Below are 115,343 nucleotides of genomic sequence, written 5' to 3'. Positions count from 1 at the left end.
GGCGCCGAGGCGGTGGCGAGGCCCGTAACGGGTGCTGGCGACGCTCCCGTGACGAGCTCGGTGTCCTCTGCCACGCGCGGACCCGACAGCTCGACCAGGTGGACCTGCTCGACGTCCTCGGTCGTGCGGGGCGACGGCAACTCGACCGTGTCGTGGGGCGCGACGGCTTCCGCTGGCGCGGGCGGCTCTGGGGCGTCGGCTTTTGCGACGGCGTCGTCGACGCGGTCGAGCAGCGCGGACCGGTCGTGGATCCACGCCGGCAGCCAGAACCGCACCACCTCCGGCCAGCCCATGATGGTCCGGAGCAGGGCAGGCGCCAGGTCCCGGTCGGCCACTGTCGGTCGGGTGCTCCAGTCGGGGCCGTCCAGCATGACGGCCACCTGCCAGCGGGCCGAGCCCGGCCGACGTACGGCGAGGTCCACGGTGAAGTCGGACAGGCCGTGTGAGGTGCGGACCTCGTGGCCGCGGTCGCGCAGCGCGGCGGCCACCTCGTCGCGGATGCGGCTGCGCCGCTCGGCCCGGTCGCTTGCCAGGTCGCCCAGCCGGTCGGCGCCGGCGGCGGCCATCTCGCAGTACGCCCGCAGGTGCTGGGTGCCGACCGCGGAGGTGCGGGACAGGTCGATGTCGGACGGGTCGAAGGACGAGAAGAGCACCACCTGCCGGCGGGCCCGGGTGATCGCCACGTTGAGCCGCCGCTCACCGCCGGCCTGGCTGAGCGGACCGAAGTTCAGCGGGAGCTGGCCGGTTTCCGGGTTGGTGGAGAAGGCCAGGGAGAACAGGACGACGTCCCGCTCGTCGCCCTGCACGTTCTCCAGGTTCTTGACGAAGATCGGCTCGGCGACGGCGCCGGAGAGCTGCTCGCGGATGATCGGGTCGGTGCTGTCCTCCAGCAGGTTGAGGATGAGATCCCGCTGCTGGATGTTGAAGGTGACCACGCCGATCGACTGCCCGACGGTGGCCGGGTCGTGCAGGCGCCGGGTGATGTCGGCGAGAACGGCCCGCGCCTCGACGTCGTTGGTCCGCGAGCCGCCCCGGTCGTACCGGCCGTCGACCCGCCGCCAGGCGATGCCGGCGGAGCCGCTCATCCCCGGCGACGGGAGGCTGGAAAGCTTGTTGTCGTAGTAGTAGCGGTTGGAGAAGGCAATCAGCGACTCGTCGTGGCTGCGGTAGTGCCAGGACAGCCACCGCTGCGGCAGCCCCGACTCGACGGCTTCGCTGAGGATGCTCTCCAGGTCCTCCAGCACCGGGCTCTCGCCCTCGTCGACGTCGTCGACGGTGTGGCTGGCCTGCATGATGCTGGATGGCGGCATCTGCCGGGAGTCGCCGACGACCACTACGGCGCTGCCCCGGCCCATCGCGCCGATCGCTTCGGCGACCTGGATCTGCGACGCCTCGTCGAAGATGACCAGGTCGAAGCGCTGGCTTGCCGGGGCCAGGAAGTTCGCCGCCGAAGCAGGGCTGACCAGCACGCACGGCGTCAACGCCAGCACAGCGTCGGGGTACCGCTCGAACAGCTCCCGGAAGGACCGGCCGCCGCGCTTGCGGCGCAGTTCCGCCGCGAAGTCGGCGAAGCGGCCCCGCCGGTCGGAAGGGCTGAACGGGCGGCGGCGGACCAGCACCGAGGGCAGGCGCTCGGGCAGCGCCGACCGTAGCTCACCGGCGGCCGTCTCGAACTGGGCGATCTCGTCGTCGTGCAGTTCCGGGTCGAAGTACTGCAGCCCGCCACCGCGTAGCCGCTCGCCGAGGGAGGCGGCGGCGACGCCCCGCGGGTACGCCTCCTCGGCGAGCTGTCCGTTCACCTCGGCGCGCAGCAGCTGGTCGCGGTAGTCGGTGAGGCCGGCGGAGGCGAGCACGTCGGTGTGGGTGAGGACGGTGGCCCAGCGGCGCAGCGGGAAGAGTTCCTCGCTGCGCAGGTCGTGCAGCCAGGTCGCGCCGTCCCGCTGCCAGGCGTCGACCCAGTGTGAGCCGGCCGACCATAGGGCCAGCTCCTGCTCTGTGCAGCGCAGCACCCCGCGCCAGGCCCGCCATCGGGAGGCGACCCGGTCCAGGAGGGCGGCGTCGGCGTCGGAGATGCCGCGTTGGAACAGCTCCCAGGCCTGCGGGTGCTGGGCCAGGAGCGTACGGCTGGCCCGGGTCGCCTCGATCGCCTCCGCCAGCCGCTGCTGCGCGTCCGGGTTCGTGGGCTGCCATGCCGGGATCCGTAGGCCGCCGAGCGCGACCGCGTGCTGGCGCAGCGCGGCGGCCTGGGCCTGGGCGGCGACCAGTCGTCCGGTGGTCACCTCGACCCGCTCAACGTCGAGCGTCGCGCCGGCGAGCAGGTGCACGGCCAGTTTGTCGACGACGGCCTGCCGGCGCTTGCGCTTGCCGAGCAGCTTCTTCGCCGCCTCCTGCGCCTCGGCGTGCCAGGCGGCCAGCTCGGGGCGGGCGAACACGTCCGGCCGGAAGGTGGCGAGCTCACCGGCGAAGCCCTGGTGGAACGCGGCCAGGTCGGCCTGGAGCCGGCACGCGGCCTCGTCCCACCGGCGGTCGCCGGCGCGCAAGGTGGTCTCCCGGTCCGGCAGCATTCCGCGTACGGCGAGCCAGGCGCCGGCCTGCAGCTCGGTGACGTTTTCCGGGGTAGGCAGCGTGCGTAGCAGCCCGACCAGGTGGGGGTGGGTGGCGAGGTCGGCGCGGAGGCGTTCGAGGTCGGCGGCGATCTCGGTGACGGCCGCGCCGTGCAGCCCGTCGAGGGTCCGGCAGCCGCTGAGCGCCCAGGGATGCTCGGGCCGAAGCCGCGCGGAGCGGGCGGCGGCCGGGAACTCCCGCAGCGTCGTCTCCACCCGGGCGCGTACCTCGGCGGGTGCGTGCAGGTAGCTGACCGGAACCGGGGCGGCCGGGCCGTCCCCGTACGCGAGGACCTGCTCGTAGGCCGACCAGAGCGACATCCCGACGGGGTTGGCGGTGTGGACCTGCGTCGGATACTCCGCCAGCGGGGCGAGCCGCGTCCGATACGCCGTCTCTACGGCCGTCCAGTCGCCGTCGCTGCCCAGGTCGTACTGGTCGAGGGCGTCGCGCAGTTGCTGTCGGATGGCGTTGAGGGACTGCTTGCGCCCGTGCAGGTCCAGCGCGAACGGTCCGAGGCCGATCTGCTTGAGCCGGCGCTTCACCACTTCGAGGGCGGCCTGCTTCTCGGCGACGAACAGCACCGACCGACCGGCGGCGACCGCGCGGGCGATCATGTTGGTGATGGTCTGCGACTTGCCGGTGCCGGGCGGCCCTTCGAGGACGAAGGACTGGCCGCGCTCGGCCATGACGATGGCCTGCATCTGGGAACCGTCGGCGGGGATTGGCAGGTGCAGCTCCCCCTCGTCCACGGCGACGTCGGCGTCGTGGTCCGGGCGGGCTGGGTCGTCGAAGGTGGCGCCGGAGGATTCCACCAGATGCCGGACCACGGGGTTCTCCATGAACCGGGGCCAGTGGTCGCCGAGGTCCCGCCACATCTGGAAGGTGGAGAACTGCAGCAACCGCAGGCTGGCGGTCTCGTCGATGCGGTAGTTCAGCCGGTTGTCGACCAGCCCGGTGTTGATCGCGGCCAGGGTCTTCGCGATGTCGATGCCGTGCTCGTCGAGGACCGGCTGCTCGAGCTCCGGGATCCGCACGCCATGCTTGACGCGCAGCCACTCGATGAGGCAGTAGTTGGGGCTGGCCACCTCGGTGCCGTCGATGACCATCGCGTACGGGCGGCGGCCGGCACCGCCCTCGATGCGCACGGGCAGGAGGAACAGCGGCGCATACGCCTCTCCCCCGGTGGTCTTGGTGTGCACCAGGGTGCCGATGGTCAGGTATAGGTAGTTGCTGCCGGTCTCCTGCTCCATCGTGCGCGCCTCGCGCTGCAACGCCCGCATGGCGGTCTTGTAGCGGGCCTCGGTGACGGCGCCGTAGACCCGCCGGTCGGTGCGTAGCTCCAGGGTGAGGATCTCGGCGTCGAGGTCCTGCGCCCGGCGCGCGCCGGCCAGCTCATGCACGTGACTGATGTCGTCCTGCGGGATGACCTGCACCTGGCGGCCGTCGTGGATGAGGTCGTCGAGCAGGGCGAGGGCACCGGCCGGCACGTGCAGGTCCAGGCCCCGGCCACGCTTGGGCAGGTTGAGCAGCGGGTTGCGCAGGCTCAGGTCGAGCAGGGACTTCCGCCACTGCTGGATGCGTCCCGGGGAGCCGTCGGCGAGCTGCGGCAGCTCGTCACCCTCGTCGGCGAGCTGGCGCAGCTTCGCGGCGGCGACACCGGGCGGAAGGTCGAGCGACGCGCTGGCGTCGGGGGTCATCTCGGCGTCGACGGGCGCGGGCGCGACCAGCTCGTCGGCCGACGGCAGCGGCTGGATGCCGGAGCGGTGGGCGAGGTGGACGTCGACGACGCCCTGCAGCCGGTGGCCCTCTCCGCGGAAGTGGCCGAGCCCGACGCGTACCGCCTCGGTGAACGTCGCCGACTGGGCGCCGGGCCCGATGCGGGTCAGTTCGACCGGCACCGCCCGGCCCGAGTCGACCATCGAGATCAGCAGGTTGGTCTCGGTGACCGCCGCAGCGCCGAGCCGCTCCTCTTCGAGGAGGAAGCCGCCGAAGGCGTGCCCCTCGCTGATGAAGATGAGCGGGTGCAGCCCGGCCGCCTCCAGGCATGCGGCGTAGGTGACGGAGAGGTCGAGGCAGTTGCCGAGCCGGCCGTCCAGCACCGCGGCCGTCGTCCGCACCTTCTGGCCGCTGTTCTCGAACGACGCCGGCAGGGTCTGGTAGGTGATCTCGAGCTGGCGCAGCGCCTCGTACACGGCGCCGGCGATCAGCGCCGCCCGCTCCGGGCCGTCCTGGTAGCCCTGCAGCGAGCCCGAGCTGGTACGCGCGAGCAGGAGCTGCGCCGCCGACCGCAGCACGACCTCGACCGCCCGGGTGTTCGGCTGCACGAAGGCGGCCAGGCTGTCGTAGAGGGCGGGGCTGTTGAACCACTCGTTGTGCGCCAGCACCCTTGAGGGGGCCACCAGCGTCAACGCCGCGTCATCTGCCTCGACGGTGAGGCGGTAGTCGACCGGGAACGCCTCGTCGGTGCGGTAGAGCAGCGCGCGGTCCGGGGTGACGTCGCGGAAGTCGTCCCAGCCGGTGCTCGCCGCGGGCCGCAGTGCCGCGGTGAGGGTACGCGTCCACGGCTCGGTGAGCGCGCCGTCGGGGCCGAGCAGCTCCAGCGTCAGCGTCACGTCCGCCAGCGGTTCCGTCCCGCGGTTGACCAGGGTGAGGTGGCGGACCAGCGGAACCCGGTTGTGCACCAGGGCAGCGTTGATCGCAGGCTGAACGAGCAACGCGACGGCGAGCTGGTCGTCGTCGGCGGTGAACTGCGCGAAGACGCTGTCGGACATGGGCGTTTCTCCAGGTGGCAAGGCCGGGATTGGTCAGCCTAGCGGTCGTCCGACCGGCGGATCCTCCCCCGGCCGTGTGCCGATCTCTCTTCGTCGGCACCGTCGCCGACGACGTGTGCCGCCATGTCGGCGAGCAGCGAGTCCACCACCACTTCCTCAAGCAGAGCTGAGTCGCCGCCGGTGGCTGGTCCGTTCGGACAAGATCCTTTGCCCGGATCGCAGGTCAGCGTCGCCCTTCGTGATCATCTCTTAGTCCATCCGGCCGTTTGCCATGGCCGATCCCGCTTTCGATCGTCGCATCAACACCTGATCTTGGATGTCGCACCCCTTGGGCAGGATGTGCGCCATGAAGACGCACCACCCGAACCCCCGGCGCCTGGTCTACGGCCACGCGCAGCTGCACGACTGCCTGGCCTTTGCCGACGCGAACACCGCCACCGAGGAGGCCGAGGAGATCAAGGCGCTGGCCGCCGCCCGCACGTGGGGCGAAGCCCGCCAGGTTCAGATGACTCACCTGTGGAACCCTGCCGGCCCTGAGTGCTACGAGCCGGAGGACGACGACTACGCCGACGGCAAGCCCTTCGACATCAACGAGCTGGGCACGGTCATGGAGGGCGACGCTGATCGCGTTCCGCAGCGAAGCGAACGCCACCAGGGCGCTCTTGTGGTGATTCGGCAGCCGCTTCTTGTCGGCGTACTCCCGGGCCAACTGCGCGAACCCGACGCTGACGTCCGCGCGCAGGCTCGCTCGAATGCGCTTCTCGATGTCGTTGAACGCCGCGAGGAATCGCGCACCCGCCGTCGTGATGGTCGCGGACGGAAACACTGCCACGGCGCCGGGACGACGCGACGGGAGCCGGAGGTCGTATTCAATACCTCACACCCTCGATCATGATGAACGGGCAGGAATCTGCCGTGCGGGCGGATCGAGTCAGCCTCGCTTTCCTACCGATTCCCGTGGGTCCCGCCTGCGTCGAGAAGTTCGGCAAGTGCCGGTTCTGCCTCGAGGTTGAGCGGCTGGAGTTCGCCGGTACGAGCCCGCGGATCCAGCAAAGGGCAGAACGGAGGCCGGGTGAGACGGCGAGAGTCTCCTGCATGTTCGGTCGCGTCCGGGATGGGTGCGAAACTACCGGCTACCCGGCGCGTCGAACCGGACCGCACCGGCCGGGCTGATCCGGGGCATTGATCAGTGAGCGGGCCCGGCGCCGGGCTGTTCTGGCCACCGCCCGGCGGCAGCCTTCCGCTCCACCTCACGCACTACATTCGTGAGTTCCGCGCCGGCAGGAAGGCCCTCCTGGACCATCCGCTCCACCATCCGCTGCACCCGGTCGGTACGTGTCAGGTCGACGCCGAACCTCTTTTCAAGCCACGGCTTGAAACTGGGGCGCTCTACGGGGGGCTGGGCCTGTCGGAAACGTCCGCTGACCGCACCAAACTCGCGCGTCACCGTCGTCCAGCCAGGAAATCCCGGCTCGTCGACGCGGATCGCGTCCTCGTTGAGGTACGCGACGATGTCCGGCCTACTCAAGCCGAAGTACGTCATCGGGCGTCGGTTTTTCCGACAGGCACGGCGTAGGTGTCGTAGCGCCTGCTCTTCCGCATGGAGGTGACTCGTCGGCATGCGGTTGTCATCTACCTTCTCGAGCCGAGTGAAATCGAGTAGGACACCGATCGGCACGTCGAGGTGACGTTCGATGAAGTCCATCTGCGCGGTCGCCAGCAGGTTGCTCGTGCCATGCATCCGGATGATCGCCACACCCGCGTTGTGGAGGCGATCCCCGTACAGTTCCTCCAGCAGGAGGCGATCGTGTTCACCCTCGACGATCAGCAGGAGTGACACCCGGGTCAGTAGCTCGCCCCGACTCAGTCCCATCTGGCCGGCCAGGGCCTTACGCGCGTCGAGGTCGGCCGCGGCCAGCGCCGACATAGTGGTTCCCTCCGGCGTGTGTTGGACGTGCACGAGCCGCCAGTCGGGTAAATCCAGGAAGTGTGGACTGTGCGATGCCAGCACGATGTTGTCGCCGCGCAAGCGAAGCCGGTCCAGCGCGACGGCGATCATGCGCTGGGCCTGCGGATGAAGGTGGCTTTCCGGTTCATCGAACACCCGCACCACCGTCTGGGGACGAAGGCTGGACAACCCGGCGCTCTGCTCGGTGAGGTGTCGGCCGAATGAGCTGTCGTCCTCCGACAGCCTTTCGCGAGCGGCGGCCAACAGTTGGCCTTCCAGGACGCTCAGCAGGCGCTCCTTCGCTTCCGCCGTCCAGAAGCCCGCCTGGTTTACCAGGCTCTGCACCGACTCGCTGACCCCGACCAGCGACTCGATTACCGCGGCTTCATCGAGCTCGTCCAGCAGGTTGGCCTGCCACTCTGCCTTGGCAGCGAACCGGTCCACGGCTCGGGCTGCGGTGGCCAGCGCCTCGTCCACCCAGCGGCGCTCGCCCGCCGAGAACCGCTCCAGGGCGTCGGCGGAGCGCGTATGGCCAATGCAGATCGGCTCCTGGCCGCGGATGTCGAGGAACTCGAGGTCCGCGTCGTTCCCCGTCAGCTGAACCCGAACATGGTTGAGCGTGACGGCCAGTTCGGCGGACGCGGCCTCCGCCGCTACCTCGTGCGCCCACCAGCGTCCGTCGGGGTCGAAGTCGCCGACAGCCGCAGGCAGGGCCGCCAGACTCTCCGCGAGCCGCTCGGCCGGATTTTCCGCAGTCTCCATCCGGGAACGTAGGTGTTCGTACACCTCCCCGCTGCGCCGGCTGCGTGGCAACCACTCAAGCTGCGCTGGCGGCTCGGTAGCGTCTGGCAACGCCAGGATGTCGAGGTACCCCTCCGGTCCAGTCGGCGGCGCTGCCAGGGCGGTGCGCAGCGGGGCGAATACGTCTGGCAGGCCGTCCGCGAGGCGCTTCACGACTTCCGGCGGGCAGAAGCCCATCAACGTGCGCGAGAATCTGCGCTCCACCCGGATAGCGATCGGATCGCCGTCCTCAAGCCTGTCCGTGACCTGAAAGGCGATCGAGACAAGCCGGTACCGGATCACGGGCCGGGTACTCTGGGACTCCAGGTACTCGCGAACCTCGACCGGCAGAGCGAGCTCGGCCAGGCCCGCCATGAAGCTGTCCCCGCCACCGACACCGATCGCCTGCCACCACGCGGCGTCCTGCCGCCCTCGTGACAGCACTGGCAGCCGGCGCGCAAGATCGGATGGAATCGGAAGGTCCGCCGGCAGAAGCGTTGACGGCCCCCACGGCAACTCATCGGCAGACACCTTCGCCACAACCCCGAGGTCGTTCGTGGTGACAGGCGCCAGCCTGGGGTGGGCGAGAAGCAGCGTCTGGTCCGTGCCGAGCAGGATCGCCAGCGCCTCCAGGAAGTTGGTCTTACCGGCGCCGTTAGGGCCGAACAGAGCCATGCCGTCAGCCCAGTCGAGCCACTGATCACGCAGGTTCTTGTAGGCGCCGACATGGATTCCCAACAGCTCAGGAGCTAACTCAAACCTAGCCAACCCGCTCACTCTGCCTTCACCCTTCGCCCCTGGTCGCCCGCCCGTCGGTATGCCGGGCTCGACCTGCCACCGAAGTGGCAGATCCGGCCTGAATCAGCGACTGCATCAGCTTGGCCGAGCATGCGGTCCCGGCGCAACGGGAGATAGGCCAGGGCTGGGAACGTTACCCAGCGACGACTACCCGGCCTATCCATCCGATTGACACGACACCGTCAGGCCAGGCCAGGCCGGGCCAGGCCAGGCCGGGATCGAGGGTCGGATACGTGGGTCAGCATCGCGGTCGACCGCTCCACATTGACCACGCCCACGACTACCGATTAAGGTGTACACCATTGATGTGTTCACCTCAGTTGTGGAGCCGGCATGATCATCGCTGAAACGCTGTCGGTGCGAGACGCGAGGGTGCGGCTACCAAGCATCCTCGAGCGGTTCCGAGCCGGCGACGATGTGCCCGTTGCCCTCGGTGCGCATGGCCGCGCTGAGGCGGTGCTGATGTCGGCTGACTTGTTCGCCGAGCTCACGGCCGCGATTCCAGCCGACTCGCGTGTTGCAGCGCCCGTGGACCCGCTCGTCGCGGCGGCCGCCGCGCTGCGGGTCGAGCCGCGCACCCGGCGGTGGGCACACCTGAGTCTGTGCATCCTCGACGCGGTGTACTCGATCGGCCAGCGGTACGAGCATGTCGCCGAGATCTGCAACCGGTATGCGGACCTCGCCGGCCTGAGGGACCGTTATCTCATCGTTGGTGAGTCGTCCAAAGTGACGGGCGAACAGGATCTGTGCAGCTTTCGGGACTGGGCTGTCCAGCGCGGCGCCGATCGCCTGGCTGAGGAGGACCTGCAATGCCGGAACAGGACACACCGCAACCGGCTTGCGCCATACAAGAGCATCGCGGTCATCGCGTATGCCGACGTGCTGTGCAGCCACGGGATCACATCGTTGCTGGATGCAGCTGAACTCCTGACCGACGATGGCCGCCTGGCGAGCGTTGAAGCTGACCTACGACGCGTGCCCGGCAACGGCCTGAACGACATCCGGCTCGACTACTTCTGGATGCTCGTCGGCGACGAGCAGCGGATCAAGCCCGACACCATAGTGCGCCGATGGGTCCGTGACGCCTTGGGCCTTTCGTCGCTGCCGACGGCGGCTGAGGCCCGCGCACATGTTGTTGCCACCGCACGCAAGATCGGCTGTACCCCGTGGGAACTCGACCACGCCATCTGGCTGCATCAGCGGCGGACCCCGCGTCCGGCCGGCCGAGGGAAGTGGAAGGGCACCGACCTTAGCGGCAACGCGTAGGGCCCACTCCGGACCGCTGGGGCCTTTCGGATAGTGCCGGCCTATCCGGCCCCCTGGCGAGGCTCGATCCAAGGTCCCGTGCCCCCAGCAGCGACAAGCCATTGCCGCCGCTGAAGCCGTCCGACCAGCGACCCGGGCTGAGGCCTCGGGCGCGCTCATCCGCGGATTGTCGTAGCTCACAGATAGATTCGTTACGAGTCGCCTGGCATAGCCGGCGCATTCCTATCCGTCCCCCTGGGGGTGTTTCTCGCAATGCCATTGATGGGACTCACACTTCCGGCGGTGTCCGCCTACGACCCGCCAGCCTCCGGTGAGGGGACCCTCGACCCGATGGGTCTGAGCGCGATCTCCGATCGGCTCGCCGAGCGGTTGGTGCCAGCGCTGCGGGCGCGGATGCGCTGGGTACGGTTTACCACCGCGATGGCGGTCGGGGCGGTCGCGACCGAGTCCTTGGCCGATGAGCAGCCCCACGACGGCGTCTCGACACCGGCCATCTGCTTCGAGTGGCTGCTCATCGAGGCGTTCGTGCGCCGGATCGAGCGAGCCCTCCCGTCCGACGTCCCTGGCAGCCAGAAGACGCGCACCGCGATCAACCGGGGCGAGCGGCTGTCCCGACAGACCTACCTCAACAGTCCGCGGGTCTTCGGCTTCTACGGCGTCTACAAGCCGTTCGCTGTTGACGCGAGTGTGCTCACCCAGGATCTGGCGCCGGCCGAGCGGTGCGTCGAGCTGGTCCGGGCGTGGGAGCACGACCACGGCCTGACCGGCTTCGCCGACGAGGCCCCCGACACCGAGGGCGGGGCGATCCGACGGCGGGTCCACGAGGAGGTGCGCGCGGCGCTGCAGAAGGGGTCCCTTTCGGTCGCCACCGGCGCGCAGCTACTCGGGCGGCTCGCCACCACGCTGCGGCCCGACAAGGCCGGACCGACCGAGGCAGCGGTGCTGCGCCGGCTTCTCACCGACCCGAGACACGAGCACCGCGCGGAACTCGCCCTCCTGCTGGCGGGCGACGACCGCATCGCCACCGAGCCACAGCTGCTCACCGCCGTGCGGAAGCACGCATCCCAAGAGCTGAGCCGGATCATCGACGCGGTGGTCAGCTACGAGAAGCTGGCGGTCCTCGTCAACGCCGCGTTCCGCCTGCTCTGCAGGGTGTCGTACTCGCTTGGCGGCCAGCCACTCACCGCCGCACACGTCGCCGACGACGAGATGCTCGGCCGGTGCGCCCGCGAGATCCCCGAGCACTTCAAGCGCGCCGCCGACCGCGTGGCCGAGGTAACCCATGACATCGACCTGGAGCAACGCCTCGGCGAATTCGTCTACCCCCGCTCGCCGAAGGACCTTGCCGAGTTCGTACTTCACCATCACGAGCAGGTCCAAGCGGGCAAGCCCGGCGGGAAGCGCAGTTGGTTCGAGCCGCTGCGCGATGGCTGGGTCGTCCGCCCGCCCTACGGCAGCCCTGAACGACCGGACCTCAACTACTTCGTCCACCCTGTACGCGTTCACACCCTGCGCAATTTCATCGGGGCTACGTCATGAGCTTGCGGCTGCTGGAGCATTGGTCGGCGCCGCAGCATGCTGGCCGCCCCGCGGCATGCCTGGCCACCACTTTCACCTTCGACGCCGACTTCTTCGCGCAGGACTGCCTGTCCCGCTTCCTGTCGCTCTCGACAGGCACCGGCGACGGCGATCGCATCTCCACCATCGCCTCAATCCTCGAGGAGGAGGACCGACTTGCCGAGACTCAGGTGACCGTGCTCGCCGACCGCAGCACGCCCACCCAGAAGCGCAACCTGCGCTGGGATCTGCTCCCGGTCGCCGTACCAGGCGATGGTCTGTTGCATGCCAAGGCCGCGGTGCTGCTCTGGGAGCGTCACTGCCGGGTGCTGCTCGGCTCGGCCAACCTCACCGCCGCCGGCTACCGGCAGCAGGTCGAGTTCGGCCTCGCCCTAGACCTTGATGAGCAGTGCCAGATACCACGGACGGTCTTCATCGAGTTGCACGACGAACTGCTAAACCTCGTCGACCTCGCTCCTGGATCGTCAGAGGCCGGCCCTAAGGCTCGCGCGCTGGCCACCCTGGCCCTGTTCCGCCAGCGCATCCAGGCCGCCGACCTGCCCGCCTGGCCAACTGCGGGCATTCACATCGCACTCGCGTCCGGTGGACCGAAAGTCAACCCGCTCGACCGTTACGAGGCGGTTTGGCGCGGGGGGAAGCCATTGCGGGCAACCGTGCTCTCGCCGTTCTGGGACGACGCGGCGCCCGCGCCCGGCATCAACGCAGTACGCCGCCTGCTCACCGGGCGGCCAGCGCAGGAGCGCCAGCTGACCATCCTCGCCGACATCAGCCCGTTCACCGGCAATGTGCAGGGACCGCCGTCCCTGATTGATCAGGGCACACCGGTGTCCGCCTATGCGAGGCCTGACAAGGAGCGGCGGACACTGCACGCCAAGCTCGTGCTCCTGGAAAGTGACACCTGGGTCGCGGCGATGGTCGGCTCGTCGAACGTGACAAGGTACGGCCTGGGCTTACACCCAGGCGCGCACCGCGAGCTCAACATGTGGATCGGCTGCGAACTGAACTCGGCCGATGGCAAGGCCCTGCGGGCCCTCGCCGCGAAGGGCGACCCGATCGTGCCCGACGCGCAGGAGTGGGAGACGCCGGCCGACGAGGACGAGGCCACCGGGCACCAGTTGCCGCACGGTTTCGTCGACTGCCTCCTGCACCTGCAACCCGAGCCAGCCGCAACTCTCACCCTCGATCCGACAACGCTGCCCGCCAACTGGCGGATCCTCGACCCGGCAGGCCACCCTCTCTACGACAGTGCGGCCTGGTCGGCAGCCGTCCAGCCGCAGGTACGGGTTCCGCTCGCACCGGGCACGCCGCTGCCGACCTACCTGCTGGTCCGTTGGCACGTCGACGGGCAGGAGGTTGAGTCGACCTGGACTGCGAATATCGACGACCGCGGTGCTCTGCCACCGCCCAGCGAGCTACGGGAGATCCCCATCCACGCCCTGCTCGCCGCACTCGCCTCGACGCGACCGCTGCCCGTCGCAATCGAGCAAGAGCTACGCAAACTCGAGCGGGTCGCCGAGGCTGGCGCCGACACGGGGTTGGATCCGCTGACACGCTACGACCAGGCACATCTGATGCAGCGCATCCGGCAGTCCTCGCTCGCGCTGATGCGGCTGCAGGAACGGCTCGCACGGCCGGCAAGCAACCTCGATGCGGTTCGTTGGCGACTGCACGGGGCGCTCGGTCCGCTCAACCTCGCCGAGAGCGTGGTCCGTACGTCCGACGAGCAGATGGTCAACGGCGAGAAGCAGTTCATGCTCGCCGAGCTCGCCCTCACGATCGCGGCCGTGGACTGGTCGGCCGTCCGCAACGTCGACGAGCGAAGTGTGATCAGGCGGGAGGTGACGGCGGTGCTGGCACAAATCCGGGAGCAGACGCAGCGCCTGCCCTCGTCGCAGGACGTCTCCCTTGACCAATATGTCCGCGATGCGGTGGAGGAGGCCCTGGCAAAGTGTGGCCACTGAAACCTGGGATCAATCTCGCTACGGCTGGTCGGGTATCCACCCAGGACGCCGGGCGGCAGCTGCGTACAGCCGACGCCATCTTGCGTTCCCTGGCCGATCAGCCCGGCGTGGTGCTCGCCGACGAGGTCGGTATGGGCAAGACCTACGTTGCCCTCGCAGTGGCAGTCTCCGTGCTGGAAGCAACCGGGCGTGCCAACCCCGTCGTCGTCCTGGTCCCAGCGGCGGTCGCCGAGAAGTGGCCCCGCGAGTGGCAGGTCTTCGCCGAGCACTGCCTCCCGCCCGGCCACGGGCTGCGTGGGTCGCGGCCGGTCAAGCGAGGCAGTGACCTGCTCAAGATGCTCGACGACCCCCCTGAGGAGCGCCAGCACCTCATCTTCGCCACGCACACAGCGCTCACCAGCAGGCTCACCGACCCGCTGATCCGGCTCGCCCTGCTTCGCCAGGCCACCCGCTATGACCGCGATCGGGACAAACACCGCCGGGTGCTGGCCAAGCACGCCCACGCACTGCTGCGGGAACCCCGGTTCCGGGGTGCGGCGGGCCAGGCCCTGGTGGCGACGCTGCTCGAGAAACAGCCGGGCCGGTGGAAGCAGGTGTGGGACCGGGGTCGACCCGAGGATCCGCTCGACGACGACCCCGTGCCAGCAGCACTGCTCGACGCCGTATCCGGGCTCGACCTCGAGGACCTACGGCAGGCGTTGGCCGCCGTTCCTGTCTACCGTACCGCCAATCTGGAAGAGCGGCTCAAGGTCGCTCGGGCACAGCTCGAGTGGGCACTTGGCGAGGTCTGGAAGAGGGCCCTGCAACGCCTGGATGTCCGGCTGCCGCTGCTGATACTCGACGAGGCCCACCACGTCAAGAACAGGACCCAGCTCGGCAACCTCTTTGCCAACACAGTCGACGAGCGCGGCGCGCTGGGAAACATGTTCGAGAGGATGCTGTTCCTCACCGCCACACCGTTCCAGCTCAACCATGACGAGCTGATCCGGATCTTGCGTAGATTCCATGGCGTGCGCTGGTCGTCGCAGGCGGCTCGGAAGCGGTTCGACGACCAGGTGGAGGGAATTCAGAACGGGCTCAACCGAAGTCGTGCTGCTGCACTGCGGCTGGAACGGGCCTGGTCGCGGCTCGAGGAGTCCGACGCCCCCCAGGTTGCCTCCGTCGCCACATTCGACGTTGAGGAAGGGCAATCTGAGCGCGTCCGTACGGCGATCACCGCCGCAGCCGCAGCACACGACGAGCTCCGATCGGCCGAGAAGCTGCTGCGCCCGTGGGTCGTCCGACACACCAGGGCCAGCCGGACCCAGCGTCGCGACTACCACCCCGGCCGGGCGATCCTGGACGGACATGACACCGGTTCCGGCCTGACCGTCGAAGGCGACGCAGTTCTGCCGTTCCTGCTCGCCGCCCGCGCCGAGGCCATCGCAAACCTCCATCGGGCAGGTAAAGCCAGCCCGGTGCGGGGCTACTACGCCTACGGGCTCGCCTCATCCTTCGAGGCCTACACCGACACGAGAGCTCACCGGATCGCCAAGCTCGACGACCTCGAGACATCCGACGACTGCACGCCGGACACGTCCGCCACCGCCGCGAAGGACCAGCTCCGGTGGTACGTCGAGCGCATCAAGGCCGCCCTGCCGCACGACACCGTCGACGGCTGGGCGGCGCACCCGAAGGTTGCCGCGACTGTTAGCCGCGTGGTCGAACGATGGCGGCGCGGCGAGAAGGTCCTGGTCTTCTGCTTCTACCGCGAGACCGGCCGTGCCCTGCGCAATCACATTTCGCGCGCCATCCGGCGGGAGATCATCGACCGGGCCTCCCAGGCCCTCGGGAGGCCCGCCGACGACGGCGTGCTAGCTGAGGTCGACGCGATCGCCGAGCGTCTGCTACGCAGCGATGTCAGCGGGTACGACGCCTTTCGGGAACGAGTCGCCAGCTACGTCAACGGACTCGATGACGAGACGGCGCAACGGGTGCAGGACGTCGCGGTCCGGTTCATGCGTACGCCCTCGTTCCTGACCCGTTATGTGGACCTCTCCCCCAGCCTGACCATCGAGGGGCTACTTGTTGGCCTGGACCGCGGCGCGCCTGGCGCCACCTTCGCAGACCAGATCAGTGCCTTCGCCGCCGCCCTTGCCCAACAGGTCGACAAGGAGCGGGACGATGTGCTGAACGCGCTCGCCAGCATCCAGACCGGTGGGATCCGCGTCAGCAGCGAACACTTCGACACCGCCGAGCACTCCCACGATCGCGAGGTGCTTCTACCCAACGTCCGATTGGTCAACGGGGAGGCGAAGCCGGCCACCCGCGAAACGCTCATGCAGACGTTCAACACCCCATTTTTCCCCGAGGTGCTCATCGCCAGCAGTGTCATGGCCGAGGGCGTCGACTTGCACCACGCTTGCCGCCATGTCATCCACCACGACCTGGACTGGAACCCCAGCACGCTGGAGCAGCGCACCGGCCGTGTCGACCGCATCGGATCCCAGGCCGCCCGGGTCGGCCAGCCTGTGGTCGTCTACGAGCCGTACGTCGGCGGCACCCACGACGAGAAGATGTTCCGGGTCGTCAAGGACCGCGAACGCTGGTTCGGCATCGTCATGGGGGAGTCACCCGACAGCTCCGAGTGGGCCACCGAGCGTCAAGCCGCCCGAATCCCGCTTCCACCCCCGCTCGCCACTGCCCTAACCATGGACCTGTCCGTCCCGGCGACCCAATGACCAGCGCAAGTCAGGAAGGGAGTGCGGTCCAACTGTCGAGCAGAAGGGGTGTTCGGCCTGAGAACGGCGGTGGTCGCCGGCTTTCAATTGGACCTGGCCCGCGCCCAAGAACGGGAGCCTTGTAGGCACCGGTGGCGCGCTACGGTCCCGTCTCGTCGGCGTCCGCCACGGCCTTCGATGACGCGCGGGCCGACGGCGAAGCGGTGAGCCTCTTCAGGCGGCAAGGTGGCGACAGGTCGTTCGGCTCTTGAAGAAGTGCGTCCCAGATGCGATTCTCACTCGCTATAAGCCGGGATCGACAAGGGCGCCCTCGACGGCCGAGCGACGAGGTCGAGGACCGACGCGAGCGGCGCGATTCACGAATCCGCGCCGACCGCGTAGAGGTCGCAACGGCGGAGTTGGATGACAGACCGCCGACCGACGACATCGAGTTTGGGCCCGATCGAGATACGCGTGCATGGCGCGGAGGATCGCCGGGACTCGGACGACGCCGATGCCGACGTCCACGGCGTGTACCGTGCAGACCTCGTCGCACATGCTGCGAGCTGGGGCTCGTCTGCTCGGACATGTGGAATTTGCCCCACGCCCGGTCCGGTTAAGGTTCCAAGGTTCCCAGGTCTTTGGTGCCTCTCCCCGCCCGCGGGTGCCACAGCAGATGGATTCGCCGGCACGCGTGCTCCGAGAGGCGGACTTTGTCGGGCGTTTGAGGGTCTGGGGTCGTCTGAAGGCCGACGGCCACTCGAAGGACGTCCGCTCGCAGCTCCTTCTTCGCGATGCCACCGTAGACAAGCAGTACGCCGCACTCGTACCCCCGCTCGTCTGCGTCGACAAATGCGCCTAAGGTCTGAAGATCCTTGCTCAGGCCATCACTCGTGAGTCCGGAGGCGGTCTTGACCTCCACGACGACAGCATTTCGCTGCCAGTTCCCGGGTTCGTGCCACAGCAGGTCCGGCTTGTGCAGACCCTTATCAGTCACGGCGTGCAGGCCGGCTTTGTCGATCTCCCCCGACAGCAAGTAGGTAGGGGCACCCGCAGCTTCGCCAAGCTCGGTGTCACTCAGCACCCGGATCTGATGGTACAGCTCGTAGCAGTACACACGTTCGCGGTAGGTCTCCTGTGGCCCGGTCGCGCTAAGTGTCGAATACCGGAGAAGGAACCAGCGGTCGCCTACGCGCCTGGCCGCCTCATCGAGAAGCGTTAGGAACGCGCCGGCAGCCTGCTGACGATCCACGTCGGTCATGAGCTAGTTCTACTACCACCTTGTGGAGGCACGTCTGCCGACCTGCGGGTGGAGGGACCGGATAGGCCGCAGGCAGCAGGCAGCAGGCAGCAGGCAGCAGGCAGCAGGCAATATCGTCTCGACCCCGCTGCCCGTTGGGGGAATGAGGCACCCACGGGGAGCTGTCGGATACTACGCAGTGGTAGTAGGTGCCACGCCGTGGCACACCACGGCTGGCTTCCCCCGGTCGCAACCGGACCACCGCCGAGTTGGCCTTTACCTGTGCTGGTCACCCACCTGGTGCCGCTGCACACCCTCGCGACTGTGGCCGGCTCGCGCTGCAGCGTTGAGGAGTTGTTCCAAACCGCAGGTCAAGTCGGCTTCGGCTCGCGAGGCCACGCTTGAGCGCTGCAGGACGTCGAGCGGGCAGGGCGACGGCTCGGCCGCTACCGCGACCCGATGGGCAACGTTCGGGACCGTCGCGCCTAACGATCCTGTTCAGATCACCGCTGCCGACCTGTTCGCTGTGACGCTGCTCGGCGTCCGGCTCCGTCCAGCCGCAGCCCACCGGGTGTGCGCGGCCGGGATGAAGCACCTGAAGGCGCCTCGGCGACGCCGGGTCAACTACCTGCAGTGCTTGACGACGAGCAGCATCGCAACGCTGCGCCGCCCCCTAGCGGCCGCACCGGAGGGCGCCGCCCTGGTAGAGGCCGATGTCGCTGCCTCGGAAGACACCAGCGCACTGTACGAGGACGTCAAGCGAGCGCTAGCTAGCGAGCCCCAAGACGGTTGTCGGCGGTGCTCGTGGCAACCACTTATACTTCGAGGTTGATCGCGGGCGCCCGAACGCGGACCATGATGGCCTCAGAAGTTCCCGGCGAACGCGGCCAGGCTGTTGGGTCCGCACCTGGGTTCTGTACAACCAGCGCTGGCAATACCGCCAACTGCAGCGAGGACTGACACTTAGACAGCCTAAGCAAGGACGAGTCTGATTTACGACACATTGTGGTGCCGGTCAGCGCCTACGCTGCGACGATCTGAGACCGAGGGACGGAGCGAATTCTCAGTGACGGACTCAGTACAGCAGACGGTGGCCCACACGTTCCGACTCGACGGGCAGATCCACCGGATCGATGCTGACGCCGTCCGCGCCGGGCTGAAGAACCAGATCCGTGAGGATGTCCGTGACCACTGGGTCGAGGTGGACGGTGTGCGCTGGCCGGTGAAGCAGGTATTCGGGGCAGCGATGGGCCTCCGGCGGGACGCTTTCACCTCGCACATCGCCCTGCGTCAGCTACGAGCCGTCGGATTCTCCACCAGCACGCTGCCCGGCGAGACAACCGCCGCGCACGGAAGCAGTTACCCGCCCCAACCACGCGGACACCACAGCCAACAACTGTCCGGCCAACCGGGTGACGGTCCGGATCCGGCGGAAGCATTCGCGACGCTACTCGCCTTCATCGGCTCGGCTGATCTGACAGAACGTATCGCGGTCCTGGAGGCTCGAATGAACGGCACCGGCCGTTCCACTGCCGCCGACCTGGCGGAGGACTCTGGGATGAGTCTTGATCTCCTACTCGCCGCGCTGTTGGTGCGCAAGCATGCTGGCCGGCTCAGCGACATCATCCACGCCGCCGTGATCACGCAGGTCCTACCGCTGATCCTCGAGGAGGGCGAGCGAGTGCTGCAACGCCCCTCGCTCGCGGCCGGCAATGACCCGAGCCGACCATACGACCTGGAGACTGATCGCAGAGTCGCCGAGTTCAAGATGTCGGTATGGAAGGGCGCCGACGCGATGCGCAAGCGCGCGGCGTTCGCGGATCTTGTGCACTTGGCGCTGGATCAGTCTGGTCGACGCGCACAGCTTTACGTCGCGGGACCAGCGGCGATCCACTTTTTACGCACTGCGAAGGGCTCAGCTGCCTGGGGTTTGAACAGGTCCTCCCCGGTACTTCGCCGGCGGTTTGAGGAACGGTTTGGCTCACTGGAGGTGCCGATCCGCGACTTCACCGCAGAGCGAGCCGCGCACGTCGAGCTGGTTGACTTGACCAACTTGCTACCCGCGATCGGGCCGGCTATCGAATGACAACCCCGAGGGTCAGGCCGTATGGCAGCGTCTGAGCGACTGGAAGTCGGAGCATGTCGGCGCTGACCAGTGAAGTGAAAGACGCCAACAGTCCGGTCGCCCGGTGGCTACGAGCCAGGTTTCCGCATCACCATGAAGTGCAGGCCGACTATCGGGAGGCAGTCGGTCCCGCCCGGGTACTGCCTTCGACCGCTGTCGCGACAGGCACTCAGGGCGCTGCCATTGACTGGTGGCTGCGGTTCCTGGTCGATCCGGCTCCGTCCGTGCATCTGGCCGCTGCGGGCTTACGCACTCGCCGTGCGCCTTGTCGCCAAGCCGGTCTTGAGCTGCTGCACGAATTGGGCGCCATCGACGGGGAGAACAAGGCGTTTCGGCCGATCGACCCGACGCGATTCGCCGACCGATCGGACGAGTGGTGGGCGCGCGTGTGTTACGCGCTCGCACTGCTGGTCGAGCTGTACCGGGCACCAGTGGTCGAGGGCTCGCGGCTGATGCGGCTTGATGCGAATAGCCGGGCTGCGGACCTGCTCGCGTTGGCCAACGACGACGAGGTTGCCGACCTGATCGCGATGCGGGATCTCGCGGTCGAGCGGCTGCTACCGGCGCTGCCATCCGGTCCGGTCAGCAGCGGGTCGACGTTTGAGGGGAGCATCGACCTCAACGCCGATGCCGACCTGATCATCGGTGGGGCGCTGGTGGACTTCAAGTCCGGTCAGGGCGGTCGGCCCCGGCAGGACGGTAGCCGCGCCGCCACCCTGGCTCGGGCCGACTTGGACCAGCTATTGGGGTACGTACTTCTGGACTACTCGGACTCGTTCACGCTCCACACTGTGGCGATTTACGCGGTGCGCTTCGGGCACTACACGGCTTGGCCACTCACCGACCTCTGCACCCGGATGGCGGGCCGTACAGTGGATCTTGCGGTGCTACGGCACGAGTTCGCTCACCTCGTGCGGGCCGAACGGCCCGCGTCTCGTAGGGAGTCGCTCGTGGCGCGGGTCCGCCGGTCCGCGCCCGCCACGTATGTCCTCCTCGGCAGTTGGAGCGACGCGGCCGGGCCGACGCCGGCTCACAGGAACTTTGTCTGCCGAGCACCGGAATGCATGAGCCACGTCGATCCCGGGGACGTCGGGCAAGACCCAAGGCTGTAGACCGGCCCTACGGCTCGAGGCTCATCGGCTGCCCGCCTGACTGGCACGCTCGGGCTCGCCGTCGGCACTCGTCAGCGAGGTCGCTGTCCCGCCCTTCGACATCACGAGCCAGTACCTCGAAGTCGTGCTGGGCATCGCGAGAGTTCCCGCCGAGCATGCGCAGCGTGGCGAGTTCGAAGCGCAGGCGCACCCTCGTAGCGTCGTCGAGAGGCGGTGACCGATGCGCTGCCAAGGCGGCGGCCAGCATCTCCGCAGCCTGCACGAAGCGCTCCTCCTCGGCCAGCTCGAGTGCTCGAGCGTGCAGCTGTCCCGGCGTGTCTGCTGCTCGCTGGGTCAACGCCACCGCGGGCTGTTCCCTCACGGTTGTCACCGCGGTGTTCCGGGTTCCCTTTCCATCTGTGAATGGGGCGAGCAGCTGGCCGACCTCGGCGGCTGATGCGGGTCGTTCGGCGGGATCCTTCGCGAGCAGGCAGAACAGCAGGTGGGCCAGGTCGTCGGGCACGTCACGCCGGTATTCGGTGACGATCGGAATAGGTCCGCGCCTGTGCTGGTGCAGCATGTCGAGGGCGGTTTTGGCCTCGTATGGCGGGCGGCCGGTGAGCATCTCGAACAGGATGCAGCCGAGGGCATACAGGTCGGTGCCCGGGCCCACCGTGCCGCCCTCCGCTTGTTCTGGCGCGATATAGGCGGGCGTGCCGAGCGTGTGGCCGGTTGCGGTGAGCCGTGAGGCCTCCGCAGGGTCGAGCAGGGCGGCGACGCCGAAGTCCAGGACCTTCACCGTGCCGGTCGGCGTGATGATGAGGTTCTGCGGCTTGAGGTCGCGGTGCACCAGTGAGGCAGCGTGTGCGGCGGCCAGCACGTCGCACACTTGCGCGGCGATTGAGGCCGACCGGGCGACGGGAAGTTCTTCCTCCTCCGCGATCAGGTCGGCGAGCACCATCCCGGGTACGAGCTGCATGACGAGGTAGAGGTCGTCGCCGTGCTGACCGAGGTCATGAACAGCCGGCACCCCGGGGTGGTCGAGCCGGGCGGTGACCCTGGCTTCCCTTCGGAAGCGTTTGACCGCGGCCTCGCGCCCGTCCTCGGGCACCTCCATTTGGCGGAGGAACTTCACCGCTACCGGCCGGTCGAGCCGCTCGTCGTAGCCCGCCCACACCTGACCCATCCCGCCGCGACCGACCGGATACGTCAGCTCGTACCGGTCGCCGATGCGGTCCCGCGCCTGCACCTGCAGTCTCCCCTGGTCGCATACCGCCCGTGGCTGGGCGGCACTTACGTTACCTGTCGCTGCACGAGGCGGGCGGTCAGGAACGGGCTGGGCGTGCCGTGCCAGAACACCGCCAGCTCGTCGCGGGGCCGGGTGGCGGCCACGAACAGCAGGGACCGGTCACGTTGGCGCTCGCGCTGGTAGCGCTTGGGATCGGTGTCCCGGTAGCGGCTGATCATTTGCCGGGGCACGAGGCCATCGCTGACGGCCGCGATGATCATGCGCTGGTACTCGAGGCCCTTGAATCGGTGCATGGTGCCGACGTGGATGCCGTCGGGCTGCTTCGGACCGTCGGGCCCGATCTCCACGGCGGGGAATCCGTCGGCTTCCAGTCGGCTGATCACGTCCGCCGCGAGTTCCCTCGTTGGGACGCAGATGGCCACCGAGCCGTCGGTCGGGTTGCCCCAACCCCCCAACTGCTCGGCAATGAGGTCCCGCTCCTGCGCCCAGGTAGCCGCGCCCCGGAACACCGGTCGACCGCCCCGCAACAGCGAGCGGTAGCCGGCCAGGTCTTCCTCACCACCATCGAGGTCGTCGTACACCTCGCCGGTCATGATCTGCAGAGCGTCGGCAAGGATCTGCCGGGTGGTCCGGTAGCTCAGGGTAAGGCGAGACGAGCGGCCACGGATGTTGATGCCGAGGCTGCTCAGGGTCACGTGGTTGTCGTAGATGCGCTGGTGGGTGTCACCGGTGAGGAACATGTCGTCCGGCCCGGGGATGACCATGGCGCGCAGCATCTTCCAGTGGGCGGCACTGAGGTCCTGCGCCTCGTCTACCACGATGTGGCGGTAGCGCGGGCGGTCGAAACCGCCGGACGATTCGCTGGAAGCGGCCGCGCGATCCATCTCCAGGCGCGCTGCCCGCTGGGCCACCTGGCGCCAGGTCCAGACCCCGCGACCTTCGAGCCACGTGGTGAACCGCTCGGTCAGCTGCCAGATCTGGTCGCGTTCGACGCGGGTCAGGCTCCGGCCCCGGTTGGGGCGACGTGCCTTGAAGTACTCGGTCCGAGAGTTGAGCACCTGACCGAGGATCACCTGGGTCCACTCGGCGGTCAGGAACTCCGCGTCCCAGCCGGACTCGCCGGTCTCGAGGAGGAACTCGCTCCACAGCTCGGAGACCCGGTTGTCGTCGACGACCCGCCGGCTGCCACCCGCCTTCGCCTCGGTCACCACCCGGCTGGCCAGGCGGTCGATGTTGACGATGTCGACGCGCGCGACCAACTCCTGACCACCGAGTGCCAGCAGTCGGGTCCTCAGGTCGGCGGCGAGGTTGCGGTTGAAGGTGGTGAGCAGGATGGGCTTGTCCGTGCCGGGCGGCAGTTGCCGGGCAAGATGGGCGACCCGGTGCAGCGCGACGATGGTCTTGCCGGTGCCGGGACCGCCGCCGACCCGGGCGGGGCCGTTGTACTTCTTCTCGACCAGCTTGCGCTGGGTGGGGTGCAGGAAGATCTGCCACCGCTCGAAGGCCTCGCCGATGATCGCCTGCAGCGCCTCGTCGTCCGAGGTGACCTGTGTGGCGGGGCGTTGCACCGCCGCCTCGAAGTCCTCCGGATCGACCGGCTCGTCGGCGCGTACCGGGTCGGTGACCTGCTGGAGCACCTCGTCGTAGGGGGTGCCGTCGAAGAGCGCGAACAGGACATCAGTGGTGAGCTGCGGCGCCCGGTCCAGTAGCTCCAGCAGTTCTGCCTCGGTGGTGAGTTCCCGGATCTGCGGCAGCAGCGGCTCGGAGACGCCCAGTTCCAGCAGCTGTGCGTCGGTGTACGCGTCGAACAGCGGCTTCTGGGCAGGCTCAGGGTCGGCGGGCGGAGGTACGACTCGACCGACGATGCTGTCGCCGACCGGCGCGAGGTCGACGACTTCGATGCCACCGGTGACCCGGTTGATCCGATACGCGTACCGCGACAGGTCGTCGTACACCTCGCCGCGATGCTTGACCGCGACGAGCAGATAATCCCGGTCGGCGATGTGGAGAAGCAGCGCACGGTAGTCCTTGCTCACCCGCGCGGACATCAGCCGGGAGTCGCCGTTGAGCGCCTTCAGATTGAGCCCGGGATTCTCCGGGTTATGCCGGAACTTGTGCATGAACTCATAGACCGCGCCGATGTCCGCGCGGGTGAGCTTCATGACCTCCTTGTCGGCGCGGTCCAGCATCCGCAGGGTGGCTCCGGTGCTCATCAGCTCTCTCCCCCACTCGTCCCCGTGAGCTGTGCTGACAGCTCTTCAATCGACCACTCCCGCGCGGTCCGCGCGTGCCAGCCCGCTGCGGCGTATGCCCGGTCGCGATCTTCCGTTTCCGGATCGTCGGGCGGGCCGGTGAGCACGATGGCGATCCGCCGATCCGGCCAGGCGAGCTCGGCGGGCCACGCCTGGTCGCCCAGCTCGTAGCCGACGACCGGTGCGGGCAGGTTCTGCCGCGCGAGCTGCTGGACGAGAAGCTCCAGCATGGTCTCGTCGCGGTCCATGTACTCCAGCACCTCGTGCCACGGCGACTCGTCGTCGACCGGCTCCGGTTCGGTCGACACCTGCTGCGGCGCGACGCCGAGCCAGGTGGCAGTTTCCTCGTCGAGCGGCAGTGCCCGCTGGGCCAACACGAGTCCCGTGCCTTCGGTGACCGCCATCGACGCGGGATCGAAGGCACCTAGGGTGGAGACCGCGAGCTGGCCGGCGTCACCGCCGCCGTTGGCGAGGAACTGGATGACGTTTCCCCAGGCGAGCCAGGCCGCCCAACGTTCCTTGTGCCCCTCGCCGGTCACGGCGGCCGGCAGGTCATCCACAACCGCGAGCGCCGACATGGTCGGCAACGGCTTGGTACGTGCGTCGAGGACGATTGTCAGCGGGCAGTCAGCGATGTCCCGGGCGCGGGCGACCATGATGTGCTTCGCGGTGGCTGCGGGCAAGGGCTCCCCCCGCAGCGCAGCGACCAACCGTTCCGCGACGCCAGCGGAGTCGGTTGCGCTGTTGTCCCGGGCCTGCCTGAGCATGCCCCACAGAGCGGCTTCCGCTCGCCGCTGCCAGCGAGTGAGATCAGGGTCGGCAAGGAAGCGCATAAGCTGCTCGATCGGGTTTACCCAGATCGTCTCCTCCAGCTCGACGGGGTCCGCCCCGGGAAGCATGCCGCGGAACTTTTCCCGGGCGGTCTGTTTGCCCAACCCGCCGTAGGGCATCCACCTTCCTTGCCCGTCGCTGCTGTCCCAGGTCTTGACGTCGTCCCATGTGGCAGCGAAGACCAGGTAGCCGTGAGCGCGCAGCCGAGCGCGCTTCTCGGCGTCGTCGGCAAGCCGGTTGTATTGCGGCGAGGCGTGGTACTTGAACCCGTCGAGGTAGACCGCTACCTCCGGTGCCGGCGCGTCGAGGCGCTTGAAGTGCACGTCGGGCCGGGTCCCCTTGACCGTGTTTTGCAGCTTCATCTGCCAGTGCGTGACGCTCTGCCCGCCGTCCTTGACGAACCTCAAGTCGGCGATCCGAGCGCCGTCGTGATCCGTACGCCGGTCGATGCGCAGCCCGGAGCCCGGCGCCTCGCCGAGGGCCAGCAACTTGTTCAGGAACTGCAGCTCCAGCTCGCTCTCCACCTGGTGGATCAGCGAAATCTCGTCGGTGCGGGTGCCCTCCTCGACGTCCCAACTGTCGAGGAGCTTCTCGAGCATGTTCAGCGCCTCGCGCCTGCTCATGAAGGCGAAATGCTCGTTGCGCGCGTAGCGCAGCAGGCAGCGGTGGCACACCGGCTTTGCCTCGTGCTGGCAGTCGCAGTCGGCGATGCGCTGCCGTGCCAGCTCGAGGACTGCCCGGAACTCGTCCGGCTTGGCGAGACGGTGTAGGTAGCCCGTGCCCTGCGGCTGGGTGTCGTAGACGACCACGAAGTTGCGGGTGCCCTCGCTGTGCCCGTCGGGCATCGTGGCAGGGACGGCCTGCAGGTGGGCCGGCTCGCCGCCGTACTGGGCCGCGATGCCGAGCCGGATCGCGGCGGCGAAGGACAGCAGCCGCTCCTGCACTATCGCGGTAGCCGCCGGGATGAGGATGCGCAGCGCTTCGGTCTCCAGCTCGTGGGCCAGGATCAGGTCCACGTGGCTGTCCGGGCCGGCGGCCGACCGCCGGTACGGGCACCACGGCAGGTGGTGCTCCGCGCCTTGGACGACGGTCGTGCCAGAGGCCTGGGCGGCGAGCTGCTGGCTGGCCGCCGCGGTGCCGTCCACCGTGGTGCCACCGCATGAGGTGCAGGTGTGGAATCGGTTGATCCGCACCTCCTCGCCGGCGAAGAGTTCGGCGGCGCGGTCGTAGCGTTGAGCGCCGAGGTTGAAGTGGCGGATCATGGAATGCCGGCTGTAATCGACGCCAAACGTGTCGCGGGCGTGGCGCCACGACGACTCGACCTTGGCAGGGTCGATGTCGACCGCGACGCTGGTGGCGTAGAAGCGGCGGTCCCGGTCATCGCTGTCGTCCCGGATCCGGGCGTCGTCGCGCTTGTCCCGGCTATAGACCCGCGTCGGCTGGAGCACCTGGAACAGCCGGCCGTGGTCGGCGATGCCTCCGTCCTCGCAGCGCGGGCACGGGCTGGTGTCCTCCTTGGCCAGGTGGGTGCGCACGTACCCGCACTGGGCGCAGACCCGCCACTGCTCATAGGCGGGCCGGTCGGCTGGGCCGACGTCGAGGCCGGAGATCTCGTGCTTGTAGCCCCGCACGTAGTAACTGTTGCCAGGGGCGATCTCGACGAGGGCCGGGCGGGCGGGGCGGGCGTACTCGCGCAGTTCGCTGTGGAACCGGCGATCGCCGTCGGTCTGCTCCTCCCAGGTCAGGGTAGCTTCGAGGTCGGTGCGGCTATCGATGAGCGCGTAATTCGGCAGCAGCCCGAACTCGACCAGGGTGCCGTGAGCGGCTGCGGCGCTGACCTCCCGCAGCCGGCGGCGGACCGCGGCTTCCTCCGCCTTGAGCATCTTGATCTCGCGGGCGTGGTCCGGGTCGCTGGGCACCAGGGTCCCGCGGGCCGTGGCAATTTCCTGCAGACGGCGCCGCAGGTCGGCCAGCCGTTCCTCCCAGGTCTCGTCGGCCTCTTTCACCCGATGAACGATGCCGTCCACCGCGAACTCCCGAAGCTGGTCGGCGGCGGCTCGCAGGACCTTGTCACCGAACAGCGTCAGGAAGTCCTCCACCAGCCGGGCCCCGTCGCGCCGGCCGGCTTCGGCGAGGTTGGTGAGCCAGCCGCTCGGGCCGAAGAGCACGTGCGCCCGCCGCGGCATCGGCAGCACCCCGGGCAGCTGGCCGCGCGCGGCCAGGTCGATCAGGTGCGCCAGGTACTGCCGGCGCAGGATCTCCACGGCGGAGAGGAAACAACCGGGCGGCACGATCTGCCCCGCGATCATGTCCCTCGGCTCGGTCAGGTAATAGCGGTCGCGCTCGCTACGGCCGACCAGAGTGAGGACGAGCGCATTGCCGCTCTTGCGGCCCGCGCGCCCGGCCCGCTGCACGTAGTTTGCCGGCCCCTGCGGGAGCGACGCCAGGACGACCGCGGAGAGTGCTCCGATGTCGATACCCATCTCCAGCGTGGGCGTGCAGGAGAGGACGTTCGGATCTGTGTACCGCTCCCCTTCGCGGAACTGCTGCTCCACGGTCTCCCGCTGGACGCGGGTGAGCATGCCGGTGTGCTCACCGGTCACCACGCGGAAAACGTCGCTCTCCAGGTAGAGCCGCCGGTAGTAGTCGTCGGGTGCGGTGTCGTCGTGGGCGGGCTGCAGCCGCCCGCGGCAGCGGTACTGCCGGCAGGGCTGGCCGACCCAGTCAGCGACCCGGTCGGGATGCTCGGTCTGCTGCCAGTGGCAGGTGTCGCAGCCCACCCCCGCCAGCACGGCAGCGCTGTCGTCGAGCCGGGTGACCCGCAGGTGCCCGGGCATCAACCCGTACACCTGGTTGCCGTCCTCGGTGTCGCCGGCGGCCACGATGCCGGCGGCGGCCAGGGCCGGCAGCAGCCGGCTGAGGTAACTGCCGGCGTCGCCGAGGTCCAGGCCCAGGCAGCGGAACGTCCAGTCCTGGTACCAGTTGCCGCGGGCGGTGATCGCGTCGAACTCCGAGCGGGACTTCGGAGTCGCTAGCAGGAACGCGGGCGCCGAGACCCCCCTCGGGAAGGCGGGCATGCCGGCCGGGCGACCGCCCCATACCTGCCACCGGGTGCCGCCCCGCTTCAGGTACGGCGCCAGCCACTCGTGGTAGACCGCGCCGCGAGTCCGTAGCCGCTCCAGCAGGCCGCGAAGGAAGGCGAGGTAGCGGGCGTCGTCGGGCGGCGTGCCGCCGAGCTGCCAAGGGCCGGTCAGGTGTACGTCCCGGCAGATCGCGGCGGCCTTCGCGGGATCATCGAGGGCGACCTGGACGCCGACGCTGCGGGTCAACTCCAGGGTGCGCCCCTGGCGGGAGCGCAGCCCGACCTCCATCACGGTGGCGAACACGAGCCGCTCGCTGATCAGCGACCAGGTCTCCCGGCTGCCGGTGTGCTCTCGCGCGAGCAGAGCGTCGACTCCCGGCTGGTCGTGCAGGTCCGGCGGGACGACGGTGGAGAGGATCTCCGGGTGCGCCGCCGCCTCGATCATCTCGGCGAAGAGTTCGTCCAGCCCGACCGGCTGCCCCGGGTGCAGCCGGCTGGCGAGCAGGGAGCGCAGGGAGAAGGCGTACGAGCGGTTGGCGACGAAGCCGGCGCGGTGCGCGGCGTCCTGCACGGAGTCGTTGAAGAGCAGCGTCTTCTTCTCGCGCTCGTCCAGCTCGCCGCCGGTGAAGAGCTGGGTGATCGCCACCGAGGCGAGGGTGGCCAGGCCGGCGCCGAGGAAGCGGATGCCGTGGTCCATCTGGCAGGACGGGCAGCGATCCTTCTCGGCCGGGTCGATAGCCAGGATGTCGCCGAGCACGACGATCCCGTCCTCACTCGGCTTCCGGTCCCGCTGCTCGTCGAAGGGGCGCACCCGCCGGCCGTACTCAAGGACCAGCAGCCCGGCGGAGCGCTGCCGGATCTCGTCGTCGGTCGCCGCGATCAACGCCCGGACGCGGCGCTTGTCCCGGCCGACGCTGGCCCGGTAGATCTTGTCCGGGTCGGTCTCCAGCTCCTGCGGGTCCTTCTCCGGCGACAGCGCCATCCAGCCGGAGCGGCCGCAGTGCCGGCAGTAGATGGCGGGCAGGCGTGGGTAGCGGTTATCAGCGACCACGACGTCGGCATCGGGCGCGTACGGGTCGAGCTCGCGAGGCGGTTCGCCGTACCAGGCGAAGGCGGGCTGGTGGGAGGTGCCGCGCAGCAGCCGGGAGACGGCACGTACCCACAGGTGGGTCTCGATGTTGAGCAGTGGACGGCCCGGCGCTTGGGGGTTCTGCGCCATCGAGAGCAGCCCGACGAATCGGGCGAGCGCCTTCGCGGTGACCTCGGGGCGGGTCTTCATGGCGCTGCCCCAGCCGGTGGCGTTCTTCCGGGGCAGCACGTCGATGATCTCGTCGAGGGTGCACGGCCGCGTCTGAAGCGAGTCGAGCACCGCCTTGGTCAGCGGGTGCCGGCGGAGCAGCTCACCGAGGCGTGCCGGGTTGTCGAGGCAGGGCTCGCCCACCACCAGCTCAGCGACCTCGGCCATCATCCGCTCGGGGTCCCGGTCGTCGACGGCGGCGAGCTGCTCCGGGCTGGGCAGCGGCAAGCTGAAGTCCTGCCGGGCCATGAACTCGCCCGGCTCGTAGCGGTCCTCCCCCACCAACGACTCGGTCTCGAAGGCCACGCCGAAGACCTGCTCGGCGACCTCACGGATCGCCGTCCGGCCGTCCCGGCCGCCGCCCTCGCCGAGGGTGGCGGAGGTGGCGACCGGACAGATCGGGCCCAACGGCCGGTCCGGCTCGGCGAGGCCGAGCGCGGCGGCGAGCCGGCGCAGCAGCATCGCCACGTCGGTGCCCTGCGCGCCGTCGTAGGTGTGGAACTCGTCCAGCACCACGTACGCCGGGTCGGCTCCCTCCCAGAGCGGCAGGTCGTCGGCGCGCTGGAGCAGGAGGTCCAGCATCTTGTAGTTGGTGATCAGGATGTCCGGCGGGGTCCGGCGCATCTCCGACCGCTTGGTCATCACGTGCTGGTACTCGATGGCCGCGACGTCGCCGATGTAGAGGCCGGCAGTGACGCCGCTGAGTGCCGGGTCGGCAAGCAGTTCGTTGATGCGCTGCGTCTGGTCGGTCGCCAGAGCGTTCATCGGGTAGAGCAGGATCCCCTTGATGCCGGCCTTTTCCTGCTGCCGCTGCCGTCGGCAGTGGTCGAGCACCGGGATCAGGAACGACTCGGTCTTGCCCGAGCCGGTGCCGGTGGTGATTAGGGTCGGCTCGGCCGCCGCGCCCCTGGTCGACAATCGAGCGAACGCCTTCGCCTGGTGCAGGTATGGGGTGAAGTCGGCCGGGGCCCAGTCCAGGCACGCGCGCCAGTCGCCCTCCGCCGGGCGAAAGGGGGTGCGGATCCGCAGGTACGGCCCGCGGAAGATGCCTTGCTCCGGGTGCGACAGGAACCCTTCCAGGCCCTGGCGGACGCTCACCTCGGTCAGCCCGAAGGTGGTGGTCAGGTATTGGGTCAGGCTCTTCTGCAGCGCGTCCGCCGCGATCGTCGGCCTCACGACGGCTGCCACCCCGCATCGATCGCGCTCTGCATGCGCTTGCTGAACACGGCATGCGCCTGCCGGTACTCGTTCTCCCGATCGGCTTTGTAGAACGGCGCCGTGTACCCCTCCGGCACTGGATTCCGCTCCGGATCGTCCAGGTACGCCGCAAGTTGTTGCCAGTCATCGGCTGTTTGACCATAACCGAAGGTATATGAGTCTGCTGCTATCTTGCGCCCTGCCGCATCGAACCACATCTGATCCTCGCGCTCTTTCAAGGTGAAGTATCGACCCTTAAAAATGGCGAGTAGTTCCTCAATGCCGATCCCCAACCAAACCGAGACCAAGGCGTCGATCTCGACTAGCGCCGCTCGCCGTGCCCGCTCCTCGCGCAACGGCACCCCCGAGCTCCAAGTCGGCGCAATGTCACCGAGTGGCGCTAAACCCGGCCACTCCGCAGCCCATGCATCCAGCTGCCACGAGGAATCGAAAAGCTCCTCCCATAGTTCGGCGAAAGCGGCGGTAAGGCAATTGAGCCTTAGGCATCGCACAAGCAATTCCGACGCGAGGGGATGCGACGAATCCCCACTCGGCATGGCTAGCACCTCGGAGGTCCGCAGGTTAGACTTACCCGCGATTCTCAACAGGTAATCCAGGGGAAGTGATGCCCAGAACCCAGCGGTTAGTGCGGTCTGGCGACTATCAGCAAATGCTAGGCTGTGCACCGCATCCACATATGCTGGACCAGGTGGCATTATCGCGGCAAACAGGGAGCGCTCCATGTTGAACGCAATCATGCGGCGCCACGCTAGCCGATAGTACGATGTATACCTTTTACCATTCCAAACGTCTTGACCCTTAAAGCTCTTAGCCTCGGCCTCGCCCAGGGAGTAGTTCGCCCGAGGAACAAAGCTCTCTGGAAGCGTGGATTGATCCAAGGTGTCCCAGTCGTGATTATTGTGATACCGCACCCTGGGCTGCTTAGCAAACGGTGTTGCAATACCGAAGTGAGGACCCTGCATTACGAGAGACCCGAGTTCTTCAGGCGTTCCTGGCGCCCATTGGATTAGGCCCTCCTTCTTGCCGTTTGCCTCATCGTAGCCCCGGCTGATCCACGGCACGTAAAGGCCAAGCCGTTGACTCACTAAAGACAAGGCGGTAATCGCACGTTCCTCTGCTACAGTAATCGGCTGCAGGAGGGGAGCGTGGGTAACATCATCTCCAGCACCCCCTCCCCGAAGACGATTCCATATAGAGAGCGTTGCCTCATCCACATGAATTACGCGGGCTCGGTGTGGACGGTTATCCCACGTCCCTTGATATCGCTGGCTGGGGACTGGCCCGTCCCCGGCATGCTTGAGAGATTCAATGAATGGCCTGGCTTCATAGAGCCTACTGAGATGGCTGAACTTAATAGGTCCTGGCGTGCCATAGATGTGCACGCCAAATTCAATATTTCTGTTGGCGTCAGAAAAAGCCCAGTTAGCGCCGTTGACGAACCCACCGTGAACGCGCAAGTGCCGGTAGGCCACATTTCGCAGCCTACCCTCGTTTGTGCCACCGAAGTGACTATCCGGATGAACAAGGCCAGCGGTTCCGCGGTTTCCTAAATGGGCCCATACCTGACACATCATGGTGCGATAAAGGTTGGGCCGAGTGCCAACCATTATGGGGTATGTTGTCGCATGCGACAGCGCTTCTACAGTTCCCGTGTTGAGCACAATTTCATTAAGAAACCGGGAGCGAGCTCGCTCGTCTCGAAGAACCTCTGATTTGCGGCTACGCCATACAGGAACCGAAACTCGTTCAACTAAGCGAAACCAGGGATCAAGTTCAGCAAGTACCTCGTCCTCTTTCCAGTCGGGCCTCACCCAGGGCGGGTTGCCGACTTGGAGGTCGAAGCCGCCCCTCGCGAACGCCTGGGCGAAGGTGAGCTCCCAGTGGAAGAATCGCTGCTGGTCGGCGATGGTCTCCGCAGCTTGCAGCCAGGGAAAACGGTCCGCGAGACGGTAGGCCTCGTCCATGCCCATCAAGCCGGGCAGGTCTCCTTCGTAGACACCTAGCTCACTCAGCGACTCGACGCCGCTGACCAGCGAGTCGGGCGGGATGTCTGAGCGACCGATGAGTGCTTCGGCGAAGGTGAGCCAGTCGTCCAGATCGGCCAGCGGCACCTGCTGGCGAAGCTGTTCGGCCACAGTCATCTTGCGGGTTCCGGTGGGCTTGACCGGCATCTTGAGCTGCTGCGCCTGTACCTGTCCGAAGAGATCCCGCACCTCGAAGCTCGCCGGCTCGTCGTACACCGACAGGTCTTTGACGTAGGTGACCTCGACGGGCCCGGCAGGATATGCGGGGTCCGAGCCGTCGAGCAGGCCGGCCTTGTCCAGAGGCCAGAACCACAGCGCGCACCAGACGTCCATCAGCGTCTTGAGCCGCCAGTACGGCGTGCTCGGCCGTGTCAGGTCGGCAAGGATCTTCTCGCGCGGCACGGCCTCGGTAACCGTAGGCAGGTCGTCGGCGCCCCACACCCGGATGTCGCGGCGGATCTCCCGTTCGGAGATCTCCAGTCGCCGCTGCACGAGGTGCCACAGGTACTCGACGCGGCGGGCCAGCGCCTGCAGCCGTTTAACCTGCGACAGCTTGCCCTTGGCGGACGGGACGCGCTTCATGGCCGTGCGCCACTTCTTGAGCTTCTCGGTCTCGGCGGGGGCCAGCTCCCGAGCCTCCTTCTCCCCCGCGACCGCGCCCCAGCCATCGGCGGGAAGCAGGAAGTGGTGGATGCCTTCATCGTCGATCGGCCCGACCCGGAACGGCTTTTCCGTTGGCGGCGTGGTCAGCCAGGATTTGTCAGCGAGCTGCTTCGGGTCGTACAGCTTGCGTCCGCAACCGATGAGCGAGTTGCCGCGCTGGAGGTGCAGGCCGAACCAGGGTGCTTGGAGGCCGGTGTGCATGACGTTGAGCCAGAGCGACACCTCGGCCAGTTCGACCGCGGTGCGGTTGAGGTCGACGCCGTAGCAGTTGTGCAGGGCGATGTACGCCTTCACCCGCTGAAGTTCCAGGTGGTAATGCTCGGGGTCCAGGGAGACGTCGAGTTCCTTCTGACGGCGGCGCAGGTATTCAGCGGCGACCTGGTTGATCGCCTCGTTGAGGAACGCGCCGGAGCCGAGCGCCGGCTCGCAGATCGTCCAGTCCAGCAGCTCGCGTGCCTTCGTCTCCGTGCCGTCCTGGTCGACGCGGTATTCCAGGGCGAGCTGGACGGTGACCTCGGTCAGCGACTGCGGGGTGTAGTAGGAGGCGCTGGTCTGTCGGTCCCGGCCGGCGAGCCGGTACACGAAAGCGCCGGGGGCGTAGCTGACCCGGCTGCGCACACCCGTGTAAGGATCCTCCTTGTAGACGAAGACGCCATCCTCGTAGTCGTCGGCCTTGGACGCAGGGATCATCCACGAGCCATCCTTCGGGTCGCCGTTCTTGGCGACTTCGTAGAGCTGCTCGGTGGCGACGAAGCCGGTGTACGACATCAGGCCCTCGTAGACGGCGCCGAGCTGGTTGATGCCGAGCTGGGCGTACGAGATGAAGCCGCCGCGGCGCTTCTTCGCGCCCTTGGTGAGCATCAGCCGGCGCAGCACCTGGTAGAGGACTTTGTTGCGCAGCCGGGTGTCGATCTTCGGGCCATCGGGGTCGTCGGGGTCGCTGCCGGGCTCGGCGATTAGCCGGCCGATGAGCTTGGTCTTCTCCGGCAGGAACAGGTCCGAGCGCATCGGCTCGAAACGCAGGCCCTCGCCCTCGCTGGCCTTGTCGGCGACTTCCGCGCCGCCGCGCGGCCGGTGGCCGTCGTTGACCATGCGGAAGAGCAGGTCGAGCGACTCATGCAGGTGGAAGCCGCCCTCGGCGGAGGGGGCGAGCCGGCGGGACACCAGGTCGCCGATGCGCGCGAGGCTGTAGCCCTCGAGGTACTCGCGGTCGTTGACCGGGAGCACGCCGAGCTCGGGCCGGGCCTCGGCGTAGAGCAGGAAGAGGATCCGGTAGAGGTAGCGCAGTGCTTCCCGGCCCAGCTCCTTGGCCAGCTCGTCGAGGTCCATCACCTGGTGCGGCTGGTAGCCGGCCTGCCGGATGCGGTCGAGGACCTCGTTGGCGATGAGTTCGACGGAGACTTTCAGGCCCTCGCGGAGTTCGCTGGAGACGCCGACGGCGTGCTGGCGGGAGCCGGCGACCAGATCGGCGAGGGGTTCGGTGCCGCCCTCGGCGGGCGGGCGCAGCGAGTCGGCGCCGAAGAGTGCGGCGACGACGTCGTACTCCTTGTCGTCGTTGCGGCCGTACGTGGTGTCGAGGCTGACGGCCAGGTACCGGCCCTCGCCCCAGGCGCTGCGGTCGGCCAGGGTGATAACACCGCCGCTGAGGATGAGCACGTACCGGGGTGGGGTCTCGGCGGCGAAGAGCCAGGAGGCGAGCTTCGCGCCCGTGTCGATGGTGTCGTTCGCGGTCAGGGCGACCGGGTCGAGCAGGCGGCCGGCGTCGTCGGGGTCCTGGGCGGCCTCGGTGTCGACGGCCCAGCCGCAGTCGAGCGCCACGATGCCGTGCGCGGTGGTCAACTCGGCATGGGCCACCTTGATCTGCTGTTCCTGGCCTGCCCGCTCGACGGTGATGGTCTGCGGCTGCGGCTCGAAACCAAGCGCCCGCAGCAGGTCCTGGTGCAGCTTGTGCAGCCGCTCCGGGTCGAAGAACTCGTCGTCGGCCAGCTCGGTCTTGGCGTCGAAGTAGGTCCGGCGCAGGCCGCGCAGCCCGGTGCGCGGCGTGACCCGGCCGGACTTCTCGTCCTCCGACCACTGCTTGAGCAGGCCACCCTTGAGGGTGGCGGGCAGGATCTCGGCCAGGTAGTGGGCGGAGAGGTATTCGCCGCGGTTGGTCAGCGACTCGAAACTCATGCTGCACTCTCCGGGGACGGTACGAGGACGGCGAGGACCCGCAGCAGCGGGTCGCCGTCGGTTTCCAAGCGGTCGAGCAGGTCGTGCTGCTCCTGGACGGTGGCGTCGACACGCTGGCGACGCTTTTCACGATGCGGCGCGGGCAACTCGTCGAAGAGGCTGGCCTGCTTGAAGTGCGTCAACTGCTGGCGATACTTCCGTAGCGGCTCGGCGTTGGCCTCCGCCCACTCGGCGCGCTTGTCCTCCAGGTAATTCCGGGCAGCATCGACGGCCTGTGGCAGGAGCTGCCTCAATGGTTCGAGCGAGACAGCCTCGGCGCGGTTGACCATCGACGGGCCGACGTTGGCCTCACGGAGCATCTCGTCCATGGGCCGGATCTCGGGCGCTGCGGGCAGGCCGGAGACGGCCATCCATTGCACGACGGTCGGCTGGCCGAGGCGGTTGGCATAGACGCCCTGGACCAGGTAGGCCGGTGCGCTCACGTCGGCGGTGAGCACCGGGGCCTGCTGGCGGCCGAGCCGGATGAGGACCTTGTCGACCAGCCAGTCGACCATCGGGTGGACGTCGCTGAGGAAGGCGATCTCCGGCCACATCGGGGTCTTGCTCTGCCGGGCCTGGTCGAGCTTGCGCTGGGCAAGCTTGCGGTCGAAGGTGACCTTGAGCCGCAGGTCCTCATCCTCCCGATGCGCGCGGAGGTAGGAACGGGGCAGGTCGGTGAGCCGGTGCACCAGGTCGTCAGGGGCGAGGAAGGTCAGCAGCTCGTCCTCGCGCCGCAGGTCGATGTGGTCCTCGGGCCGGTCCTCGTAGATCTCATAAAGGGCAGCGTCGACGAAATCCTGAGTGGAGGCGAAGAGCTTCGGCACCCGGGCCTGGGCGACGTCCGCCGCGACGGGGGCGGTGCCGACGTCGCCGAAGAGGTCGGCCATCACGTCGATCTCGGCGTGCGCGGCCTCGTAGGACTCGTCCACCGTCTTGCCGTTGAGCAGGTCGCGGACCAGCCGGTCCTCCTCGGTCTTGGCGTCGAACTGGCCGGTCGCGGCCTCCACGCTGCCGAGGCTGCGGTGGGCGTTCTCCTCCCGCTCGAGCAGCTTCTGGGAGACCGTACGGTCGTCCTTCGCGTCCTCGCGGTCGGAGGTGAGGATGAGCGCGCGGAACTGAGGCTGGTGCTTCTGGCCATAGCGGTCGATGCGGCCGTTGCGCTGCTCGATGCGGATCAGGCTCCATGGGATGTCGTAGTGGATCAGGTGGTGGCACTGCTGGTGCAGGTTCACGCCCTCGGAGGCGACGTCGCCGGTGAACAGCAGTCGCACCTCGCTGCCGGCCAGTTCGAACTCCTGCAGGATCTTCTGCTCGTCCTGGTCGGCGACGCCGCCGTGCAGCACCCGGACGGCGTTCGGCTTGAGGCCAAGCAGGCCGGGGACGACCTCGGCGAGCCACTTGATGGTCGGCACCCGCTCGGAGAAGACCACCGCCCGGGTATCGCTGCCCTTGCCGACGCCAATCTTCTTCAGCTCCTCAACCAGCTGCCGCAGCTTGCTGGAGTCGCGGTCGGTCATCGCGGAGGTCAGCTCCGCGAGCCGGTCCAGCGCCACCCGCTCGGTGCCGGTGGCCTTCTTGCGCCGATTTTTCACCGTCTCGTGCAGCGCCCGGTGTGAGGAGAGGAAGGACTTCAAGAGCGTGTACGGGAAGAGCCGGTGCTGACCGGTGATCGCCTCGTCGCTCCACTTGCCGGCCAGCCACACGTCGGTCAGCTCGTCGAAGACCTGCTCCTCGAGCGGACTGGCCTGGCAGTGCACCGCCTGGGACGGGCCACGGTCGGCCCACCGGTCGCCGATCTGGTCGCGGACCTCCGGGCTGATCTTTGTGCGGCGCAGGTAGAGGTGGGCGATGTCCTTGGCCTCGTACTCCTTCTCGTTGGCGATGGCCGCCGGGTCGAGCAGCGAGATCAGCTGGGCGAACGATTCCCTGTTGCCGTTGTGCGGGGTGGCGCTGGCCAGCAGCAGCGCGTCGGTCTTCGCGGCGAGCCGGCGCGCCAGCTCGTTGCGCTGGGTGCCCTTGTTGATGAGGTTGTGCGACTCGTCGATGACGACGACGTCCCAGGTGGTGGCGTCGAGGTGGTGACCGAACTGGCCGGCGTCCTTGAGTGTGTCGACGGAGATGATGGCCCGCTTGAAGTAGGTGAACGGGTTCCGGCCGGCGGGGATCTCCTGCTGGATGCGCTGGATGCCGGTCGAGTCGAGCCGCACCAGCGGGATGGCGAACCGGGTCCAGAGCTCCCGCTGGAACTGTTCGAGGACCTGCTGCGGTGAGACCACCAGGATCCGGTCGCCCCGGCCCCGGCGGATCAGCTCGGCGAGGATCAGGCCGATCTCCAGGGTCTTGCCGAGACCGACCACGTCGGCGAGAAGGATCCGCGGCCGCAGGCCGGACAGGGCCAGTTCGACCGGGCGCTGCTGATAGGTCAGCGGGTCGAGCAGGAACCGGTCGGCCAGGGCCAGGCCGCGCTCGGTGCGGGGCAGCGGGGTTCGCCGCAGCACAGCTTCCAGGAAGAGCCGGCTCTGCCGGAACCGGGACGAGGTGTCCGGGACCAGGACCGTTTCCTCGGGGCGCATTGCCTGGATCTCGTCCAGCGCGGTGAAGAAGGTCGCCTCGACGTCCTGCACGAACTCGGAGACGCCGACCGCCTTGATCATGGTGCCGTCCGCCGTGCCGGTCTTGACGCTGCGGACCAGCCATTCCTCGTCGCGGACGACGATGCGGGAGCCCGGGGCGAAGGTGGCGTCCTGGGAGGTGGTCATCGGTGGAGCCTTCCTACAGGGTCGAGCGGCGGGCGTACTGGCGGCGCATCTTGTCGACCAGCCAACTGACATCGACAGGCGGATTGGCGGCCCCCACGGGGTCGACCTTCGTGGGCGTCGTCTCCGGCACCTCCACGGTGCTCTGCTCCTCGACGACGGGCAGATCCTCGGGCTCCTCTTTTGGATCTTCGAGGCCCTGCGGAACAAGCAGTTCCGTGTCTCTTTCGTAGGTGAGCGCGGCGACCTCTTGCCGCAACTCGGCGGCCGTCCTGCCGCTGGTGGCCGTGGCGACTTCCAGCAGCCGCGTGCGGACGGTGTCCAGCCCGGGGCGGGAGGTCGGGTCGAACGCCAGCATCGCGCCGAGCAACGGCGCCAGCGCCGCCGGCACGCCGGAAAGGTCCGGCAGGTCGCTCGGCTCTGTGATCCGCAGCAGCAGATTCCAGGAGTTCGTCGGCGGATAGAGGCCATGCCCGGTGAGCGCGAACACGAGTGTCGCGGCAAGGCCGTAGATGTCGACCGCGGCCGTGAGCTCCCGCTCGCCGCGGACCTGCTCCGGAGACATGTAGGCGGGCGTGCCGACCAGGGCTCCGGCCTCGGTCAGGTAGTGCTCGCGTTCGACCAGCACCGCCAAACCGAAGTCGATGAGCTTCGGGCCGTCCGGGCCGAGGATGATGTTCTGCGGCTTGAGGTCGCGGTGCAGGAGCCCGACCTGGTGAACCCTGACCAGCCCGTCGGCGAGCATCGCGCCGGCCATGGCGGCCACCGGCAGCGTGAGCGGGCCACGGGCGTCGACGTGCTGGCGCAGCGTGGCGCCGGGGACGTACTCGACAGCAAGCCAGGCCGGGTTCGCGAAAGGGTCGGCGTCCTCGAGGCGAGCCACCCGCGAGCCGAAGACCAGCTTCAGACTGTCGACCTCCGCGGCGAACCGATCCCGAACCGTCGGCTCCTCAACGAGGTGCTGCTTGATCACCTTGAGCGCGACGCGGTCCGCGGTCGGCGACACTGCGAAGTACACGTCGCCCATGCCGCCCGACCCGAGCGGTCGGACTAGCTCATATCCGCCGATATTGCCCAGCGTCATTCGTCCCCCTCACGATGACACCCGCCGAACTGTTCGCCCGTCATGTCGGCCCCACGCCTGACGGACGCATGACCGTACAACGTTGGATGATCACGCTGCTAGTCACCCTTTGGCGCATTGTGCAGGCCTGATGGCCGGGAGTCACGAGTTTCGATTCAGCTTGAACTCTGCGACGGGCGCTCATCGCGCACGACGCTCAGGGCGTAGGCCGCCGTTGGCCAAACCGTCTGCCGTGAGCTGGACCAACTCCGCGCCGAGCGCTGCTGCCTGTCGGATTGCCGACTCGAAGGCGTCGAGTCGCTGGAACGCCTCCCCGTGCGCGCGCTGCTCGTCCAGCGAGAGCCGCCGCACCTGCGCCCGCCGGATGTCGAAGCGCAGCGTCCCGGACAGGCTCGACGCCTGTTTCTCGTTCGTCGACGTCCGCAGCTGACCGGCGAGAAACCGCGAGTCCAGCGCCGCCGGATTGGGCCGCAGCAGGTAGAGGTTCCGCCCCAGCAGCGCCCCCTCAGTCGTCACCACCCGGGCGGTGAGCTGGCGCGCGATCATGGGCACGACCACGTCCCCGGCCGCGAGCCGGATCTCCTGCCCCAACCGCCCGTCGCCCCGGCCGGAGGGGTCTTCGCCGTTGAGCACGTCCTGCACGGTCAGCACCGGTGGCCCGCCGGCCATCGGCTGGCCAGCTTCCGCTGACGCGGCCCGGATCGGGCCGAGCAGTTGCAGTGCGCCGGCGCGTGCCAGCTCCCCCACCGACAGGAACTCCCCGTCCGGCCCGTCGGGCGCCGACGTCACCTGCGGCATCAGCCCCGGCAGGTCGCCGACGATGGCAGCGAGGCGCTCTCTGGTGCGTACCAGATGCTCCCCTGTCGCCTCGCCCCCGACGGCGGGTTGGCGGCGCGCGGGGGTGAGGTCGACCTCCTCGTCGAGCAGCTCGATCACCGGCACCGCCCGCGCGAAGCCGACCTCCTCGACGTGAGCGTCCGGCGCGGCAGTGAAGGTTCGCCAGACGGCGAGAACCCGTGCGTAGGTCTCGACAGCGTCCCCGGCAGCGGCGTCCACCAACAGCGTCCGCGCCGATGGAGGCGCGTCGGGCGCCGGCCGTCGCAGCACCCACAGGTGCAGGGGTACACCGTGCGGTGCGGCCACCCCCGGCGGAAGCGCGATGACGGCGCGCAGCGCGCCGCGGCGCAGCAGCTCGGCCCGGATACGGCGCCCGGCGCGCCGGCTGGCGACGGTGGGTGGCATCAGCAGCACCGCGTGGCCGCCGGCGCGCAGGTGGGCGAGGGCGTGCTGGGCCCAGGCCAGCTCCGGTTCGGTACGCGGGGTGGTGCCGACGATCCAGCGGGGGTCGTGGCCGAGCTCCTCATCGCCCCAGTTGGTGGTCCCGAACGGCGGGTGGCAGACGACGGCGTCGAAGGTGCGGCCGGCAAAGGCGTCGGCGCGCAGCGAGTCGCCGGTGCCGACCTCCCCTGCCACGTCGCGCAGGGCCAGCCACAATCCGGCGAGCCGCGCGAGGTCCTCGTCGAGCTCCTGCCCGTACGCCGAGGTGCAGCCGGCGCGGACGGCGGCGCGCAGCGTGGCGCCGGAGCCGGCGGCCGGGTCGAGGACGGAGCCGCCACCGACGCCGGCGAGCCCGGCCATCAGGTCCGCCAGGTCGTCCGGGGTAGCGAACGGGCGGCCGGGCCCGGGGGCGGAGAACCGTTGCCACAGCGCGTCGAAGGCACCCTGCGGTCTGAGTTCGTCGGCGAGCGCGTCGATGTCGGGCAGCAGCGGCTTGAGCTGCGGATCGGCTGATCGGCCGGGGCGTTGACCGCGTTGCCGGGCGAGCAGCAGGGCGCCGACGGCGGCCAGGCCGGCGGCGGGTGACTGACTGGCGGCGGCGAGGTGCCGCCACAGCCGGTCGGCTCTGGCCAGCTCGGGGAGTTTCCCCTGGGCGTGAAGCCACTGTTCGACCTGCCCCAGGTCGAATTCGGGGCTGGCCGCGGTGCCGCTCACCGGGGCGGGGAAGTCGGCGTGCCGTTTGCGCCAGTTGCTGACTGCGGCCCGACCGACACCGGCGAGCCGGGCGATCTCCGCTGCGGTGATGGTCGGTGTCTCCTGCACGTTCGGAGTGTGCCACACCTGTCAAGCATCATGCTTGTTGACAGCGTTCACAGATGATGCTCTCATTGACGCCGCCACGTTCACAGCAGGAGGAAAACGATGCGCAAGGCCACCACTCTCGCTCTGCTCGCCACCGGTCTCGTCGCCCTCGGGTGCGGCGCGGGCAGCACCGACGACAGCACCAGCAGCAAGTCCGACGGCGGCACCAAGGGCGACGACAAGCCGAAGAGCGCGAAGATCGGCCAGCCGGCCCGGGACGGGAAGTTCGAGTTCACCGTCAAGTCGTCCAAGTGCGGTGTCGCGAAGGTCGGCACGTCGATGATCGGCGACAAGGCCCAGGGGCAGTTCTGCCTGATCACGGTCAACGTCAAGAACATCGGCAAGGAGGCGCAGACCCTCGACGGCAGCAGCCAGAAGGCCCTCGCCGCCGACGGCACCCAGTACTCCTCCGACACCGAGGCCGGCCTCTACGCCAACAAGGAGGCGAGCACCTTCTTCGAGGAGATCAACCCCGGCAACCAGGTGACCGGGGTGTTCGTCTTCGACATCCCGAAGAACGTGAAGCTCACCGAGCTCGAGCTCCACGACTCGATGTTCTCCGGCGGCGTGACCGTCTCCCTCACCTGATCCAACCGCTCAACCCGGGGCGGGCGCCACCGCCCGCCCCGCCCCTTTCTCCTATCCCCACCGCTGTTCACAGAGGAGACCGTCATGACCGACCCGACCCAGCCCATGCCGTCCCATCAGCCTGACAACCAGGCCGGCATGCCGCCGCAGTCGGCGCCGACGCCGCCCGGTGCCCCCGCTCCCCCGTTCACCGCCCAGCCGCAGGACGCCACGCTCGCCGGCCCGCCCAGCCCGACCATTCCCGCCAAGCGCTCCAACGCCCGGGCCTGGATCGTCGGCGGCATCGCCCTCGTCATCGCCCTCTGCTGCGGCGGGATCGGGATCGCCGCGCTGAGCAACGGCGATGCCGAGCCGGCCGCCGACGCTGCGTCGTCGGCCGCGCCGAGCATCACGACGGCCGCTCCGACCAGCGCGGCGCCCACGACGTCGGCACCGACCACCGCGCCTGCATCGACGGCCCCCGCCCTTCCTCTCTACGACACGCCGACGAAGAACGACTTCAAGCTCAAGGTGAAGATCCTGCGCAAGCAGTGCTTCGGCAGCGCCGGCTGCAACGTCACCTACCGGGTCGACGTGACGTACACCGGCAGCGGGCTCGACCCGTCCAAGACGTACGAGGTGACCTACCAGGTCAAGGGCGCCGAGGACCCGATCATCAACACCTTCGAGGTGACCGGTGACTCCGCCTCCGTGCAGGAGGAGGAGATGGCGAGCACCAAGCGTTCCGGGGACAGGCTGACCGCCGCGGTCACTGACGTCGCCGAGTTCTGAGGGGGAAGTCGTGCGTCCGGATGAGTTCCTCCGCGCCCTGCACCTGCTCCCCGCTCCCCTGCACGCCCGCGCCCTTCCCTGCGCCGCTACGTCCACCGCACCACCTGCGCGGACTGCCAGCGGATCGGCGACGCGGTCACGCTCGCGCTCACCGCGGCGAACTACGACGAGCTCGACTCGGCCGGCGAACTCCTGGACACCGCCGAGCGGCTCGCCGCCGCGCACGGCTCGGCCTGCCGCCCGCAGCCGGACCAGCAGCAGGGTCGTGGCCGCGTCGGGCGGTGGGCGGCGGCGTCCGCGCCGGTCGTCGCCGCGACCGACGCCAGCTGGAAGGGCCGCGCCGGCGGCATCGGGTACGTGGTCAGCGACGGCCACTACGGCCTGCGTGGCCGGGGCACCGGCCGGCTCGACCCGACCGGGGCGTCGCGGGTGCTGATCAACGAGTTGCGGGCGGTGGACTTCCTGCTCTCGGCGTACGACCAGGCGCCGGCGGGGATGACGGTGCTACTGGACAGCACGGTGGCGCTGCGCTGGCTGCGCCGGTGGCAGGCCGGCGAGGTTTCGGCGATGCCGGCCGGCTACAGCCTGCGCCAGCGCCGGTGGGCCGACCGACCGACGCTGGTCCGGCTGGCTGATCAGGTGAGCCGCCGGCCGGACCTGTCCTTCGCGCACGTCAAGGGACACAGCGGGCACGCCCTGAACGAGGCCGCCGACGGCCTGTCGCACATGGCCCGCCGCCGGGTCGAGGAGAGCTTCGACGTTCGTCCACGGGCGCACGCCCTGGTCGACGCCTTCCTGCACGACTGGCACACGGCCCTCCCCCACTGACCCGGCCCGCCGGCCGATCGGCCGGGCACGCCGGCTGACCCGTTATCGGCAGAGCGCCGCAGCGCAGCAACTTCCCACCACCCCATCGGGCGGGTCGACGAGTCATCGGCCCGCGGACACCACGCGCCTGGAGGAGAAGACGATGACCTCTGCACAACCGTTCTGGGCCGGTCCGGGACTCCACCCGCACCAGCCGGTTGGACTGCCGGCCGCCGCGCCGACTGTCGGCTCGGCCGGTCGTCGCGGTGATCGACTGGCCGTCGCCTGCCTGCTCAGGCAGCCGGCCGCCCCCGACTGTCCTGTTGCACTGCCGGCCTGATCACCGATCACTTCACAGACGGCAACTGCACAACGTCGTCGCACCACCACCGCCAGCGAACCGGCCCGAGCCGGAACCGTCCAGCTTCCCTGCCCTCCCCGGAGGTCGCCTGATGAACCACACCGAACCCCTGGTCGAGCTGATCTTCGACCGGCTCGCCGCCGACCGCGTACCCGATGACGCCGCCGAGGTGGTCCTCGCCGCGCTGAGCGGCGAGGACGACCTGGCCGCGGCCCTCGCCGGCGCGCCCACCGCGCTCGAGCCGCAGCGCGCTGCGGCCGACGAGCCGCGGGAGCGGATCTGGCTCTCCTCGGTCACCGTCGCCGGGTTCCGCGGCGTCGGCCCCGAGCGCACCCTCGCCGTCGAGCCCGGCCCCGGGCTGACCGTGGTGGTAGGGCGCAACGGCTCCGGCAAGTCCAGCTTCGCCGAGGCCATCGAACTGGCCCTGACCGGGGACAGCGCGCGCTGGGCGGATCGCAACAGCGTGTGGCGTACCGGGTGGCGGAACCTGCACGCCGGGGACCCGTGCCGGATCGCCGTCGAGCTGCGGGTCGACGGGGTGGCCACGCCCACTCGGGTGGTCCGTTCCTGGCCGTCGGAGGCGGAGCTGGGCGACGCCGAGGTGGCGGTCACCAGCGCACGCGGCAGCCACCGGGACCTCGCCGAGCTGGGGTTGGCCCGGCCGCTGGAGCTGTACCGGCCGTTCCTCACCGCCGCGGAGCTGGGCCGGCTCACCGCCGGCACGCAGAGCCAGCTCTTCGACGCCATCTCCGCGATCCTCGGTCTGGAGGCGATCACCGAGGCCGACCGCCGCCTGATGGCCGCCGCGCGCCCCGCCGACACCGCCATCAAGGAGGTACGCGGACAGCGCGCCACCCTGACCGACACCCTCGCGGGGATCGACGACGACCGGGCCCGGCGGGCCGCCGCGCTGCTGAGCGCCCGGGGCGCCGTCGACCTGGCGGCACTGACCGCGATCCTCGACGAGCCGGAGGACCCGGCCGCCGACGAAGCCGTGCTGCTCTGCCGGCAGCTGGTGGCGATGCAGGTGCCCGACGCCGACGAGGTGACCGGCCTCGCCGAGCAGCTGCGGGAGGCCGCCGCGCATGCGCGCCGGCACGACGGCGGCCGGTCGCGGGCGTCGCTGCGCAGCGCCGAGCTGCTCCGGCTGGCCGTCGAGCACCACGACGACCAGGGTGACGGACCGTGCCCGGTCTGCGCGACCGGCCGCCTCGACGACAACTGGCGGATCAGCGCGGCCGAGTCCCTCGCGGAGCTGCGCGACCGCACCCTCGCAGCCCAGGCCGCCGCTTCCCGGCTGACCGCGCTGCTGCAGCGGGCACACTACCTGATCGACGACCTGGACGTGCCGGCCGGTGACGCCGCCGGGGTGCCGGTCGGCGACCTGCACGCGGCGGTGACGGCGCTGCGGCTGGCACCGGGCGGGCCGGAGGAACTGGCCGACCACCTGACCGCCCGGTACCCGGCGGTGCTCGCGGCGGCGCAGGCCGCGCAGGCATACGCGAAGGGTCTGCTCCGCCAGCGCGACACCGGCTGGCAGGCGGCGGCCGGCGAGCTGCGGGCCTGGATCACGTCGGCCGAGACTCTGCCGGAGCGGGATCGCGCCCTCGCGCGGGTGAAGGCGGCGCGGGCGTGGCTGAAGGAGACCGGCGCGGAGCTGCGCAACCAGCGGGTGGCGCCGTTCGCGGAGCACTCGCAGCGGATCTGGGCGCAGCTACGGCAGGAAAGCAACGTCGAACTGGGCGCGATGACCCTGGCGGGCATGAACACCCGACGGCGGGTGGTGATCCCGGTCAGCGTGGACGGCGCGGACAACGGCACCGCCCTCGGGGTGATGAGCCAGGGCGAGATGCACGCCCTCGGGTTGGCGACGTTCCTGCCGCGCGGCTGCGCGCCGGAGAGCCCGTTCCGGTTCATCGTCGTCGACGACCCGGTGCAGAGCATGGACCCGGCCAAGGTCGACGGGCTGGCCCGAGTGCTTGCCGAGCTGGCCGAGCAGCGGCAGGTGGTGGTCTTCACCCACGACACCCGGCTGCCCGACGCCCTCGCCCGCCTCGACCTCGGCCGGTCCCGCATCGTCGAGGTGACCCGCGCGGAGCGGTCGGTGGTGACCCTGCGGCCCGGCTCCGACCCGGTGACCCGCTACCTCGACGACGCGCACGCGCTGGCCCGCACCGAGGAGATCGCCTCCGAGGTGCGCGGGCCGGTGGTGGCGGAGCTGTGCCGCTCGGCGATCGAGGCGGCCTGCCACCGGATCGTGTGGCGGCGGCGGGTGGCCCGGGGTGTGGCGCACGACGACATCGAACGGGCCGTCGTGGACGCGTCCCGCAGGCTTACCACCACCGTCGCCCTGGCGTTGTTCGACGACGCCGACCGGGGCGGTGACGTGCTCGGCTATCTGAGCCGCCGGCACGGGTCGCGGGCGGTGGGCGCGTACAAGGCGTGCAAGGAGGGCGTGCACGGGGCGTACCTGTTCGACCTGCCCGTCCTGGTCTCCGACGCCCGCCACCTCGCGGAGACGCTGCGCGCCCACCCCGCTGCCGTGCCCGCGCCCCGCGACGGCGCCGAGGTCCGGTCGTGACCGCGCCGACGCCCCGCCGCTGCCTGGCGGCGGCCGACCAGATGCTGCGCGGCGCCGGCCCGCTCGGCGCGGCCGCAGTCACGGCCGGCTGGTGGCCGCGGGCGTGCGCCTGCCTGATCCGGCTCGCCCTCGAAGGCGGCATCGACGCCTACTGGCGGCGGACCCGCCCGGTGGTGGCCGCGTGCCGGCAGGGCCGAGCGAAGCAGCTGATGCTGCGCGGCCGGTTCGGGCCCGGCCCTGCCGTGGCCCGGCGGGTCGCCTTCGCGTGGGCGGCCCTGTCGGCCGCCGCCCACCACCACTGCTACGAGCTGGCGCCGACGGCCGCCGAGCTGCGTCGCCTGCACACCGAGGTGAGCGCCCTGCTCACCCACCTCGACGGAAGAACGGAACCGCACCGATGAGCTACCCGCAGCCCGGCCTCGACCCCGCTCGCCCGCAGCCGCCGCTGCCCGCCGTCCTGGGCCCCTATCCCCCGGTGTCCGCGCCCACCGGCGTGTACGCGCCGGTCCCGGCCCTGCCCTACCAGGGTGGCGGCTACCCGCCGGTCGGGCAGCGGCTCACCGTCGCGCCCATCCTGACCTCGGGCATGGCGACGGCGTCGCTGGTGCTCGGGATCCTCGGTGTGCTCGGCGGCTGGTGCCTGTTCGGTCTGCCGTGCGTCCTGGCCGTCATCCTCGGCCACCTGGCCCTGCGGGAGACCCGCGACGGCAAGCGATCGGGGCACGGCATGGCGGTCGCCGGCCTCGTCCTGGGCTACGTCTTCGTCGGCCCGATGATCCTCTTCACCGTCATGGTGTTCTTCGGCAGCGTCCTGAGCGCCGCCACCCCGACGCCCTGAACCGGGCGGAACAACAGGTGTGACACGCAGCCGCCACCGCGGTCCGGAAACAGGCGCCCACAAGGCCGCCGGAAAGACAGGAAGGCATGTCCCGAAAGCATCCCCTCCACGCCGTGCCCGACCCGTCCCTCGAACTGTCCCGGCGGGACGACGGCTTTGTCGTCACGGGCCGCTGGCACAGCGACACCGGATCGGACGAGATCAACGGACCGGACGAGGTAATCATCCGCATCTCCGACGAGGCGGCCCCCGAGGTACGCCGGCACGGCATCACGTCGGCCGTCCTGCACCGGATGGGCCGGCAGGTCGACGACATGGTGGCGGAATTCCACGACATGCCCGGCATCGGCGCCTACCAGGTGATGGTCGGCCGCTACATCGAGAGCCGGCTCGCCGAACTGGCCCAGGCCCGCGGTGCGACCGCGGACGGCTTCGAGACCGACCTGCTGGCGGTCTACGAGGACCTGGCCGGCCGCCGGCACGCCGACCCGCTCGGTGCCCTCGCCACCGCGACCGGCCGGACCCGCACAGATCTCCGCCGCTTGCTCGACGCGGCTCGTCAGCGGAACGACCAGGAGGGACCTCCACGTGAGCGCCTCGCATAACGCCCCGGTGACATCTTCGGAGCAGGGCCGCGTGTGGTCGCAGGTCTTCCGACGCAGTCGCATCTCGCCCCACGTGTTCGTCGTCGCCGGGGCCGCGGCGGACGAGGTCGACCAGGTGGTGGCCGGCCTCGGCCTGCCGCAGGCCATCACGAACAGCCTGTTCGACAACGCCCACTGGGCGACCCCGCTGCTCGACGGCGCCGTGACGCGGCTGCTCACCTACGGCCTGCCCGCCCTGCCCAGCGGCACCCGGGTATACGGGCACCGGCCGCTGCGACTGCTCTGCCACCTCATGGACCTCCATCCACCCACTCGCGCGCTGACCGGCGAACGGCACGTGCCGGACATCGACCAGTTGCTGGCCCACCTCGACCAGCAGCGGCAGACCGAACCCGAGGTGCTGCTGGTCCGGGCGCGCACGGCCGTGGCCAACGACGCGCAGGAGGTGACACCAGCAGTCGGTCTAGCGACAGCAACGCCCGGCGAGTTGGTCTAGTGTGGCGCGGTGCTGCCCAGCCTCCAGTACACGGACTTCCACAAGTTTCTCGTCAGCGTCGGCGGAGTCATCTCCGGCGTGGGTGTCGGGATACCTGTGCTCCTGCTCCGGAATCAATCGACTCTCAAGATCCCGCAGAAGGAGTTCTTACAGCTTAATGCCGAGGCGCGCGAAGCGATCCGCGCCCAACAGATCCAAGTGGCGTTCATGTTGCATTACTGGCCATATGTATCCGCAGCATTGCTTATGGTGGGGCTCTCCTTCATTGTTTGGGGGGCGGTACTTTGGCGGCGGCAACAAAGCCGTACCGATACCCGAGAGGTAGCGGAGCTAGCAAAAATCGAAGCCGAACGAGAGAAGACCTATCAGGAAACGCTAGTCCTGTTGCGAGACCACCAAGCCCCTCCTCGGATAGAGGAGCAACTTCAGGAAGAGAACGAAGTTACGGAGTCCGCAACTGAAGACGATGCGCCCTTGCCGGTGGATAGCGTCGAGGCTCCCCGCCGGGCATCTGACCCGGACGTCGCGCCGCCCGCTCAAAGGGGGAACAGACCAGCATTCCCGAGCCTCTACACGCTAACCCAAAAAGCCACTCAAGATGTAATCTACGCCTTCGTGTCCACCTACGGTAACGAGTTGGATATCGTTCCTGAAATCCGAATCGGTGCCACGCGTGTAGATGCCGCAGTAACCTCCCGCAATCCCGGAATGTCTAACCTGCTGCTGGATGTGAAGGTGGTCCGGCCACAGCGAACCTCCGTCCGCAACCGTGTGGACGACGCTATTGCCTGGGCTCTCAGGGTGCGGCGTGCCGCTAAAATGGAGTTGAAACAACCATTTCTGCCCGTCGTATTCTTCGTCGTTGATGTGAACGGAAGCCCTGATCAGCAGGCTTTGTTCCAAACTGGTCAGTTGGAGTCCAGCTCTCTGGTTGTGGGGAGGGTGCGGGAAGCGCTAGACGACCTGACGGGAATGGAGCTTCCACTGCTTATAGCCGTTGGCGCTCTCGATGACATCACGCCTGGAGTGCTGAAAACCATAGCCTGGAAGGCGCAAACGCCCCGGGTGGTGGACTTGGCGGCCATCTCCGTTCGGGAGGAAATGGCTCCTTCCTGACGTTTGCCATCCTCGCTATCCGCCCTCACTCGACAAGCTGTGTACCGGCGCGGCCAGCGTTGGTCAGCGCCCCGCCGCATGCTTGCACTTACCGGTCAAGGGACCGAGCCCGGCCGGCGCAGCCCTGTTCGTGATGCTGCTGGATCTGATGAGCTCTATCAGCGCTGCCCCTTGTTGCCTGTGGCGGTCCCCTTCCAGCGCTCGATGAGATCTCGCTGTCGGGCTCTACTTGATGCGTTACGGATCGCTGTCACTTGATCCGTGACACGTCCGGCTAGACGATCATGGGTTGTTGCTGGTCTCAGGCTACGGCTGTTCAGTCCCAGAAGTTGAATAGCAGCTCGCCGACGGTGTTCGGCTTCCAGTAGGCGATCTGGTCGTGCTCGCTGGGGCCGAGAGCGCTCAGGTCGACCTGTGACAGGGAGGTCCGTAGCTGCTCGACGGTGAGGACCTGGACGTTGGCCAGGTTGGTGATGGCGGCGGCGAGGTCGGGGTGGTCGACGAACGTGATGGTGCCGTCGCCGTTGGCTTGAGGGCGGGCGAAGGCGTTGAACGGCAGCGCGATGTGCCGCAGCACCGCGATGTGGTGGTGCAGGCCATGGGTGATGTCGACCGTGTGGAAGTTCGGCGTGACGCCGGCAGGAGTCACGCCGGTGACGGTTGCGCCAATGGCGCGGGCGGCGTGGTGACAGACAGCGGTGAATTCGCCCAGGTCCGCCTGCTGGCTAAGGCTTGGGTGGAAGCCTGTGGCTCCGGGCGGCAGCTGCATGGTTGGGCTCCGTGGTCGTCGCGGTCGGTGCAGGCTATCCGACGCTGTCGCGGAGGTTCGGGCTTGCGGACCTCGAACCGGGCGATGGGCTTGGTGGTCGTGCGAGGCACTTCGGTGAGGAGCTGGTCGCCGTCGTGGACGCGGAAGGTGGTGTCGGCGTCTTCGATGGTGACGGTTCGACCGGCGTGGCCGATGCCGACGTGGATTTTCTGGCCGGCGATGACGAGGACGCCGCGGCTGCTGAGGCGTCGCTCGACCCGCAGTGGCGTTGGAGATGGTTGCGGTGGTGGTCCAGCGGGACGGGCGTCACGGATGCGGGCCTGCTCGGTCGGGGTCAGCGGGTTGGGCAGGCTGCGCAGCAGCATCCGATCGGCGTCGAGCAGGTGCAGCACGCCGCGGTCCAGGCGGATGGTGACGCGTCGTCCGGCGAGGTGGTAGCCGATGGGGTGTTGTCGGCCGGCGAGGCTGACCAGACCGATGGCGTTGACGAGCCGGTCGACCTCGACGGGAGCCCCGGGCTTGAGCTGGGCGGCGGCGGGCCGGCGGGACGGCCTCCGTCGGCGAGGAGCTAACGCAGGTGGGCGGCGGTGAGCCGGGAGGGCACGGTCTTGAGCCGGGAGCCGTCGATGAGCAGGTGGACGACGGTGGTGTCGACCCAAAGCCCGATCGTGAGTCCAGCCCTGGCTGGGCCGAGCCAGAACTGTTGCCCGCGCCCGCCGGCTGGGGCCGCAGGGGCGAAGCCTCCGGCGGGCAGGGCCTCCGGCCCTACGACCCGGGGATGGCCTCCGGCGGCAGCGGCTACTCGCCCCGGACCCTCGGCGACTCTGGGATGCCCCAGCCGCGACCGGGGGCACGTCGCACATCGGAGGCCACCAGACCGCGCCGACCTGGTCCAGGTTGTTCGTCCGGTGTGGCGCTCTACCTGGACCAGGTCGGCGCGGCCCGGCAGGGCGGAGCCTGCACGACGGGTTGCCGGATCTGGCTCGCCGCGGACCACCGGTGGCTTTGGATCCATAACGACGCCCCGGCGGCGACTGTCTAGCGACGCCCGCCACACCCACTCGATCGCCACCGGCACCATCGTCTAGGGACGCGACTGAGGACGGCACCGACACACTGCTCCTTCTTAAAGTCTGGGCTACGAGCCGGAGTGCCGCCCGCCACCGGCCCCCACCCGTTCGATCGCCTGCGAGAACTCCTTGGGAAGTTGGGCCACGGCGCTCTCGAACTCGTCTCCGGTAACGGCCTCACGTCGGGTGGTGAGCAACGCGCGGACGCCAGCACCGGCAAGCGCACGGTCGACTCCCGGACGATCCGCCGCCCGCCGCGCAAACTCGTCGAGCCCCGAACGAGGTGGCCATTTCCGTTACCTTTCAGTGCGCTTAGTGAGCACACGATCGGTCGCCCCGCCTTGCGGTGGGGCGGTCCCGGTCTTGCCGGCGGATGCCGTGCCGGGTTCACGCTTCACAGCCACCTGCCCGCGTGGGCGGGTCTTCTGGTCGGCTCCACGTGCTGCCACCGAGCCACTCCCGGCGGTGTTGAACTCAGCCGCCAGGGCGGCCAGGTTGCGTGCGGCGTTGCGGTCACGGTCGATGACCAGCCCGCACGCCTCACATTCGTACTCACGCTCGTGCAGGGCGAGCTTGGCTTTCACCGCGCCGCAACCCGAGCAGGTTTTCGAGGACGGATACCAGCGGTCGGCCACGAGCAACCGGCCGCCGTTCCACCCGGTCTTGTATGCCAGCTGACGGCGGATCTCGGCGAAGCCGGCATCAGCGATGTGCCGGGCCAGCCGCCGGTTGCGTAGCATGCCCGCGACGTTCAGGTCTTCGACAACGATGCTGCCGTGTTCGTGTGCCAGCCTGGTGGTGAGCTTGTGCAGCCCGTCGCGGCGCAGGTTCGCGACTCGAGCGTGGGCACGGCCAAGTCGGTTCGAGGCACGCTGCCAGCGGTTCGAGGGGCGGCAGCCGGTGCGCCGGTCGGGCCCGGACTTCCGCGAGCAGGCCCGACCGAGCGCCCGCAGTCGGGCCTGCGCGGCGACGAGGTGGCGCGGGTTGTCGACCAGCTCGCCGGTGGACAACACCGCAAGGTGCTTGATCCCGACATCCACACCCACCACCGAGCCCGGCCGAGCCGGTTGCCGTTCGGCCCGCTCCACCTCAACGGTGAACGAGACATGCCACCGTCCGCCGTCGCAGCGCACGGTGGCGGACATGATCCGCGCGGTGCCGTTGTCGACACGGCGGGCGAGCTTACGGGCGGATTCATGCAGCTTCAACCGGCCCAGCCTCGGCAGCACCACGTGCCTGCGGTCGGGCTCGACGCGGATCGCGCCGGTGGTGAACCGCACCGACGGTGTGCCACGGCGGCGCGACTTAAAGCGCGGGAAACCGACCGGCCTGGCAGCCCGCCCGCCCTTACGGGAGTCAGCCCAGTTCTTCAGGCCACGGGCGAGAGCGTCCAGGCCCGTGTTGAACGCCTCCTTGGACACCTCGCCCCACCACGGCGCCGCCTCGGCCTTCGCGGCGTTCCACGCCTTACGCAGCCCGGCCAGCGACCACGGCAGCGACGGCGTCAGCAGCTCATCGGGCACCCCATAGGAGCGCTCCGCCGCGCGCTGGTCCATGACCGCCTTGACCCGGGCGAGCGCCCAGCCATGCTCGGCAACCAGCTCCCGTAGCCGGGCGACGGCGGGGTGGGCAGCGTCGGCGAAGGAGTCCATCAGGTGCACGAACGCCGCGTTCGGGCGTGAACTCGTCCTGCTGGTCCAGCTCCCCGTCCGCCGCCGCCTGCTCGAACAACGACGCCGCGCTGGCACTCGCCGAGGAGGAGAAGGTGTGGTTTGTCGCTGGATGGCAGGAAACAGCGGTGCCAGGTATGGCGATGACCGAGATCACCGTCGCCACACCCGCTCTCGATTGGACCACCGAGGACATCACCGAGATCGGTGAACGCTTCCTCAGCCACGCCCTCGACTCCTGACACTCAGGTGCTTGGCCTGGCGCTGCGTAGCACACGGATCGGGGCAGAACGCGGATTCCTCCCTCGGCCGGCGACGGCATAGTCAATCGCTTGGTCGCCAGCCGGACAACGCGCGGAGCGCTGGCGCGCGTCAGGATGAATCAGTTTATTGGGCAAGGGAAGAGCCCTGAAGGGTGGCCCGTTCGGATGGTCGCCCACCGCGCTGGCCGCGTGGAAGACGCGGTGCGCCGCGGCACACTCACCACCACGCTCGACCTGCACCGCACGCCCGACGGCAGCGCTGTTACCTGGTACTGGCGTAGGCCCAACGAGTAAGCGACCGTCAAGCCCGGCTTGCGCCCGTGAGCTGCAATGGGGGTCGTGCCTCCTCGCCGACGCGCCTACGCCGTGAAGTCCCGGCAGGCCCCCGAGCCGCGTTGGCAGCGATGGGCCGGCCAGGCGACAGCCCTCGCTGCAATCGGCGCCCTGGCCGTCAGCACCATCTCCATCTACTACACCGGCCGATCCGTCGACGCGACCCAGACTCAGGTGCGCATCCAGGAGCAGGGACAGATCACGGAGCGGTTCGCCCGGGCTGTCGAACAGCTCGGCTCGGCTCAGGCCAGCGTGCGGCTCGGCGCGATCTACAGCCTCGAACGACTCATGCGTGACTCGCCGGCGGACCAGCCCACGATCATGGAAGTCCTGTGTGGCTTCGTGCGAGAAAGGTCCCCGAACAAGGAGAACAACTACAACCCGCACGAGTTCACCTGGAAGCCCTTCCTCGAAGGCCCCTGGGTGCGACGCTTCACCGCCACCGATGTTCAGGCCGCGGTCAGCGTCCTCGGCCGCCGCAACGCCGCCAACGACGGGAGCACTCGGGTGGACCTGTCCGGGGCAGACCTGGACGGGGCAGTAGTGGCCGGGCAGTTCCAGCGCGCCAAGTTCAGTCGCTCATCTCTGGTCAAGGCCAGACTCGAGGGGTTGTTCGACGGCGCTGACCTCACCGAGGCGGACTTGGCACGCGCCGAGGCCGAAGGCGTCCAGATGACCGAAGTCGACTTCAGCAATGCCCGGCTCGATCAGGCGGATCTCGACTACGCCCGCCTCTGGAGCGCGAACCTCACTCGATCGTCAGCGAACCTCGTGAGCTTCAAGTCCGCTGACCTCCGCAATGCCGACCTGTCCGACGCGAAAGGTGAACTGGCGTTCTTCCCGAGGGCGAAGCTGAGGGGCGCGTTCTTCGTTGACGCACAGCTTCCGCACGCGTGGTTCGGGCATGCCGACCTCCAGGACGCCAACTTCCTCCGGGCCGACCTGCGCGGCGCGAGGCTTTCCGACGCGGAGAACGTGCCCGCGGCCGTGCTCTGCGTCAGGGTCGACGACGAGACGGAGCTTCCCCCGGCGATGACGGTGAACCGGACCGACTGCAAGCCCAACGACCTCGCGGGACCCAGCCCAGCACCGACCCGCGGCGGCTGAGAAACGACTACCTCGGGGCCTTTCCATCGGGCGGCGCTGAGATCCACCGCCGATCTTGAAAAATCCCCAGTAAGCCGCACGTTTCTTCGCCGGGAAGCGGGGGTCACGCCGTACGCAGCCAACCGAGGGTCTTCATGGTGGTGAGGCTGGTCGCCTTGAGGCCGGCGTCGGACACGGTCCAGAGCACGCCGTCGACCACCAGTGACCGCCGGATCATCACCACGTCCCCGGGGCGTCCGCCGCCGAATGTGTGCTCGACGGTGCCGGCCTCGGTGAATCCGCCGTCGCCGACCCGCAACGCCAGCGCCACGTTGCTCGGCAGGCCCGGCTTGCCCACGGCGCCCGAGCCGTGGACTGTCAGGGGGACCACGACCAGGCGTTCGGCCGGCCAGTAGAGGAAGGCGTGCGGGTCGAACTCCGCTTCGGAGTGCCCCTGCCGGACGTGGTACTGCGCGATCCGGCTCGGCTTGGCCGGATCGGCGACGTCGAAGAGCGAGAGCTGGGTGCCCTGGACCCGGCCCTGGTCGGTCGCCTCCTGCCCGACACCGAGCAGCCGTCCTTCGCCGACCGGGTGCAGATACGCCGAATACCCGTTGATCTTCAGTTCCCCGCTCACCTTGGGCGCGGTCGGATCACGCAGGTCGACGGTGTAGAGCGGGTCGGTCTGCCGGAACGTGACGACGTACCCGCTGCCGCCGACAAACCGTACGGCGTGGATCCGTTCCCCCTTGCCCAGTCCGGTGACCTTGCCGACCTGGGCCAGTGTCCTGCCGTCGGCGCGCAGGACGTACACGCTGGACGTCGAGTCGGGCTTGGTGCCCCAGGCACGGCCACGGGTGGTGGCGACCCGCAGATGCCCGTCCCACTCCGACATGGCGTACTGGTTGACCAGCCAGCCCGGAACGGTGGCGGCAGCGACGTACCGCAGGGCGCCCGCTCCCCCGGTGTCGAACTGGTAGATCTCCGTGGTCTCGTCCTTGGGATCGGGCGCGACGTTGCGGGCGGTCAGCATGGGCAGCACCCGCCAGCGCTGGTCGTTGGCGACGTACAGCCGGCCTCCGGTGCTGTAGACCGTGTCGCCGTCGGCCATCACGGTGACCGGGTCGCCGGCGCCGAGCATGGCCGCCGCGAGGTCGAAGCTGAGGACGGTCACCAGCGAGGTGCCGGAGTAGCTGGCCGGCCGGCTCACCCGTTCGCAGCCGACCCGTCCCGTGCTGGTTCGTTCCCCCGAGGTGATCTCGTACCGGGGCAGCCAGTCGTCGGCCGTGGACCTGTCGATGATCTCGCGGTTGGCGGCGGTGCGCTGCGCGTCGGTGGCCCGTTCCCGGTGCGGGAAGGTCAGCCGCGGCGCGGAGCGGACCACGACCCGGACCGTCGTGCCGACCTGGCGGGCGTCCACCAGACCGCCATCGATCCGGTACTCCCCGATGATTTTCGGCGCCCCGGCGAGGTCGACCATGACCAGGCGTGGACCGACGATGTCACCGCGGGTCGGACCGGCTGCGGCGGGCCGCCCCTCGGGGACGGCCGGTTTCGCGATCGCGGCCCACCCCTCGCGGAGCAGCACGAGCGCCCGGTCGCCGTGGAGGAGGAGGCTGCCGTCGGTCCAGCCGTCGGCCCCGGGCACCAGCTCCAACTCCCCGGTCAGCCGCCGGGTGGCCGGGTCGATCACGTACAGCTTGCCCTGGGTGACGGTGACGAGCCGCTTGCCGTCGGTCTTGACCAGGTCCGGTTCGTCGACCCCGGCCTCGTGCGTGTTCGTGCCCGAGTGGCCGGCGGTCCCGGCTCCGGCCGCGTTGGCCCCGGCCGCGTCCGCCTGCTTCGCCGCTGCGGGCGCTCCGGCCTGTTCCGCCCGGCCGAAGGTACGGAAGTCCCCGCCCGGCCCGAACCCCCAGGGCCCGACGTACGTCTTGGCCGCTGTCTTGAGCTGCCGCATCGCCTGCTCGCAGGAGTCGAACGCGACGAGCCGGAACCCGCCGGCCGGCACTCCGCCGTCCCGTCGTGGCGTGGGAACCGCCTCCGCCGTACACCCGCTGATCAGCGACAGGCTGGCGACCAGGGCCAGCCCCATCACCCGGGGAACGCCGGTCGTTCGAGGCCGTAGGGGGACGCCGCTGCCTGTCATGCCCCTAGGACGTGACTGCCGTAGGCCGGGTTCCCGGGCCGAGGCATCTGGATGAGGCCGCTGCGGCTGACCTGACCCACGACCCGCAACACAACAGCCGCCGAGCGGAGCGATAATCGATTCGTCCCCTGTTCAGGCTGAAGGTGCAGCGGCACGTCCCCGGACGGCGAGCGTGGTGGCGACCTCGAGACCGGCCGTACCACGACGGCGAGCAGGTTTCGCCGGAGCCGCGAGTGGTGATTGTCGGCGCATGTCATCGCTGTCCTCGCGGGCTCGCGGCGCCGTCTCCCGCGCAGCCGACAACCCTGGCCTGGAGCACCTCACCCGGGCCGGCTTCATCGGCTACGGAATCCTGCACCTGCTCTTCGCCTGGGTGATCGCGCGGGTCGCCTCGGGTGGACCGACCGCCGACCGCGACCAATCGGGCGCCATGCAGGAGATCGCCGACGAGCCGTTCGGGCTGGCGCTCATCCTGGCGATCGTCGTCGGGCTGGTGGCCATGGCAGTCTGGCAGGTGCTGGAGATGTTCCGGGGGCGCTTGCTGACCGAGCGGATGGCGTCGGCCGGCCGGGCCGCGTTCTACCTCTACCTTGCCTTCAGCGGGATCAAGGTGCTGCGCGGCAAGAAGTCGTCGAGCGCCGACACCCAGCAGGACACCGCCGAGGGTCTCCTCGCCTCGAGCGGCGGGCGGGTCACGGTCATCACGGCGGGGCTGATTCTGGCCGGGATCGGCGGATGGCTGGCGTTCGTCGGGTTCACCGGGCGTTTCGAGAAGCACCTGCGGATCGGCGAGATGGCGGCCGGGACGCGGCGGCTCGTGCGCCGGCTCGGCGCGGCCGGTTTCGTGGCCAAGGGCCTGGCGTACGGGATCGCCGGCGCCCTGTTCGTCATCGCGGCATGGCGGTACGACCCGGACAAGGCACGCGGACTCGACGCGGCGCTGCGGACGCTGGCCGGCGAGGCGTACGGCACCGGCCTGCTGCTCGTGATCGCGGTCGGCTTCGCGGCGTACGGCCTGTTCGCGCTGACCGAGGCGCGCTACCGCAAGGTCTGACCGGTCAGCCGAGGCCGGGCCAGGCAGCGAGGTAACCGAGGTCGGTGAGCACCACCCGGCTGACAGGAGGCCGCAGGTCGGCCGAGAGCACCAGCGCCCAGGCGTCCCCGCCGGCGTACGGAGCCAGCCGCCGGCCGCCGTGCGTCAGCCGCGACCGGCCGGCGGTGCCCCGCACGCGTGGACGTGATCGGCAACGGACCGCCTCCCTTGGCCGGACCGTCCGGCAGACGCAGATCCAACTCGCCCTGCCGCGCGGTTAGCCGCTGCCGCGCCACCGCCTTGAGCAGCTCCAGGTCCGCATCCGTGTGCGCAGATCCGATGTGCTCGATGTCCCGCGAACCCCGCCGCTGGGAATGCACGATCTGCACCGCCCGCGCCCCGGACGCCGTCTTCACCGTCCGCACGTACGCCACGACCGACACCATAGAACCCGACCCGTTTAGTGCGTGCCTCCCGACACAACACCCCAGGTCACACCCCCACAGACCCCCGAATCAGCCAACCGTGAGTCAAGTCGGGTTAGTGCGTGACTTGGCGGGCGTGGATCCTCGATGATGGCCTGCTTCTCGGCGGGGATGGCGGGGCGGAGGTCTGTGTCGTGCCATTGATCGCGATGGTCGCCGAGCGCAGCGGCCGCGGCTGCTTGATGACGTTGCGGATCGCCAGCTGAGTCGGTGACCGAGACCTCGCCGCCGACGCTGATGGCTCCTTGCAAGGATGGTGGCCATGGCGAGCTTCCACGCGCGGTACGTGTCCGGCGATCCCGACGACGTATGGCGCGACCTGCGCGGTCTTGGCCTACAGGTCTTCGACGCCCCGTACCGCGAGGACGCCGAGGCGGTGGCGCGCGAGTTCGCCGACCGTGCCCGCAGGAACGTCGAGACGCTCGTTGAGCGGCTGCAGGCGCAGGGCTTCCGTGCGGAGGAGAACGACGACGAGGGGACGCCGCGTCGCGCCCACGTTCCCCCGTCGCCGGGCGCGCCCGCGCTGGCCGACTGGCTGGAGGTGACGTTCGCGCCGTTCCCGATGACGATCAGCGCGTGGATCCGGCAGGTGGGCGATGTGTGGCTCGTCGGAGAATTGCCGGGTTGGCCGGCCAGCGTGCTCGCGGACCCGTTGGTGGTACAGCTCGAGTGGGCCGAGCGGGGCGGCTCGCGCTCCTACTACGAGGCCGAGCACGCCGCGTACCTCAGGGACACCGCGCGCCGGGACGCCGGCATCCCGTTCCAGCTCGACTACGCGCCCGACGAGCTCCACAAGGCGAACATCAGCGGCGACGCGCCCTACGGCATCGACCTGCCCGGCCCCGGAATCGACGGGAAGGTGGGGCCCGCGATCTGGTTCGTCGACGATCTCAACACTGCGTTCGCCGCCGGCGGCTTTCCCGGTGCGCTGTGGGACGAGGGCTACCAGGAGCCGCCCGCCGGATTGCGTGAGTCGCTCGCCGCGGGGCTGCTGCGGCTCTGAGGCCGCCAGACGGCTGGCCGGTCAGACCCAGTTGACTCATTCGGTTAGTGCGTGAAAACAGCCCCACCTGCAGGCATCACCGCAGGTGACGCAGCGCGGGCCTCACGAGCGCGGCACCGTGAGCCAACTCAGGTTAGATCTGGCGGCGTTCCGTGACGGCGTCCTTGAGGGAGCTGGCCTTGCGGCCGGCGACGTGGTGGTCCTCGACGTGGGCTGCGGGACGGGACTGATCGGGTTCGGCGCGCTGGATCGACTGGGCCCGGACGGTCGTGTCATTTTTGTGATGTCTCACTGGATGTGCTCGACGAGTGCCGGCGCACCGCCAGTGGCTACGGGCGGTGCAGCTGATCTCGCCGGAATTGCTGACGCCTCCGTCGACGTCGTGACTACTCGGTCGGTGCTCATCTACTCCGATCGCAAGGCCTCCGCCTTCGCGGAGTTCTTCCGGGTCCTGCGGCCGGGCGGACGGATCTCCCTGTTCGAGCCCATCAACGGCTTCGTGGAGCAGCTCCGGCCCGATGATCTGTTCGGCATGGGCGACTCGCCCGTGAACGACCTGATCGCCAAGGTCCGCGATGTCTACCGGGGCACCACCGAGGAAACCACGCGACCGATGATGGACTTCGACGAGCGTGACCTCGTCGGCTGGGCGGTGACCGCCGGCTTCGAGGCGGTGGAACTGGACTACCGCGCCCAGGTCGACGTACCCGCCGACCCGATCTGGGACTCGGAAACACTCAAGTGCGTGGCGCCCAACCCCCGGCTCCCCACGTACGGTGAAGCGATCGTCGCCGCCCTGACCGACGACGAACGCGAGCGTCTCGACACGTACATGAACGCCCTGGCCGCGGCCGGCACGCCAACGCGGCGCACGATGGCCACGGCGTTCCTTCGCGCACGGCGTCCGCACTGGCACCGCTGAGGACGTACCGCGCCACCCCGCACTCACCGACGCACCGGACACGGGTGTCCGCAAGGCCTGGAAGCCACCCACCGTAGCGCCCGGACCGCAGCAGATCCGCGCACCGGACCGAGGCCGTCCGTGTGCTGTGCCCGGCTGGTTTCGATGCCAACTCTCACCCGGACTCGAGACGATCCGCACGTTGCTGGGCGAATGCCGGACGACCCGCAATCCAGATCGTTACGTCCGTGGCGATCTTGCTGCGGTCATTCGAGACGTACAGCTCGTGCTCACGGGTCTTGGCGTCGCGCAGTTCGATCTCGAAGCCGCCGGTGTCGATGCTGCTAATGACGACGTGCCATTCCTGGCCGTTGCCAGGTGGCTCGATCGTCAGGAACGTGTTGTGGCGGCTGTCAAGGTCGCCCATCGCCTCGAAGATCGCGCCTTCCGAGGGCTCGTCGATGACCACACCGGACTCCGGCTCCAGGCGAACGACACTGCCGTCAGTGCCCGTCACAGCCTCTCCTGCTGAAGCCCCTCGCGTCGGGCGCAGCATGCCGCCGTGCGGCCCTCCCCGTGCGTGCTCATCGGCGCCGTCGGGGCGGTAGCGGCCGATGAGTGGGCGCTCGGTCGGCGGCAGATGATTGCGGCCTTGGGAGCGCATTACCGCAGCCGGCTCGCTTCCGGGTGATAGTCCCGGCGTGCCGCCCACCATCAGGACGTCGCCTCCTCCGTTGGCGACGTGTCTGTTTCCTTCCAGAGCCAACGTCACCCACCTCGCTCACCTGCCTAAACACCGGGCATCGACCGTTGGCCGCCGTAACCCACCACGGGTCAACGCAGCGGATGCGTCCGCCCGTATCCTTCTGCGGTGCTCCTCACCTCGACCGCAACCCGCCCTCGTCGGCGTCTGCACGCAGAGCCAGCATCCTTCAAGGTGATCGTCGGGTTCCTGGCCACGCTGCTGCTCGCCGGCTGCGGGCTCATCGCTCGTCCCCACCTCGACGCCACGCTGCGGTTCGAGTTCGCGGCCACCACCGGGGCCGGGTACATGAACCAACTGCTCACCATCTACAACGACAGCACTCAAATGCTTGCCCCGACGCTGCAGTTCACGGCGCTCGACGCCACCCGAAGCCCGCTACCGGCCGTAAAGGTCACCACTGTCTACGGCAGCGACCAGGGCAACCTGGTCGTCCCACCGGGCGGTGGTGTCGACGTGCTGATCTTCACAGGCGAGGGAGCCCAATTCGCCGAGGACGTGGTCGTGACCGCGCTCACCACGGAGACGATCGAGGCCCCAGCCGTCCATGTCGAGCCCGTTGTCACCCCGGTGGACGAATCCGGCCGCGTGCTCGACCGCAACAGCCGGTTCACCGCCGTGTCGCTGCGCAATGACGACAGCGAACAAATGAGCGTCCGGTTGGTCTACATCATCTGGACCGTTCCCGAGGGAGACCAGCGCCAGCAGGCCGCTCAGGTCGTACCGGTCGGTGACCTGATAGTCGTGCCGCCCAAGCAGACCACCCTGGTGCCGGTGACCGGCGAGGCGCGGACCGCCATGGTGGGCGCTGCAGGGCGCTTCCCGACAAGCATCAAGGCGTACCTCTCCCGGTAGCCCGCAAGCCGCTTCAACAGCCCCGGATCGGCCGAAGAACTCGGCTGCGCCAATACGTGGGCGCCTATCGTGTCGTCAGCCGGCTGCACTCCAGGACGCGCGATCTGCGGCAAGTGAGTGCAGAGAGTTAAGAATCTCAGCTCACTCAAGAGTGCCCGCAGCTGCAGGACTCGAGTCGCGGATCGCAGCGCTCATCGACGATGCCGGCTGGTTCCCGCGTTCCCGTTGACCGAGTTGAGGCGGTCACCTGGGGAGCTTGTCGAGGCGCTCCCGGATGTCGGCTACAAGATCCTGCTTGCCGCCCTCGGACAAGGCGAGGATCGCGTGTTCCCCAACGTCACGCGCGCCGGGAAGTCCCTCCTCCGCCAGGATGAAGAACAGGCTTCCCGCGGTCAGACCATCCTCTTGCCGCTCGCCAATATCCTGGAAGATCTTCCCTGCTTGAAGGTGGGCTTTGACAGCATCACCGACCCGGCCCGCGCCGAACAGCACGATGCCGAGTTGTCGGTACGCCTGCCCCTCGCCATACCGATCCCCTAACGTTGCAAAGATTAAGCCAGCTCGGGCGTGTGCATCGATGGCATCATCGAGCCGGTTGAGGCCGGACAACGTGCGTCCGAGGCCAGCCCAGGTTTGCGCCAGTCCGAGGCGATCGCGAAGCTGATCGAAAATGTCGTAGGCCGTGCTGTGGGCCTTGTAGGCATCACGGTGCCGACCCAGCCGATTTAGAGCGATGCCGAGATTATTCAAAGCCAGACCTTCACCCCGGTGATCGCCAGTCTGCTGGAAGATCTCCCGAGCGTGGATAGCCGGTTCGACGGCCTCGTCAGGACGGCCGGCTTCAATCAGCGCGAGGCTCAGGTCGTTCGACGTCACTGCTTCACCGTGCGGATCCCCCGCCTCCTGGAAGAGGTTACGCGCGTTAGCCTGTGCTTCTGCCGCTTCATCGGGCTGTCCATTCTCGGCAAGAGCACCGCCCAGGTTGCCCCACGCCTTAGCTTCGCCGTGTTTGTCACCAGCCATCCGGAGGATGTCGCGCGCGTTGGCGCTGACTTCGATCGCCTTGTCGAGGCGGTTCGTTTGGCGGAGGACGATGCCGAAGTCGTTCCACACCCGGCCGGTCGCGCGTAGGTCGCCGGCTTCCTCCAGCCGTTCGAGGCTGTTGCCGAATGCTTCGGCAGCCTCCTCGAATTGCTGCATCTCGGTTAACGCTAGTCCCAAATTGTCCCACGCTGCGCCCTCATAGCGCTGATCGCCGAGTTGATGGAAGAGCTGCTGAGCATGAGTTGCGGCTTCCGCGGCCGCGCTGAAGTGCCCAGCTTGGTAATACGCGATGCTCAGATTGTTCGACGCCGCAGCTTCGCGGGATCGGTCACCGACGTGATGACAAAGGTGCCGAGCCCGCGTGGCGATGATGATCCAATCATCGAAATGGCGGCGCAGGCTTTGGTACTCGCCGAGGGTCAGAGCGAGATCGATCGTCACCTCGGTCATCCGGAAGGCCGGCGCGCTCGCCGCCACAGCCATCAGATTGGCGTGCTCGCTGTCCAGCCAGGTCAGGGCCTCGCCGCGGCTGGCAAAGGTGTGCGACTCGGCCACCGCAGTTGGGGTCAGATGCGTACTCGCCGCACTAGCAGCCCAAAGGTAGTAGCGGTACAGCCGCTGCCGCGCCTGACTGGTTTCGGCTTCCTCACCGCCGTCACTGGTGCGCTGCTGTTCGGCAGCGTGCAGACGGAGCAGGTCGTGCATGCTCCAGCGTTCCGGTGCTGGTTCGGTCACTAGGTGGGCCCGATGCAGGTCGGCGAGCAGTTCCGCGGCCTCATGCTCCGGGAGCCCGGCGAGGTGGGCGGCGGCGATGGTGGCGATGTCGGTCCCCGGATTTATGGGGAGTAGCCGGAACAGACGCGCCTGCGGAACGGTGAGATGCTGGTAGGACAGGTCGAAGGCGGAGCGTACGGCCTTCTGCTGCCGGGTCAGGCCGGACAGGCGGTGCTGTTCGGCCCGCAGCCGGTCGGCGAGTGTCTGCGGCTGTAGCTGACGTCGGTCGACCAGCAGCGCCGCCACGATGCGCAGCGCTAGCGGCAGCCCCGCGCACAGGCCTGCGAGTTCGGTCAGCGCTTCCCGGTGGTCCGCCTGCAGGCGTGGATCCTCCGGGCCGAGACGAGTACCGATCACCTCGGCCAGCACGTCGGTGGAGGCATCCTGTCCCAGCACATCCAGATCGTGCAGCCGAGCGTCCAAGTCGAGCGTGTGCCGAGAGGTCACTAGCACCGGTATCCGGCCATCGCTAGGCAACAGCGGACGGACCTGTTCCTCGCTGTCAACGTTGTCGATGACCAGCAGCAGCCGCCGGTCGTGAGTGGTATAGGCGTCAAGGACGCTGCGCCAGAGCAGGGACCGGCCGCTCAAGTCGGCCGGGATGTGCTCACCCGGGATCCCTAGCGCCGACAGCCATCCCGCCAGAGCGTCCTCGGCGGAAACCCGACGGTCAGGGTCGTAGCCGAACATGTCAACGAAAAGCACGCCGCCGGGAAACCATCCATCAGCAAGGACCTCGTGGGCGATGTGCAGCACCAGCTCGGTCTTGCCGACCCCGGCCATCCCGGCCACCGCGGACACCAGCTGGACGCCGCCGGGACAGTCGGACCTCAACGCTTCGCGTAGGGCCTCCGCAGCATGCTCGCGCCCGGTGAACACGGGCGAGGCTGGCGGCAGCCCAGTCAAGGCCGGCCGGATCTCGGCTGGCAACGTGACTGAGATATCCCGCCCCATGATCACCGAGCTGAAGAACAGCCCGCCGGTGATCTTGTTCGACACTCGATCGAATCTCACTTCGCGGTTCCCGAGTCGTTACCTTCAATCGAGGACGTGGGCGGCGGCAGAGAGACATCCTCGATGTCACGGCCCATGATTAACGGTTCGTGGAAGGTGCCGCCTCGCACCTCGTTGCGGACCTCCGACGGTCCTTGTTCGGGGCGTGCCGCGGCCCCGGTCGATGCCGGGCGGCCCGAGCCGACGCGCCGCACGTCCCGGCCAAGCAGGGCTGTCCCCTTCACCAAGGCGTCCGTGACTGTGTTGTGTACCTGATTCGTTGGCCCGGACGAGCTACCGCGCGCCTTGACCACGCTGTAAACAGCCAGGGCTAGCCCGGTGGTACCGATAAACATGCTGATCACGCTGGACCAACGGTCGGCGTCCTCCAGCCCAGCTCGCGCCAGCGCCACGGCTAGCGCGATTAGCCCGACCACCAGACCCACGATCCACCACGGCTTGCCGATGCGCACAATCACCACTGCATTGTGACCGCTGTGCTGCCACTGGGTGAGGTTGCGTCTGCAGTAAGCGATTCGTCGGGTGCCCAGGCCACCAGGTCCGGTCACGTCTGGGTCAGGCGGACGAGGATAGCGCCGGCGTGCCGGCAGCAGGTGCAGCGGAGCGGTGATGTCTCGCGGGCGGTCTTCACCGTGCCGGGTGAAGGCGCCGATGTCGGTGACGTGACCGGACACCTCCTGACCTGGCATCCTGCCGAGGAGGAGGAACCGCATGGTGCCACCGTGTAAGAACCCCAAGAGTTCCGGCGCCAGGCTGTGGCACTGGTGCTGAACTCCGGCTGTCCGAACTGCGACGCAGCCTAGGAGCTGGGCGTCAAGCAAGGGATGCTGCGGAACTGGGCCACCAAGGCCAAGCAGGACCGGGCCGGCACGGCCGGCGGCCCGTCGCAGGCATCGCCCTGCTCGCCGCGGTGGTCGTCTTCGCAGTGGCGGCGCGGGTGGCCCTGCGGCAAAAGCCCGGCTCGACCGCGGTGTGGTCGCTGGTGCTCGCGGTCCTCGGCCTGCCCACCGGCATCATCGTCTACCGGTCCGGGCTGCCGGCCGCGCTCGGTATCGCGGCGATCGTGTTGGGGCTGGACGCGCGGCGCCGCCTGGGCCGGCTCCCCGTCAGCGCCACCGTCGGGATCGGGCTCGAAGCGGTCATCCTCATCGCCAATGCGATGCTGGCCTTCGCGAGCTGACACACGTCACGCCATGATCGCCGCTCCGGGAGCGGCGATCATGGCATGCCTCCGATGCCGTCGCTCCCCGCCAAGCGGCCACATTGAGCGCAGCGACGTGGACAGCGCGCAAGCCGGGTCCTCGCCGCGCGCGACCGGGTGCTGCACGCCGCCGTCGCGCTCGCCGACCACGCGTCGATTCCGTGAGCATGCACAACCTCGCCCAGGAGCTGGGCGTCGTACCGACCGCTCCTGCTTCAACTCTGCGTCCTACGACCCGCGGCGCCGCCCGCCACCGGCCCCCACCGGTTCGATCACCTGCGAGAACTCCTCGGGAAGTTGGGCCATGGCATTCTCGAACTCGTCTCGGGTTACGGCCTCACGTAGGGTGGTGAGCACCGCACGGACCCCGGCACCGGCGAGCGCACGGTCGACCCCCGGACGATCCCCCACCCTCTGCACAAACTCGTCGAGCCCGAACGCGGTGGCCATTTCCCCTCCGAGCGGTCTGCTCAGGTGATCGGCAAGTCGATCCGGAAGCTGATAGGCGAGGTCCTCAGCCTGGCCGGCGCTGATCCGATCCGCCAACGTCTCCAACGTCACGCTTGTCAGTGTCGCCGCCTGATCGGTCGACACCTTTGCCCGCGTGGCCACTGCATTGATGAAATCCTCGTATTCCACCTGATTCTCCTCCCCGGCCGATCCCCCGTCGAACGGCTGGAACGCGTCACATCGCTTCGTTGTGCGAACTGGTACCTCGACAGCCTGCTTCGACGCGGGGTGATCCGGCCTCATCCCCATCGGGCGAATCACCACGGCGCCCTGCGGCGACGCCGCCGGCATTCCGTTGGAACGGGACGAGCGGGAGAAATGTTGGCGAGGCTGCGCCAGCGCGGCTGCGAGCTCACCCGCAGCTGCAGACCGGGCCTGCCGGGAGGGCGCGCGCGGGACCTACCGGGCGGACCTGGTTGGCCTGATCGCCCACCTCCGCCATCTCGTGGCGGCCATCGGTGGGATTGCATCGCCCACGGTCTGGGGTGTCGCGCCGATGACCGGTGTATTGCTCCGCCCTGCTGGTCCGTTTCCGCTCTTTGGCGACCTCCGCTTTTGTAGGTTGGCGACAGAAGCGTGCCTCCGCCCCCGAGGGGCGTGCCGAAGGAGGCAGACCCGTGAGGCCCAGCCCGCTCCCCCGGATCCTTCGCCGCCGCGGTGAGCCTGAATATCCGACGTTCCTGGAGCTCTTCTTTGACCTGGTCTACATCTTCATGCTCTCCAGGCTCTCGGCGGGGCTGGCCGAGAACCTCACCTTGCGGGGCGCCGCCCAGACCGCCGTCCTGTTGATGGCCGCCTGGTGGGTGTGGGTACTGACCGCGTGGCTCACCGATCTGTTCAATCCGCGGCTGCCGGTCATCCAGGCCACCGTCCTGGCGGTCATGTTCGGCACCTTGTTGATGGCGATCGCGGTGCCGTACGCCTTCGCCGAGTACGGCTGGCTGCTCGTCGCGGCGTACTTCGGCATCCATCTCGTCCGCGACGCCGTCCTCATCCCCGGCACCCGAGTGAATCGCCCGATCCAGGCCCGCAGCATCCGGGTGTTCTTCTGGTTGGGCATCACGGCGCTGCCGTGGGTCGCCGGCGTGTTCGTGCACGGAACGGCCCGGCTGCTGCTCTGGTCGGTCGCGGTGGCGGTCGACCTCGGATCGGCCCGGTTGGGCTGGCCGACGCCGAAGCTTGGTCGCACGGAACTGGCCAGTCAGATCTTCACCGGCGCCCACCTGTCCGAGCGGCACCGAGAGATCTTCATCATCGCCCTCGGCGAGCTGATCCTGAGCGGCGGCATCGGGCTGGCCGGCAGCGGCTTCCAGGCCGGCCGGGTGGCCACGAGTTTCGTCGGGTTCGCCAGCGCCGTCGTGCTCTTTCAGCTCTACTTCCAGCGGGTACGGCAACTGCTCGCACCGCCGGCCGTCACAGTGGTGGAGCGGGTCCGGTCCGGCACCTCCACCTCGTACAGCCATCTGGTGATGGTGGCCGGGGTGCTGGTGGTGTCGACCAGCGTCTCGCTGGTCGTCGACCGGCCGTTCGGTGCGGCTCCGGCTGCCTGGATCGCCGCCATCCTGGGCGGGCCGGCGCTGTTCCTGCTCGGGAGTTGCCTGTTCGACGCCGTGGTCACCGGACGGGTCCTCTGGTCCCGGGCGGTGGGGATCGTGGTGCTTTGCGTCATCGGCCCCGTGATGGCGTTGCTTCCGCCGCTGGCGATCCTGGTCGTGGCGAATTTGGTGCTGCTGCTGATCCTGGCCTGGGAGACGCTGCCCGCGCACGCGCGGCCGGTCCGGGTGACCGTGCCGACCGGGTGAGGGTCACCGGAGCGCCGGTGGCATCGGCGTGCGGGCGTGCCGGTGGGTGCTCACCAGGTTCGCCGCAGCGACCAGGGCCAGGATGCTCATGGCGAGCAGCGCGACCGCGACCGGCGGCAGCAGGCTCGCGGCCGGCGCCGCGCCGGCCAGCAGGACCAGCCCGGCCAGCCGGGACCGGGATATCCGACCGAAGACCGTGTAGTCCAGCACCGCGCGACCGACCAGGAACAGCGCCGGTCCGCCGAGGATGACCGCAGCCCACGAGGGCGGCGTCTGCCCGAAGGGACGCATCACGACGAGGTGACTCGTGACCGCCATGCCGGCGATGCCCGCCACCATGATCAGGTGAGTGACCGCGGCGGACTGCGTGAGCAGTGACGGGTTCGTCGATCGCGCGATGGCCTCGGTCAGCAGCTCGCCGGCCCGGTAGATGTAGATCCGCCAGGTCAGCACCACGATCGTGAACACCACCAGGAGCGCCCACGCCCGGTCCGAGGTGTAGCCGCTCACGGTGAAGGTCGTCCCGATGACGAAGATGGCCGCGCCGAGGGCGATGATGACGAACTGCCGGTACCGCTCGGCCACCCGCTCGCCGACCAGCCGCCACTCCTGCGGCTGCGATCTTCCAAGCTTCGGCAGCGGCCAGCCGAGTGAGGCGGCGACGTACTCCATGGCGATGGTCGCCGCCCAGAGCAGGAGGCGGGTGTGGCCGGTGGCCAGCCCGCCGCCGATCCAGCCGATGGCGGCGATGCTGTACCAGAACAAGATCCGGCCGCTGCGACGCGGCTCGGCCGCGCTCGGCACGAGCAGGAGGTAGTAGATGCTCGAACCGAGGTGGATCGCCAGGTAGGTGATCGCGAAGAGCAGGCCGCGCCCGTCGTAGGCGTCGGGTGCCGCGGCCGCCAGCAGCAGGCTGCCGGCCGCCACGCCGATGAACTGCACCTGGACCGCGGGCCGCATCAGGTCCAGGGTGTCGGCGGCCCACGTGGTGATCGCCCAGACCAGGGTGAACGCGAGCAGCAGGACCAGCGTCTGGCCGGCGCCGGTCCAGCTCACGTCGTCGGCGAGCGTCTTGACCAGGGAGATCATGGCGAAGACGTACGTCAGGTCGAAGAAGAGCTCCAGGAACGCGGGGCGGCCGGGGTCCCGTGGGATCGGAGCCGCCGTGTCGGCGCCGCCTTCGGTCACCATCGACGTCCTCCGGACCTCCGCACCGTCCTCGCCTGAGGACAGGCTACGGGCACCGACCCGGCCGGAGGCTCACCATCGGCCTCATACCCCGCTACCGCGCGATCTTTGGTTCGTGACGGCCCGGTGAGCGATGACTGCCGCCCTCGGCGCCGCGCGGCGCCGTCGGGATAACCGAACGCGTTTCCGATTCCCGGACAGAACAGGGTCATCCACAGGTCGGACAGGGCGGCGGCGAGACAGAGATCCCTTCATCCACTGGTCAGCCGTCCAGCCGGCCACTTCACCACCGAGGATGGTGTACGGCGTACACCATCATGAGGCGTTACCGTGTGGCAACCGCTTCCTGGGAACGCGGCGCCGGGTCCTGACCCCAGGGAGGCAACCCGCCGATGTTCAACACCGCCCGCCTGCAGGTCATCCTGGAGATCGCCCGTCACGGCACCATCGTCGCCGCCGCGGAGCGCCTTCAGCTGAGCCCGTCCGCGGTCTCCCACCAGCTCGCCGCGTTGGAGCAGGAAGCCGGGGTGGCCCTGGTGGACCGGGGGCCGCGCAGCCTGCGGCTCACCGTCGCGGGCCAGCGCCTGGCGGACTACGCGCAGCAGATCTCCGATCTGATGTCGGCCGCCCGCGACGAGCTGTCCGCACACGGCGAGGGCCGCCAGGGAATGCTGCGGATCGGGTTCTTCGCCACTGCGGGCACCGAGCTGCTGCCGCGCGCGCTGTCGAGCTTCACCCGGGACCATCCGCAGGTCGAGCTCGCGCTGATCCTGGGGCAGCCGCACGAGCTACTTCCCCGCCTGCACCAGGGTGAGCTGGACCTGGTGGTGGTCTTCGACCATCCGCTGAGCCCGGCGCAGGAATCGCCGTATGCGAAGGTCGAGCCGCTGATGGTGGACCCCCAGCTGGTGGTGCTTCCTGCGGATCATCCGCTCGCCCGCCGGCGGCGGCTGCGGCTCGCCGACCTTGCCGCCGAACCGTGGATCACCACCCTCGGCGTGCAGGGCGAGGTGTCGGTGCTGGAGCTGGCGGCGCGGGCGGAAGGCTTCGCGCCGCGCATTCGCTGCCGCAGCGACCATTACGAGGTCGTGCTGGGCCTGGTCCGGGCCGGTGTCGGGGTGGCGCTGGTGCCGTCGCTCGGCCTGCGCAACCCCGGTCAGGTGGTGGTGCGGCCGCTCGCCCACGCCAAGCTGTACCGGGAGATCGGCGTGGCGCTGCGCTCCGGCAATCCCAACCCGGTGGTCGGCAGCTTCGTCGAGCGGCTGCGCGACGCGGCGGCGGCGCTCAGTCAGGAGTTGTCGCAGCGGTGGGGTCCGGCGAGCCGGTCGACCGCCGTACCCCAGCGGCGCAGTTCGGCGACGGCGGCCCGCTCCTCCCCCGGCGCGAACGCGGCGATCACGGCGTAGACGACGGTGTGCCGGCCGGACACGATGCCGGTGTCGGCGCGTACCCCGGTGTCGGTGCCGGTCTTGTTCTCCACCCGGACGCCGTCGCCCGACCATGGGTCGTGGCCGATGGAGTCGGCGACCATCGTGCGGTCGGTGTTCCCGGCGAGCCAGCCGCGCAGCAGCTCGCAGGCCTGCGGGCTGTGCCAGGTCCCCGCCGCCACCTCGGCGAGGAAGGCGCAGAGTTCTCCGGCGGTGCCGGTGGCGAAGGTCTGCGGTACGCCGGGGCCGCGTGCGGCGCGGATCCGGTCGTGCACGGTGGTGTCCCGCAGCCCGGCGCCGCGGGCCAGGTCCTGCACGGCGTCCAGGGTCACCAGCCGCAGCAGGGCGTTGGTGGCGGCGTTGTCGCTGACCGTGGCGACCGCCGTGGCCAGGTCGGCGACCGTCCACCGCCGGGGTGACAGCTGGCCGAGCAGGCCGGTGCCGCCGACCTCCCGGTCGGCGTCGAGCAGCTCGACCGGCTGGTCCGCCTCAAGGGTCCGGTCGGCGAGCCGGCGGGCCACCTCGCCGAGGAGCAGCACCTTGCCGACGCTGGCCAGCGGCAGGACCAGGTCCGGGTCGGTCGAGAGGGTGTGGCCGTCGTCGAGGCGCCGCACCATCGCCCCGATGCGCACCGCCGGGCTCATCGCCGCCCCGGCGCGGCGGACTGCCGATCGGGTACGGCCAGCACCCGGCCCGGCCGCGCGTCGGTGACCTCACCGCCGTTAACGACGACCCGGCCGCCGACGAGCACGCACCGCACCCCGTGCGGCGGCGCCAGCGGATCGTCGTAGGTGGCGCCGTCGGCGATCCGCTGCGGATCGAGGACCACCAGGTCGGCGGCGTACCCGTCGGCGAGCAGCCCTCGGTCGCGCAGGCCGAAGCGGGCCGCGGGCATCCCGGTCATCTTGTGCACGGCCCCCGGCAGGTCCAGCAGTCCCACGTCGCGAACATAGTGGCCGAGCACCCGGGCGAAGCTGCCCGCCCACCGCGGGTGGGGGCGACCCCCCTTCGGTACGCCGTCGGAGCACAGCATGGTCAGGGGGCTGGCCAGCACCCGGCGTACGTCGTCCTCGTGCATGGAGTGGCTGAGGATGGTGACGTCGCCGTGCTCGGCGGCGAGCAGCTCGCAGGCGTAGTCGACGGGGTCGACGCCGGCCGCGGCGGCCAGGTCGGCGATGGTGTGCCCCTGCGCGTCGGGGTTGTTCGGTGCGGACGCGACGCGGATCAGGTCCCAGCCGCCGTTGCCGACGGTGTTCTCCCAGCCGGGCACGCCGGCGACCAGGTCGTGGCGGATCCGCTCGCGGACCGCCGGCTCGGCGGCGGCGGCGAGCATCGCCGGCACGCCGTCGGCGATCAGCCACGGCGGCAACATCGCGTGCAGGGCCGTGCTGCCGGCGGTGTACGGGTAGACGTCGCAGGTGACGTCCAGCCCGTCGGCGCGCGCCTGTTCGAGTCGGGCGAGGGTGCGGACGGTGGCGCCCCAGGCGCGCCGGCCGGCGGTCTTGTGGTGGGAGACCTGCAGCGCCGCCCCTGCCGCGGTGGCGATCTCGATGGCCTCCTCGAGTGCGGCTTCGACCTGGGACATCTCGTCGCGCAGGTGTGTCACGTACGGCTTGCCGTGCGCGGCCGCGACCCGGGCCAGCGCGATGACCTCGTCGGTGCCGGCGTTGACGCCCGGGGAGTAGATCAGGCCGGTGGACAGGCCGGCGGCGCCCGCAGCCAGGGCCTCGTCGAGCAGGTGGCACATCGCCTGGATCTCCGCCGGGGTGGCCCGCCGCTGGGCGAAGCCGACCACGGCGGCGCGCAGCGTGCCGTGACCGACGAGGGCGGCCAGGTGGTTGCGCCGGGCCACGCCCTGGGCGTCGGCGAACTCGGCGAACGACCCGTACGCCGACGCGGGTGGCCCGAACGTCGCGGCGATCAGCTCCCGCACCGGTTCGGCACGCTGGGGCGGGACCGGGAAGGGGCTGATGCCGCAGTTGCCGCAGATCTCCGTGGTGACCCCTTGCAGCAGCGGCGCCCGGCGCAGCACCTCCCGCTGCGCGTCGTCCCCGGCGAGCAGGTCGGAGTGGGTGTGCACGTCGATGAAGCCCGGCGCGACGGTGAGCCCGGACGCGCCGATGACCGTCTCGGCAGGGGTGCCGCTGCCCGGGGGCAGCAGCACGAGCCGCCCGTCGCGCACGCCCACGTCGGCGGGGCGGGCCGGCGAGCCGGTGCCGTCGACCACGTGCCCGCCGGTGACCAGCAGGTCCAGCCGCGTCATCAGAGCACCTTGGACAGGAAGGCGCGGGTACGGTCGTGCCGCGGCGCGGCGAGCACCTCCCGGGGCGGGCCCTGCTCGACGATCAGGCCCTCGTCCATGAAGACGAGGTGGTCGCCGACCTCCCGGGCGAAGCCCATCTCGTGGGTCACCACGATCATGGTCATGCCGCTCGCCGCGAGGTCCTTCATCACCTCCAGCACCTCCCCGACCAGTTCCGGGTCGAGCGCCGAGGTGGGCTCGTCGAAGAGCATCAGCTTCGGCGACATGGCCAGCGAGCGGGCGATGGCCACCCGCTGCTGCTGCCCGCCGGACAGCTGCGCCGGGTAGTGGTGGGCGCGGTCGGCCAGTCCGACCCGGTCGAGCAGGTCGGCGGCCCGCCGCCGCGCGGCGGCGGTCGGGACGCCCTTCACCGCGACCAGGCCCTCCATCACGTTCTCCAGGGCGGTGCGGTGCGGGAACAGGTGGAAGCGCTGGAAGACCATGCCGATCGACTCGCGCTGGCGGCGCAGCCGCGCGTCCGGCAGGGGCCGCAGCCGGCCGCCGCGTTCGGAGTATCCGATCAGTTCGCCGTCGACGTAGACGCGGCCGGCCTGCGGTTCCTCGAGGTGGTTGAGGCAGCGCAGCAGGGTGGACTTGCCGGAGCCGGACGGGCCGACCACGCAGACCACCCGTCCGCGTTCGATGGTCAGGTCGATGCCGCGCAGCACCTCCAGCCGGCCGAAGCTCTTGCGCAGGGACCGGCACTGCACCATGGGCGCGGTCATCGGGCGCTCCCGGTGAAGCGCAGGTTGCGGGTGATCCGCCCGCGCAGGGTTCCCGGCGCGATGGCGCCGAAGCCGCGGCTGAACCGGCGTTCCAGGTAGTACTGGCCGATGCTGGCGACGGTGGTCAGGACCAGGTACCACACGGACGCGACGATCAGCAGGGCGATCACCTCGAAGTTGGTCAGGTAGAGGCGCTGGGCGACGGTGAGCAGGTCGGCGCCGGCGATCACCGAGACCAGCGAGGTGGTCTTCAGCATGGAGATGAACTGGTTGCCGGTCGGCGGCACGATGATCCGCATCGCCTGCGGCAGCACCACCCGCCTCATGATCTTCATGCGAGACATGCCCAGGGCCGCCGCGGCCTCCTGCTGGCCGGGGTCGACCGCACGCAGGCCGGCCCGAACGATCTCGCTCATGTAGGCGCCCTCGTTGATGCTCAGCCCGAGCAGCGCCGCCACGAATCCGGTGACCAGGGTGTTCGTCTCCCAGGTCATCAACTTCGGGCCGCCGAACGGCACGCCCAACCCGACCTCGGGGAAGATCAGCGCGATGTTGAACCAGAAGATCAGCTGCACCAGCAGCGGCGTGCCGCGGAAGAACCACACGTAGGCCATGGCGCCGGCGCGCAGGACGCGGCTGTCGGAGACCTGCATCAGCGCCACGACGACGCCCAGCACCACACCGATCACCATGGACGCGACCGTGAGCTGGACGGTGACCCAGAGCCCTTGAAGGATCACCCGGTCGAACTGGTACTTGACGACGATGTCCCAGTGCAGGTTCGGGTTGATCGCGATGCTCCAGGCCAGCCAGGCCAGGACCAGGGCGGTCACCCCGGCGGCCAGCCAGCGCCCCGGCCGCAGCGGGTGACTGATCCGGTTCACCTCCGGGCCGGCGGGCCCGGCCGAGGCCGGGCCCGTGGCGGTCGTGTCCACCGGTGTGCTCACTTCTGGTCGTTGACCGTCGCGGTCTGCACACCGCTGCCCTGCACGCCCCACCTCTCCAGGAGCTTGGTGTAATCGCCCGAGTCGATCAGCTCCTGCAGGGCCCGCTGGACGGCGTCGCGCAGCTGGCTGTCCTTCTTGTCGATCGCGATGCCCCACGGGCCGGCCTCGTACTGGGCCTCCAGCACCTCGTACTTGCCGCTCTGCGTGGCCAGCAGCTTGGCCACCGGGTAGTCGACGATGGTGGCCACCGCGCGCCCGGCGTCGATCTGCAGCAGGCCGGTCGGGGCGTCCTCGCTCTGCGAGATGGTCATCTTCTTGGCGCACGAGGTGTTCTGCTTCTCGCCGATGGCGAGGTTCGAGCTGCCCTTGGCGAGCACCACGGCGCGGCCGCACAGGTCCGCCAGGTCCTTCACCCCGGCCGGGTTGCCCTTGGCCACCATGATGGCGCCGCCGGCCTGGAAGTAGTCGACGAAGTCGACGGCCTTGCGCCGCTCTTCGGTGTCGCTCATCGAGGACATCGCCAGGTCCCACCGGTCGGCCTGCAGACCGGGGATCAGGCCGGGGAAGCTGGCGTTGGTCATCTCCAGCTTCAGGCCGAGCCGCCCGGCGATCGCCGCCGCCAGCTCCGGGTCGACGCCGATCAGGTCCTGGGTCCCCTCCTTGTACATCTCCATCGGCGGGTAGCCCTCGGCGGTGGCGACCCGCAGGACGCCCTTGTCCTTGAGGGCGGCCGGGACCAGGTCGGCCGCCTTGGCGTCGGCGGCGACCGAGGCGGAGGCACCGGCCTGCGGCGTCTGGCCGCTGGTCGAGCGGCCGCAGCCGGTGACGGCGAGCGAGAGTGCGGCGAGACCGACGACAATGCGAAGCGCACGCTTCCTGACCACCGGAAACCTCCTGCCTGAGACGATGGCGGGGACAATATCCGGGATCGGTTTGCATGAACAGCCCGAATGCTTTGCGGGGTGAGCATCCAAATTTTCGAGGCTCGCCAGTGGAGCGAGAACTGGCTAACGGCAGCTTTCGCCACGCGCGACTTCCGGTGGAACGGGGGCGGCGAGGTGGAATGCACTCCGGGATCGTGCTGTTGACGTTGCCGGACACAGGCATGCACCGCCGACCCCGGGAGCTTCGACATGGCGCAGATCCGAGAGCTTTACCTGAGTGCGGCAGCGTCGGCGGCGAAGCTGCTCGCCGCCCCGCAGGTGGCCGCTGCCTGGCATGAGCCGAGCGCGTTGGCGAAGCTGAGCGTTCGAGGGCTGGCCGGACACCTGGCCGGGCAGATCTTCTTCATCCCCAAGGTGCTCGCCGAACCGGTGCCCACCGAGAAGGTCATCCCACTGCATAAGTACTACGCGCTGGTGAGTTGGATCGGGTCAGACCTCGATGATCCGTTCAACGTCCTCATCCGCACCAGCGGCGAACAGGACGCCGCGGATGGCCCGGCGGCGCTTGCCGCCCGCGTCGAAGCCACCGTGAGAGAACTACGAGCCGTGCTGCCGACTGCGCCTTCTCGGGCGGTGCGCCGCCCAACCTGGGGAGCGTGGTCGATCAGCCTGGACGACTTCGTGACGAGTCGGCTCCTGGAAGTCGCCGTCCACTGCGACGATCTCGCCTACAGCGTCGGCGTTCCGGCGCCCGAACTGCCCGCCCAGGCCATCGAGACCGTCGTCGACGTGCTCTCCCGCATCGCCATACGTCGGCACGGCGCTACCAACGTGCTGCGCGCCCTCAGCCGGGCCGAGCGCGCGCCCGCCTCGATCTCCGCGCTGTAGAACGCCGGGACGCCTGTGTCTCACGCCTTAGCGGCGACCATAAGGGCGTCGATCAGCGCGTGTGCGCGACGGTCGCGCCGGGTGGGCGGTCTTCCCCGGCGCCCCCGCTCGGCCCGACCCATCGGGCGAGCAGGTCCTGGACCTCCGCCACCAGCGGCCGGTGAGCCGGCACCGGCGTGATGCGCCGGCCGGACGAGAGCAACCGGGCGAGAATCCCCGGCGCCAGGAGCCACGCCGAGGCGTCATCAGGTTGGCGACCCTCAGGAACGCCGCCCGACGGCGGGGTGCCGCGCGGCGGCGGCCGCAGCCGGTTGACTACTGCCGGCTCGGCGAGCCGCAACAGCGCGATGGCCTCCGCCGCATCGGTGCACTGGTCCGACATGTCGGTCTGATGGCTGCTTCGGCCGCCGCATGCCTGCCTGGTCGTGATCCCGGCCACCTCCGCCGTCTGGCCATTGGCGCTCGCGCAGGGCGGGCGGCAGGGTCATGGGTCGGCGTCGTCGCGCCAGCCCCATCCCAGCAGGTCAGGAGCGTTCGTTGCCCGCCCACCGGCGTCCCCGCCCACCCCGTTCGGCCGCGCTGCCCGTCGCGACCGGAGCCCTCGCCGCCCTGCTGGTCGGCGGAGCGGGTCTCGGCTTCGCGCTGATCGGAGACGCCGAGGCTGACCCCGGCAGCGCCGCGCCGGCGCCGGCCACCGGCGCGCCGGGCCTCCGGCCGGCACCGGCCACCCCCACGCCGGATCTCCTGGCGACGCCCAGTGCCGCCGCGGTCTCCGGTCCGTCTCCCACCGACATCCCGCCGACTGATCAGGTGGCCCGGACCGAGTCGGTGCGGCAGCCGACCGCCGCCCCGGCGACTGCACGCCCGGCGACCGGCGCACCGAAGCCGACGGCCACAAGTCCGGCCACCAGGCCACCGACCACGAAGCCGACGCCCGGATCGACCGGTGCCCCCTCGCTGTCCCCGACCACCGCCCCGCCCAGCCCGTCCGGTACCCCCAGCCCGTCCGGCACCCCCAGCCCGTCCGGCACGCCCGGCCCGTCCGGCACCCCCACCCCGTCCCCGTCCACGCCTGGTCCGACCCCGTCGAGCGGCACTCCGGGGCCGAGCAGCCCGGCGCCCAGCGCCTCCGCGTCCACCGACCCGGCGTCGCCATCGGCAAGCCCCACGGGTACGACGACGCCGGTCACCTCCTGACGGTCGCCGCCGTAGACCGGCCAAAGCCCAGGTGCTTGTGAGGTGGTCCGGCCCTGAAGTCACAGCGTCCGGCTGGCATCAGGCGCCGAGGGAGTTGATTCCCCTGAGGAGGGGAGGCGTCATGGCGTCCGAGTCGACGATCTTGGTGGTATGAGAGTTCACGGCACCGCTCGATGGGCGTACGGCGCATTCGCGTGGCTGGCCTGGCGAACCGCGGGCGGCCGCCAGCGCCGGGTCGCGCCGCGCTCGGTCAGCCGGTGAAGGACTCGGGGCCGAAGCGGCCCCAGGCCAGGAAGGCGGCCAGGGCGAGATAGATCAGGTCGGGCACGATCGTCAGCGTCTCGCCACGGCGCAGGCGCATAGCCGCCGCACCGACGAACAACAACGCCACACAGACAGCGGTCACCGGCACCAAGACCGGCGCGATGTCGAGTACGGCGGGCATGATCAGGCCCACCGCGGCCAGGATTTCGAGGGTTCCGATGGCCCTGAGGGCGCCAGGACTGAAGTCCAGGACCCATTCCCCGGCGTGGCCAACGGCGGCGATTTTCTCCCTGGGTACGAACATCTTGGCGGTGCTGACCAGGAGGACGGCGGACAGCAGTCCGGCGACGATCCACAGTGTGAGGTTCATGGGATGCTCCTTGCCGGTTGATGGGCGATTCAGGTCTGGTCGGGTGTCCGGGCTCGTTCACCCCTGGTGGTCGATCCGCTCACCGGGCCGCTACCAGGGGATCGGGCCGTTCTCGCTGAAGAACCCGCCGGTCGGTCCGTCCGCGCCGAGCGTGGCCAGACGCACCACGACCGCGGCGCCCTGGGCGGCGGTGCGGTGCCCGGTGTGCTGGTTGATGTCCGTGGCGCAGAAGCCGGGGGCGGCGGCGTTGACGAGGATGCCGTCCTTGCGCAGCTCGTTGGCGTACTGCAGGGTCAGCGCGTTCAGCGCGGTCTTTGACGGCGCGTACCCGGCCACCGGGGGCAGCCCCGCGAACGGACCGTCCGGGTCGCTGGTGATGGTCAGCGAGGCGGCGTCGCTCGTCAGGTTGACGATGCGCGGCGCCGGTGACCGCCGCAGCAGCGGGAGCATGGCGTTAGTCACCGTGATGACCCCGAAGACGTTGGTCTCGAACACCGCCCGGACGATGTTCAGGTCGGCGACGCTCGGGATCTGCCCGCGGACGTCCAAGGGAGCGACGTTGCCGGCGCCGGAGATGCCGGCGTTGTTGACCAGCGCATCGAGGTGGCCGAAACGCTCCTCGACCTGCCTCGCGGCCGCCAGGACGGTGGCCGGGTCGGTGACGTCCAGGGTGATCGCGTGCGCCTCGCCCCCCGCCGCGCGTAACGCCGCGGCGGCCTCGTCGCCGTGCCGCGCGTTCCTGGCGCCGATCAGGACCGTCATGCCCAGGGCGGCGAGCTGCTCGGCGGTCGCGCGGCCGATCCCCTTGTTCGCCCCCGTGATCAGCGCGACCTGCCGGTGGGTGATCTGCTCGTTCACAATCAAGCTCCTGCTCGTGGAGTTGCGGGCCGCACGGACGGGCGCGCGGCGTGCCTACGGTCATGGAGATGCCGGTGATCCAAGGCGTGTGACAGCCCCGTCGCGTGATGCGAGCCACAGATCTTGAAGCCGATGGTCAGCGGGTCGCCGGGGCGGGTGTCAGGCGGTGGGGACCGGTGCCTCGTGGACGGTCCGCTGGCGGGCGGACCGGCAGGAGCAGTGAGTGGGCGTCGATCTCGGCATCACGTGCCGTCGTAGACACCGCGCAGGTCCTGCCTGCTGGTTGTATAGGCGATCCATATCCGCGAGCTCGCGGTTAGAGCCGACGCGGTCGACGGCCCCGCGTAAGCGGGTGGATTCGGTAAACGTGCATAGCGGCTGAGGGACCATGCGGGCGGCCAGGCTGGCCGCGGTATCCGGGTCGACGATGCCGAACGCCGCCGGAGGCGGGGCAGGGATTCGGCAGCCGTCGCCCAGAGTCTCGGCGGCCGTGCGGACCGCCGCGCGAGCCAGTGACCGGCGGAGTCCGGCGCCGGTGCGCGTGCCACACCGACAGCTACGGCGCCCTCCTCGCTGAGGAACTCCACCGTCGCCGCGCCGATCCCGGCAGAGGCCCCGGTTACCAGGAAGACTTTGCCGTCCAGTTGCAGATCCATGTTCCTGCCCACGATGAGCACGCCGGGCGGCTCCCCGGCGTGCGGCCTGAGATGTCGGGTTACGAGCAGCCGTGGCCGGTGATGCGAGGAATGCTCAGCCGGCGTGGTCGGCGGCCACCGGACGGCGCCGGACGTCGACCACCGAACGGGTGGACACTTTCAGCAACTGGAGCGCGGCCTCATGACTCGACCCCGGCGCCGGCGTGTACGTCAGCAGCCGGTGTCCGTCGTCCTCCGGAAGATGGAGGGCCTCGTAGTCGAGTTCCAGGTCCCCCACGACCGGGTGGTGCAGATATTTCGTGCCCGCCGTGCACACCTGCACGGGATGTTTGGCCCAGCACGCCGCGAACTCCGGGCTCTTGACAATCAACTCCCCGACCAGCGCGGTCAGCGCCGCGTCGTCGGCATAGCGGCCCGCCGTCATCCGCAGCGACGCCACGGAGCGGCTGGCCTCCTCGTTCCAGCGCCGGTAAAGCTCCCGCGTGTGCGGGTCGAGAAACAGCATGCGCGTCAGATTCGGCCGGTCTGCGGGGCGGCTCGGAGCCGTCCGGTCGTAGTGCCCGGCGAACAGCAGATGACCGAGTTCGTTCCACGCCAACACCTCGGTGTGGCGGCCCAGCACGAGCGCCGGCACGTCACGCATCGCGGTGATCAGCTGCTCCACCCCGCGCCGAGCCGACTCGGGCCGCTGGGCCCGCCGCCGTTTCGCCGGCCGCAGCCGGGCGAGTTCGTGCAGGTAGGCGCGTTCGTCGTCGGTGAGCGCCAGGGCCCGGGCGATGGCGTCGATCACCGACTCGGACGCATTGGTGCTCTGCCCCTGTTCTAGCCGGGTGTAATAGATCGGGCTCACCCCGGCCAGCTGGGCAAGCTCCTCCCGCCGCAGCCCGGGCACCCGCCGCGGGCCGTGCGACACGAGCCCGACATCGTCGGGCCGCACCCGTGCACGTCGACTGCGGAGGAAGTCCGCCAGTTCACCACGGCCCCCGTTCTCACCCTGCATGTTCCCCATCTTGCCCAACCTGATCGCGCACTGCCTGTCCCTGTCATTACCAGTCTGGCTCTGCGTAGGCAGCGCAGTGGTCTGGCTGTCGGCAACGTCGCAGTTCAGGGTCGTCGATGGCGACCACTCGCCGTACTTCCCGATCCGTCACCACGACGCGGAGGCCACCTCGATGACCCGCACGGACTCGATTCCCGAGACCCGCAGACACCAGACCTCAGCCGCGGCCAGCGGCCGAGACCGTCTCATCCTCGCCGTCCTGCTGACCGCGAGTTTCACCCTGGCGGTCGACTTCTCCATCCTCAACGTCGCGCTCCCAGTGATCGGCGCCGAGGTCGGCTTCTCACTGTCCGGGCTGCAGTGGATCGCGACCTCCTTCGCGTTGTTCGCGGCCGGCTTCACCCTGCTGTTCGGCCGGGTCGCCGACATCTTCGGCCGGCGCCGGCTGTTCCTGGCCGGGATCGCGCTGCTCGGCATCTCCTCGCTGGCCGGCGGTCTGGCCACCGATCCGGCCCTGCTTCTGACTGCCCGTGTCGCGCAGGGCCTGGCGACCGCGGCCGTCACCCCGGCCGCTCTCTCGCTGCTGACCACCTCGTTCCCGGAGGGCCCCCGGCGTGACCGGGCGCTCGGCCTCAACGGCGCGCTGATGGCCGCGGGCTTCACCACCGGCGCCATTCTCGGCGGGGTCGTCACCGACCTGCTGAGCTGGCGATGGGCGTTCTTCATCAACGTCGTCGTCGCCGTGGCCGTCCTGGCGGTCGCCCCGTTCGTGCTCGCCGAGAGCCGCCCCGATCAGCGTCCCCGCCTCGACGTGCCGGGTGCCGTCACCGTCACGGGCGGTCTGCTCGCCATCGTCTTCGGTCTCACCAGCGCCGCCGAACACGCCTGGTCCGACGTCCGGGCCTGGGGCGGTCTGCTCGCCGGCGCCGTGCTGTTGGTGGCCTTCTGGGTGATCGAACGGCAGGTCGCCGAGCCGCTGGTGCCGGTCCGAATCCTGCGCAAGCGCACCGTCGGCTGGGGCAACCTGGCGGGCGTCCTCGCGTTCGCCACCGAGACCTCGCTGGTCTTCCTGCTCACCCTCTATCTGCAGGAGGTCCTCGGCTACTCGCCGCTGGCCGCGGGCCTGTCGTTCGCGGTCCTCGGCATCGGCACCGTTCTCGGCGGGTTCCTCGGCCCCAGGGTGATCGCCCGTCTGGGCAACCCGCCGCGGGCGCTCGCCCTCGGCATGACGGTCCAGGCGGCGGCGACGCTGGTCCTGCTCCTGCTCGGCTCCTCCTCGAGCGGGATGCCGCTGCTGCTGGTCGCCACCTTCGTCGGCGGTGTCGCCAACCTCGTCGCCATCGTCGGCTTCATGGTCACCGCGACCTCCGGCCTGCCCGACAAGGAGCAGGGTCTGGCCGCCGGCCTGGCGACGATGAGCCAGCAGATCGGCATCACCCTCGGCATCCCGGTCATGTCGGCCGTCGTCGGCGCCACCCTCGCCTCCCTGGGCAGCGAGACCGCCGGCAACATCCTCACTGCGGTACGCACCGCCATCGGCGTCAACACCGCCCTGTGCGTGCTCACCACGATCGCCGTGGTGAGCTTCCTGCGGACGCCGCGCACCGCGCCCGCCCCGGTCCCGGGCAGGTAACGCGCTGCCATGCCGATGCCTGACCGGCTCGAGATGCCGGACACCCGGGACACCGCCTGGTACACGGCGCGCATCGACACCTCAACCGGGCAGGTGCCGGTACGCGTGATCGAGCCGCACGGCCATTCGGCCGCTGGCTGGTGTGGGCGCACGGCGGCAGTTGGCATCGCGGGTCGGCGCAGGACTGGCATCACGCCTGCGCCGACCTGGCCGACATCGCCGGAGTCACCGTCGCCAGCGTCGACTACCGCGTGGCGCCGAGGCACCCGCACCCGGCCGCCCTGCACGACGTGACCGCCGCGCTCGCCTGGTCCCGGCAGCAGGCCACCGCCGCCGGCGTTCCGGTCGCCGTCGGCGGTGACAGCGCCGGCGGGACTATCGCCGCCTGCGCCGCCCTCGTACTCCGCGACCGGGGCGTCGACCTCGCTTGCGCAGGTGCTCGCCCACCCACCGGTCGATCCGCTCTGCCGCGCCGGCTCCTATCACCGGGACCCCACCGCGTTCCCGAAGGCCGACCGGCTCGCCGCCGCCTGGCGCTCCTACCGGGGCGCCGGGCATGACAACGCGCCCACGTCCTACAGCACCCCGCCGGAGTGCGCCGACCTCACCGGCGCCGCGACGGCGATCATCGCGGTCGGCGCCCTCGACCCCGTCGTTGACGACGTGCGCGATTACCGCGACCGGCTGCTCGGTGCCGGCGTGACGGTGCACTACGAGGAGCCTCCCTCGGCAGCACACGGCGCGTTCCTGGCACCCGGCATCACGCCGCAGGATTCGCACTCACTACGGCAGTGGCTGGGTGCCACCCTACGCACCACGGACGCGTCGGGTCAGGACCCACCGATGGACTGCGGCGGTCACCCGGCGAGCTCGTCCCGGCGCCGAGTGCCAGGGACCTCACACTCGCGAGGGAGGAAGATCCCCCATAAAGGGGGACCACCTCGAGCGTCGCTTCCCGAGGCTTGTTTCAGTACCGAACTCACGGAGGGGACTGATACATGAGGGCCAGAAAAAGGGTCTGGCGGCGAGCACTCGTCGTTCTGGCCGTCGCGATAGGCATCGTTACGGCAACGGGGGTGACATCGTCGGGAGCGACCGCAGACTCGTCGAGGGACAGCCTCAGGGGGGCCGTAAGCGGGGAACTCTCCGAGGCCTTCGGAGAGCGGGCCGGGGATCCCGTGCGATTCAAGATTGACGCTCGCGGCGGGCCGGGTGCCACGACCGGCACGTTCGAGGTGTTCCACGGCAACGGCACGACCAACGAGGTTCTGGGCGATTTCGAGGGTGACATCACCTGCCTGATGACGGCTGGCGAGGTGGCGATCGCCACCGGCGTCATCACCAAGGGGCACGTTAACCTTCCCGGTGTCGACAGGGACGTCACCGGCAAGAAGGTTTCCTTCACTGTGCACGACGACGGCCGCCACGACCGGATGTATTGGATGTGGGAGTTCGCGGGCGCACCCATCAACAACTGCGTGGGCATGGCCCCCGGGTTCGTGCCCAGCCACGGTGATTTCAAGGTACGCGACTGACGACGATGGGCGGGGCCGGCTTGGCGCGGCGATAGCGCCCATGCCGGGCCGGCAGGTCCGCGGTTCCACCATGGACCGACCGGAGATGGCGGCACTGGACCTGTTCGGGCGCCGCTGGACTCTGCGCATCATCTGGGAGCTGGGGAACGAGCCGCTCGGCTTCCGGCTGCTGCAGCGGCGCTGCGACTGCATGTCGTCAAGCGTCCTGCGGCAACGGCTCACAGAGCTCCAAGAGGCTCGACTCGCCGAGGTGCTGTGCAACGGCAACTACACCCTCACCCCGCTCGGCCACGACGACCGCGAGGCCCTGCGTCCGGTCATCGAGTGGTCGCGGGGGCGGGCTGCCGAGCTTGCCGACACCCCGCCCACTGCCTCCGAGGCGACAGCCAGCGCAACCGGTTCTGACAGCGGTCCGCGCGCTAGACACCTCAAATTTTCGGCTCGTAACCACAGGACTGGAGACCACGGAGCATGACCGAGTTCCCCTCACTGGCGGCGCGAACCGCCGTCGCCGCTGCCCTGGCCGAGGATGAGTCGGGCCAGGACATCACCACCGCGTGGAGCGTTCCCGAAGGCCTGGCGGCCGTGGCCGAGATCCGCGCCCGGCAATGCGGCATCGCCGGCGGTCTCCCCGTGGTCGCCGAGGTCTTCGCCCAGGTCGACCCCGAGGTCACAGTGGAAGCGCTCGTCCCCGACGGCGCCAGGCTGACCGGCGACGATGTCTTGGTGCGCCTGTCCGGCTCGGCGCGCAGCCTGATCACCGGGGAGCGAACGGTGCTGAACTTCCTCCAACGCATGTGCGGCATCGCGACGCTCACCGACCGCTATGTCCAGGCCGTGGCCGGGACCGAGGCGCGCATTCTGGACACCCGCAAGACGGCGCCGAGCCTGCGCGCCCTGGACAAGTACGCGGTGACCGTCGGCGGCGGCCGCAACCACCGGCTCAACCTCGCGGCGATGGTGCTGCTCAAGGAGAACCACATCGCCGCGGCAGGCGGCGTGACCACCGCGATCGACGCGGTCCGGCGCGGGATGGCGCGCACCGGGCAGAAGGTGGAGACCGATGTCGAGGTGCAGACCGTGGCGCAGGCCGTTGAGGCCCTCGATGCCGGGGCCCGCTGGATCATGCTCGACAACATGCCGGTGGCCGACATCGAAATGGTCGTGAAAAGCCGGGCCGAGCGTGCCGACGCCTCCCTGATCATGCTGGAGGCCTCGGGCACCGTCCGTCTGGACAGCGTCCGCGCCATCGCCGAGACGGGAGTCGACCTCATCTCGGTCGGCGCGTTGACGCACAGCGCGCCCGCGCTGGACCTGACGATGCTGCTGACGACCGACCCGGTGCCATGCCGGAGGTAGTGGTCATCGACGCATGTCAACGGCAGGGCCGGGGCGGCAGCCCGACGGCTGTTCTCGACGAAGCGCCGTACACCGACGAGGAGCGATGCCGCATTCCCGGGGAACTGGGCACTTCGCACGCCGTCTTCATCCGTGCCACCGGAGTTGAGCGCGGCCGTCCCTCGTACTCGCTCCGGTTCTTCACCGCCGAAGGCGAACTGCCTGCCTGCGGCCACGGCACCGTCGCGGCCCTGGCGCTGCTCGCCATACGCGAAGGCGGCAGCGACCACCACGCCGTGCTGAGTACGACGAGCCGCAGCTTCGAAGGCTGGGCCATCCGAAACCGCGACAGCGTGACAGCGTCGTTCGACCCGGGCCCGGTGAACCTGCGCGTCACCCAGGCACCCGAGCTAAGGGCGGTCACAGCCGCCCTCGGCCTGGCTGACGATGCCGTCGTCGGCAACGCCTGCGTGGCCTCGAATGGGCGGCCGAGGCTTCTCCTGCCAGTCCGATCGCGCGCCGCGTTGGCCGACCTTTCCCCAGACTTCGCCCTGCTACGTGCCGCCTGCGACCGCTACGGCCTGTTGGGCTGCTACGCCTACTCGATCCCGGACCGCCACGGCCGGGCAGCCGCTCGGATGTTCGCCCCGTCGATCGGCGTCCCCGAGGACATCGCCAACGCCAACAGCACAGCCTGCCTGGCCGCGCACATGGCCCGATTCGGCACGGACCGCCTCACCATCGACATGGGCGATCTCCTCGGCAACCCATCCACCATCACGGCAACCATCGACAAGACCCACCTGGAACACCCAGTCCGAGTTGGGGGCCAAGCAACCATCGCACGAACAGTCGTGCGTCAAGCTTGATGTTTGACGTCCACCTACGGCCTGTTTCATAACTCGGTGGAGTTGTGAGACAGCGCCCTTCTCGGGCGTCCGCGCCTCGCCCCGGGTGGGGCAGGTGCGGTTCCTGCGTCATCGGGGCCGGTTTCGCCCGCGCGTGTGCGCGGGTCAGAGCCTTCCCCTCGGCCGGCGTTGGTGACCGGGCCCCCTGCGGGGAGGTCCCGGGACTGGGCGTGGTGCTGCTCGGCCCAAACAGCGAGGTTGACTGCGGCAATGTGGTCCCGATCGGCCTGATGCCCGCACACCTGGCGGGTGAACGTGCCCGAGCCGGTAGCTGTAGCCGCGCAGCCGCCGGCCGACGTGCCGCAGCCACGAGCGTGCCGCCCGCCGCGGACCTGCGGCGGACGGCACGGTTCGGCCGTCAGGTCAGGAGATGACCACGTCGCGGTAGTAGTAACGCAGGATCGCCTGGTAGGTCTTGCCCGAGTTCGCGAGATCACGCGAGCCGTACTGCGACAGCCAGTCCCCCGTCACCCAGCCACCGCACGCGGTCGTGGTCGCGCAGTAGTGCGCCTGCAGGATGTTGCCGCTGCGGGTCATCCGGGTGGACCAGGTGCGGTCCACCGCTGCGGAGGTCGACGCCTGCGCCGACGACGGCCGGTAGACCTGATCGCCCGTGTCGTCACGGACGTCGTAGCACTGACCGCCGGGGGTCTTGCGGGTCGAGTGCAGCGCCCAGTACCAGCCGTAGCTCTTGACGGCTACGGCGCCGGACTCCAGCGAGGCGCTCGGCCAGCTCGGCACCCACTCGTTCGGGAGGACGTTCTTGACGTACGTCTTGAAGTCGACCCGATCGACTCGCCCGAGACTGACCCGGTAGACCAGGATGGTGCTCGGCAGCTTGCTGTTGGTGCCGTCCGTGCTGCAGCCCGTCGGCCCGCTCAGCAGTTCGTGCGAGGCGTTGTTGTTCTTCAGCGTGGCGTTGAGGTTGCCCTTCGCCCCGGCGGCGAAGTCCTGGCTCGCACCGGCGAAGTTGCTGTTGAAGTAGACCCGCACGGTCTTGCCGGTCCGGTTCCACACCGACGCGGCGTTGTTCTTCACGCACACGCCCTGGCCGGCGCCCGCGCCCTTGAAGTCGTAGCAGGTCGGCTGGGTCGTGCCGTAGTCGTCCAGGGAGTCGGTGAAGTCGGAGACCGAACCGGCCTGGTTGCTGTTGTAGTAGTAGCAGAATTCGCCGCTGTCGCAGCCCCCGTCGCGGGCCGCGGCGGACGCCGCGCCCGGCGCCACCGTAACGCCGACGAGCGCCACCATCAGGACGGCAAGAGTGGCCGAAAATTTCTTCAGGAAGGTCATCCGCATTCCGGGTCACCAGCCGCTGGGGACGTAGGCCCAGCCCAGGTAGTCCGACCGGTCCCGGAACGTGTTGGTCTGGTACACGGTCGGCCCGGTGCTGATGGCGCTGTTGCCGCCGATGGAGAGCATGACGTGCCCGGCCGACGTGGTGGACGTGAAGAACACCGCCGTTCCGGCGGGCGGCACCGAGCCGGTGTGAATGCGCCCGTTGTCCTTCTGCCACTGGTAGTGCGTGCGCGCCGTGGCGAACCGGCCGCTGGTGCCGAACGCCCGCTCGACGAACAGCTCGCATTCGTTGTTCCAGTCGGTGTGCCCGAGGCGTGCCCTCGCGAACGCGACGGCGTCGGCCGCGCGCGGGTCGGCCGGGAAGGTGCCGCTGGTGCCGCCGATGTTGTGCGAGGCGTTGTTGTTCTTCAACGTCGCGTTGAGGTTGGCCTTCGCCCCGGCCGCGAACGACTGGCTCGCACCGGCGAAGTTGCTGTTGAAGTAGACCACCACGGTCTTGCTGGTGCGGTTCCACACCGACGCGGCGTTGTTCTTCACGCACAGGCCCTGGCCGGCGCCCGCGCCCTTGAACTCGTAGCAGGACGGCTGGGTCGTGCCGTAGTCCTCGATCGACCCGGTGAAGTCCGAGATGGAGCCGGCGTAGTTGCTGTTGTAGAAGTAGCAGAATTCACCGCTGTCGCAGACTCCGTCGCGGGACGCCGCCTGTGCCGGCGAGGCGACGCTCAGGATGGAGGTGGTCATGGCGAGCGCTGCGCCGACGACGGCGAGGTTCTTGCGGATGTTCATGGTGTCCTCTCGTGGACAGTGAGCAATGGTGGTGGATCGGGTCGGGTGCGGGTCACTGCCCGCGCTGGTACTGCTCCCAGGTCAGGATCGGAACCTGGGGGCCGTCGTCCGGGCCGCGGTCGGCCAGGCCGTTCATGCCGAGGTAGTAGTCGCCGACCTGGTGCTGCGCCTGGCTCGACAGGTCCGTGTCGTTGATCGCCGTGGCGTGGATGTGCCACGGCCAGTCACCCTGACTGGGGTCACGGACCCAGGCGGCGAAGCCGACCTGGCGCAGGGCCCGGGCGACGGCGGTGCGTCTGGCCGCGGTCATGCCGGTGACCGCGATGTCCACCACACCCCCGCCGTCGTGCGTACCGGCCGAGGTCGGGTCGCCCCCAGGGTTGTACGAGCCCTGCTCGAGCACCAGGGTGGAGCCGAGCAGACGCTGGGCCTCGGCCAGCATCGCCTGGGTGCGGGCGTCGACGACGTACCCGTCACGCTGGACCTTCGCGCCCGGACCGATCGTCTTGCTGACGGTGTACCGGTTGAGCCCGAGCTTCGTCAGCGACGTCGTGCCGGGCAGCCCGTTCGCGGCCAGGCCCGTGTAGCCGAGCGAGCGCTGGTAGGCCGCGTACGCCGAGACGGTCTGGGTGCCGAAGTAGCCGTCGACCCACTGCGCGTTCAGCAGGTTCGAAGCCTGCAGCGCCTGCTCTACGGCGAGCACGGAACTCTTCGCGCCCGGGGTCAGTGTGTTGTCGGCACGGCGGGGGTCGATCTGGGCGGCCAGGACGGTGGCCTCCATGTCCACGACAGGCCGCGCGGCCGTGGTGACGGTCCGCTGCGCTGTGGCGCCGGATGTCGCGGCCCACGCATGGGCCGGGACGCCGACGGCCACGCAGAGCGCGGCGAGCCCGACGGTCAACCAGGGACGGCGCAAGGTCGGTCCTCCTCGTAGCTGGTGAGTCTCGTTCGGAACGGACATCACCCTGCGAGAGGAGACGTGCTGTTCGGTACCCCCGCTGCCCTGTCAGATCCGTCAGGCCGTGACCGACCTCGATGAATGCGGTGTTGTCAGGTTGGGCGGCCCCCGGGTCTGACATCGGGCGCTCGCACGCTGACAGCGGTCGGGGTGACCCAGCACCCGGGAGATCGACCGGGGCGGCAGCTCGGCGGGCTTGACCGCGGCTGCCGCCGGGCGCGCTCAGGCGGTGACGGTGACCATGAAGTACACCGGCCGGCGGGTGGGAAAGAACTCCTGCCCGTGCTCGTCGACCATCTTCCAGCTGACCCAGCACTTCCCCGGACGGTTCGGCGCGGTGACCACCACACTGATCATCACCTGCTCGCCGGGCGGCGTGTCGCCGATCGCCACCCGATCCGGTGTCTGGCAATCGTCATCGTCAGCGGTGGGATTCGTCCGCGCGAGGAAGCGGTTGTGCCAGTCGACCGATCCCACGTTCTTGAGCGCCCACACCTTCTCGAATCGGGCGTTCACCTTCACTGGCGTACCGTCAGGGATGGTGACGTCGGCGACGAACTTGCTCGAGTCGCCGGGAATCAACGCGTCCGAGAACGGCGGCGACTGCGGCGACGACGACGCCGCTACGGCGCCCGAGCCGCCCGCGGTTGAGCGGCCGCGGACGGCGACGCCCAGGGCGGCGACGAACGCCACCACGACCACGGTCGCCGCCGCGGCGAGCCACGGCAACCGGTGCCGCCGCGCGCCCGTGACCTCGTCCTGCACCGCCGGCAGGTGCTCCGCAGCCCGCAGCGCCTGTGGGCCCGCCGGCACGAGGTCGGCGGACGTGGCGACGCCGGACACGACGGGCCCACCGGCCGTCGCAGAGCTCACGGCGCGGGACGTCTCGGCGGCCACGACGCGGGTCGTCGCGGCGTCGCACATGCCGGCCCTGGTCTGGGGATCGGTGTTGACCGGTGTCCGGACGCCGTCCGGACCAGCGTGGGCGGCTGTTCCCGGGCGCTGAGCATCCTCCCAGCGGCACCGCCACTGGGCCTCGTCGGCCTCGCAGGCCCGGACGAACTCGCGCGTGGTCTCCCACGAGGGAAACCTGGTTCCAGCGGCAGCTTCGTGCAGCGTCGTGTGCGAGATCCGGCCCGACCGCCCCGCCATCTTCCGGAACGACGGGTTGCCCACGCCGGTCCGCAGTGTCCGCAGCTGCTCGGCGAATTCCTCGGCGGCCACGCGGTCCGGACCTAACTGACCCGCAGCACGCTGGTTTTCCATGCATCCCCCATGTCAGACGCCGACGTCAGACGTTGTCAGAGCGTGTAAGAGGCTACCGAACGGCGTCGTCGGTCATCAATGTCGTGGAGGCTTGGCCTTCTGCGGGTAGATGGTCTCGTGACGGGCCAGCATGGCAACGAACTCGCCGATCTTCCGCTCGCGGGTCTGCGCTCGTTTGACGGCATTGACGCGGTGGATGAGAGCGAACCGGTTGGTCTTGGTGAGCACGTCGAACATGGCCTGGGCGTCGGGGTCGGCGGCGATGGCGGCGAGGAGGTCGTCCGGCACCTCGGCTTCCGACGGCGGGGCGTAGGCCGCCGCCCAGCGCCCGTCCGCCTTCGCGGCTTCCACCGCGGCCCGACCTGGGGGCAGCATCCGCCCCTCCGCCTCCAGCCGGGCCACGTGGGCGGCATTGCGTTGTGACCAGGAACTGCGGGGCCGGCGAGGGGTGAACCGGATCCAGGAGGTTTCCTGATCCCGTTTACGGGCCTGCCCGTCGATCCAGCCGAAACACAGGGCCTCGTCGACGGCCTGCTGCCAGGTCAGCGTCGTGACTGTGCCGCCCTTTTTGGTCAGCGCGAGCCAGACACCGGGCGACGTGGCGTGGTTGGCTGACAACCACACCCGCAGCGCATCGGCGTCCGCGACGACCAACTCATCCAGTTCGGCCCTCCCCATGACGGCAGGCTATCGCTGCGCCGTTGCCGCAACCTCTGCCTGTGCGCCGTATCGGCGGCGAGGCTTGGTATCGATGCACTCGCGCAGCTGGCTGGGACTCCCCCGAGTACGCTCCCGCTGCCACTCGGCCGCCGACCGCAACCGTCAGGGGCGGACGACCCCGAGCTGGAACTCGTGCACCCAGTTCACCGGGTTCTCCGGGTCGAACTCGAGGCACACCTCGCGGGCGTACCCGACCGGCGTGTAGCCGTTGTCGTCGATCCACCGGGCCAGGATCTGCATGCTGCGGAACGCCTCGTCCATCGGGCCCCGGTGCACGATCGTGGCGGCGGACTCGATCCCGGGCAGGTCGAGGATGTCGAGCGTGTCGTCGCCGGCCGGCGTGCCGGCGGCCACCTCGACGGCCGCGTGCACCCGCACCTCCTGACCATCGCCGTCCGCGCCGGGTTCCGGCACGTAGTAGGCGATCGGCGAACCGGTCACCGTCGCGCCGGTCTGGTTCAACCGCCGCCACATCTCCTGGTACAGCGGCCCGATCACCGGCCCGATGTCTGGCCCGTCGTAGCTGGCGGCCACCGCCGAAAGCTCGGCGACGCGCGCCTGCGGGATGCGCTTCAACACGACGTCCTCGGTACTCATGTACCCCTCCTGTTCAATCATGCGCAGCCGCGCCTCGATGCCGGCCAGCCGGGCGGCATCGGCCCTGAGCTGCTCCTCCAGTTGTGCGCGCCGCAGCCGGAGCATGCCGTGCAGCTCCTCGACGGTGACCTTGTCGTCGAGGATGTCGGCAACCTGCGCGAGCGTGAGTCCCAGGTCCTTCAGGGCGATGATCCGGTTGAGCCGGCGCAGCTGGTCGGCGCGGTAGTGGCGGTACCCGCTGGCCGGATCCGTCGCAGCGGGCCGCAGAAGGCCGATCGCGTCGTAGTGGCGCAGCATCCGCACCGACACGCGGCCCAGTGCGGCGAATTCTCCGATGCTGAACACCGCCTCATCCTGCGGCCTGACACGGTGTCAGGGTCAACACCGGACATGGCAATGGCCCCTCCGTCGATCCCGCGGCTCGCTAGCCTGATCATGGCGGCCGTAGGATCGCGGAGTGGACGACGTGGCCGGCGCAGATCGTCGATCTCCGAGGTCGGGGACCGGCTGGGCGCGGCTGGCAGTCAGTCACTGCCAGTACCAGGTGTTCACCGCGCCGGGTGAGTTCGGCCTGAGGATCTACACACTCGGCGACGACCTGCTGCACGTTGGCGGGCCGAATCAGTTCACCGGCTTCTGCGGCATACACACCGGCTGGATCGAGGCACGCGTACGCGTGGTGCCCGGGCCTCCGGCGGCGGTCGACGTCGGCTGGGAGGCGATCAGTGAGGCGACCCTCTGGAGTCCCAGCGGCCGGCTGTCCGTCGTCGGCCTGATGGGCGGCACCGCGGAGGCCCTCACCGACATCGCCGTTCCGCGCGGGCTGATCCGGGTGCGGGTGCACGCGCGTGACCGCTTGCACGAGAGCGTACGCACCGACGACGACCCGCCCGAGCGGCACGAGCCGCACATCTGGGCGGTGTCCGAAGAGACGCCATGGCGTACGGTGCTGGCCGACCCGCGAGGCCGTGACTGGGAGCAGAAACCGGCCAAGGCCGCCGAGTGGGCCATGCTGTCCCTGGTACCGCGACCGTCCGGTCGCCCGGCCGTCCTGCCCCCGCCGCCACCCGACCTGTACGAGGACGACTCCGGCCTGCCCCGCGTAACGGTGGTCCGCCACCGGCCCGCGCCGGTCGAGATCTCCGGGGAGACGCTGCCCGCCGGCGACCTGGAGGTCCGGTTGGATCGGGTCGACGACGAGACCCTCACGTGGTCGTGGGCCGCCGCCGACGAGCCGATCTTCCCTCAACCGCTGGACACGCTGCCCGACGACGAGTCGAGCATCGTGCGGCTGACCTCCGGCCCCGACGGCTTCACTCTGCGGCACGAGGGAGTCCTGGGCCGGCACGCCTTCGCCCTCGGCCTGCTCTGGGAGCACCTGCTCGACACCGTGGGGCCGTACCCGTGGATCGAGACGTTGCGTGGGCAGGCCGCCGAGGCCACCGCGCGAGCCGAGGACGCCCGCCGCCGGAAGGCCGAGCGCGACGCCGAGCAGTGGGGAGGTGCTCCGCCGTCGGACCGGGTCCGCGGGCTCGTCAGCCAGGCGCGGTCCCTGGCCCGGATCGCCGCCCGCTGCTCGACCGGATCGACGCGCTGCCCGCCGCCCGTCAGCGTGAGGCCGCCCGCTGGGCGGCTCGCCGCGCGATGCGGGTCGCCGGCCTGGAACGGATCGAGTGGGTCGCCGACGCGCTCGCCGCCGCCGAGGCCGACCGCCCACTGCCCCCACTCTTCACCGACCAGAGTGGTGTCGCCGCGTTCAACCGGCTCCTGTCCGATCCCGAGGTGCCGCACACCACCATCACGCTCCACCTGCCCGGGAGGGCGTCCGGCACACGCCGCGTCACCGATGCGCTCCAGCAGGCCGCCGCGTTTCCCGCACTGATCGCCCTGGCGAATGACGACCCGCTGCTCGCCGCGATCGACGCCGTCTACAACGCGGCGATCGCCCACGGCGACGACCGCGACCGCTTCCTCACCGAAGCCCACACCGTCCTTCGCTGAGACTTCGAATCGGCACGCGAGGTCAAGACCACGCCCGACCACCGCCGCTACAACCTACGGAGCCGAGTCGACGAACGCCCCGACCGCCGCATGACAGAGCGTCGCTCTCGCTCTCGGGCCCAGATGGATGGATGCGGCCGGCGTGATGCTCGCGCGGACAGCGGGGGCAGCCGTCCACCGATTGGTGTGGGACCATCACGCTGTGCCTGAGTTGATCGTGCGGGACATGACGAGGGACGAGTTCGAGCAGTGGCGTGACCGCGCCATCCGAGTATTCGCGGATGAGCAGGTAGCAGCCGGAAGCTGGCCCGCGGACGAGGCCCTCGGGTTGGCCACCAAGGCAAACGACGTCCTGTTGCCGGACGGCTTCGCGACTGCCGGAATGCTGTTCCTGAGGGCGGTACTTCCCGACGGCAGCTATGTCGGCGTGTCGTGGCTGGGCTTGACGCATCCGCGCGGTGCGCCCGACTGCGCGTTCATCTACGACATCGAGGTCGACGAGGCGTACCGCGGAGCCGGCTACGGACGCGCGCTCCTGGCCGCTGCCGAGGACGCGGTGCGATCTCGTGGCGTGGGTCGCCTGGAGCTCAACGTCTTCCGCGACAACGCCCGGGCGATCCGGCTGTATGAGACTTCCGGCTATCGCGTCGTGACACAACAGATGCGTAAGTCGCTCGATTGACCAAGAGTCAGACCGGTTGCCGCCCCCGGTGCACTGAGCTGCCGCTGACCGCGCGCCGGTCAGCGTCCGCTCGTGCCGATGTACCTGCACTGGTGCCGCCAGATCCTGGTCGTCGTTGACGCCGATCGACCAGGGGCACCGATACCTCCGGCATGGCCGAAGGGCAACCATCCTTGCCCGGATGGTTGCCCTTCGGCAGGCGCGCGGTCCCCGGCTGAGTGGGTGGTCAGGCAGCGCGGCGGGCGCGGCGGCGGGCCCGGATGAAGGCTGCGTCGCCGCGCACGCCGCCCCACCAGGACCATGGAACGCTGGTCACATACCGGCCGATCGACGCGAAGACCGGCGCCGCGTCGGCGTCGCGGCCAGTGCGCGCCAGCCCGTAGGCCAGGAAGTTCACGTCGTTGAGCCAGTCGGCGTGCCGGGCGGCCGGCTGGTGGAACCACCGGGACAGCGCATTGTCGAGATCGGACTGCATGACCGGATCCTGCCGCCACCGCTGGCCGATCTCGTCGGCCGTGCTGCCCGGAGCCTCGCGTTCCTGCTCCCACAACGCCCACTCGGCGGCGGCCCGCACCGGCAGCAGATGCAGCGGTGAGCCTGCAGGCGCTTCGGCGGCGACCGACCGGGCGAAGCCGAACATCGCCTCGTGCGAGCCGCCCCATTTCCGGCAGTGGTATTTCAACTTGAGTATGTGCCCCGCACGATGCCATGGGTCCCGCCGGGTCAGCTCACGCCACGTCTCCTCGACGTCCTCCTGTGGCGCGCTCTGGTCGATCATGAGTTCCAGCCGATTCGCCCACGGCGTGGGATCCTCGGGTGCGAGCCGCATTGCCAGGTCGTTCACCTGTCCGGCCAGGTGCAGCAACCGGTGGAACTCAGCCCACTGCCCGCTACGGACGTTGGCGGCCCAGTCCCCGCCGCGCACCTCCCAGGCTCGTGCCGACAGGGACTGCGCACGGACGAGCTGAGCATCCGGATTGCTGGGCGAGCTCGCTGCCCAGCGGTCGGTCCAGGCGGCCTCGGTGTCGACCCGGCCGGTCGTACGGTCGACTCGGGATCCCAGCCCACCCGCGGTCGATTCGGCCAGCACGCGGACGTAGCGTGCCCGACGGTCGAAGTCACCCCGGGTGGCAGCCAGAGCCTTACGGGCCGGCCCGGTTTCGGTGCCGTAGCGCGCTTGCATGCACGCCTCGCGCAGCACGGCGTCGTCCTGCGCCAGGTTGGTATCGATCTGGCGGGTGAGCAGCCGCCACACGGTCGAGATCATGATCAAGGATGATAGGCGTCGGCTGACGTCCGCCTCAGCCCTGGACCGCTCTCGCGCGAGCCTCTCACGCTGCTGTGCCGCGTGCCCTCAGCAGCGGCGTCCAAAATCCTCGGCACGTGGCACGAAAAGGGCTGAGGAAACGGGAGGGACCACGACCGGAGCCAGACGCCTCCTTGCCATCGTCCGTGCCGCCACGGTCACTGCCGCTCGACGCCACATAGCGGCCGCCCAGTCCGGACCGTCATCGCCGACGGTGCTCCCCCGCCTCAACATCGGCATCCGTGACGCTCAGGTCAAGATCTTCCGGCGTATCCGGATCTGCCGCAGACCGAGGTGTCGTTACGAGCGGACGAGATCGTAGGCCCGCGCCAGGTCGTCACCCCAGGACATGGCGTGGTCACGCACGAACGCCCGATACAGCCGGTCCCGAACCGTCTCACGGCGCAGCCAGGCGGCCAGCGCGCCCGGCCTCCGGTACGCGAAGTTGAGCCCGTTCACCGTGTCGGCCAGGTGGCGATCTGCCGCCGAACTGAGCATGAGGTTCCACATGTCGAGGAATCGCGTGACGTTCTCGCCGCCGGCGGCGACCGCGTCGAGGAAGGTGGTCGGGTCGAGGAACGACCCGACCTGCGACGGGTACGTCGCCAGCAACGACCTCCACACCGCATCCAGGTAGCCGTCAATGGCGTCCTGCTCGGCTTCGGGCCAGGTGCGCCACCGCTCGCGAGGCAGCTTGCCCAACACTATCCCTGGGTCGAGTTCCGTGGAGGTGACCATGCTCTCCAGCAGCAGGGGCAGCAGGCTCTTCAGGTCGTCGCGGCTGCCGACCGTGTTGCCGAGGCTGATGGTCAGAGAGAACAAGTCATGATCGTCGACCGGTACCGGGCCCCGGCAATGCGGGCAGGCATCGAGCACGGCGCTGCCCGGGTACCGGGCAAACGCCTCCCGGAGTCGTGCTGTCGCCGCAATCAGATCGCCGTCCACCGGCCGATCCTCGCAGCCCGCGCCGGCTCGACATCGGCGACCTCGGCGAGGATCACGGCCACCGTGTCGTGCGCGTGCGCGGCAAGGGAGGCAAAGTGCCGCCTCCTCGTCCCGCTGTCGCCAGCAACGGCCAGGGTCCTCGACCCGGGCGTGGACGACCGCGCTGGTGGGACGGACCGGCGGCAGTGCGTCAGTTGCTCAGACAGCGAGACGACGTCGGCTGATGAGCTGCGCACATCTGCCGCTGGTCGCACGGTCGCTGGTGGAAGCACGGATGGAAGCGGGTTTACGGTGGCCGGATGCTTGACCTGAGCAAGCTAGACCTGGAGGAGATCGCCACCGCGCTCCAGGACCAGACCGACTACGAACATCGGTGGCTGATCAACCCGCAGACTGGCGAGATCGTGGTCTGGACGACGGACGGCGGCCTCGACGGGCACACGCCCGTCGACCTAGACGACCTCGACCTGGTCAGCATCGACCCGCTGCCGTCCTACGTCTGGTACCAGGACATGGCCGACTTCGCTGAGAGGATCAGTGACGCGGCGGCCGGCCGCCGACTCGCGCGAGCTATCCAGGGCAAGGGTGCCTTCCGCCGGTTCAAGGACGAGTTGCACGAGGAGTATCCGCACCTGCTGCCGGCGTGGTACGCCTTCCGCCATGTGCGCGCAAAGCGGCGGGCGGTTGAATGGCTGGTCGACAACTCACTGGTCGACGACGAAACGGGCGAGCGATTCGTGGCCGAGGACCGAGATCCCGACCTTCCATGAGCTGGCGCCCCGGCCGCGCGACTTCCTGTACGACGAACGCACGCATCTGCCGCAGACGGCGCCCCGGTCAGCGTCCGCTCGTGCCGAATACAGTGCACCCGATCGCGGCCCGGTCACTCCGGTGCTTCGTCCGGCGTCTTGGCACTTGATGCAGGCAAGATGGATCGATGGTGACGATAAGACGGTTCGACAACGCCGATGCCCTAGCCGTGGCGGGCCTCATCGAACGCTGCCTGCGTGAGGTCAACAGTCGCGACTATCCAAGCGAAATCATCGAGCGGATGTGCGACCACTTCACCGAACAACGCATCAAGGAACTCGCCACGCAACGGCAGATGCTCGTCGCCGAAGCGAACGGAATCGTCGGTACGGTCTCCCTCGACGGCAACAAGGTTTACACCATGTTCGTGCACCCCCGGGCCGCCGGTCGCGGCATAGGACGGCTCCTCATGCGTCACATCGAGGCGCTGGCCGTGATCGACGGCTACGACCACATGGAAACCGGCGCGAGCATCACAGCGCATGACTTCTACCGCCGGCTCGGCTACATCGACGTCCGATCCACTGAGACGGACTTCGGCTTCAACTACGTCCTGCGCCGCGATTTGCCCTGACGGAAACGGCCGCCGAAGCCGGACGGCAGGTACGCGCTCATGCCGCATAGCGCTCGTCACGCTAGGTAACCAGTTCACGGTGCACGCATCCGGATGTAGCCGATGAGCGGAGGCGGGCGTGGATCAACAAGCACAAGCCGTGTGGAAGGGAGCCTCCATCGGAGCGGTAGCCGAGGGCGTGCCGATGACTACAGGTATCTGATGCCAGCCTTGGTGATGTGAGCCGCCAGCACACCGTGAGCCGAGTCGACGGACCACACTTCGACGCGTCCGCTCTCACGCAGAAGGTCGTCGCCTGCTACTGGGATGCCTCGTTCCCACTGCGCTGGCCAGCTGTCGAAATGGCGCACCTCGATGAGGCCGCGGGCCACCAACGAGACCAGGCCCGGCCCGAGGACCGCAGCTACCCGCTGCCGTGACGGTGCCTCCGCCCAGCCGAGTTCCCACAGGGGTAGGGGCGAATCTTCCAGTGGACAGAGGACCAGTTCTTCTGCGAGGTCCAGCCCTTCGTCAGCGTCCATGGCATCCCATCCTCGACGGATCCTGAAGAAGCCTCCCACCCGAAGGGCTACGCCGCCTACGTGGCCCGGAGGCGATGAATCCCGCCGGGACCATCCGCTCATGCCGCTCCCCGTGTATCGCGATTCGGCTGTGATATGGCGTGGAGGTTCCTGGCCGGGTCGGGCACGATACGGGCGTGATGCTCCTGGTTCCTGCGGATCCACTGCGACCGCGCCGTCCGGACGAGCACTTCAGGGCGGAGGCGGCCGCCGCTCGTGAGGCCGGGCTTGACGTGGCTGTGGTCGACCACGACGCACTGACCAGGCCGGATCGTGCGGAGCAGGCGGTGGCGTTGGTGCCAGCCGGCGGTGAGGCTGTCTACCGCGGCTGGATGCTGCGCAGTGAGCAGTATGCCGCCTTCACTGAGGCGCTTGGCCCGGCGCGGCGTGACGCTGCGAACCTCCGCCGAGCAGTACCGGCGGGCCCACGAACTGCCCGGGTGGCATGGCACCTTGGCGGCGCTCACCCCCGCGTCCGTGTGGACCAGGGGCGTCATGCGAGCGGATTTCGATCGGGCGCGCGTCGAGCTGGGTACGGGCCCGGCCGTCCTGCGCGACTACACCAAGTCGATGAAGCACTACTGGCACGAGGCGGCGTTCATCCCCGACCTTGCCGATGGCGAGACGGCCTGGAAGGTGGCAAGCCGCCTGCGGCACCTGCGTGAGGACGACTTCGTCGGCGGATTCGTCCTACGCCGCTATGAGCGATTCACCTCCGCCGAGGCGCGTACCTGGTGGGTCAACGGCGGTTGCGTGGTGGTCAGTTCGCATCCGGACACCCCGAACGACTTCCCGCCCCTCGACGTGGACCTTGACGCGGTCGCACCGATGATCGCCGCACTGGGCCTGCCGTTCATCACCGTGGACCTTGCTCTACGCGCCGACGGAGTCTGGCGGGTCGTCGAGATCGGCGACGGGCAGGTCAGCGACCGTCCGGCCACCACCGAGCCCAGCAAGCTGATCACAGCGCTGCTCGCCCGCACCCCCTGACTGTCATACGTGCACCGCCTGCCGGGGCATCCGCTTCTGGCCGCGATCCGCGCAGGGACCCCCGAACGGCCTCGCCGAGTTGGCTCTAAGCTGCTGCGATGCAACCCCGCTTGATCAACCAGGTGCGGCTGCCCGGCATTCGGAATGTCACGCAGGCAACCGGCCTTGGCTGGGTGGTCACCGAGCACAACAGCGTCACTGTGAACCTGATCGACCACGAGCTGCGTCGCGTGGCGCGGCTTGCGGTACCCCTCGACGGCCCGCGGATGAACGTCGCTGCCACTGATCAACTCGTCGCGGCGGGCGATGAACATCAGATCGTCGCTCTTGACCACCACGGCGCAGTTCATTGGCGCAGCAGCTGGGATCGGCTCGGCGGCAGCGCCGGCGCAGACTTCCACCTGGACGGCGAGCACATCCTCTGGGTCCGTCTGGCCGACACCAGGGAACTTGTCGCCATCCATGCCATGACCGGCAAGGAGCTCCATCGCATTCCGCTGCCCGGTCCCGAGGCTGCCTTGTTCGTGCACCGACCCGTGGACACCTGGACCGGTTTGACGCTGCTCCATCCTGACCCGTCACCCGCCATGCTCGTCGGTCTGGACGCCGAACACATCGTGCTGCGACCGTTGGCCGGTGACGACCTCGCCGGTTTCAGCCCGGCAGGGGACCACTACCTGACCGTGGCACTCGACAGCTTCCTGTCCGTTCGCGACGTCACCGCCGACACCCTGATCGCGGAGCGACACCTCGAAGATTTGCCGGGCCTGCCACCATGCCACGCGAACTGGCGATACCTGGACCGGGCCGTGTTCCTCACCGACGAACTGATCCTGATCGACGTCAGTACCGCAGACCTGCCGGACGACGCCGAGGACCATCTACTGCTGTCGGCGGGCGGCCTCAGGTGCCGCTCCCAGGTGCGGTATCCGCACCCCCACAGATCCGGCGCCATCCACCCCACACAGCAGCCAGGCCGATGGCTCACCCGCCATCACGAGGAGGACCAGCTCCGGCTGTGGCAGCTTGACGGTCGCCTCGACGATGAGCCGCTGCCAGGCCAAATCGCGCTGCTCTGACCACAACCCTGCCGCCGGCCAAGCCCGTTCGGGGAAGACCAAAACCCCGGAACCGTCACATAGACGTTCGCACGGTGATGTCCGGCATCCTGGGTTGACCTCGGTACTGTGAACGCCGCAGGCCGTGGCAGAACATGGTCGATACGACGACGGGAGCACGGTCCATGGCATATGTACGACGCTTCGACCACGTCGGCATCACCGTCGCGGATCTCGATGTCGTGACCGCCTTCTTCGTGGCGCTCGGCTTGGAGGTCGAGGGCAGGACGTTCGTCGAGGGCGAGTTCTTGGAGACGGTCTGCGGCATTCCCGACTCCCGCACCGAGATCGTCATGCTGAAGTCGCCCGACGATGGTGCCCGCCTGGAGCTCGCGCGCTTCGTGCGGCCCGACTCCGTGCCGGGCTCGCCGGCCGCCATGGCCAACGAGCTGGGGTTGCGGAACGTGTCCTTCGAGGTCAACGACTTGCAGGCCGCTGTCGACTGGGCAGCGAGCGAGGGCTACGGACTGGTTGGCGGCATCGGCGAGTACGAGGGTGCTTGGCGGATGGCCTACATCCGAGGGCCTGAAGGGATCATCGTCTCGCTGGCCGAGCGCCTCGGCTGAGCTCGCTACGCGGGCATCTGGCGCTGTACGTGCGCGACCCCGACGAATTAGAGGTGGTCGCAGTACGGAGAGCAACGACGGCCAAGGGCGTGACCCAGGTCCCGCAGAAGGGTGCCCAGGCGCTCGGCCTCTTCGGTGGTGGGCGGAGTGATCGCTGCGCCGGCCGCGATGTGCTCTCCGGCCTCGTACAACGCGACGTACAGATCTTCGGCGGTTGCGCGGTCGAGCCGCAGAACGATGTCATCTCCCATGCGCAGACCCTAATCGCATGTCGCGCGGCACCGGCTGGCCAAGGTCGGGTGCACGGACCCGCCGCAGACCGCGGTCAGCAGCACTGCCAGGTAAACATGGCTCGGTCGAATCGCCGGGCAGCGAGGTCGTCGGGTCGGATGAGCCAGTAGAGCATCCCGACGTCGCCCCACATCATGTTCGCGTTGTCGTCGCTGTCGAACTGGGCCAGCAGCAGCCATCGGCTGGCCTCGGAGGCGAGTGCGGGGTCTTGCCAGTCGACGCTGCCACCCAGTGCCGCCTGCGCGACCTCGTACTCGACGTCGCCCTGCACCGGCGAGGCGTAGCCGCCGAGTTGGTGCAGCGGGCCCTCGCCACAACTGATCGCCGAACAGAACTCCTGGCGTCGAAGCGGATGCTCCGGTTCTGCCGCCTGGCTGAACCCGGTCCCGAACGCGTCGTGCAGCACGGGATGGTCGTACGAGGGCGCCGTCGGCACCGCGCGCGAGGCGAGCCGAATGCGCTTGTAGGGTTCGATGCCCTCGGGAGTCGCCCGTCGGGCACTGGCTTCGCCGGCAGGCACGTACACGACGCGGGCGCCGGCCTGAGACTCCGGATCGCTGGCGAAGACCATCGCATCGCCGTCGTCGTACTGGCCGTCGAAGTAGAAGAACAGAAGCCGGCCGTCGACCGGCAGCCCCATCTCGCTGGCCACCAGCGGCAGCGCGGCGCAGTCGACGGAGGCGATGAAGCTCAACGGCCCGTGCCCCTCCCAGACCGGCCACGCCACGTCGTCGGGCAGCTCCGGCTCACCGCCCAGGTATCCGACCGCAGGCCCGTTGCCGTCGCCGTCGCCGTCGATGATCAGCCGGATTCCCGGCCGCAGCAGCGACAACCAGGTGTCGGCGACGCCTGCCGGTAGGTGCTCACGGGCAGCCGCAGCAAGATCAATCTGGCTGGTCATGCCGAGCATCATGCCACCGCACACCGACACCGACGTCGGTGCTGGCCCGCCCTGGCCTCACCATCGGCCCGGCCCGCTGCCGGCCGAGCCACTACCGGGTCAGCCGGCCGAGGGTCGGCCTCAGTAGAGGTAGGGCTCACCTCGTCCTCATCTAGCTGCGCCGAGCGCATCGGGCGTGGGCTCGGCGGTCTACGGCCTGTTTCATAACTCGGTGGAGTTGTGAGACAGCGCCCTTCTCGGGCGTCCGCGCCTTGCCCCGGGTGGGGTGGGTGCGGTTCCTGCGTCATCGGGGCCGGTTTCGCCCGCGCGTGTGCGTGGGCCAGTGCCTTCCCCTCGGCCGGCGTTGGTGACCGGGCCCCCTGCGGGGAGGTCCCGGGACTGGGCGTGGTGCTGCTCGGCCCAGACAGCGAGGTTGACTGCGGCGTTGTGGTCCCGATCGGCGTGATGCCCGCACACGTGGCAGGTGAACGTGCGCTGGTGCAGAGGCATCGCGGGGGCCACCGTCCGGCATGCGGAACAGGTTTTGGTCGACGGGTACCAGCGGTCGACCAGGGCCAGTTGGCCGCCGCGCCACTGCTGCTTGTAGGCCAGTTGGCGGGCCAGTTCGCCCCATGCCGCGTCGGCGACCGCCGAGGCCAGGCGCCGGTTGCCGAGCATGCCGGTGATGGTGAGGGTCTCGATGGCGAGCCGGTCGTGGGTATTGACCAGCTGGTGGGAGACCTGGTGCAGGAAACGGCGCCGGATCGCGGCCACCCGGGCGTGGTGGCGGCCCAGCCGGGCCGCGGCCTTGGCACGGTTGGTGGAGCCGCGCTGTTTGCCGGTGACCTTGCGGGACAGGCGGCGCTGGCGCGCCATCGCGGCCCGGGCGGGCCGTGGCCAGCCGTCGATCCGCAGGACCTGCGTGCCGTCGGCGCGCGCTGCGGCGACGAACGTCGACAGGCCCCGGTCGACACCCACCCACCCTGCCGCGGCGGTGTTCGGCTGGTGGCGGCGGGCATCGTGCAGGTCGGCGGCTTCGCAGGTCAGTGACACCGCCCACCGGCCGGCCCGGTGGCTGACCGTCGCGGACACGACCTTCGCCCGCCCCTTGGCCAGCATGCGCCGCAGCCGGCGGGTGTCCTGCCGTATGACCAGAGTGCCGATGCCGGGCAGGGTCACGGTACGCGGCGCCTGCTCACCGACCCGGATACCCGCCCGGCCTGTGGCAGAGGTCTTGCTGCGGATACGAAACGACAGCGGTGCACGTTTCTTGGACTTGAACCTCGGAAAACCGACCCGCCGACCCCGCCGCTGCCCGCTGCGCGATGCCCTGTACGCGGACAGGCCGCGGCCGAGATCGACCGCGGCCTCTTCAAAGACCTGCTGACATACCTCGCCCCGCCATGCCAGACCGGTCACCCGCACCTCGACGGTCCCGTCACCCGCGGCGACCATCACCCGGCCCGCGTCACCCGAGCGTTTCCACCCGTTGAACACGTTGATCAGGTCGAAGCCCGACCACGGCACCTTGCCGACCGTCCCAGCGCGCTTGCCGTCCACAGCGTCCTTGACCAGCCGCAGACACTGGTTGTAGCCGAACCGGGCCGCACCCGCATGCCGACGCAACACAATCTCCTGCTCGGCGGTCGGGTCCAGACAGAACCGGAACGTAGTGAAACGGGCCACGGCAGCACACCATGCCACCCACCCCCGACAAACAACCCACCACCTGCACACACCCAGAAACCCCACGGGCCGACCGACAACAACGGCTCACAACACCCAGCACCAGCCGCTCACTTACGAAACAGGCCGTAGCATCGAGCGGTGGATTCGTCCCTTGACACCTTGCCGAAGATCGGCGCACCGGCGACGCGGGCGCTGAACGCCGCCGGCTACACCGCGCTGCGCCAGCTCGCGGGTGTGCCGCGCGCAGAGCTTGCCAGGTTGCACGGCATGGGTCCGAGAGCACTGAACATCATCGAGGCCGCCCTCGAACAGCACAATCTGCGGCTGACCTGACGCCAGCCGGACGCGCCACGTGCAACCGCCACACGAATCACATCTGCCATCACGCCACGTTGCGTTGATCGAGTAATCGAACCTCCTTCTGTGGGGGGAGGTGAATCCCCCGAGGAGGGGAGGCGTCCTGGCCCCGAGTCGACGATCTTGATGGCATGAGAGTTCACGGCAGCGCTCGATGGGCGTACGGCACGGTCGCGTGGCTGGTCTTCTTCGTCGTGTCCCACGTAGTAGTGGTGTTCTTCCCCGGTGACGATCCGACCGGTGACGGGCCTTGGGATCTGAGGGCGTACGTGATCTTCAACATCGTTCTCATCCTCATGGCGGCCGTCGGGACGGCTGTCGTGATGGCCACCGTTCGGCCATGGGGACGACGTGTCCCTCGGTGGGTGCTCCTCACGCCGCTGTGGTTCGGCAGCACGCTACTCGTTGTCCGAGGCGTTCCTGGGATGGTCGAAAACCTGCTCATGGCTACCGGCATCCGCAGAGGCGGTTTTGTGGGGGCGGAAGACATCTCCACGGCGGAGCTCTGGGCCGGCCTTGGGATCAACACCTATTTCTTTGTCGGTGCGGTGCTGCTCGTGGTGACGACGGTCTCCTACGTCCGCCGATCACGAGTCCGCCGCCAGCCAGAAAGTCCGTCGGAGTTCAGAAGCGCCGACCTTCGTCACACCAACTCGTGACTCGGGTCGCGGGCACACGCAGGCGTCTGGCCAGGTCGCAGGAGGTGTCCCAGACCTGCTCGCGGCAATTCGTGTCGATCAGACCGTGCTCGTCGTCGATCACGTTGAGGTCGGCGACGAGGCCACGCGAAGCACGTTCGGCGGCGTTCGAGCCGATCGGGTGCCTCGGGTGCGATGGCGTTCGACGGCGCGCCGTGCCCCGGTTGTATGCGCCCTTCAAGCGTGCTCCACCGCGGTCGCCGTTGTGCCGCCAAGGCTCTTAACAACGTGGGGTGTAGTTGGGGACCGAAATGCGCCAGGGCGCCCGTCAGGGATCGGCGCCGGCTCGATGCTGGCGGCGGCGCGTGATGCCGGATGGGCCGTCGGCGATAATGTCGGCGTGGAGTATGTGTCCAGAATGCCCGGTCCGCCGCTGGACGGGCTGATCGACGACCTCTACTACCTGGAGGGCGCCCCGCCGTACTCCCGGTTGATGCTGCCGGCGGCGCCCGCGCCATTGCTCATCGTCAACCTCGGGGCGCCGTTTCTCATCCGCGCAGGCACCGACGTAGACGCCGTGGAGTACGCCGACGGCTGCGCGGTTACCACGCCCACGCGTGCGTGGGAGTTCAGCTACCCAACCCCGACCCGGTCCGTGGGCGTCCACTTCAGGCCGTGGGGCCTGGCACCGTTCCTTCCGATGCCCGCGTTCGAGTTGTGCGACCGACCTGCGACGGTGGAGCAGATCTGGGGCCAACCCGCTATCGCTGAATTGCGACACCGACTGACCTTGGCGGACGCACCGCACGAAATGCTGATGTTGCTCGAGGAGGACCTGGTGCGACGGCTGCGGGTGATCGACGGTCTTGACCTGGTCCGCCAAATGAGCAGCGCCGTCGCGGCGACAGGCGGGACAGTGCCGATCAGCGACATCGGTGTGGCGGCCCGCGCCAGCAGCACGTATTTGGCGAAGCGGTTCAAGGCCGTAGTCGGTGTCACGCCAAAACGGCTGGCTCGCAGCTACCGCTTCAGCTCCACCGTGTTGGCGCTCGACGTCGCTGCACCGATCGACTGGGGAGACGTTGCCGCTGCCGCGGGCTACTTCGACCAGGCCCACTTCGTGCGCGAGTTCCGGGAGTTCACCGGGCTCACGCCGACCCGGTACGCCGAAGTCCGGCGGCGATTCCTGCGCGATCATCCCGGCCACGTCCTGGACGGCTGGCCGCTCCCAGCCGATTGATTTCGTACAAGAGCGACAGCTCACGCCGCCCAAGACTTGGGACTCCAAACAGAGGAGGAATCCATGGGGAAAGTGGTCATGAACGCGTCGGTTTCGGTGGATGGTTTCATCGCGGCTGAGAACGACGATCCCGGTCCGATCTTCGAGTGGCTGGTCAGCGGTGACGTGCCGTTGGACGACAGTGGCATTCTGAAGGTGTCGCAGGCTTCGTTCGACTACGTCCGGCCGTACTGGGACGAGGTCGGGGTGACCATTGCCGGCCGTCACGCCTTCGACATCACCGACGGCTGGGATGGGACGCCTCCGAGTGGGATCGACCATGTGGTCGTGGTGAGTCACCGTGGTGCGCCCGAGGGCTGGGACCTCCAGGCGCCGTTCCACTTTGTCGACGGCATCGAGGCGGCCGTGGCCAAGGCGCGGGAGCTTGCGGGTGACCGCACTGTCGAGTTCGCTGCTGGCGACGTCGGCGGCCAGGCGCTCGCGGCAGGTTGGGTCGACGAGGTACGCATGGACGTCGCACCCGTCGTGCTCGGGTCCGGTAAGCGCTACTTCGGCTCCGTCGACGCGCAGCACCTGCTGGAAGGCCCAGACGTAGTTGTTCAGGGCAACCGGGTGCTTCACCTGCGCTATCGGGTGCGCCGTTGACCGATCTGAGTCCCTGCTCGAGACCGGCGGCTTCAGACCTCAACTACACCCTCATCTGTGATGAGCCCGCATCCGGACGTGCCGATGAGCGCGTATAGGTAGAGCGCGTAGGTCCGTGCCTGACTGCGATGATCGACGCATGACGCACATCCCGGATCTGGCGCCCTATGACTACTACCCGGGCGCCCCGGACGCCATTGCCATTGGTTGGCTGGATTCGAGCATGTCCTTTACTACAGGAGCCTGCCCGCGAGACGTTCGAGATCGCTTGGTGAGCCTCGGCGCCAAACCAGTACGGCTCATGCGTGGGTACCACTACTGCCAGTTCTGCCAGGCCGCGGCCGAGCCTCAACGCGTGATTCGGGCCGACATTCGGCTCTACGAAGCGCCCGACGTTGCGCACGGGAACGGCGAGATCTGGCTCACCGGAGTGGACGGGACGAACTTCGCTGCACCGGCGCTGATCGGCCACTACGTTGAAGAGCATCGCTACCTGCCACCTGATGGCTTCATCGAGGCGGTTCGGACCGGTGTCCCCACCCCCGGCGTCGCATAGCGGGGATCCGGCTTCTGCCGCACTCCGCTGGCAAGTGAAGGTCAGCCGGACCGGCACCAGTGGGCCGCATAGACGCAAGGTGGTCGGCAGACGTCGCGTGCGCAGTAAGGCCGACGCCCTTGCGCAGCTGCCGGACCTCGTCGAAGTGGTCCACCGCCAGGGCTCTCAAGCTCTGCCGATAGCCGCGTAGCCGTCTGCTTCTCAGGCCGCGTCGGCCCCTCGACCGCCCTGTCACGCTCAGTGCGGTCAGCTCAGCGGGACATTCGGCTCGACGCAATCGTCGCGCGGGGGGTTACCGGATCTGCCGCCGACCGCGCGCCCAGCTGCTACCGCCCGACTCTGCCGGGATGCGTGCGTCGGACATTGGGATCGGCGCGGTGACCACGGAGATACGCTGGCCCCCGCCATGCGGGCGTTGGACCGGCGGGAGACAGGTCCCGGTCTACGCTCCACCTCAGGGTAGGAGGTCCCGGTGACACTGGCCGACCTGTTCCGGTACGCCGACGGCACGCTGGATGGTGATCCGTGGCCGCTCGTGCGGGAGTTGGCGGCGAGCGGTGATCGCTCGGCGGCAGTGTCCGTGCAGGCCGCGCTGGAACGCTACGCGCGCGAGCGCAACTGGTATGGCCGGGACCTGATGGCGCACGTGTTGGCCGGACTGTCCGCGACCGAGGTGTTCCCGCTGTTCCTGCGGGTTTTCGCTGGCGCGCTGCGCGGCGACGACGACGATGACGGGGAACGACTGGGCAGAGCGTTGGGTGCGGTCATGCGAGCCGACCGGGCCGGCTGCCGGGCCGTCATCCTCCCGGTGCTCGCCAGCGATGATCCCGACTTGCGCAGAGCCGCGTTGTGGGCGCTGGGCTATGTGTTCGAGTCGTCCGACATGGGGACGCTGCGCGAGGCGCTGGCCGATCCCGATCCGGCAATCCGGCGGACCGCCGTTAACTCACTGCCGAGCGTGGCCGAGGACCCACAGGCATATGAGCTTGTCGTCGCGGCCTTGCAGGATCCGGACGACTGGGTCCGGCACCATGCCGTGCTCCTGCTGGCCTGGTCGGCCCCGCCTGCGGTCGTGGATCATCTGGTTCCGCTGACCTCCGATCCCTCCTGGTACGTCCGTTCCGCGCTGGGCCAGGCGATCGGCCGCAGGGCCGCGAACTCCGATCGCGCCCCCGCCGCAGCCACCGCCCTGCGCAAGCTGCTCGCCGACGCCGAGTCAGCGGTGCGGTCTCACGCGGCCACCGGCCTTGGCCTGCTGGGCGAATCGCTCGACGCCCTCCAGTCCATGACGGACGACCCAGACTGGTGGGTACGCGCCGCCGTCACGAATGCCCTCGCCGCCAACCTGCGGCGCTGGCCGCCCGCCCGTCCGCTGCTAGCCCAACTGACCGGCGACACAAATCCGACTGTGCGGGAATCCGCATCGAAGGCACTCCGCGCCTCCTAGTAACACCCGCCAAACCTGGTAACAGGGCATCCGGAAGCAGTCCACACCGGCCGACCCGGCACGCGCTCATGCCGCGACGCGCGCGTCCGACCATGGTCTCCGAACGTCCGACTCTGCCGAGATGTGCGCACCCGATCACGGCGGCAGCGATGCCGACGACAGCGCGTGCGGGCCGTCGGGCACCCGGTCGCCGGGCTCGCCCTCGTGGCACCATGCTGCGCTATGGATCATCAGGGGCAGCTTCGTCGTGCAGCGCTCGCGTTGGGCATCCCGGACGACGAGGTCAGCCGGTTCATCTAGCACCTCCGTTTGTCGATCCGGTTGAGCGCAGGATCCAGCGGTGTTCCGGTCGGGCAGTTCGGTGGGTTGCCCCGGCTGCCGGTGGGCATGGACTGGCCGTCCGACGGGGTCAGTCCGTTGCCGTTCATCTTCTCGGTCGACTGCGCGGCGCTGCCAAGAGTCGACGGCTTCGGCCTGCCGGCAGACGGCACGCTGCTGTTCTTCCTGAACCACGAGCAGGCCGCTGCCACCGGCGAGCGGAGGTACGGGCGGGTCGTGTATGTGCCGGCCGGCACCGATACTGAGGTGGCGGCAGGATCCACCGACCACGCGTTCGTCGACAAGCCGTACGACGTCGGCGCCACGCTGCGCGCGGAGTTCCCCGATTGGTTCGGGGCGGACGAGGACGAGGATGACGAGGACGAGGACGACCTGTCGCCCTTCCAGCAGCAGTTGGCCCGTGACCTCGAGCGTGACCTGCCGCACCTTGACGAACTCTGTGCTCTGGCCAACGATCTCTGGCCGCCTGACAACGGGTACGCCAGCGCCTATATCGGCGGGTATGCCGACGAGGAGGTGATCAAGAGTATTGCGGAGCAGACCCTCGCGTGGCGCGAGAAGTCCGGCGAGATCGTCATCCCGGTCGCGAAATGGTATTCCCGTGTGGAGAAGGAGACGCACCGGCTGACGAGTGAGTGGGTGTCGCTCGCCCGCTTTCCCGTAGATAACGAGTTCTATTACCGGAGTGACGGGAGTTTCGTGATCCGTCACGATGACCTGGCCGCTGGTCGGCTGGACGAGGCGCTTTCCGTGGCTGAGTTGATCCCGTAGAACACCGGCGGCGCCGGATACGGCCCCCATCTGCGTTGCCGGCGATGCCGACGCCAGATGCTGGGCATCCGCCATTGCCGATGAGCGGTCTCTCGCGGACGGTCACCAACACGCCGAACATGGCCTGCAGATCGGACATGGGCAGCGCGCGAGTGGGCGATTCCATGCATGCCACGGTATTGACCCTGGCTCACCTCATTGCTCGCCAATGTCAGCCGTCACCCAGGACTAAGGGTTGTCTCGCAGCTCTTCTGGTCACGAATCCCGGTGGACTGTCAGGAGCGATGATCAGAGACTGTGGCGATGGAGCCGACAGAGTGTGCGCTGATCGTCGCCGTGCCCGAGGCCGAACGGGCCGTGGGGCGCTTCCGGTCCGCTCTGGACATCGCGGCCAGCTGGGGAGTGCCCGCTCATGTGACCGTGCTCTACCCGTTCTTGCCCCCAGACCGGATCAACGAGGATGTGCTCGCCACCCTGAGCCAGATCTTCGAAGCCACACCGCGGTTCGATATCTCGTTCGCGGAGGTCAAGTGGTTCGGAGACAACGTGGTCTGGCTCTCGCCGCAGCCGGATGGCGGGTTGCGCCAACTCACCGCGGCCGTGTGGCTGCGATTCCCCGAGGCTCCGCCGTATGCCGGCGCCCATGCCGACGCCGTACCGCACCTAACCATCGGCCATGACGTCCCGAAGCACGTCCTGGCCCAAGCCGCCGAGGCTGTCGCCGGCCACCTGCCGATCCGCGCCACTGTCGAAGCGGTCCGGCTCATTGCCGGGGCGCCGGAACCCGACTCCTGGCACACACTGCGCGAGTTTCGGCTCGGCTCGGCATAGCGCCGCTGCATAGCTACGCCCCTCAGCCGACCCGTACTGACCCAACTCGGGACGACACGTAGTGATCGGCAACGATGTCCGTGTGCAAACGATCACCGCGTCCCGATCAGACTGGATTCACCCGTTCACCGGCCTGCGCCCTACCCAGTTTCGGCGGCTGGTGCGCCTGGTTGCCGCCCGTGGCGGCTCCGCCATCGCCGATGGCCGCCCGGGCCGGCAGTGGGCACTGAACCTCGCGGATCGGGTCTTGCTGGTCGCCGCGTATTGGCGCACAAACCTCACGATGCGCCAGCTCGGACTGCTGTTCGGCGTCTCACACTCGACCGTACAACCGGGTCATCGACAGCCTCGGGCGTCTCCTGGCCCTCGCGCCGGTGCGCCGCCGGCCCAAGGACCAGATCGCCATCGTCGACGGCAGCGCTGGTACCCACCCGCGACCACCGCCTGGCCGCCCAGAGCAAGAACTACCGGTACTCGGCCAACCTGCAGGTCGCAATCGACGCCAACACCCGCCGGGTCATCGCCCTCGGCAATCCGCAACCCGGCAACCGCAACGACACCGTCGCCTACCGCACCAGCGGCATCGCCACCGCCCTCGCCGGGCGGACGGTGATGGCCGATGGCGGCTACCAGGGCAACCCCGAAGTGATTATCCCCCACCGCAAACCTCGCGACGGCAGCCCACCACCGAAGTGGAAGGAACGCCTCAACGCTGAACACCGCGCCATCCGGGCCCGAATCGAACACACCCTCGCCCGGATGAAGACTTACAAGATCCTGCGCGACTACCGCCGCGCCGGCACCACCCTGGCCACCACCGCCGCCGGCATCCCCCATCTCCACAACATCGCCCTCGCCGGCTGACCGCCGGACAGCACCGGGGACGTTCCCCGCCCGAGTTACGAGACGCCGCTTAGAGGCACTGTCATGCCGCGATGCGGGCGCTGAGGTGTCGTGGATCAGATGGCGGATACGTGCCGACGGAGGACCCTGTGAGAGCCGGGAGGTGAGGGATTCCTCCCGGCTGGTCGACCTGGCCGCGGATCAGGCGGTCGCGGCCGGGGCGTACTCGGGCTCGCGGCCCTCGCTCGCGGCCGTGGCGTTGCCGCAGTCCGTCGTGGAACGCCGGACCACCAGTGCCAGCCCGGCGAGGATGATGGCGGCTGCGCCCAGCTCCGTCGGGCCGACGGGCTCGTCGAGCATCAGCCACGCCGCGCTGAGCCCGAAGACCGGCACCAGGAGGCTGAACGGCGCCACCCGGGCGATCGAGTACCGGGCGATCAGCCGGTTCCAGATCCCGAAGCCGACGAGGGTCGACACGTAGGCGACGTACGCCACGGCGAGCAGCGCGCGCCATGACATGCCGCTGATCGCACCGAGGACCGCCTGTGGGCCGTCGACCACGCCGGCCAGGCCGAGCAGCGGCACCGGCGGCACCAGGCTCGACCAGACCAGCAGCGAGAGCGGTCGCGTCTCGCCGCTGGCTCGCATGACCAGGTTCGCCACGGCCCAGCTGGCCGCCGCGAACAGCGTCAGCACGAAGCCGATCACCGTGGCGTGGCCGCCGCTGTCGATCGCCAGCACGCCGATCCCGACCGACCCGACCAGCACGCCGGCCACCTGCGCCCGCCCCGGCCGCTCCCCCAGCACCGCCGCCGCCAGCAGTACCGACATCAGCGCCTGCGCCTGCAGCACCAGCGAGGCCAGACCGGCCGACATGCCAGCGGCGAGCGCCGTGAACAGCGCGCCGAACTTCAGGACGCCGAGCACCAGCCCGTAGGCGACCACGTAGCGCAGCCGGGCGCTGGGGCGCGGCACCAGGAAGACCAGCGGCACCGCCGCCGCGACGAAGCGCAGCGCGGTCAGCACCAGCGGCGGCAGGTCGCGCAGGCCCAGCTCGATGGCGACGAAGTTGACGCCCCAGATGGCGGCAACGAGCAGGGCGAGAAGTCGGTGCGATGCTTTCATGGCGACAACGCTGCCCGAGCGAACGCTTAAGGACCAGTTCAAAGTTCTTCATCGCTGTTGTAGCGTGGCTACATGGACCTTGATGTTCGCCGGCTCCGCGTGCTGCACGAGGTCGCGCTGCGCGGCAGCGTCACCGCCGCCGCCACGGCGCTGCACGTGACCCCGTCGGCGGTCTCCCAGCAGCTCGTCCAGCTGTCCCGGGAGGCCGGGCACGAGCTGGTCGAGCGGGCCGGGCGCGGAATCGTGCTCACACCGGCCGGCGAGGTGCTGGCCGGCCACGCGAAGACCGTGCTGGGGGCGGTGGAACAGGCGGTGGCCGGGCTCGCGGCGATCCGTCACGGGGTCAGCGGCACGGTGCGGGTCGGCGCGTTCGCGTCCGCGGCCGGCGCGCTGGTGGCCCCCGCCGCCGCCCGCGCGCGGGCGAAGCACCCCGACCTGGACGTGCGGGTGATCGAGGCCGAAGACCAGCAGAGCCGCCTCGACCTACGCTCCGGCACCCTCGACGTCGTGGTGTTGCAGGAGTACGACCACGTGCCCGCGCCGCTGGTCGACGACCTCGACCGGCACCCGATCACCACCGACCCGATGCACCTGATAACCCCGGTCGGGTGGCGCCGTCACACCGGCCGGCTGAGCCAGCTGCGCGATGTGCCATGGATCGCCAGCGCCGAGCACACGCCGTGTCTACGCTCCACATTGCACGCCTGCCGGCTCGCCGGCTTCGAGCCGGACATCCGGCACCGCTCCGTCGACTTCGCGCTCACGCTGGACCTCGTCGCGGCCGGGCTGGGCGCCGCGCTGGTGCCGGAGCTGGCGCTGCGCCACGTGCCACCCGGGGTGCACGTGGAGCCACTGGTCGAGCCGGTCACCGAGCGACGCATCTTCGCGGTCACCCGCGCCCTCGGCGGCACGGCGCAACGGCCCGCAGTGGACGCCCTCCTGGCCGAGCTGAGCGCCCCGGCCAAAGCCCGGACCTGAGCCGAACGGTGCGGTGAGCCCGAACGTCGTAACCACGCCCTACGGTGACACCATGGACTGGAAGATTGAACTCATCCCCGTTCCGGTGACCGACGTCGACCGGGCCAAGGCGTTCTACCAGAAGGTGGGCTTCAACGCCGACCACGATCACGCGGTGCACGAGGGCCTGCGGTTCGTCCAGCTGACGCCACCCGGCTCGGCCTGCTCCATCGTGATCGGCGAGGGCATCACCGCCAAGACTCCCGGCACCCAGGAAATCCAGGTTGTGGTCGCCGACGCCGAGGCGGCGCGCCGGCAACTGCTCGACGCCGGCGTCGACGCCAGCGAGGTCGACGTGCAGCCGTGGGGCAACTTCGTCTACTTCGGCGATCCGGACGGCAACAAGTGGTCGCTGCAGGCGATCGCGTCGCGCCCCAACGGCTGACCGACGGCCCCTGCCAAGGCACTGATGTGCCGCCGACGCGACGCTCACCAGCCGCGACTCTCCGACTCTGCCGATGAGCGAAGGTGTCAGATGGTGTCGGATCGCTTACCTCGGTCGATGCATGCTCGGACGCGCAAGGCCCTAGCATTGCCCTGATGATCGAGGACTTCGCGGATCGGCTCCTGTGCGACCTGGCCGGCCTCGACCCCTGCACAGCGGTCGTCGAGGCTGGCGAGCAGGATGTCGACGGCCTTACCGACTACAGCCCGGAGGGCCACCAGGCCCGCGCCGACCTCGCGGCCCGCGCCCTGCGCGAGCTCGAGATCCTGGGCGACGCACGGCCGACCGCGACCCCGCTGCACGGCCACCTCACCGAGCGGCTGCGTACGCGTATCGCCTTCCACGACGCCGGGGAGGACCTGCGCGAACTACACGCGGCGGC

94 protein-coding genes and 6 pseudogenes (2 of these 100 only partly in view) are annotated in these 115,343 nt (G+C 69.3%); 54 read left to right on the top strand and 46 right to left on the bottom strand.

Annotated features, from left to right (window positions below):
- On the bottom strand, positions 1–5,375 hold the 5' portion of the coding sequence (locus tag ACQP12_RS14780) for a DUF4011 domain-containing protein (protein WP_433288372.1). It extends 661 nt beyond the left edge of the window; 5,375 of the gene's 6,036 nt are visible here — the first part of the coding sequence; its start codon is at positions 5,373–5,375; the stop codon falls past the left edge of the window.
- A 346-nt stretch (positions 5,376–5,721) separates the two neighbouring features.
- On the opposite strand from ACQP12_RS14780, the gene ACQP12_RS14775 reads away from it, so the two are divergent.
- Positions 5,722–6,270 (top strand): hypothetical protein, encoded by a 549-nt coding sequence (locus ACQP12_RS14775; RefSeq protein ID WP_433288370.1) that lies wholly within the window; start codon positions 5,722–5,724, stop codon positions 6,268–6,270.
- Positions 6,271–6,561: 291 nt separating this feature from the next.
- Here the strand turns inward: ACQP12_RS14775 and ACQP12_RS14770 are convergent, their stop codons facing one another.
- The gene (locus ACQP12_RS14770; protein ID WP_433288368.1) at positions 6,562–8,880 is read right to left on the bottom strand and encodes an AAA family ATPase; all 2,319 of its coding nucleotides are present in this window, start codon (positions 8,878–8,880) and stop codon (positions 6,562–6,564) included.
- 354 nt (positions 8,881–9,234) lie between these two features.
- On the opposite strand from ACQP12_RS14770, the gene ACQP12_RS14765 reads away from it, so the two are divergent.
- The 4 genes from ACQP12_RS14765 to ACQP12_RS14750 all read left to right on the top strand — a co-directional run bounded on the left by ACQP12_RS14765 (position 9,235) and on the right by ACQP12_RS14750 (position 16,426).
- The gene (locus ACQP12_RS14765) at positions 9,235–10,167 is read left to right on the top strand and encodes a hypothetical protein (protein WP_433288366.1); all 933 of its coding nucleotides are present in this window, start codon (positions 9,235–9,237) and stop codon (positions 10,165–10,167) included.
- 282 nt (positions 10,168–10,449) lie between these two features.
- Positions 10,450–11,706 carry a hypothetical protein gene (locus ACQP12_RS14760; RefSeq protein ID WP_433288365.1) on the top strand — a complete coding sequence of 419 codons (1,257 nt, stop codon included), beginning with the start codon at positions 10,450–10,452 and terminating at the stop codon, positions 11,704–11,706.
- Positions 11,703–13,706, top strand: a complete 2,004-nt coding sequence (locus ACQP12_RS14755) for a hypothetical protein (RefSeq protein WP_433288363.1) — start codon at positions 11,703–11,705, stop codon at positions 13,704–13,706. The genes ACQP12_RS14760 and ACQP12_RS14755 overlap by 4 nt, the downstream gene beginning before the upstream one ends.
- A gap of 80 nt (positions 13,707–13,786) precedes the next feature.
- Positions 13,787–16,426 carry a helicase-related protein gene (locus ACQP12_RS14750; RefSeq protein ID WP_433288361.1) on the top strand — a complete coding sequence of 880 codons (2,640 nt, stop codon included), beginning with the start codon at positions 13,787–13,789 and terminating at the stop codon, positions 16,424–16,426.
- Positions 16,427–17,021: 595 nt separating this feature from the next.
- On the opposite strand, the gene ACQP12_RS14745 is transcribed toward ACQP12_RS14750, so the two are convergent.
- Positions 17,022–17,666 (bottom strand): hypothetical protein, encoded by a 645-nt coding sequence (locus ACQP12_RS14745; RefSeq protein ID WP_433288359.1) that lies wholly within the window; start codon positions 17,664–17,666, stop codon positions 17,022–17,024.
- 227 nt (positions 17,667–17,893) lie between these two features.
- Here ACQP12_RS14745 and ACQP12_RS14740 point away from each other — a divergent pair.
- From ACQP12_RS14740 to ACQP12_RS14730, 3 genes and pseudogenes are all read left to right on the top strand, one after another.
- A pseudogene (locus tag ACQP12_RS14740) lies at positions 17,894–18,026 on the top strand (IS701 family transposase); the annotation flags it as partial.
- Between the two features lie 685 nt (positions 18,027–18,711).
- On the top strand, positions 18,712–19,731 hold the full coding sequence (locus ACQP12_RS14735; protein WP_433288357.1) for a hypothetical protein: 1,020 nt from the start codon (positions 18,712–18,714) through the stop codon (positions 19,729–19,731).
- Between the two features lie 53 nt (positions 19,732–19,784).
- Positions 19,785–20,882: a hypothetical protein gene (locus tag ACQP12_RS14730; protein ID WP_433288355.1), complete on the top strand. Its 1,098-nt coding sequence runs from the start codon at positions 19,785–19,787 to the stop codon at positions 20,880–20,882.
- 7 nt (positions 20,883–20,889) lie between these two features.
- Here the strand turns inward: ACQP12_RS14730 and ACQP12_RS14725 are convergent, their stop codons facing one another.
- From ACQP12_RS14725 to ACQP12_RS14695, 7 genes are all read right to left on the bottom strand, one after another.
- Complete coding sequence (locus ACQP12_RS14725) at positions 20,890–22,110, bottom strand: serine/threonine-protein kinase (RefSeq protein ID WP_433288353.1); 1,221 nt, start codon at positions 22,108–22,110, stop codon at positions 20,890–20,892.
- Positions 22,111–22,154: 44 nt separating this feature from the next.
- Complete coding sequence (locus ACQP12_RS14720) at positions 22,155–24,323, bottom strand: UvrD-helicase domain-containing protein (protein WP_433288351.1); 2,169 nt, start codon at positions 24,321–24,323, stop codon at positions 22,155–22,157.
- Positions 24,323–30,748: a DEAD/DEAH box helicase gene (locus tag ACQP12_RS14715; protein ID WP_433288349.1), complete on the bottom strand. Its 6,426-nt coding sequence runs from the start codon at positions 30,746–30,748 to the stop codon at positions 24,323–24,325. Before ACQP12_RS14715 ends, ACQP12_RS14720 begins: the two co-directional genes overlap by 1 nt.
- A complete protein-coding gene (locus ACQP12_RS14710; RefSeq protein WP_433288347.1) occupies positions 30,745–35,649 on the bottom strand; it encodes a class I SAM-dependent DNA methyltransferase in 4,905 nt (1,634 codons plus the stop codon). Before ACQP12_RS14710 ends, ACQP12_RS14715 begins: the two co-directional genes overlap by 4 nt.
- Positions 35,646–38,447, bottom strand: a complete 2,802-nt coding sequence (locus tag ACQP12_RS14705; protein ID WP_433288345.1) for a helicase-related protein — start codon at positions 38,445–38,447, stop codon at positions 35,646–35,648. The genes ACQP12_RS14710 and ACQP12_RS14705 overlap by 4 nt, the downstream gene beginning before the upstream one ends.
- 13 nt (positions 38,448–38,460) lie before the next feature.
- A complete protein-coding gene (locus ACQP12_RS14700) occupies positions 38,461–39,528 on the bottom strand; it encodes a serine/threonine-protein kinase (RefSeq protein WP_433288343.1) in 1,068 nt (355 codons plus the stop codon).
- Positions 39,529–39,708: 180 nt separating this feature from the next.
- Positions 39,709–41,628: an N-6 DNA methylase gene (locus ACQP12_RS14695; protein ID WP_433288341.1), complete on the bottom strand. Its 1,920-nt coding sequence runs from the start codon at positions 41,626–41,628 to the stop codon at positions 39,709–39,711.
- A 99-nt stretch (positions 41,629–41,727) separates the two neighbouring features.
- Between ACQP12_RS14695 and ACQP12_RS14690 the strand changes: the two genes are divergently transcribed.
- The 9 genes from ACQP12_RS14690 (at position 41,728) to ACQP12_RS14650 (ending at position 49,830) form a co-directional block, all read left to right on the top strand.
- A complete protein-coding gene (locus ACQP12_RS14690; protein WP_433288339.1) occupies positions 41,728–42,255 on the top strand; it encodes a DUF4352 domain-containing protein in 528 nt (175 codons plus the stop codon).
- Between the two features lie 84 nt (positions 42,256–42,339).
- Positions 42,340–43,026 (top strand): hypothetical protein, encoded by a 687-nt coding sequence (locus tag ACQP12_RS14685; RefSeq protein ID WP_433288337.1) that lies wholly within the window; start codon positions 42,340–42,342, stop codon positions 43,024–43,026.
- A 357-nt stretch (positions 43,027–43,383) separates the two neighbouring features.
- On the top strand, positions 43,384–43,854 hold the full coding sequence (locus tag ACQP12_RS14680) for a ribonuclease HI (protein WP_433288335.1): 471 nt from the start codon (positions 43,384–43,386) through the stop codon (positions 43,852–43,854).
- Between the two features lie 431 nt (positions 43,855–44,285).
- The gene (locus tag ACQP12_RS14675) at positions 44,286–46,775 is read left to right on the top strand and encodes an AAA family ATPase (protein ID WP_433288333.1); all 2,490 of its coding nucleotides are present in this window, start codon (positions 44,286–44,288) and stop codon (positions 46,773–46,775) included.
- Positions 46,772–47,176, top strand: a complete 405-nt coding sequence (locus ACQP12_RS14670; RefSeq protein WP_433288331.1) for a hypothetical protein — start codon at positions 46,772–46,774, stop codon at positions 47,174–47,176. Before ACQP12_RS14675 ends, ACQP12_RS14670 begins: the two co-directional genes overlap by 4 nt.
- Complete coding sequence (locus tag ACQP12_RS14665; RefSeq protein ID WP_433288329.1) at positions 47,173–47,613, top strand: DUF4190 domain-containing protein; 441 nt, start codon at positions 47,173–47,175, stop codon at positions 47,611–47,613. Before ACQP12_RS14670 ends, ACQP12_RS14665 begins: the two co-directional genes overlap by 4 nt.
- Before the next feature lie 86 nt (positions 47,614–47,699).
- Positions 47,700–48,218: a hypothetical protein gene (locus ACQP12_RS14660; protein ID WP_433288327.1), complete on the top strand. Its 519-nt coding sequence runs from the start codon at positions 47,700–47,702 to the stop codon at positions 48,216–48,218.
- Positions 48,202–48,714, top strand: a complete 513-nt coding sequence (locus ACQP12_RS14655) for a hypothetical protein (RefSeq protein WP_433288325.1) — start codon at positions 48,202–48,204, stop codon at positions 48,712–48,714. Before ACQP12_RS14660 ends, ACQP12_RS14655 begins: the two co-directional genes overlap by 17 nt.
- A gap of 9 nt (positions 48,715–48,723) precedes the next feature.
- Positions 48,724–49,830: a hypothetical protein gene (locus ACQP12_RS14650; RefSeq protein WP_433288323.1), complete on the top strand. Its 1,107-nt coding sequence runs from the start codon at positions 48,724–48,726 to the stop codon at positions 49,828–49,830.
- Between the two features lie 316 nt (positions 49,831–50,146).
- Here ACQP12_RS14650 and ACQP12_RS14645 read toward each other — a convergent pair whose 3' ends face one another.
- Positions 50,147–50,599: a hypothetical protein gene (locus tag ACQP12_RS14645; protein ID WP_433288321.1), complete on the bottom strand. Its 453-nt coding sequence runs from the start codon at positions 50,597–50,599 to the stop codon at positions 50,147–50,149.
- Between the two features lie 11 nt (positions 50,600–50,610).
- Between ACQP12_RS14645 and ACQP12_RS14640 the strand changes: the two genes are divergently transcribed.
- Positions 50,611–51,171, top strand: coding sequence for a hypothetical protein (locus ACQP12_RS14640; protein WP_433288319.1), 561 nt, complete (start codon positions 50,611–50,613; stop codon positions 51,169–51,171).
- Positions 51,172–51,737: 566 nt separating this feature from the next.
- Here ACQP12_RS14640 and ACQP12_RS14635 read toward each other — a convergent pair.
- The 3 genes and pseudogenes from ACQP12_RS14635 to ACQP12_RS14625 form a co-directional block, all read right to left on the bottom strand.
- Positions 51,738–51,938 (bottom strand): annotated as a pseudogene (locus ACQP12_RS14635) (hypothetical protein); the annotation flags it as partial.
- A gap of 27 nt (positions 51,939–51,965) precedes the next feature.
- Complete coding sequence (gene tnpB / locus ACQP12_RS14630) at positions 51,966–53,270, bottom strand: IS607 family element RNA-guided endonuclease TnpB (protein WP_433289271.1); 1,305 nt, start codon at positions 53,268–53,270, stop codon at positions 51,966–51,968.
- A pseudogene (locus ACQP12_RS14625) lies at positions 53,250–53,394 on the bottom strand (MerR family transcriptional regulator); the annotation flags it as partial. The pseudogene ACQP12_RS14625 and the gene tnpB, both read right to left, overlap by 21 nt.
- Between ACQP12_RS14625 and ACQP12_RS14620 the strand changes: the two are divergent.
- Together ACQP12_RS14620 and ACQP12_RS14615 are read left to right on the top strand one after the other, a co-directional pair.
- On the top strand, positions 53,348–53,581 hold the full coding sequence (locus ACQP12_RS14620; RefSeq protein ID WP_433289593.1) for a hypothetical protein: 234 nt from the start codon (positions 53,348–53,350) through the stop codon (positions 53,579–53,581). The pseudogene ACQP12_RS14625 and the gene ACQP12_RS14620 sit on opposite strands and share 47 nt — an antisense overlap.
- Positions 53,582–53,968: 387 nt before the next feature.
- The gene (locus tag ACQP12_RS14615; RefSeq protein WP_433288317.1) at positions 53,969–55,042 is read left to right on the top strand and encodes a pentapeptide repeat-containing protein; all 1,074 of its coding nucleotides are present in this window, start codon (positions 53,969–53,971) and stop codon (positions 55,040–55,042) included.
- Between the two features lie 103 nt (positions 55,043–55,145).
- Here the strand turns inward: ACQP12_RS14615 and ACQP12_RS14610 are convergent, their stop codons facing one another.
- Positions 55,146–57,113: a beta-propeller domain-containing protein gene (locus ACQP12_RS14610; protein WP_433289269.1), complete on the bottom strand. Its 1,968-nt coding sequence runs from the start codon at positions 57,111–57,113 to the stop codon at positions 55,146–55,148.
- 304 nt (positions 57,114–57,417) lie between these two features.
- On the opposite strand from ACQP12_RS14610, the gene ACQP12_RS14605 reads away from it, so the two are divergent.
- Positions 57,418–58,221, top strand: coding sequence for a DUF1206 domain-containing protein (locus ACQP12_RS14605; protein ID WP_433288315.1), 804 nt, complete (start codon positions 57,418–57,420; stop codon positions 58,219–58,221).
- A gap of 4 nt (positions 58,222–58,225) precedes the next feature.
- Here the strand turns inward: ACQP12_RS14605 and ACQP12_RS14600 are convergent, their stop codons facing one another.
- A complete protein-coding gene (locus tag ACQP12_RS14600; protein ID WP_433289591.1) occupies positions 58,226–58,396 on the bottom strand; it encodes a hypothetical protein in 171 nt (56 codons plus the stop codon).
- Positions 58,386–58,634, bottom strand: a pseudogene (locus ACQP12_RS14595) (IS1634 family transposase); the annotation flags it as partial. The gene ACQP12_RS14600 and the pseudogene ACQP12_RS14595, both read right to left, overlap by 11 nt.
- 313 nt (positions 58,635–58,947) lie before the next feature.
- Between ACQP12_RS14595 and ACQP12_RS14590 the strand changes: the two are divergent.
- Both ACQP12_RS14590 and ACQP12_RS14585 read left to right on the top strand, forming a co-directional pair.
- The gene (locus ACQP12_RS14590) at positions 58,948–59,688 is read left to right on the top strand and encodes a hypothetical protein (RefSeq protein ID WP_433288313.1); all 741 of its coding nucleotides are present in this window, start codon (positions 58,948–58,950) and stop codon (positions 59,686–59,688) included.
- A gap of 85 nt (positions 59,689–59,773) precedes the next feature.
- Positions 59,774–60,610, top strand: a complete 837-nt coding sequence (locus ACQP12_RS14585) for a class I SAM-dependent methyltransferase (RefSeq protein WP_433288311.1) — start codon at positions 59,774–59,776, stop codon at positions 60,608–60,610.
- Between the two features lie 154 nt (positions 60,611–60,764).
- On the opposite strand, the gene ACQP12_RS14580 is transcribed toward ACQP12_RS14585, so the two are convergent.
- Complete coding sequence (locus ACQP12_RS14580; RefSeq protein ID WP_433288309.1) at positions 60,765–61,361, bottom strand: hypothetical protein; 597 nt, start codon at positions 61,359–61,361, stop codon at positions 60,765–60,767.
- A 99-nt stretch (positions 61,362–61,460) separates the two neighbouring features.
- Here ACQP12_RS14580 and ACQP12_RS14575 point away from each other — a divergent pair, with 99 nt between their 5' ends.
- Positions 61,461–62,207 carry a hypothetical protein gene (locus ACQP12_RS14575; protein WP_433288307.1) on the top strand — a complete coding sequence of 249 codons (747 nt, stop codon included), beginning with the start codon at positions 61,461–61,463 and terminating at the stop codon, positions 62,205–62,207.
- A gap of 243 nt (positions 62,208–62,450) precedes the next feature.
- Here ACQP12_RS14575 and ACQP12_RS14570 read toward each other — a convergent pair whose 3' ends face one another.
- Together ACQP12_RS14570 and ACQP12_RS14565 are read right to left on the bottom strand one after the other, a co-directional pair.
- Positions 62,451–65,024 (bottom strand): ATP-binding protein, encoded by a 2,574-nt coding sequence (locus ACQP12_RS14570; protein ID WP_433288305.1) that lies wholly within the window; start codon positions 65,022–65,024, stop codon positions 62,451–62,453.
- Between the two features lie 11 nt (positions 65,025–65,035).
- Positions 65,036–65,752: a hypothetical protein gene (locus tag ACQP12_RS14565; RefSeq protein ID WP_433288303.1), complete on the bottom strand. Its 717-nt coding sequence runs from the start codon at positions 65,750–65,752 to the stop codon at positions 65,036–65,038.
- Between the two features lie 212 nt (positions 65,753–65,964).
- On the opposite strand from ACQP12_RS14565, the gene ACQP12_RS14560 reads away from it, so the two are divergent.
- Positions 65,965–66,219, top strand: a complete 255-nt coding sequence (locus ACQP12_RS14560; RefSeq protein WP_433288301.1) for a hypothetical protein — start codon at positions 65,965–65,967, stop codon at positions 66,217–66,219.
- Positions 66,220–66,468: 249 nt separating this feature from the next.
- Here the strand turns inward: ACQP12_RS14560 and ACQP12_RS14555 are convergent, their stop codons facing one another.
- Positions 66,469–66,879 carry a DUF2267 domain-containing protein gene (locus tag ACQP12_RS14555; protein ID WP_433288299.1) on the bottom strand — a complete coding sequence of 137 codons (411 nt, stop codon included), beginning with the start codon at positions 66,877–66,879 and terminating at the stop codon, positions 66,469–66,471.
- Between the two features lie 488 nt (positions 66,880–67,367).
- Here ACQP12_RS14555 and ACQP12_RS14550 point away from each other — a divergent pair, with 488 nt between their 5' ends.
- Positions 67,368–68,552, top strand: coding sequence for a low temperature requirement protein A (locus ACQP12_RS14550; RefSeq protein WP_433288297.1), 1,185 nt, complete (start codon positions 67,368–67,370; stop codon positions 68,550–68,552).
- A gap of 3 nt (positions 68,553–68,555) precedes the next feature.
- Here the strand turns inward: ACQP12_RS14550 and ACQP12_RS14545 are convergent, their stop codons facing one another.
- Complete coding sequence (locus tag ACQP12_RS14545; RefSeq protein WP_433288295.1) at positions 68,556–69,743, bottom strand: low temperature requirement protein A; 1,188 nt, start codon at positions 69,741–69,743, stop codon at positions 68,556–68,558.
- A 389-nt stretch (positions 69,744–70,132) separates the two neighbouring features.
- Here ACQP12_RS14545 and ACQP12_RS14540 point away from each other — a divergent pair, with 389 nt between their 5' ends.
- Positions 70,133–71,146, top strand: coding sequence for a LysR family transcriptional regulator (locus ACQP12_RS14540; RefSeq protein ID WP_433288293.1), 1,014 nt, complete (start codon positions 70,133–70,135; stop codon positions 71,144–71,146).
- On the opposite strand, the gene ACQP12_RS14535 is transcribed toward ACQP12_RS14540, so the two are convergent.
- The 5 genes from ACQP12_RS14535 to ACQP12_RS14515 are packed head-to-tail and all read right to left on the bottom strand — an operon-like array spanning position 71,029 to position 76,025.
- Positions 71,029–71,799: a serine hydrolase gene (locus ACQP12_RS14535; RefSeq protein WP_433288291.1), complete on the bottom strand. Its 771-nt coding sequence runs from the start codon at positions 71,797–71,799 to the stop codon at positions 71,029–71,031. The genes ACQP12_RS14540 and ACQP12_RS14535 overlap by 118 nt on opposite strands.
- 8 nt (positions 71,800–71,807) lie before the next feature.
- The gene (locus ACQP12_RS14530; RefSeq protein WP_433288289.1) at positions 71,808–73,430 is read right to left on the bottom strand and encodes an N-acyl-D-amino-acid deacylase family protein; all 1,623 of its coding nucleotides are present in this window, start codon (positions 73,428–73,430) and stop codon (positions 71,808–71,810) included.
- On the bottom strand, positions 73,430–74,194 hold the full coding sequence (locus tag ACQP12_RS14525) for an amino acid ABC transporter ATP-binding protein (RefSeq protein ID WP_433288287.1): 765 nt from the start codon (positions 74,192–74,194) through the stop codon (positions 73,430–73,432). Before ACQP12_RS14525 ends, ACQP12_RS14530 begins: the two co-directional genes overlap by 1 nt.
- Positions 74,191–75,141: an amino acid ABC transporter permease gene (locus ACQP12_RS14520; protein WP_433288285.1), complete on the bottom strand. Its 951-nt coding sequence runs from the start codon at positions 75,139–75,141 to the stop codon at positions 74,191–74,193. Before ACQP12_RS14520 ends, ACQP12_RS14525 begins: the two co-directional genes overlap by 4 nt.
- Entirely contained in the window at positions 75,138–76,025 is an 888-nt protein-coding gene (locus ACQP12_RS14515; RefSeq protein WP_433288283.1) for an ABC transporter substrate-binding protein, read from the bottom strand. Before ACQP12_RS14515 ends, ACQP12_RS14520 begins: the two co-directional genes overlap by 4 nt.
- Before the next feature lie 249 nt (positions 76,026–76,274).
- Between ACQP12_RS14515 and ACQP12_RS14510 the strand changes: the two genes are divergently transcribed.
- A complete protein-coding gene (locus tag ACQP12_RS14510; protein ID WP_433288281.1) occupies positions 76,275–76,913 on the top strand; it encodes a maleylpyruvate isomerase N-terminal domain-containing protein in 639 nt (212 codons plus the stop codon).
- Positions 76,914–76,965: 52 nt separating this feature from the next.
- On the opposite strand, the gene ACQP12_RS14505 is transcribed toward ACQP12_RS14510, so the two are convergent.
- The 5 genes from ACQP12_RS14505 to ACQP12_RS14485 form a co-directional block, all read right to left on the bottom strand.
- Positions 76,966–77,352, bottom strand: a complete 387-nt coding sequence (locus ACQP12_RS14505) for a hypothetical protein (RefSeq protein ID WP_433288279.1) — start codon at positions 77,350–77,352, stop codon at positions 76,966–76,968.
- Positions 77,353–77,719: 367 nt separating this feature from the next.
- The gene (locus tag ACQP12_RS14500; protein WP_433288277.1) at positions 77,720–78,103 is read right to left on the bottom strand and encodes a hypothetical protein; all 384 of its coding nucleotides are present in this window, start codon (positions 78,101–78,103) and stop codon (positions 77,720–77,722) included.
- Between the two features lie 257 nt (positions 78,104–78,360).
- Positions 78,361–78,744: a DoxX family protein gene (locus tag ACQP12_RS14495; RefSeq protein WP_433288275.1), complete on the bottom strand. Its 384-nt coding sequence runs from the start codon at positions 78,742–78,744 to the stop codon at positions 78,361–78,363.
- Between the two features lie 90 nt (positions 78,745–78,834).
- Positions 78,835–79,590, bottom strand: a complete 756-nt coding sequence (locus tag ACQP12_RS14490) for an SDR family NAD(P)-dependent oxidoreductase (RefSeq protein WP_433289267.1) — start codon at positions 79,588–79,590, stop codon at positions 78,835–78,837.
- A 762-nt stretch (positions 79,591–80,352) separates the two neighbouring features.
- Positions 80,353–81,258, bottom strand: a complete 906-nt coding sequence (locus ACQP12_RS14485) for a helix-turn-helix transcriptional regulator (protein ID WP_433288273.1) — start codon at positions 81,256–81,258, stop codon at positions 80,353–80,355.
- A gap of 10 nt (positions 81,259–81,268) precedes the next feature.
- Between ACQP12_RS14485 and ACQP12_RS14480 the strand changes: the two genes are divergently transcribed.
- The 7 genes and pseudogenes from ACQP12_RS14480 (at position 81,269) to ACQP12_RS14450 (ending at position 86,633) form a co-directional block, all read left to right on the top strand.
- The gene (locus ACQP12_RS14480; protein ID WP_433288271.1) at positions 81,269–82,891 is read left to right on the top strand and encodes an MFS transporter; all 1,623 of its coding nucleotides are present in this window, start codon (positions 81,269–81,271) and stop codon (positions 82,889–82,891) included.
- Positions 82,892–83,031: 140 nt separating this feature from the next.
- Positions 83,032–83,262, top strand: a pseudogene (locus ACQP12_RS14475) (alpha/beta hydrolase); the annotation flags it as partial.
- On the top strand, positions 83,249–83,893 hold the full coding sequence (locus ACQP12_RS14470) for an alpha/beta hydrolase fold domain-containing protein (protein WP_433288269.1): 645 nt from the start codon (positions 83,249–83,251) through the stop codon (positions 83,891–83,893). The pseudogene ACQP12_RS14475 and the gene ACQP12_RS14470, both read left to right, overlap by 14 nt.
- Before the next feature lie 176 nt (positions 83,894–84,069).
- Positions 84,070–84,426, top strand: coding sequence for a hypothetical protein (locus tag ACQP12_RS14465; protein ID WP_433288267.1), 357 nt, complete (start codon positions 84,070–84,072; stop codon positions 84,424–84,426).
- A gap of 70 nt (positions 84,427–84,496) precedes the next feature.
- The gene (locus tag ACQP12_RS14460) at positions 84,497–84,901 is read left to right on the top strand and encodes a winged helix-turn-helix transcriptional regulator (protein ID WP_433288265.1); all 405 of its coding nucleotides are present in this window, start codon (positions 84,497–84,499) and stop codon (positions 84,899–84,901) included.
- The gene (nadC, locus tag ACQP12_RS14455; protein ID WP_433288263.1) at positions 84,898–85,785 is read left to right on the top strand and encodes a carboxylating nicotinate-nucleotide diphosphorylase; all 888 of its coding nucleotides are present in this window, start codon (positions 84,898–84,900) and stop codon (positions 85,783–85,785) included. Before ACQP12_RS14460 ends, nadC begins: the two co-directional genes overlap by 4 nt.
- On the top strand, positions 85,785–86,633 hold the full coding sequence (locus ACQP12_RS14450; protein ID WP_433288261.1) for a PhzF family phenazine biosynthesis protein: 849 nt from the start codon (positions 85,785–85,787) through the stop codon (positions 86,631–86,633). Before nadC ends, ACQP12_RS14450 begins: the two co-directional genes overlap by 1 nt.
- Positions 86,634–87,035: 402 nt before the next feature.
- Here the strand turns inward: ACQP12_RS14450 and ACQP12_RS14445 are convergent, their stop codons facing one another.
- From ACQP12_RS14445 to ACQP12_RS14420, 6 genes are all read right to left on the bottom strand, one after another.
- Positions 87,036–87,962, bottom strand: a complete 927-nt coding sequence (locus ACQP12_RS14445; protein WP_433288259.1) for a peptidase inhibitor family I36 protein — start codon at positions 87,960–87,962, stop codon at positions 87,036–87,038.
- Positions 87,963–87,974: 12 nt separating this feature from the next.
- Positions 87,975–88,754: a peptidase inhibitor family I36 protein gene (locus ACQP12_RS14440; RefSeq protein ID WP_433288257.1), complete on the bottom strand. Its 780-nt coding sequence runs from the start codon at positions 88,752–88,754 to the stop codon at positions 87,975–87,977.
- A 52-nt stretch (positions 88,755–88,806) separates the two neighbouring features.
- Positions 88,807–89,670 carry a peptidoglycan-binding domain-containing protein gene (locus ACQP12_RS14435; RefSeq protein ID WP_433288255.1) on the bottom strand — a complete coding sequence of 288 codons (864 nt, stop codon included), beginning with the start codon at positions 89,668–89,670 and terminating at the stop codon, positions 88,807–88,809.
- Positions 89,671–89,934: 264 nt separating this feature from the next.
- Positions 89,935–90,936, bottom strand: coding sequence for an NBR1-Ig-like domain-containing protein (locus ACQP12_RS14430; protein ID WP_433288253.1), 1,002 nt, complete (start codon positions 90,934–90,936; stop codon positions 89,935–89,937).
- Positions 90,937–91,053: 117 nt separating this feature from the next.
- The gene (locus tag ACQP12_RS14425; RefSeq protein WP_433288251.1) at positions 91,054–91,656 is read right to left on the bottom strand and encodes a YdeI/OmpD-associated family protein; all 603 of its coding nucleotides are present in this window, start codon (positions 91,654–91,656) and stop codon (positions 91,054–91,056) included.
- Between the two features lie 144 nt (positions 91,657–91,800).
- Positions 91,801–92,640, bottom strand: coding sequence for a MerR family transcriptional regulator (locus ACQP12_RS14420; protein WP_433288249.1), 840 nt, complete (start codon positions 92,638–92,640; stop codon positions 91,801–91,803).
- 112 nt (positions 92,641–92,752) lie between these two features.
- Here ACQP12_RS14420 and ACQP12_RS14415 point away from each other — a divergent pair, with 112 nt between their 5' ends.
- Together ACQP12_RS14415 and ACQP12_RS14410 are read left to right on the top strand one after the other, a co-directional pair.
- Entirely contained in the window at positions 92,753–94,177 is a 1,425-nt protein-coding gene (locus ACQP12_RS14415; protein WP_433288247.1) for a hypothetical protein, read from the top strand.
- Between the two features lie 321 nt (positions 94,178–94,498).
- Complete coding sequence (locus ACQP12_RS14410; protein ID WP_433288245.1) at positions 94,499–94,978, top strand: GNAT family N-acetyltransferase; 480 nt, start codon at positions 94,499–94,501, stop codon at positions 94,976–94,978.
- Between the two features lie 226 nt (positions 94,979–95,204).
- Here the strand turns inward: ACQP12_RS14410 and ACQP12_RS14405 are convergent, their stop codons facing one another.
- Positions 95,205–96,245 carry a DUF4034 domain-containing protein gene (locus ACQP12_RS14405; RefSeq protein WP_433288243.1) on the bottom strand — a complete coding sequence of 347 codons (1,041 nt, stop codon included), beginning with the start codon at positions 96,243–96,245 and terminating at the stop codon, positions 95,205–95,207.
- A gap of 339 nt (positions 96,246–96,584) precedes the next feature.
- Positions 96,585–97,229 (bottom strand): hypothetical protein, encoded by a 645-nt coding sequence (locus ACQP12_RS14400; RefSeq protein ID WP_433288241.1) that lies wholly within the window; start codon positions 97,227–97,229, stop codon positions 96,585–96,587.
- Between the two features lie 299 nt (positions 97,230–97,528).
- On the opposite strand from ACQP12_RS14400, the gene ACQP12_RS14395 reads away from it, so the two are divergent.
- Both ACQP12_RS14395 and ACQP12_RS14390 read left to right on the top strand, forming a co-directional pair.
- Positions 97,529–97,999: a UPF0158 family protein gene (locus ACQP12_RS14395; protein WP_433288239.1), complete on the top strand. Its 471-nt coding sequence runs from the start codon at positions 97,529–97,531 to the stop codon at positions 97,997–97,999.
- Between the two features lie 167 nt (positions 98,000–98,166).
- Positions 98,167–98,613, top strand: a complete 447-nt coding sequence (locus ACQP12_RS14390) for a GNAT family N-acetyltransferase (protein WP_433288237.1) — start codon at positions 98,167–98,169, stop codon at positions 98,611–98,613.
- A 188-nt stretch (positions 98,614–98,801) separates the two neighbouring features.
- Here the strand turns inward: ACQP12_RS14390 and ACQP12_RS14385 are convergent, their stop codons facing one another.
- Complete coding sequence (locus tag ACQP12_RS14385) at positions 98,802–99,134, bottom strand: hypothetical protein (protein WP_433288235.1); 333 nt, start codon at positions 99,132–99,134, stop codon at positions 98,802–98,804.
- A gap of 411 nt (positions 99,135–99,545) precedes the next feature.
- Here ACQP12_RS14385 and ACQP12_RS14380 point away from each other — a divergent pair, with 411 nt between their 5' ends.
- From ACQP12_RS14380 to ACQP12_RS14370, 3 genes are all read left to right on the top strand, one after another.
- Positions 99,546–100,163 carry an ATP-grasp domain-containing protein gene (locus tag ACQP12_RS14380; RefSeq protein ID WP_433288233.1) on the top strand — a complete coding sequence of 206 codons (618 nt, stop codon included), beginning with the start codon at positions 99,546–99,548 and terminating at the stop codon, positions 100,161–100,163.
- Between the two features lie 110 nt (positions 100,164–100,273).
- A complete protein-coding gene (locus ACQP12_RS14375; protein ID WP_433288231.1) occupies positions 100,274–101,242 on the top strand; it encodes a hypothetical protein in 969 nt (322 codons plus the stop codon).
- Positions 101,243–101,406: 164 nt separating this feature from the next.
- A complete protein-coding gene (locus tag ACQP12_RS14370; protein WP_357948673.1) occupies positions 101,407–101,847 on the top strand; it encodes a VOC family protein in 441 nt (146 codons plus the stop codon).
- Between the two features lie 47 nt (positions 101,848–101,894).
- Here the strand turns inward: ACQP12_RS14370 and ACQP12_RS14365 are convergent, their stop codons facing one another.
- The 3 genes from ACQP12_RS14365 to ACQP12_RS14355 all read right to left on the bottom strand — a co-directional run bounded on the left by ACQP12_RS14365 (position 101,895) and on the right by ACQP12_RS14355 (position 104,704).
- Positions 101,895–102,098 carry a hypothetical protein gene (locus tag ACQP12_RS14365; protein ID WP_433288228.1) on the bottom strand — a complete coding sequence of 68 codons (204 nt, stop codon included), beginning with the start codon at positions 102,096–102,098 and terminating at the stop codon, positions 101,895–101,897.
- Positions 102,099–102,172: 74 nt separating this feature from the next.
- On the bottom strand, positions 102,173–103,039 hold the full coding sequence (locus ACQP12_RS14360) for a YwqG family protein (protein ID WP_433288226.1): 867 nt from the start codon (positions 103,037–103,039) through the stop codon (positions 102,173–102,175).
- A 201-nt stretch (positions 103,040–103,240) separates the two neighbouring features.
- Positions 103,241–104,704 carry an RNA-guided endonuclease InsQ/TnpB family protein gene (locus ACQP12_RS14355; RefSeq protein WP_433288224.1) on the bottom strand — a complete coding sequence of 488 codons (1,464 nt, stop codon included), beginning with the start codon at positions 104,702–104,704 and terminating at the stop codon, positions 103,241–103,243.
- Between the two features lie 141 nt (positions 104,705–104,845).
- Here ACQP12_RS14355 and ACQP12_RS14350 point away from each other — a divergent pair, with 141 nt between their 5' ends.
- Both ACQP12_RS14350 and ACQP12_RS14345 read left to right on the top strand, forming a co-directional pair.
- Entirely contained in the window at positions 104,846–105,040 is a 195-nt protein-coding gene (locus ACQP12_RS14350) for a DNA-binding protein (protein ID WP_357948682.1), read from the top strand.
- Positions 105,041–105,195: 155 nt separating this feature from the next.
- Positions 105,196–105,723 (top strand): hypothetical protein, encoded by a 528-nt coding sequence (locus ACQP12_RS14345; protein WP_433288222.1) that lies wholly within the window; start codon positions 105,196–105,198, stop codon positions 105,721–105,723.
- Here ACQP12_RS14345 and ACQP12_RS14340 read toward each other — a convergent pair.
- On the bottom strand, positions 105,689–105,943 hold the full coding sequence (locus ACQP12_RS14340) for a hypothetical protein (protein ID WP_433288220.1): 255 nt from the start codon (positions 105,941–105,943) through the stop codon (positions 105,689–105,691). The two genes, ACQP12_RS14345 and ACQP12_RS14340, sit on opposite strands and share 35 nt — an antisense overlap.
- 159 nt (positions 105,944–106,102) lie before the next feature.
- Here ACQP12_RS14340 and ACQP12_RS14335 point away from each other — a divergent pair, with 159 nt between their 5' ends.
- The 7 genes and pseudogenes from ACQP12_RS14335 (at position 106,103) to ACQP12_RS14305 (ending at position 112,395) form a co-directional block, all read left to right on the top strand.
- Positions 106,103–106,942 (top strand): AraC family transcriptional regulator, encoded by an 840-nt coding sequence (locus ACQP12_RS14335; RefSeq protein ID WP_433288218.1) that lies wholly within the window; start codon positions 106,103–106,105, stop codon positions 106,940–106,942.
- A gap of 63 nt (positions 106,943–107,005) precedes the next feature.
- The gene (locus ACQP12_RS14330) at positions 107,006–107,587 is read left to right on the top strand and encodes a dihydrofolate reductase family protein (protein ID WP_433288216.1); all 582 of its coding nucleotides are present in this window, start codon (positions 107,006–107,008) and stop codon (positions 107,585–107,587) included.
- A 139-nt stretch (positions 107,588–107,726) separates the two neighbouring features.
- On the top strand, positions 107,727–108,143 hold the full coding sequence (locus tag ACQP12_RS14325) for a hypothetical protein (RefSeq protein WP_433288214.1): 417 nt from the start codon (positions 107,727–107,729) through the stop codon (positions 108,141–108,143).
- A 472-nt stretch (positions 108,144–108,615) separates the two neighbouring features.
- On the top strand, positions 108,616–109,590 hold the full coding sequence (locus tag ACQP12_RS14320; RefSeq protein ID WP_433288212.1) for a HEAT repeat domain-containing protein: 975 nt from the start codon (positions 108,616–108,618) through the stop codon (positions 109,588–109,590).
- A 309-nt stretch (positions 109,591–109,899) separates the two neighbouring features.
- Positions 109,900–110,700, top strand: coding sequence for a DUF1963 domain-containing protein (locus ACQP12_RS14315; protein WP_433288210.1), 801 nt, complete (start codon positions 109,900–109,902; stop codon positions 110,698–110,700).
- 303 nt (positions 110,701–111,003) lie between these two features.
- On the top strand, positions 111,004–111,531 hold the full coding sequence (locus ACQP12_RS14310; protein ID WP_433288208.1) for a 2'-5' RNA ligase family protein: 528 nt from the start codon (positions 111,004–111,006) through the stop codon (positions 111,529–111,531).
- An 82-nt stretch (positions 111,532–111,613) separates the two neighbouring features.
- Positions 111,614–112,395: pseudogene (locus tag ACQP12_RS14305) on the top strand (transposase).
- Positions 112,396–112,575: 180 nt separating this feature from the next.
- Here ACQP12_RS14305 and ACQP12_RS14300 read toward each other — a convergent pair.
- Positions 112,576–113,499, bottom strand: coding sequence for an EamA family transporter (locus tag ACQP12_RS14300; RefSeq protein ID WP_433288206.1), 924 nt, complete (start codon positions 113,497–113,499; stop codon positions 112,576–112,578).
- A gap of 72 nt (positions 113,500–113,571) precedes the next feature.
- Between ACQP12_RS14300 and ACQP12_RS14295 the strand changes: the two genes are divergently transcribed.
- From ACQP12_RS14295 to ACQP12_RS14285, 3 genes are all read left to right on the top strand, one after another.
- On the top strand, positions 113,572–114,477 hold the full coding sequence (locus ACQP12_RS14295) for a LysR family transcriptional regulator (protein ID WP_433288204.1): 906 nt from the start codon (positions 113,572–113,574) through the stop codon (positions 114,475–114,477).
- A 52-nt stretch (positions 114,478–114,529) separates the two neighbouring features.
- Positions 114,530–114,901, top strand: coding sequence for a VOC family protein (locus ACQP12_RS14290; protein ID WP_433288202.1), 372 nt, complete (start codon positions 114,530–114,532; stop codon positions 114,899–114,901).
- Positions 114,902–115,056: 155 nt separating this feature from the next.
- A protein-coding gene (locus ACQP12_RS14285) for a DUF885 domain-containing protein (protein ID WP_433288200.1) crosses the window boundary here: on the top strand, positions 115,057–115,343 show its 5' end (the start). The gene runs 1,378 nt beyond the window's last position; only the first 287 of its 1,665 coding nucleotides appear in the window; its start codon is at positions 115,057–115,059; its stop codon lies beyond the right edge, outside the window.

The sequence above is a fragment of the Micromonospora sp. CA-244673 genome (genome assembly GCF_050948395.1).
Classification (GTDB): Bacteria; Actinomycetota; Actinomycetes; order Mycobacteriales; family Micromonosporaceae; genus Micromonospora.
This window is presented reverse-complemented; position numbering and strand designations above follow the sequence as displayed.

What these genes read in the sequence shown, in the direction of transcription:
- ACQP12_RS14775 (WP_433288370.1), top strand. Translation starts at nt 5,722, where the DNA reads ATGAAGACGCACCACCCGAACCCCCGGCGCCTGGTCTACGGCCACGCG.
- ACQP12_RS14765 (WP_433288366.1), top strand. Translation starts at nt 9,235, where the DNA reads ATGATCATCGCTGAAACGCTGTCGGTGCGAGACGCGAGGGTGCGGCTA.
- ACQP12_RS14755 (WP_433288363.1), top strand. Translation starts at nt 11,703, where the DNA reads ATGAGCTTGCGGCTGCTGGAGCATTGGTCGGCGCCGCAGCATGCTGGC.
- ACQP12_RS14745 (WP_433288359.1), bottom strand. Translation starts at nt 17,666, where the DNA reads ATGACCGACGTGGATCGTCAGCAGGCTGCCGGCGCGTTCCTAACGCTT.
- ACQP12_RS14730 (WP_433288355.1), top strand. Translation starts at nt 19,785, where the DNA reads ATGTCGGCGCTGACCAGTGAAGTGAAAGACGCCAACAGTCCGGTCGCC.
- ACQP12_RS14720 (WP_433288351.1), bottom strand. Translation starts at nt 24,323, where the DNA reads ATGAGCACCGGAGCCACCCTGCGGATGCTGGACCGCGCCGACAAGGAG.
- ACQP12_RS14710 (WP_433288347.1), bottom strand. Translation starts at nt 35,649, where the DNA reads ATGAGTTTCGAGTCGCTGACCAACCGCGGCGAATACCTCTCCGCCCAC.
- ACQP12_RS14705 (WP_433288345.1), bottom strand. Translation starts at nt 38,447, where the DNA reads ATGACCACCTCCCAGGACGCCACCTTCGCCCCGGGCTCCCGCATCGTC.
- ACQP12_RS14700 (WP_433288343.1), bottom strand. Translation starts at nt 39,528, where the DNA reads ATGACGCTGGGCAATATCGGCGGATATGAGCTAGTCCGACCGCTCGGG.
- ACQP12_RS14690 (WP_433288339.1), top strand. Translation starts at nt 41,728, where the DNA reads ATGCGCAAGGCCACCACTCTCGCTCTGCTCGCCACCGGTCTCGTCGCC.
- ACQP12_RS14685 (WP_433288337.1), top strand. Translation starts at nt 42,340, where the DNA reads ATGACCGACCCGACCCAGCCCATGCCGTCCCATCAGCCTGACAACCAG.
- ACQP12_RS14675 (WP_433288333.1), top strand. Translation starts at nt 44,286, where the DNA reads ATGAACCACACCGAACCCCTGGTCGAGCTGATCTTCGACCGGCTCGCC.
- ACQP12_RS14665 (WP_433288329.1), top strand. Translation starts at nt 47,173, where the DNA reads ATGAGCTACCCGCAGCCCGGCCTCGACCCCGCTCGCCCGCAGCCGCCG.
- ACQP12_RS14660 (WP_433288327.1), top strand. Translation starts at nt 47,700, where the DNA reads ATGTCCCGAAAGCATCCCCTCCACGCCGTGCCCGACCCGTCCCTCGAA.
- ACQP12_RS14645 (WP_433288321.1), bottom strand. Translation starts at nt 50,599, where the DNA reads ATGCAGCTGCCGCCCGGAGCCACAGGCTTCCACCCAAGCCTTAGCCAG.
- ACQP12_RS14610 (WP_433289269.1), bottom strand. Translation starts at nt 57,113, where the DNA reads ATGGGGCTGGCCCTGGTCGCCAGCCTGTCGCTGATCAGCGGGTGTACG.
- ACQP12_RS14605 (WP_433288315.1), top strand. Translation starts at nt 57,418, where the DNA reads ATGTCATCGCTGTCCTCGCGGGCTCGCGGCGCCGTCTCCCGCGCAGCC.
- ACQP12_RS14590 (WP_433288313.1), top strand. Translation starts at nt 58,948, where the DNA reads ATGGCGAGCTTCCACGCGCGGTACGTGTCCGGCGATCCCGACGACGTA.
- ACQP12_RS14565 (WP_433288303.1), bottom strand. Translation starts at nt 65,752, where the DNA reads ATGCGGTTCCTCCTCCTCGGCAGGATGCCAGGTCAGGAGGTGTCCGGT.
- ACQP12_RS14545 (WP_433288295.1), bottom strand. Translation starts at nt 69,743, where the DNA reads ATGGTGACCGAAGGCGGCGCCGACACGGCGGCTCCGATCCCACGGGAC.
- ACQP12_RS14540 (WP_433288293.1), top strand. Translation starts at nt 70,133, where the DNA reads ATGTTCAACACCGCCCGCCTGCAGGTCATCCTGGAGATCGCCCGTCAC.
- ACQP12_RS14530 (WP_433288289.1), bottom strand. Translation starts at nt 73,430, where the DNA reads ATGACGCGGCTGGACCTGCTGGTCACCGGCGGGCACGTGGTCGACGGC.
- ACQP12_RS14525 (WP_433288287.1), bottom strand. Translation starts at nt 74,194, where the DNA reads ATGACCGCGCCCATGGTGCAGTGCCGGTCCCTGCGCAAGAGCTTCGGC.
- ACQP12_RS14510 (WP_433288281.1), top strand. Translation starts at nt 76,275, where the DNA reads ATGGCGCAGATCCGAGAGCTTTACCTGAGTGCGGCAGCGTCGGCGGCG.
- ACQP12_RS14495 (WP_433288275.1), bottom strand. Translation starts at nt 78,744, where the DNA reads ATGAACCTCACACTGTGGATCGTCGCCGGACTGCTGTCCGCCGTCCTC.
- ACQP12_RS14485 (WP_433288273.1), bottom strand. Translation starts at nt 81,258, where the DNA reads ATGCAGGGTGAGAACGGGGGCCGTGGTGAACTGGCGGACTTCCTCCGC.
- ACQP12_RS14460 (WP_433288265.1), top strand. Translation starts at nt 84,497, where the DNA reads ATGGACCGACCGGAGATGGCGGCACTGGACCTGTTCGGGCGCCGCTGG.
- nadC (WP_433288263.1), top strand. Translation starts at nt 84,898, where the DNA reads ATGACCGAGTTCCCCTCACTGGCGGCGCGAACCGCCGTCGCCGCTGCC.
- ACQP12_RS14445 (WP_433288259.1), bottom strand. Translation starts at nt 87,962, where the DNA reads ATGACCTTCCTGAAGAAATTTTCGGCCACTCTTGCCGTCCTGATGGTG.
- ACQP12_RS14440 (WP_433288257.1), bottom strand. Translation starts at nt 88,754, where the DNA reads ATGAACATCCGCAAGAACCTCGCCGTCGTCGGCGCAGCGCTCGCCATG.
- ACQP12_RS14425 (WP_433288251.1), bottom strand. Translation starts at nt 91,656, where the DNA reads ATGGGGAGGGCCGAACTGGATGAGTTGGTCGTCGCGGACGCCGATGCG.
- ACQP12_RS14405 (WP_433288243.1), bottom strand. Translation starts at nt 96,245, where the DNA reads ATGATCTCGACCGTGTGGCGGCTGCTCACCCGCCAGATCGATACCAAC.
- ACQP12_RS14395 (WP_433288239.1), top strand. Translation starts at nt 97,529, where the DNA reads ATGCTTGACCTGAGCAAGCTAGACCTGGAGGAGATCGCCACCGCGCTC.
- ACQP12_RS14390 (WP_433288237.1), top strand. Translation starts at nt 98,167, where the DNA reads ATGGTGACGATAAGACGGTTCGACAACGCCGATGCCCTAGCCGTGGCG.
- ACQP12_RS14385 (WP_433288235.1), bottom strand. Translation starts at nt 99,134, where the DNA reads ATGGACGCTGACGAAGGGCTGGACCTCGCAGAAGAACTGGTCCTCTGT.
- ACQP12_RS14370 (WP_357948673.1), top strand. Translation starts at nt 101,407, where the DNA reads ATGGCATATGTACGACGCTTCGACCACGTCGGCATCACCGTCGCGGAT.
- ACQP12_RS14365 (WP_433288228.1), bottom strand. Translation starts at nt 102,098, where the DNA reads ATGGGAGATGACATCGTTCTGCGGCTCGACCGCGCAACCGCCGAAGAT.
- ACQP12_RS14360 (WP_433288226.1), bottom strand. Translation starts at nt 103,039, where the DNA reads ATGACCAGCCAGATTGATCTTGCTGCGGCTGCCCGTGAGCACCTACCG.
- ACQP12_RS14345 (WP_433288222.1), top strand. Translation starts at nt 105,196, where the DNA reads ATGAGAGTTCACGGCAGCGCTCGATGGGCGTACGGCACGGTCGCGTGG.
- ACQP12_RS14330 (WP_433288216.1), top strand. Translation starts at nt 107,006, where the DNA reads ATGGGGAAAGTGGTCATGAACGCGTCGGTTTCGGTGGATGGTTTCATC.
- ACQP12_RS14325 (WP_433288214.1), top strand. Translation starts at nt 107,727, where the DNA reads ATGACGCACATCCCGGATCTGGCGCCCTATGACTACTACCCGGGCGCC.
- ACQP12_RS14310 (WP_433288208.1), top strand. Translation starts at nt 111,004, where the DNA reads ATGGAGCCGACAGAGTGTGCGCTGATCGTCGCCGTGCCCGAGGCCGAA.
- ACQP12_RS14300 (WP_433288206.1), bottom strand. Translation starts at nt 113,499, where the DNA reads ATGAAAGCATCGCACCGACTTCTCGCCCTGCTCGTTGCCGCCATCTGG.
- ACQP12_RS14295 (WP_433288204.1), top strand. Translation starts at nt 113,572, where the DNA reads ATGGACCTTGATGTTCGCCGGCTCCGCGTGCTGCACGAGGTCGCGCTG.
- ACQP12_RS14290 (WP_433288202.1), top strand. Translation starts at nt 114,530, where the DNA reads ATGGACTGGAAGATTGAACTCATCCCCGTTCCGGTGACCGACGTCGAC.